The sequence below is a fragment of the Roseicella frigidaeris genome (assembly GCF_003258945.1).
GTDB lineage: Bacteria > Pseudomonadota > Alphaproteobacteria > Acetobacterales > Acetobacteraceae > Paracraurococcus > Paracraurococcus frigidaeris.
Genome location: NZ_QLIX01000007.1, coordinates 1 through 111,273, shown reverse-complemented (window position 1 = coordinate 111,273; position 111,273 = coordinate 1). Strand labels below are relative to the sequence as shown.

Annotated in this window: 99 protein-coding genes (1 of these 99 only partly in view); 40 read left to right on the top strand and 59 right to left on the bottom strand. The window is 72.9% G+C overall.

All coding sequences use genetic code 11. The features are described from left to right. A protein-coding gene (locus DOO78_RS11875) for a penicillin acylase family protein (RefSeq protein ID WP_111469979.1) crosses the window boundary here: on the bottom strand, positions 1-1,468 show its 5' portion. The gene continues 851 nt to the left of window position 1, outside the view; the window shows 1,468 of its 2,319 coding nt (coding positions 1-1,468); it begins with the start codon at positions 1,466-1,468; its stop codon lies beyond the left edge, outside the window. A gap of 120 nt (positions 1,469-1,588) precedes the next feature. Between DOO78_RS11875 and DOO78_RS11870 the strand changes: the two genes are divergently transcribed. Together DOO78_RS11870 and DOO78_RS11865 are read left to right on the top strand one after the other, a co-directional pair. Next, a complete protein-coding gene (locus tag DOO78_RS11870) occupies positions 1,589-3,166 on the top strand; it encodes an ABC transporter substrate-binding protein (protein ID WP_111469978.1) in 1,578 nt (525 codons plus the stop codon). Beyond that, positions 3,163-4,392, top strand: a complete 1,230-nt coding sequence (locus DOO78_RS11865; protein WP_243634517.1) for an aminotransferase class III-fold pyridoxal phosphate-dependent enzyme — start codon at positions 3,163-3,165, stop codon at positions 4,390-4,392. The genes DOO78_RS11870 and DOO78_RS11865 overlap by 4 nt, the downstream gene beginning before the upstream one ends. Here the strand turns inward: DOO78_RS11865 and pdxR are convergent. Further along, entirely contained in the window at positions 4,374-5,936 is a 1,563-nt protein-coding gene (pdxR, locus tag DOO78_RS11860; RefSeq protein WP_111469977.1) for a MocR-like pyridoxine biosynthesis transcription factor PdxR, read from the bottom strand. The two genes, DOO78_RS11865 and pdxR, sit on opposite strands and share 19 nt — an antisense overlap. A gap of 118 nt (positions 5,937-6,054) precedes the next feature. On the opposite strand from pdxR, the gene DOO78_RS11855 reads away from it, so the two are divergent. From DOO78_RS11855 to DOO78_RS11840, 4 genes are all read left to right on the top strand, one after another. Continuing rightward, complete coding sequence (locus tag DOO78_RS11855; protein WP_243634516.1) at positions 6,055-6,771, top strand: pyridoxamine 5'-phosphate oxidase family protein; 717 nt, start codon at positions 6,055-6,057, stop codon at positions 6,769-6,771. Next, on the top strand, positions 6,758-8,176 hold the full coding sequence (locus DOO78_RS11850) for an amidase family protein (protein ID WP_111469975.1): 1,419 nt from the start codon (positions 6,758-6,760) through the stop codon (positions 8,174-8,176). The genes DOO78_RS11855 and DOO78_RS11850 overlap by 14 nt, the downstream gene beginning before the upstream one ends. 99 nt (positions 8,177-8,275) lie before the next feature. Beyond that, the gene (locus DOO78_RS11845) at positions 8,276-9,298 is read left to right on the top strand and encodes a GSCFA domain-containing protein (RefSeq protein WP_165838853.1); all 1,023 of its coding nucleotides are present in this window, start codon (positions 8,276-8,278) and stop codon (positions 9,296-9,298) included. A gap of 103 nt (positions 9,299-9,401) precedes the next feature. Continuing rightward, positions 9,402-9,635 (top strand): hypothetical protein, encoded by a 234-nt coding sequence (locus DOO78_RS11840; RefSeq protein ID WP_128080041.1) that lies wholly within the window; start codon positions 9,402-9,404, stop codon positions 9,633-9,635. Positions 9,636-9,659: 24 nt separating this feature from the next. On the opposite strand, the gene DOO78_RS11835 is transcribed toward DOO78_RS11840, so the two are convergent. Beyond that, positions 9,660-10,520 carry a TIGR01459 family HAD-type hydrolase gene (locus DOO78_RS11835; protein WP_111469972.1) on the bottom strand — a complete coding sequence of 287 codons (861 nt, stop codon included), beginning with the start codon at positions 10,518-10,520 and terminating at the stop codon, positions 9,660-9,662. Between the two features lie 158 nt (positions 10,521-10,678). After that, positions 10,679-11,734: a quinone-dependent dihydroorotate dehydrogenase gene (locus tag DOO78_RS11830; RefSeq protein ID WP_111469971.1), complete on the bottom strand. Its 1,056-nt coding sequence runs from the start codon at positions 11,732-11,734 to the stop codon at positions 10,679-10,681. Between the two features lie 113 nt (positions 11,735-11,847). On the opposite strand from DOO78_RS11830, the gene DOO78_RS11825 reads away from it, so the two are divergent. The 3 genes from DOO78_RS11825 to DOO78_RS11815 all read left to right on the top strand — a co-directional run bounded on the left by DOO78_RS11825 (position 11,848) and on the right by DOO78_RS11815 (position 16,947). Continuing rightward, positions 11,848-12,765, top strand: coding sequence for a DMT family transporter (locus tag DOO78_RS11825; RefSeq protein ID WP_207802875.1), 918 nt, complete (start codon positions 11,848-11,850; stop codon positions 12,763-12,765). A 320-nt stretch (positions 12,766-13,085) separates the two neighbouring features. After that, positions 13,086-15,374, top strand: coding sequence for a putative bifunctional diguanylate cyclase/phosphodiesterase (locus DOO78_RS11820; protein ID WP_128080040.1), 2,289 nt, complete (start codon positions 13,086-13,088; stop codon positions 15,372-15,374). Between the two features lie 235 nt (positions 15,375-15,609). Next, a complete protein-coding gene (locus DOO78_RS11815; RefSeq protein WP_111469969.1) occupies positions 15,610-16,947 on the top strand; it encodes a class I SAM-dependent methyltransferase in 1,338 nt (445 codons plus the stop codon). Between the two features lie 258 nt (positions 16,948-17,205). On the opposite strand, the gene DOO78_RS11810 is transcribed toward DOO78_RS11815, so the two are convergent. Genes DOO78_RS11810 through DOO78_RS11800 form a run of 3 tightly spaced genes read right to left on the bottom strand, consistent with a single transcriptional unit; the run spans position 17,206 to position 18,403 of the window. Next, on the bottom strand, positions 17,206-17,559 hold the full coding sequence (locus DOO78_RS11810; protein WP_111469968.1) for a DUF952 domain-containing protein: 354 nt from the start codon (positions 17,557-17,559) through the stop codon (positions 17,206-17,208). Positions 17,560-17,597: 38 nt separating this feature from the next. Next, positions 17,598-18,074, bottom strand: a complete 477-nt coding sequence (locus DOO78_RS11805) for a cell wall hydrolase (RefSeq protein WP_243634515.1) — start codon at positions 18,072-18,074, stop codon at positions 17,598-17,600. Beyond that, complete coding sequence (locus tag DOO78_RS11800; protein WP_111469966.1) at positions 18,071-18,403, bottom strand: hypothetical protein; 333 nt, start codon at positions 18,401-18,403, stop codon at positions 18,071-18,073. Before DOO78_RS11800 ends, DOO78_RS11805 begins: the two co-directional genes overlap by 4 nt. Before the next feature lie 70 nt (positions 18,404-18,473). Between DOO78_RS11800 and DOO78_RS11795 the strand changes: the two genes are divergently transcribed. Beyond that, complete coding sequence (locus DOO78_RS11795; protein WP_111469965.1) at positions 18,474-18,698, top strand: hypothetical protein; 225 nt, start codon at positions 18,474-18,476, stop codon at positions 18,696-18,698. 12 nt (positions 18,699-18,710) lie between these two features. On the opposite strand, the gene terL is transcribed toward DOO78_RS11795, so the two are convergent. The 12 genes from terL to DOO78_RS11735 all read right to left on the bottom strand — a co-directional run bounded on the left by terL (position 18,711) and on the right by DOO78_RS11735 (position 30,457). Then, positions 18,711-20,153 (bottom strand): phage terminase large subunit, encoded by a 1,443-nt coding sequence (gene terL, locus DOO78_RS11790; protein ID WP_111469964.1) that lies wholly within the window; start codon positions 20,151-20,153, stop codon positions 18,711-18,713. After that, the gene (locus DOO78_RS11785) at positions 20,128-20,442 is read right to left on the bottom strand and encodes a hypothetical protein (RefSeq protein WP_111469963.1); all 315 of its coding nucleotides are present in this window, start codon (positions 20,440-20,442) and stop codon (positions 20,128-20,130) included. Before DOO78_RS11785 ends, terL begins: the two co-directional genes overlap by 26 nt. A 5-nt stretch (positions 20,443-20,447) precedes the next feature. Continuing rightward, complete coding sequence (locus DOO78_RS11780) at positions 20,448-22,766, bottom strand: hydrolase (protein WP_111469962.1); 2,319 nt, start codon at positions 22,764-22,766, stop codon at positions 20,448-20,450. A gap of 93 nt (positions 22,767-22,859) precedes the next feature. Further along, positions 22,860-23,300, bottom strand: a complete 441-nt coding sequence (locus tag DOO78_RS27470) for a hypothetical protein (RefSeq protein WP_165838852.1) — start codon at positions 23,298-23,300, stop codon at positions 22,860-22,862. Continuing rightward, positions 23,300-25,180 carry a hypothetical protein gene (locus tag DOO78_RS11770; protein WP_111469961.1) on the bottom strand — a complete coding sequence of 627 codons (1,881 nt, stop codon included), beginning with the start codon at positions 25,178-25,180 and terminating at the stop codon, positions 23,300-23,302. The genes DOO78_RS27470 and DOO78_RS11770 overlap by 1 nt, the downstream gene beginning before the upstream one ends. Positions 25,181-25,183: 3 nt before the next feature. Continuing rightward, positions 25,184-25,753 (bottom strand): hypothetical protein, encoded by a 570-nt coding sequence (locus DOO78_RS11765; protein ID WP_111469960.1) that lies wholly within the window; start codon positions 25,751-25,753, stop codon positions 25,184-25,186. Positions 25,754-25,823: 70 nt separating this feature from the next. Next, a complete protein-coding gene (locus DOO78_RS11760) occupies positions 25,824-26,657 on the bottom strand; it encodes a phage capsid protein (RefSeq protein WP_111469959.1) in 834 nt (277 codons plus the stop codon). A gap of 263 nt (positions 26,658-26,920) precedes the next feature. Then, the gene (locus DOO78_RS11755; RefSeq protein ID WP_111469958.1) at positions 26,921-27,673 is read right to left on the bottom strand and encodes a capsid assembly protein; all 753 of its coding nucleotides are present in this window, start codon (positions 27,671-27,673) and stop codon (positions 26,921-26,923) included. 56 nt (positions 27,674-27,729) lie between these two features. Further along, positions 27,730-29,163: a portal protein gene (locus DOO78_RS11750; protein ID WP_111469957.1), complete on the bottom strand. Its 1,434-nt coding sequence runs from the start codon at positions 29,161-29,163 to the stop codon at positions 27,730-27,732. A gap of 5 nt (positions 29,164-29,168) precedes the next feature. Next, positions 29,169-29,390, bottom strand: coding sequence for a hypothetical protein (locus DOO78_RS11745; RefSeq protein ID WP_111469956.1), 222 nt, complete (start codon positions 29,388-29,390; stop codon positions 29,169-29,171). A 120-nt stretch (positions 29,391-29,510) separates the two neighbouring features. After that, complete coding sequence (locus tag DOO78_RS11740) at positions 29,511-30,002, bottom strand: hypothetical protein (RefSeq protein ID WP_111469955.1); 492 nt, start codon at positions 30,000-30,002, stop codon at positions 29,511-29,513. Further along, positions 29,999-30,457, bottom strand: coding sequence for a hypothetical protein (locus tag DOO78_RS11735; protein WP_111469954.1), 459 nt, complete (start codon positions 30,455-30,457; stop codon positions 29,999-30,001). The genes DOO78_RS11740 and DOO78_RS11735 overlap by 4 nt, the downstream gene beginning before the upstream one ends. 155 nt (positions 30,458-30,612) lie before the next feature. Between DOO78_RS11735 and DOO78_RS27080 the strand changes: the two genes are divergently transcribed. Then, positions 30,613-30,843 carry a hypothetical protein gene (locus DOO78_RS27080; RefSeq protein WP_128080039.1) on the top strand — a complete coding sequence of 77 codons (231 nt, stop codon included), beginning with the start codon at positions 30,613-30,615 and terminating at the stop codon, positions 30,841-30,843. Between the two features lie 342 nt (positions 30,844-31,185). Here the strand turns inward: DOO78_RS27080 and DOO78_RS27075 are convergent, their stop codons facing one another. Next, on the bottom strand, positions 31,186-31,479 hold the full coding sequence (locus DOO78_RS27075) for a hypothetical protein (RefSeq protein ID WP_128080038.1): 294 nt from the start codon (positions 31,477-31,479) through the stop codon (positions 31,186-31,188). A 342-nt stretch (positions 31,480-31,821) separates the two neighbouring features. On the opposite strand from DOO78_RS27075, the gene DOO78_RS11730 reads away from it, so the two are divergent. Together DOO78_RS11730 and DOO78_RS11725 are read left to right on the top strand one after the other, a co-directional pair. After that, positions 31,822-32,184, top strand: coding sequence for a DUF3800 domain-containing protein (locus DOO78_RS11730; protein WP_111469953.1), 363 nt, complete (start codon positions 31,822-31,824; stop codon positions 32,182-32,184). A gap of 29 nt (positions 32,185-32,213) precedes the next feature. Beyond that, on the top strand, positions 32,214-32,654 hold the full coding sequence (locus DOO78_RS11725) for a DUF3800 domain-containing protein (protein ID WP_165838851.1): 441 nt from the start codon (positions 32,214-32,216) through the stop codon (positions 32,652-32,654). A 250-nt stretch (positions 32,655-32,904) separates the two neighbouring features. Here the strand turns inward: DOO78_RS11725 and DOO78_RS11720 are convergent, their stop codons facing one another. Continuing rightward, positions 32,905-33,849, bottom strand: coding sequence for an IS1595 family transposase (locus tag DOO78_RS11720; protein WP_111469951.1), 945 nt, complete (start codon positions 33,847-33,849; stop codon positions 32,905-32,907). Between the two features lie 160 nt (positions 33,850-34,009). Here DOO78_RS11720 and DOO78_RS11715 point away from each other — a divergent pair, with 160 nt between their 5' ends. Beyond that, the gene (locus DOO78_RS11715) at positions 34,010-34,654 is read left to right on the top strand and encodes a S24 family peptidase (protein ID WP_111470120.1); all 645 of its coding nucleotides are present in this window, start codon (positions 34,010-34,012) and stop codon (positions 34,652-34,654) included. 395 nt (positions 34,655-35,049) lie between these two features. Here DOO78_RS11715 and DOO78_RS11710 read toward each other — a convergent pair whose 3' ends face one another. Then, positions 35,050-35,385 (bottom strand): DoxX family membrane protein, encoded by a 336-nt coding sequence (locus DOO78_RS11710; RefSeq protein WP_165838850.1) that lies wholly within the window; start codon positions 35,383-35,385, stop codon positions 35,050-35,052. Positions 35,386-35,514: 129 nt separating this feature from the next. On the opposite strand from DOO78_RS11710, the gene DOO78_RS11705 reads away from it, so the two are divergent. Together DOO78_RS11705 and DOO78_RS11700 are read left to right on the top strand one after the other, a co-directional pair. Next, positions 35,515-36,453, top strand: coding sequence for a LysR family transcriptional regulator (locus DOO78_RS11705; RefSeq protein WP_111470119.1), 939 nt, complete (start codon positions 35,515-35,517; stop codon positions 36,451-36,453). A 163-nt stretch (positions 36,454-36,616) separates the two neighbouring features. Next, entirely contained in the window at positions 36,617-38,242 is a 1,626-nt protein-coding gene (locus DOO78_RS11700) for a GMC family oxidoreductase (protein WP_111469950.1), read from the top strand. Positions 38,243-38,395: 153 nt separating this feature from the next. On the opposite strand, the gene DOO78_RS11695 is transcribed toward DOO78_RS11700, so the two are convergent. Further along, positions 38,396-39,205 (bottom strand): SDR family NAD(P)-dependent oxidoreductase, encoded by an 810-nt coding sequence (locus DOO78_RS11695; protein WP_111469949.1) that lies wholly within the window; start codon positions 39,203-39,205, stop codon positions 38,396-38,398. 53 nt (positions 39,206-39,258) lie between these two features. After that, complete coding sequence (locus tag DOO78_RS11690; protein ID WP_207802873.1) at positions 39,259-40,017, bottom strand: alpha/beta hydrolase; 759 nt, start codon at positions 40,015-40,017, stop codon at positions 39,259-39,261. A 123-nt stretch (positions 40,018-40,140) separates the two neighbouring features. Here DOO78_RS11690 and DOO78_RS11685 point away from each other — a divergent pair, with 123 nt between their 5' ends. Further along, positions 40,141-41,223: a hypothetical protein gene (locus DOO78_RS11685; protein ID WP_111469948.1), complete on the top strand. Its 1,083-nt coding sequence runs from the start codon at positions 40,141-40,143 to the stop codon at positions 41,221-41,223. A gap of 301 nt (positions 41,224-41,524) precedes the next feature. Here the strand turns inward: DOO78_RS11685 and DOO78_RS11680 are convergent, their stop codons facing one another. Next, a complete protein-coding gene (locus DOO78_RS11680; RefSeq protein ID WP_111469947.1) occupies positions 41,525-42,412 on the bottom strand; it encodes an ROK family protein in 888 nt (295 codons plus the stop codon). Between the two features lie 152 nt (positions 42,413-42,564). On the opposite strand from DOO78_RS11680, the gene DOO78_RS11675 reads away from it, so the two are divergent. Continuing rightward, positions 42,565-42,801 carry a sulfurtransferase TusA family protein gene (locus DOO78_RS11675; RefSeq protein ID WP_111469946.1) on the top strand — a complete coding sequence of 79 codons (237 nt, stop codon included), beginning with the start codon at positions 42,565-42,567 and terminating at the stop codon, positions 42,799-42,801. Further along, positions 42,798-43,727 (top strand): histone deacetylase family protein, encoded by a 930-nt coding sequence (locus DOO78_RS11670; protein ID WP_111469945.1) that lies wholly within the window; start codon positions 42,798-42,800, stop codon positions 43,725-43,727. Before DOO78_RS11675 ends, DOO78_RS11670 begins: the two co-directional genes overlap by 4 nt. Positions 43,728-43,858: 131 nt before the next feature. On the opposite strand, the gene DOO78_RS11665 is transcribed toward DOO78_RS11670, so the two are convergent. Together DOO78_RS11665 and DOO78_RS11660 are read right to left on the bottom strand one after the other, a co-directional pair. Further along, positions 43,859-44,518, bottom strand: coding sequence for a 3-oxoacid CoA-transferase subunit B (locus DOO78_RS11665; protein WP_111469944.1), 660 nt, complete (start codon positions 44,516-44,518; stop codon positions 43,859-43,861). Positions 44,519-44,540: 22 nt separating this feature from the next. Beyond that, positions 44,541-45,239 (bottom strand): CoA transferase subunit A, encoded by a 699-nt coding sequence (locus DOO78_RS11660; protein ID WP_111469943.1) that lies wholly within the window; start codon positions 45,237-45,239, stop codon positions 44,541-44,543. A gap of 152 nt (positions 45,240-45,391) precedes the next feature. Here DOO78_RS11660 and DOO78_RS11655 point away from each other — a divergent pair, with 152 nt between their 5' ends. The 5 genes from DOO78_RS11655 to DOO78_RS11635 all read left to right on the top strand — a co-directional run bounded on the left by DOO78_RS11655 (position 45,392) and on the right by DOO78_RS11635 (position 51,944). Then, on the top strand, positions 45,392-46,387 hold the full coding sequence (locus DOO78_RS11655) for a Bug family tripartite tricarboxylate transporter substrate binding protein (RefSeq protein ID WP_111469942.1): 996 nt from the start codon (positions 45,392-45,394) through the stop codon (positions 46,385-46,387). Between the two features lie 124 nt (positions 46,388-46,511). Continuing rightward, positions 46,512-48,608 (top strand): 3-hydroxyacyl-CoA dehydrogenase NAD-binding domain-containing protein, encoded by a 2,097-nt coding sequence (locus tag DOO78_RS11650; protein ID WP_111469941.1) that lies wholly within the window; start codon positions 46,512-46,514, stop codon positions 48,606-48,608. A 124-nt stretch (positions 48,609-48,732) separates the two neighbouring features. After that, a complete protein-coding gene (locus tag DOO78_RS11645) occupies positions 48,733-49,938 on the top strand; it encodes an acyl-CoA dehydrogenase family protein (RefSeq protein ID WP_111469940.1) in 1,206 nt (401 codons plus the stop codon). A 1-nt stretch (position 49,939) separates the two neighbouring features. Then, positions 49,940-51,076, top strand: a complete 1,137-nt coding sequence (locus tag DOO78_RS11640; RefSeq protein ID WP_111469939.1) for an acyl-CoA dehydrogenase family protein — start codon at positions 49,940-49,942, stop codon at positions 51,074-51,076. A gap of 100 nt (positions 51,077-51,176) precedes the next feature. Beyond that, on the top strand, positions 51,177-51,944 hold the full coding sequence (locus DOO78_RS11635) for an HpcH/HpaI aldolase family protein (RefSeq protein WP_111469938.1): 768 nt from the start codon (positions 51,177-51,179) through the stop codon (positions 51,942-51,944). 1 nt (position 51,945) lies between these two features. Here the strand turns inward: DOO78_RS11635 and DOO78_RS11630 are convergent, their stop codons facing one another. From DOO78_RS11630 to DOO78_RS11620, 3 genes are all read right to left on the bottom strand, one after another. After that, positions 51,946-53,142: a CaiB/BaiF CoA transferase family protein gene (locus DOO78_RS11630; RefSeq protein ID WP_111469937.1), complete on the bottom strand. Its 1,197-nt coding sequence runs from the start codon at positions 53,140-53,142 to the stop codon at positions 51,946-51,948. A 118-nt stretch (positions 53,143-53,260) separates the two neighbouring features. Continuing rightward, a complete protein-coding gene (locus DOO78_RS11625) occupies positions 53,261-54,052 on the bottom strand; it encodes an SDR family NAD(P)-dependent oxidoreductase (protein WP_111469936.1) in 792 nt (263 codons plus the stop codon). A 129-nt stretch (positions 54,053-54,181) separates the two neighbouring features. Further along, positions 54,182-54,607, bottom strand: coding sequence for a DUF3775 domain-containing protein (locus DOO78_RS11620; protein WP_111469935.1), 426 nt, complete (start codon positions 54,605-54,607; stop codon positions 54,182-54,184). A 226-nt stretch (positions 54,608-54,833) separates the two neighbouring features. Between DOO78_RS11620 and DOO78_RS11615 the strand changes: the two genes are divergently transcribed. Further along, a complete protein-coding gene (locus DOO78_RS11615) occupies positions 54,834-55,142 on the top strand; it encodes a hypothetical protein (protein WP_111469934.1) in 309 nt (102 codons plus the stop codon). Positions 55,143-55,195: 53 nt separating this feature from the next. Here DOO78_RS11615 and DOO78_RS11610 read toward each other — a convergent pair whose 3' ends face one another. Beyond that, a complete protein-coding gene (locus tag DOO78_RS11610; protein ID WP_243634514.1) occupies positions 55,196-56,230 on the bottom strand; it encodes a WD40 repeat domain-containing protein in 1,035 nt (344 codons plus the stop codon). Continuing rightward, positions 56,227-57,201 carry a CobW family GTP-binding protein gene (locus DOO78_RS11605; protein ID WP_111469932.1) on the bottom strand — a complete coding sequence of 325 codons (975 nt, stop codon included), beginning with the start codon at positions 57,199-57,201 and terminating at the stop codon, positions 56,227-56,229. Before DOO78_RS11605 ends, DOO78_RS11610 begins: the two co-directional genes overlap by 4 nt. 206 nt (positions 57,202-57,407) lie before the next feature. On the opposite strand from DOO78_RS11605, the gene DOO78_RS11600 reads away from it, so the two are divergent. Beyond that, positions 57,408-57,596 (top strand): hypothetical protein, encoded by a 189-nt coding sequence (locus DOO78_RS11600; RefSeq protein WP_111469931.1) that lies wholly within the window; start codon positions 57,408-57,410, stop codon positions 57,594-57,596. A 171-nt stretch (positions 57,597-57,767) separates the two neighbouring features. Here DOO78_RS11600 and DOO78_RS11595 read toward each other — a convergent pair whose 3' ends face one another. Continuing rightward, the gene (locus DOO78_RS11595) at positions 57,768-59,099 is read right to left on the bottom strand and encodes an aspartate aminotransferase family protein (RefSeq protein WP_408887573.1); all 1,332 of its coding nucleotides are present in this window, start codon (positions 59,097-59,099) and stop codon (positions 57,768-57,770) included. A 224-nt stretch (positions 59,100-59,323) separates the two neighbouring features. On the opposite strand from DOO78_RS11595, the gene DOO78_RS11590 reads away from it, so the two are divergent. The 3 genes from DOO78_RS11590 (at position 59,324) to DOO78_RS11580 (ending at position 61,810) form a co-directional block, all read left to right on the top strand. Then, positions 59,324-59,995 carry a glutathione S-transferase gene (locus DOO78_RS11590; protein ID WP_111469930.1) on the top strand — a complete coding sequence of 224 codons (672 nt, stop codon included), beginning with the start codon at positions 59,324-59,326 and terminating at the stop codon, positions 59,993-59,995. Next, entirely contained in the window at positions 59,992-60,750 is a 759-nt protein-coding gene (locus tag DOO78_RS11585) for an FkbM family methyltransferase (protein ID WP_111469929.1), read from the top strand. The genes DOO78_RS11590 and DOO78_RS11585 overlap by 4 nt, the downstream gene beginning before the upstream one ends. 73 nt (positions 60,751-60,823) lie before the next feature. After that, on the top strand, positions 60,824-61,810 hold the full coding sequence (locus DOO78_RS11580) for a Bug family tripartite tricarboxylate transporter substrate binding protein (protein WP_165838849.1): 987 nt from the start codon (positions 60,824-60,826) through the stop codon (positions 61,808-61,810). Positions 61,811-61,822: 12 nt separating this feature from the next. On the opposite strand, the gene DOO78_RS11575 is transcribed toward DOO78_RS11580, so the two are convergent. The 4 genes from DOO78_RS11575 to DOO78_RS11560 all read right to left on the bottom strand — a co-directional run bounded on the left by DOO78_RS11575 (position 61,823) and on the right by DOO78_RS11560 (position 65,732). Beyond that, positions 61,823-62,560 (bottom strand): aspartate/glutamate racemase family protein, encoded by a 738-nt coding sequence (locus DOO78_RS11575; RefSeq protein WP_111469927.1) that lies wholly within the window; start codon positions 62,558-62,560, stop codon positions 61,823-61,825. 67 nt (positions 62,561-62,627) lie between these two features. Then, positions 62,628-63,806: an enolase C-terminal domain-like protein gene (locus DOO78_RS11570; protein ID WP_111469926.1), complete on the bottom strand. Its 1,179-nt coding sequence runs from the start codon at positions 63,804-63,806 to the stop codon at positions 62,628-62,630. Next, positions 63,806-64,396 carry a Uma2 family endonuclease gene (locus DOO78_RS11565; protein ID WP_111469925.1) on the bottom strand — a complete coding sequence of 197 codons (591 nt, stop codon included), beginning with the start codon at positions 64,394-64,396 and terminating at the stop codon, positions 63,806-63,808. Before DOO78_RS11565 ends, DOO78_RS11570 begins: the two co-directional genes overlap by 1 nt. A 163-nt stretch (positions 64,397-64,559) precedes the next feature. Further along, positions 64,560-65,732: a CaiB/BaiF CoA transferase family protein gene (locus DOO78_RS11560; RefSeq protein WP_111469924.1), complete on the bottom strand. Its 1,173-nt coding sequence runs from the start codon at positions 65,730-65,732 to the stop codon at positions 64,560-64,562. Positions 65,733-65,884: 152 nt separating this feature from the next. On the opposite strand from DOO78_RS11560, the gene DOO78_RS11555 reads away from it, so the two are divergent. The 3 genes from DOO78_RS11555 (at position 65,885) to DOO78_RS11545 (ending at position 67,967) form a co-directional block, all read left to right on the top strand. Beyond that, positions 65,885-66,661, top strand: coding sequence for an enoyl-CoA hydratase/isomerase family protein (locus tag DOO78_RS11555; protein WP_111469923.1), 777 nt, complete (start codon positions 65,885-65,887; stop codon positions 66,659-66,661). After that, positions 66,658-66,888: a hypothetical protein gene (locus tag DOO78_RS11550; protein WP_111469922.1), complete on the top strand. Its 231-nt coding sequence runs from the start codon at positions 66,658-66,660 to the stop codon at positions 66,886-66,888. The genes DOO78_RS11555 and DOO78_RS11550 overlap by 4 nt, the downstream gene beginning before the upstream one ends. A 95-nt stretch (positions 66,889-66,983) precedes the next feature. Then, the gene (locus DOO78_RS11545) at positions 66,984-67,967 is read left to right on the top strand and encodes a Bug family tripartite tricarboxylate transporter substrate binding protein (RefSeq protein ID WP_165838848.1); all 984 of its coding nucleotides are present in this window, start codon (positions 66,984-66,986) and stop codon (positions 67,965-67,967) included. 14 nt (positions 67,968-67,981) lie between these two features. Here DOO78_RS11545 and DOO78_RS11540 read toward each other — a convergent pair whose 3' ends face one another. Beyond that, positions 67,982-68,410, bottom strand: a complete 429-nt coding sequence (locus DOO78_RS11540) for a helix-turn-helix domain-containing protein (RefSeq protein ID WP_111469920.1) — start codon at positions 68,408-68,410, stop codon at positions 67,982-67,984. A 293-nt stretch (positions 68,411-68,703) separates the two neighbouring features. Between DOO78_RS11540 and DOO78_RS11535 the strand changes: the two genes are divergently transcribed. Then, entirely contained in the window at positions 68,704-69,699 is a 996-nt protein-coding gene (locus DOO78_RS11535; protein WP_165838847.1) for a Bug family tripartite tricarboxylate transporter substrate binding protein, read from the top strand. A 79-nt stretch (positions 69,700-69,778) separates the two neighbouring features. After that, on the top strand, positions 69,779-70,630 hold the full coding sequence (locus DOO78_RS11530) for an LLM class F420-dependent oxidoreductase (protein WP_165838846.1): 852 nt from the start codon (positions 69,779-69,781) through the stop codon (positions 70,628-70,630). Positions 70,631-70,691: 61 nt separating this feature from the next. Here DOO78_RS11530 and DOO78_RS11525 read toward each other — a convergent pair whose 3' ends face one another. The 4 genes from DOO78_RS11525 to DOO78_RS11510 are packed head-to-tail and all read right to left on the bottom strand — an operon-like array spanning position 70,692 to position 75,210. Continuing rightward, the gene (locus DOO78_RS11525; RefSeq protein WP_111469917.1) at positions 70,692-72,263 is read right to left on the bottom strand and encodes a D-aminopeptidase; all 1,572 of its coding nucleotides are present in this window, start codon (positions 72,261-72,263) and stop codon (positions 70,692-70,694) included. 10 nt (positions 72,264-72,273) lie between these two features. Next, positions 72,274-73,230, bottom strand: a complete 957-nt coding sequence (locus DOO78_RS11520; protein WP_207802872.1) for a peptidyl-alpha-hydroxyglycine alpha-amidating lyase family protein — start codon at positions 73,228-73,230, stop codon at positions 72,274-72,276. Beyond that, the gene (locus tag DOO78_RS11515) at positions 73,227-74,255 is read right to left on the bottom strand and encodes an LLM class F420-dependent oxidoreductase (RefSeq protein WP_111469916.1); all 1,029 of its coding nucleotides are present in this window, start codon (positions 74,253-74,255) and stop codon (positions 73,227-73,229) included. The genes DOO78_RS11520 and DOO78_RS11515 overlap by 4 nt, the downstream gene beginning before the upstream one ends. A gap of 1 nt (position 74,256) precedes the next feature. Further along, the gene (locus DOO78_RS11510) at positions 74,257-75,210 is read right to left on the bottom strand and encodes a TIGR03619 family F420-dependent LLM class oxidoreductase (protein ID WP_165838845.1); all 954 of its coding nucleotides are present in this window, start codon (positions 75,208-75,210) and stop codon (positions 74,257-74,259) included. A 152-nt stretch (positions 75,211-75,362) separates the two neighbouring features. Here DOO78_RS11510 and cofH point away from each other — a divergent pair, with 152 nt between their 5' ends. Next, entirely contained in the window at positions 75,363-77,687 is a 2,325-nt protein-coding gene (gene cofH / locus DOO78_RS11505) for a 5-amino-6-(D-ribitylamino)uracil--L-tyrosine 4-hydroxyphenyl transferase CofH (protein ID WP_111470116.1), read from the top strand. A 165-nt stretch (positions 77,688-77,852) separates the two neighbouring features. On the opposite strand, the gene cofC is transcribed toward cofH, so the two are convergent. From cofC to DOO78_RS11480, 5 genes are read right to left on the bottom strand one after another with little or no spacing between them, the layout of a single operon-like run. Continuing rightward, positions 77,853-78,512, bottom strand: coding sequence for a 2-phospho-L-lactate guanylyltransferase (gene cofC, locus DOO78_RS11500; protein WP_111469914.1), 660 nt, complete (start codon positions 78,510-78,512; stop codon positions 77,853-77,855). Positions 78,513-78,514: 2 nt separating this feature from the next. Beyond that, positions 78,515-79,435, bottom strand: coding sequence for a 2-phospho-L-lactate transferase (cofD, locus tag DOO78_RS11495; RefSeq protein WP_111469913.1), 921 nt, complete (start codon positions 79,433-79,435; stop codon positions 78,515-78,517). Beyond that, positions 79,432-80,172, bottom strand: coding sequence for a coenzyme F420-0:L-glutamate ligase (gene cofE, locus DOO78_RS11490; protein WP_111469912.1), 741 nt, complete (start codon positions 80,170-80,172; stop codon positions 79,432-79,434). The genes cofD and cofE overlap by 4 nt, the downstream gene beginning before the upstream one ends. Further along, positions 80,169-81,173: a glucose-6-phosphate dehydrogenase (coenzyme-F420) gene (gene fgd, locus DOO78_RS11485; RefSeq protein WP_111469911.1), complete on the bottom strand. Its 1,005-nt coding sequence runs from the start codon at positions 81,171-81,173 to the stop codon at positions 80,169-80,171. The genes cofE and fgd overlap by 4 nt, the downstream gene beginning before the upstream one ends. A 14-nt stretch (positions 81,174-81,187) precedes the next feature. Next, the gene (locus tag DOO78_RS11480; protein WP_111469910.1) at positions 81,188-82,048 is read right to left on the bottom strand and encodes a TIGR03620 family F420-dependent LLM class oxidoreductase; all 861 of its coding nucleotides are present in this window, start codon (positions 82,046-82,048) and stop codon (positions 81,188-81,190) included. Between the two features lie 127 nt (positions 82,049-82,175). Here DOO78_RS11480 and DOO78_RS11475 point away from each other — a divergent pair, with 127 nt between their 5' ends. Further along, a complete protein-coding gene (locus tag DOO78_RS11475; RefSeq protein ID WP_165838844.1) occupies positions 82,176-83,258 on the top strand; it encodes an LLM class flavin-dependent oxidoreductase in 1,083 nt (360 codons plus the stop codon). Between the two features lie 165 nt (positions 83,259-83,423). Here DOO78_RS11475 and DOO78_RS11470 read toward each other — a convergent pair whose 3' ends face one another. Both DOO78_RS11470 and DOO78_RS11465 read right to left on the bottom strand, forming a co-directional pair. Continuing rightward, positions 83,424-84,842 carry an ATP-binding protein gene (locus DOO78_RS11470; protein WP_341538234.1) on the bottom strand — a complete coding sequence of 473 codons (1,419 nt, stop codon included), beginning with the start codon at positions 84,840-84,842 and terminating at the stop codon, positions 83,424-83,426. Next, positions 84,839-85,558 (bottom strand): response regulator, encoded by a 720-nt coding sequence (locus tag DOO78_RS11465; RefSeq protein ID WP_111469908.1) that lies wholly within the window; start codon positions 85,556-85,558, stop codon positions 84,839-84,841. Before DOO78_RS11465 ends, DOO78_RS11470 begins: the two co-directional genes overlap by 4 nt. Before the next feature lie 319 nt (positions 85,559-85,877). Between DOO78_RS11465 and DOO78_RS11460 the strand changes: the two genes are divergently transcribed. Beyond that, the gene (locus tag DOO78_RS11460; RefSeq protein ID WP_111470114.1) at positions 85,878-86,588 is read left to right on the top strand and encodes a DNA-3-methyladenine glycosylase family protein; all 711 of its coding nucleotides are present in this window, start codon (positions 85,878-85,880) and stop codon (positions 86,586-86,588) included. 172 nt (positions 86,589-86,760) lie between these two features. On the opposite strand, the gene DOO78_RS11455 is transcribed toward DOO78_RS11460, so the two are convergent. Further along, a complete protein-coding gene (locus tag DOO78_RS11455) occupies positions 86,761-87,165 on the bottom strand; it encodes a hypothetical protein (RefSeq protein WP_111469907.1) in 405 nt (134 codons plus the stop codon). Between the two features lie 66 nt (positions 87,166-87,231). After that, a complete protein-coding gene (hydA, locus tag DOO78_RS11450) occupies positions 87,232-88,734 on the bottom strand; it encodes a dihydropyrimidinase (protein ID WP_111469906.1) in 1,503 nt (500 codons plus the stop codon). An 85-nt stretch (positions 88,735-88,819) separates the two neighbouring features. On the opposite strand from hydA, the gene DOO78_RS11445 reads away from it, so the two are divergent. Beyond that, entirely contained in the window at positions 88,820-90,019 is a 1,200-nt protein-coding gene (locus DOO78_RS11445) for a glycosyltransferase family 2 protein (RefSeq protein WP_165838843.1), read from the top strand. A 33-nt stretch (positions 90,020-90,052) separates the two neighbouring features. On the opposite strand, the gene DOO78_RS11435 is transcribed toward DOO78_RS11445, so the two are convergent. From DOO78_RS11435 to DOO78_RS11400, 8 genes are all read right to left on the bottom strand, one after another. Next, entirely contained in the window at positions 90,053-91,447 is a 1,395-nt protein-coding gene (locus tag DOO78_RS11435; protein WP_111469905.1) for an alpha,alpha-trehalose-phosphate synthase (UDP-forming), read from the bottom strand. Further along, on the bottom strand, positions 91,444-94,245 hold the full coding sequence (gene treY, locus DOO78_RS11430) for a malto-oligosyltrehalose synthase (protein ID WP_111469904.1): 2,802 nt from the start codon (positions 94,243-94,245) through the stop codon (positions 91,444-91,446). Before treY ends, DOO78_RS11435 begins: the two co-directional genes overlap by 4 nt. Positions 94,246-94,344: 99 nt before the next feature. Further along, entirely contained in the window at positions 94,345-96,387 is a 2,043-nt protein-coding gene (malQ, locus tag DOO78_RS11425; RefSeq protein ID WP_111469903.1) for a 4-alpha-glucanotransferase, read from the bottom strand. 13 nt (positions 96,388-96,400) lie between these two features. Continuing rightward, the gene (treZ, locus tag DOO78_RS11420; RefSeq protein WP_111469902.1) at positions 96,401-98,194 is read right to left on the bottom strand and encodes a malto-oligosyltrehalose trehalohydrolase; all 1,794 of its coding nucleotides are present in this window, start codon (positions 98,192-98,194) and stop codon (positions 96,401-96,403) included. Beyond that, a complete protein-coding gene (gene glgX / locus DOO78_RS11415) occupies positions 98,191-100,296 on the bottom strand; it encodes a glycogen debranching protein GlgX (RefSeq protein WP_111469901.1) in 2,106 nt (701 codons plus the stop codon). Before glgX ends, treZ begins: the two co-directional genes overlap by 4 nt. A gap of 142 nt (positions 100,297-100,438) precedes the next feature. Further along, positions 100,439-102,598 carry a 1,4-alpha-glucan branching protein GlgB gene (glgB, locus tag DOO78_RS11410; protein ID WP_111469900.1) on the bottom strand — a complete coding sequence of 720 codons (2,160 nt, stop codon included), beginning with the start codon at positions 102,596-102,598 and terminating at the stop codon, positions 100,439-100,441. Beyond that, on the bottom strand, positions 102,595-105,954 hold the full coding sequence (gene treS, locus DOO78_RS11405) for a maltose alpha-D-glucosyltransferase (RefSeq protein ID WP_243634513.1): 3,360 nt from the start codon (positions 105,952-105,954) through the stop codon (positions 102,595-102,597). Before treS ends, glgB begins: the two co-directional genes overlap by 4 nt. Beyond that, on the bottom strand, positions 105,954-109,253 hold the full coding sequence (locus DOO78_RS11400; protein ID WP_243634512.1) for an alpha-1,4-glucan--maltose-1-phosphate maltosyltransferase: 3,300 nt from the start codon (positions 109,251-109,253) through the stop codon (positions 105,954-105,956). Before DOO78_RS11400 ends, treS begins: the two co-directional genes overlap by 1 nt. A gap of 254 nt (positions 109,254-109,507) precedes the next feature. Here DOO78_RS11400 and DOO78_RS11395 point away from each other — a divergent pair, with 254 nt between their 5' ends. Next, positions 109,508-109,699: an AtzG-like protein gene (locus DOO78_RS11395; protein ID WP_165838842.1), complete on the top strand. Its 192-nt coding sequence runs from the start codon at positions 109,508-109,510 to the stop codon at positions 109,697-109,699. Then, positions 109,696-111,114, top strand: a complete 1,419-nt coding sequence (locus tag DOO78_RS11390) for an AtzE family amidohydrolase (RefSeq protein WP_111469898.1) — start codon at positions 109,696-109,698, stop codon at positions 111,112-111,114. The genes DOO78_RS11395 and DOO78_RS11390 overlap by 4 nt, the downstream gene beginning before the upstream one ends. Positions 111,115-111,273 lie beyond the last annotated feature (159 nt).

The window sequence follows — 111,273 nt, the reverse complement described above, 5'->3', positions numbered from 1 at the left end:
CGGTGCAGAGATAATCCGGGTGGCTGTCCGGCACCGGCCGGTTGTTGGCCGTCGCCAGCAGCCCGGGCGCCGGGTCGATCAGGCGCGGCATCGCCTCGTGCGGGATCCAGCCCTGCCATTCATGGTCGCCGGTCCAGCCCGGCACCGGCAGCCAGCCATTCTCCCGCCCGCGCCGCGGCACCCGCGCCCGCAGCAGCCAGCCGGTCCGGCCGGCGGTGTCGGCGGCCAGCAGGTTGTGGTCGATCAGCCCCCAGCCGCGCGTCGCCTCGAACAGCGCCTCGACGCTGCGGGCGCGCAGCATGCGCGGCAGGCAATCGAAGGAGAGGTCGGTCTCGGCGAATTGCACGCTCCTCAGCGCCAGCGCCGTGCCACGCGCCGGATCGCCGCAGATCACCGGGCCATGGCGGGTGACGACCACCTCGATCTCGCGCGGCGCCTCGCCGCGGATGGCGATGCTCTCGCGGCGCCGCTCCACCGGCTCCCAGGCCCCGCGGAACAGCGCATGCCGCGCGCCGTCGTCGAAGCGTTCCAGGTAGAGGTCGTGGATATCGGCGAAGGTGTGGGTGACGCACCAGGCGACGCCGCCATTCTGCGCGAAATGCGGGAAGCCCGGCACGCCCGGCACGGTCAGGCCGATGGCGTCGAATTCCGGGCAGGCGACATGGCCCTGGGCATACATGCCCGGCACCTCGAAGACCCGGTGCGGATCGCCCGCCAGCACCGGCCGTCCCGTCCCGCTCAGCGCGCCGGCGACCACCCAATTGTTGCTGCCGCCGCCGGTGCCGTCCGGCGCCGCCGCCGCCAGCAGCGCCGCCGCGGCGGGGGCGAGCTCGGCGAGGCTGGCGCGCCAGCGCTCCGCCTCCGCCCCGGCCGGGGCGATCACCAGATCGCCGCCGCCATCGTCGTAGCGCAGCAGCGTCACCGCCTCGCCCGCGACGGGCAGGGCGGCGGCGCGCCAGAGCTTGAACCAGACCGAGCCCATCAGCAGGCCGAGCCGGCGCATCACCGCCAGGCAGTGCCAGTCCTCCCAGGGCTCCGGCGCCGCCTCGAGCAGCGCGTATTCCACCGGCCGCGGCGCGCCGGAGGCGAGGAAGGCGTTCACCCCGGCGGCATAGGCCGCGAGCATGGCCCGCGCCTCGGCGCCGAGCGCCGCGACGTCGCGCCGGCAGGCCGCCTCCATGCCGAGGCGGCGCGCCAGCGCATCGGCGGCGAAACCGGCGGGGCCGAGCCATTCCGCCGAGCGCCCGAGGGCACGGCGGCGGTTCAGCTCCATCTGGAACAGCCGGTCCTGCGCATGCACGAAGCCCTGGGCGAGGAAGGCATCCGCCGCGCTTTCGGCCCGCAGATGCGGCACGCCCTCGGCATCGCGGAGAAGGGTGACCGGGCCGGCGAGGCCGGGGAGGCGCAGCCTGCCCCCGAGCGGCGGGATCGCCTGTTCCGCCGCCGCGCGCCAATCCTGCTTCGCCATGCCGCCCTCCGCCGATCCGCCGGCAGCATGGCCGTGGCGCCGCGGCCCGCCAAGCGGGGGCGCTTGCCAGTCCGCGGCATCGGACTAGCCTCTCCGCCAAGGGCAGCCGGGAGACGAGCGATGCGGGGATTGGCGATGACGCGCCGGGCGGCGCTCGGCACCGGGCTGGCGCTGCCCTTCCTCTCGCTGCCCGGTTTTCGCTCCGGCGCCCGGGCGCAGGCGGCGCCGGTGAACCTGGTGCTGGAGAGCGAGGTGGTCATCCTCGACCCGCATGCCACGACCGCGGCCATCACCCGCACCTTCGCCTCGCATGTCTTCGACACGCTGTTCAGCATGGACGGCGAGGGCATGATCCGGCCGCAGATGGTCGAAGCCTGGGAGCGCAGCGCCGATGGCCTGACCTGGGAGTTCCGCCTGCGCCCCGGCCTGCGCTGGCACGATGGCGGGACGGTGACGGCGCAGGATTGCGTCGCCAGCCTGGAGCGCTGGGCGCCGCGCGACAGCCTCGGGCGCATGCTCTGGGCGGCCAAGGCGACGCTCGCCGCGACGGATGCGCGGAGCTTCCGGCTGGTGCTGTCGCGGCCCTTCCCGATGGTGCTCGAGGTGCTCGGCAAGCCGAATGCGCCGCTGCCGGTGATGCTGCCCGAGCGGCTGGCCCGCGTCCCGGTGGAGCAGCGCATCCGCGAGCCGATCGGCAGCGGCCCCTTCCGCTTCCGCCCGGCCGACTGGCGCTCGGGCGATGTCATGGTGCTGGAGCGCTTCGAGGGCTATGTGCCGCGCGAGGAGCCGGCGGATTTCCTCGCCGGCGGCAAGCGCGTGCACCTGCCGGCCATCGCGTTGCGGGTCATGCCGGACCAGGCGACCGGCGCCTCGGCGCTGATGGCCGGCGAGATCGACTACATGCAGTACCTGCCCTTCGACCTGCTGCCGCGGCTCGAGAAGGCGCGCGGGGTGCGGCTGGTCGGGCTCGGCGGCATCCACATGTTCCAGGGCAATTTCCGCATCAACCACGTCGCGCCGCCGATGGACGATCCGGAGATCCGCCGCGTGCTCTGGCGCTGCGCCGACCAGGCTGCGATCCTGACCGCGATCGGCGTGCCGGAGCGCTACCGCGCGCCCGCCTGCCCGGCCTTCTTCCTCTGCAGCGCGCCGCTCGAGAGCCGGGCCGGCACGGCGGAGATGGCATTCGACCCGGCCGAGGCGAAGCGCATGCTGGCGGCGACGCGGTATCGCGGCGAGAAGCTCGCCTTCCTCACCGTCTCCGGCAGCATCAGCCAGGCGGCGGCGCAGGTGATGATCCAGAGCATGCAGCAGGCCGGCTTCGCGGTGGAGGAGCAGGCGATGGACTGGGGCACGCTGCTCGCCCGCCGCGGCAAGCGGGAGGGCTGGCACCTCTTCACCGTCTATGCCAACGGCACCGACATGTTCTCGCCGCTGACGCATTTCTACACCTCCAACACCTGCGCCGACTATCCGGGCTGGGATTGCAGCCGGGAGGTGGAGGCGCTGCTGCGCGACTTCGCCCAGGCCGGCGACGCCGCCGAGCGGCGGCGGCTGGCCGAGGCGATCCAGGCGGCGGAGGTGCGGCACGTGCCGGCGGTGATGTGGGGGCAGTTCACCATCCCCGCCGGCATCCGCGACCGGCTGAAGGATGTGCCGCGCGCCGCCTATCCGATGTTCTGGGAGGCGCATCTGTGAGCGGGATCGACGCCGCGCTGCGCGCCCGGGCGGCGCGCGTCGTGCCGGGCGGCATGTGGGGGCACATGCATGCCGGCCGCATGCCGGAGGGCTATCCGCAATTCTTCGCCCGCGCCGAGGGCGGGCATGTCTGGGATGCCGACGGGACGCGCTATGTCGACCTGATGTGCGCCTGGGGGCCGATCCTGCTCGGCCATCGCGACCCGGCGGTGGAGCGGGCGGCGGCGCGGCAGGCGGCGCTCGGCGACGCCATGAACGGCCCGGCGCCGGTGATGGTCGAACTGGCCGAGCGGCTGGTGGAGCGCATCGCCCATGCCGATTGGGCGATCTTCGCCAAGAACGGCTCGGACGCCACCACCGCCTGCGTCACCATCGCCCGCGCCGCCACCGGCCGCCGCGCCATCCTGGTGGCCGAGGGCTCCTATCACGGCGCGCTGCCCTGGTGCACGCCGGTGCGCGAGGGGGTGACGGCGGAGGATCGCGCGCACCAGCACCGCTTCCGCTACAACGACCTGGCGAGCCTGGAGGCGGCGGCGGATGCGGCCGGCGGCGACCTCGCCGGCGTCATCCTCACCGCCTTCCGGCATGACAACGTCGTCGACCAGGAGATGCCGGACCCGACCTTCCTGCGCGGGGTGCGGGCGCTCTGCGACCGCCGCGGCGCGGCGCTGATCCTCGACGACGTGCGCGCCGGCTTCCGCCTGCATCCGGGCGGCAGCTGGGAGGGGTTCGGCGTGCGGCCCGACCTCGCCGCCTTCAGCAAGGCGCTCGGCAACGGCCATGCCATCGCCGCCATCACCGGCAGCGACCCGCTGCGCGAGGCGGCGGCGCGGGTCTTCGTCACCGGCTCCTTCTGGTGCGCAGCGGTGCCGATGGCGGCGGCGCTGGCGACGCTCGAGGAACTCGGCCGGCGCGACGTGCCGGGGCATCTGGCGGCGCTCGGCGAGCGGCTGCGCGCCGGCCTCGCCGAGCGGGCGCGGGGCTTCAATGTCGGGCTGCGGCAATCCGGGCCGCCCGCCATGCCGCTCTTTCTCTTCGAGGGCGACGAGGATGTCCGGCTCGGCCGCGCCTTCTGCGCCGCGGCGCTCAAGGCCGGCGCCTATCTGCACCCGCGGCACAACATGTTCCTCTGCGCCGCGCATACCGAGGCGGATATCGAGGCGGTGCTGCGCGCCGCCGAGCCGGGCTTCCAGGCGGTGGCGCGGCTTCAGGCCGAGGGGGGCTGATCGGCGAAGGCCGATGGGACCTGATCGGCGGAGGCCGATGGGACCTGATCGGCGGAGGCCGATGGGACCTGATCGAAGGCGGCCGCCAGCCCCTCCGCCGCGCGGCGCAGGGCCGCCAATTCGTAGCCGGAGAAGCCGAGCATCAGCGCCCGCAGCGGCGGCGGCGCGGCCGGATCGCCGGGGCCCCGGTCCATGGGGCGCAGATACATCGGGCTGACCGGCCGCGCCACCACGCCGCGCCGCGCCGCCGCCTCGGCCACCGCGACGTCGTCGCCGCCATCCGGCAGCCGGGCTAGCAGCTTCAGCCCCTGCTCCGGCGGCTCGACCGCGATCCGGTCGGGCAGCGCCGCCCGCAGCGCCGCCACCAGCCCGTCCCGCGCCGCGCGGTAATGCAGGCGCATGCGGCGGAGATGCTGGGCGAAATGCCCCTCCTCGAGGAAATCCGTCACCACGCCCTCGGCCAGCGTCGCCGGGTGCCAGTCGCTGCGCAGCCGCGCCGCCTGCACCGGGCCAAGCAGCGCCGGCGGCAGCACCGCATAGCCGAGCCTGAGGCCGGGGAAGAGCACCTTGCTGAAGGTGCCGACATAGATCACCCGCCCCGCCTCATCGATGCCCTGCAGCGAGGCGAGCGGCCGCCCGGCATAGCGGAACTCGCTGTCGTAGTCGTCCTCGACCAGCCAGGCGCCGGCGCGGCGCGCCCAGGCCAGCAGCTCCAGCCGCCGCGCCATGGAGAGCACGACGCCGAGCGGATATTGCGAGGAGGGCGTGACATAGGCGAGCCGCGCCGCCGGCGCCGCGGCGATGCCGGCGGCGACATCGAGCCCCTGCGCATCCACCGGCACCGGCACCAGCCGCGCCCCGGCCGCCTCCAGCGCCCCGCGCAGCGCCGGGTAGCAGGGATTCTCCACCCAGACCGGGTCGCCCGGCGCCAGCAGCACCCGAAGCACCAGGTCGATCGCCTGCTGCGCGCCGGCCGTCACCATCACCTGGTCCGGGTCGCAGCGCACGGCGCGGGCGGCGCGGAGATAGCGGGCGATCGCCTCGCGCAGCGCCCGGCTGCCGCGCGGGTCGCCATAGCCGAACATCGCCGGGTCGGGGGCGGCGAGGCGGCGGATGGAGAGCGCCCGCCAGATGCGCTGCGAGCGGGCGTCCCAGCCGGTGCGGCCGGTGTTGAAGGGTCGGGCGGCCAGCGCCTCCGGCACCGTCCCCTCGGCGAGGCTGCCGGCGGGCGGGGCGGGCGGGGCCGGGGGCCGGCGCGCGGGCGGCAGCTCCGGCGCCTCCGGCAGGTCGCGCGAGACGAAGCTGCCGGCGCCGACCCGGCCCTCGATGAAGCCCTCGGCGAGGAGCTGGTCATAGGCCGCGACCACGGTGTTGCGGGCGAGGCCGAGCTGCTCGGCCAGCGCCCGGGTGGCCGGCAGCCGCGCCCCGGGCGGCAGGCGCCCGGCCAGGATGGCGCCGCGCAGCGCCAGGTAGAGCTGGCGCAGCACCGGCACGCCGCTGCCGCGCTCCGGCGCCGGCAGGATCAGCCCGAGATCGTGGGGCATGGGGTGGGGCTGGATTGGACCAGTGAATTCGGCATCGATTGGCCCTCGCGCCGGTCCAATCCTGGCGCTTGAATGGGCGCGACGCAACCCGCTCCAGGTCAGCCAGATGCCAGATACCGTGAGCCCGCCCGAGGCCTATCCCGTCACCGAACGCAACAAGGTCCGCCGCCTGCACGAGCGGGGGCGCTACGACCATGCCTCGGTGCACGCCATCCTCGATGCGGCGATGATCTGCCACATCGCCTACATCATCGACGGCCAGCCCTACTGCACCCCGACCGCCTTCTGGCGCGAGGGCGAGCATCTCTACTGGCACGGCTCCTCGGCCAGCCGGATGCTGCGCAAGCAGAAGGCCGGCATCCCGGTCTGCCTGACGGTGACGCATCTCGACAGCCTCGTGCTGGCGCGCTGCGGCTTCAACCACTCGGTCGACTACCGCTCCGCCATGTGCTTCGGGGAGGCCTATTTCGTCGAGGACCCGGCGGAGAAGGCCCGCGCCCTCGACGTCATGATCAACCGCTTCTACCCCGACCGCGCGGCGACGCTGCGGCCGAGCACGGGGCAGGAGCTGAAGGCGACCACCGTCATCGGCATGCGGATCGAGCAGGCCTCCGGCAAGATCCGCAGCAAGGGCGTGGCCGACGAGGAGGAGGATTACGCGCTGCCGATCTATGCCGCGCGCTTCCCGGTGCGGCAGGTGATCGGCGCCGCCGAGCCCTGCCCGCGCATGCCCGCCGGCGTCGCCACGCCGGATGGGCTGGCCGGCTTCGCCGAGGGGCGGCGGCTGGACGAAATCCTGTTGGAGAGCCAGCATAGGCTCTATGGCGACGAGTGATCTGGCGACCGCCTCGGCGGTCGAGCTGGCGGCGATGGTGCGCGGGAAGCGTGCCTCGCCGGTCGAGGTGGTGGAGGCGGTGCTGGCGCGCATCGCGGCCTGGGAGCCGCGGCTGAACGCCTTCGTCGCGCTGGATGCCGAACGCGCCCGCGATGCGGCGCGGGCGGCCGAGGCGGCGCTGGCGCGGGGCGAGGCCCTCGGCCCGCTGCATGGCGTGCCGGTGACGATCAAGGACGTGCAGGCGGTGGAGGGGCTGCCGACGCGGCGCGGCTCCCGCCTCACCGATCCGGCGCCGGCCGCGGCCGATGCGCCGCTGGTCGCCCGGCTGCGCGCCGCCGGCGCCATCATCCTCGGCAAGACCACCTCGACCGAGCATGGCTGGACCGCCGTCAGCCACAACCCGCTGACCGGCGCCACGCACAATCCCTGGCAGCACGGCGTGACCTCGGGCGGCTCCTCCTGCGGCGCCGCGGCGCTGGCCGGCGCGGGCTGCGGGCCGCTGCATCTCGGCACCGACGGCGCCGGCTCCATCCGCCTGCCGGCGCATTTCTGCGGCGCGGTCGGCTTCAAGCCGACCTATGGCCGCGTGCCCTATGCGCCAGTGCCGAACAACGGCGCCATCTCGCATGCCGGGCCGATCACCCGCAGCGTCGCCGATGCGGCGCTCATGTTCTCCGTCATGGCCGGGCCGCATCCGCTGGACCACACCACCCTCGGCGAGCGTTTCGCGCCGGAGGTGCCGCCGGGCGGGCTGCGGGGGCTGCGCATCGCCTACAGCCCCGATCTCGGCCATGCCCGGGTCGATCCCGAGGTTGCGGCGCTGGTCGCCGGCGCGGTGCGGGCGCTGGAGGGCGCCGGCGCGGTGGTGGAGCAGGTGACGCCGCCCTGGGGGCCGGAGGGCCCGGCGCTGGAGCGTGACATCTGGGGCACCGCCTTCCGCCCCTTCCTGCCGAAGGATGCGGCGGCGCGGGAGGCGACCGATCCCGGCCTCGTCGCCTGCACCGAGGCCTATCGGGATTTCACCTTCATGCAGGGCCATGCCGCGCAGGGGCGCCGCTTCGCCTATGCGGCGGCGGTGAACACCTGGTTCGCGGAGTCCGGCTTCGACCTGCTGGCGACGCCCTCGGCCTCGGTCGCCGCCTTCCCGGTCGGGCTGCAGCGGCCGCCGCATTGGGAGCCGCATCCCTGGGACTGGCTGGTCTGGGCGGAGTTCTCCTACCCCTTCAACCTGTCGCACGGCCCGGCGGTCTCGCTGCCCTGCGGCCGCACCGAGGCGGGCCTGCCGGTCGGGCTGCAACTCGCCGGGCCGCGCCTGGCCGACAGCCTGGTGCTGCGGGCTGCCGCCGGCTTCCTGGAGGCGCAACCCTTCCAGCCCTCGCACGCAACGGGCGGAGCCGCTCCCTGAGATTGATAAATTTCGATACAAGATATACTCAGGATTGAGTATATCCGCTGCGGCCTGTCCGCCATTTCAATGGCAGGCCGCAGCGGGGTGATCGCGGGCATGACCATTCTGGGAAGCTTCGGCCGTCAGGAGACCCTGACCCATACGCCGAAGGGAGAGATTGCGAAGTCGATCGGCTCCTCGTTCTTCCGGGGCGAGAATTGCAACTTCAACCCTTACCTCAAGGACCATCATTCGCCCGATTTCCTCGAGCGATTCCTGCTCCGGGGCTGGATGCCGGACGAACCCTCCATCGACAGGGACACCAGGATCACCGCCTTCGGGTCCTGCTTCGCGGAGAACATCACCAACCATCTCCGCGGCATCGGCTACACGACCTCGAAGGACCGGGCGCCGGACATCTACCTGTCCTCGATGGGCGAGGGGCTGGTGAACGTCCACAGCCTGCTCGGCCAGCTCGAATGGGCGCTGGAGGGCGTCGAGCCGCCGGACGGGCTCTGGCACGGCTACAAGGCCGAGCAGTATGGCGCCACCGAGACGGTGCGCACCCGCACGCGCAGCGCCCTGCTCGACACCCAGTTCTTCATCATCACCCTCGGCCTGTCCGAGGTCTGGTACGACGAGCAAACCGGCGGCGTGTTCTGGCGCGCCGTCCCGGTCGAGCACTACGATCCCGGCCGGCACCGTTTCCGGGTCTGCAGCATGGCCGAGACCAAGGCCGCCCTGCTGCGCATCCACGAGCTCGTCCGTCGCCACGTCCCGGACGCCAAGCTGCTGTTCACCCTGTCGCCCGTCCCGCTGGCGGCGACCTTCCGCCCGGTCGGGTGCATCTCCGCCAACTCGGCGTCGAAGGCGATCCTCCGCGCCGCGCTCGACGAGATGCTGCGCGAGGCCGGGCCCTGCCTGAACCGCGACCTGTTCTACTGGCCTTCCTACGAGATCATCACCGACCTCTTCTTCTCCCGCTACGAGCAGGATGGCCGGCACCCGCACCGTCCCATCATCCAGTTCATCATGCGGCTGTTCGAGGCCGTCCATTGCCGCTCGGGGACGAGCCTGCGCGAGATGACCGAGCTCTACCAGCAGACCCGCAAGGCCAATGCGGAGCTGGCCCTGCGCTGACGCAGCGCCACTCCCGCCGAGTTGAGGCATGTAACGCCCCAGATACACGGCCTGGCTGGTAGATCACGCGTCGTCGCCATCCAAAAGAAGGAACGTCCGACGCATGGCCCAACGAATCATGTCGCATATCGGCCAGTATCTGTGGCCCTGGACCATTGCCATGGCGGTGCTCGGCGGCCTCGCCATCTTCGGGCGGGAGCGGCTCGGCACCGGCTATCATCTCGGCGACCTGGCCGCGCTCGCCTTCATGGTCGCCGCCACCTGCATGATCGTCATCAGCCAGCGCGGCATGCCGCGGCCGGTCGAGGACGAGCGCGCGCCCGACGCCACGGCCTGAGGCGGCCGCGCCGTCGCGGCGCCCCTACCAGCGCAGCGCGCGGAGGGCGGCGATGGGATCGACGCCTTCCCGCAGCGCCACCTGGCGCAGCGTCTCCGCCGTCGGGCTGTCGCCGAGCGCATGCTGGGCGAGACCGGTCAGGGCCCAGAGCGCGTCCAGCCCCGCCGCCTGCGCCCCCGCGAGGTCGGTGTGCGGCGTGTCGCCGATCGCCACCACGCGGCGCCGGTCATCGATGCCGAGCAGCTCCAGCACCGGGTCGTAGACCGCCGGGTCGGGCTTGCCGACCTCGAAGATGTCGCCGCAGAGCGGTTTGTAGAGATCGGCCAGCGCCCCGGCGCAGATCAGCCGCTCCGCGCCCACCATCACATGCCGGTCCGGGTTGACGCAGAGCATGGGCAGCTGGTGCCGCGCCGCCGCCTCCAGCGCCGGCAGATAGGCGCTGGCATCCTCCGAGCCGCGCTCCGGGTCGGGGCCGGTGTTCAGCAGGAAATCGGCCGCGGCCGGGTCCGCCACCAGCTCGGCCACGCCATCCTCCACCACCGAGAGGTCGCGCTCCGGGCCGATATGGACGGCGCGCGGGCCGAGCCGGGCGAACCAGGGATGCCGGCGCGCCTTCAGCATCCGCCAGGCGAGCTCGCCGGAGGAGATGATGCCGTCATAGAGCGCCCGGTCGAGCCCCATGCGGTCCAGCATGCCGGCGATGAACCAGGACCGGCGCGGCGCATTGGTCAGGAAGACGACGCGCTTGCCCGCGCGCTTGAGCGCTCCGAGCGCCTCCGGCACGCCCGGATAGGGCCGCTTGCCGTCATGCACGACGCCCCAGAGATCGAGCACGTAGCCGTCGTAGCGATCGGCGAGAGGGGCGATGCCGTCGAGGATCTGCATCGGGACATCCTGTCGAGAGGTGGGGCGGGCGGCGCCCGCTGAAGCCATCGCTGCCCCTTGCCCTTCCGAGGCTTCGCCTCGGCAGGCCGTGACGTCTCTGGGGCAGGAGGGGACGCCATGGGGCTGCCGCGAAGACGCGCAGCGGCTTCGTGGGGACATCAAGCATCCCGGCCGACCGCATCCGCGACATGCGCGATGCCGTCGCGCGCCAGCAAGGCCGCCAGCTCGCGCTTGAGGCGCGGGATCAGCGCCGGCCCGGCCAGGGCGAAGCCGGTGTAGAGCTGCACCAGCGCGGCGCCGGCGCGGATCTTGGCATAGGCCTCGGCGCCCGAGGCGACGCCGCCGACGCCGATCAGGGCGAGGCCGGTGCCGCGGGCGGCGCGGTGGCAGGCGCGCAGCATCTCGGTGGAGCGGGCGAGGAGCGGCGCGCCGGAGAGCCCGCCCGCCTCGCCCCGATGCGGCGAGCGCAGGCTGTCCGGCCGCGCGATGGTGGTGTTGGAGACGATCAGCCCCGCCACGCCGCGCGCCGCGCAGGCGGCGACGAGGGGCGGCAGCGCCGCCTCGGCGAGGTCGGGCGCGATCTTGACCAGCAGCGGCGGATCGCCCGGCCGCCGCACCGCGGCGATGGCATCCAGGATCTCGGCCAGCCGCTCCTCGCCCTGCAGGTCGCGCAGGCCGGGCGTGTTGGGCGAGGAGACGTTGACCGTGACGTAATCGACCACCGGGGCGAGGGCGGCATAGAGCGCCGGGTAGTCGCGCCGCGGCTCGGCGCCCTCCTTGTTGACCCCGATATTGCCGCCGAGCACCGCGGGCAGCGGCCGCGCCAGGCCGGCGAGGCGCCGGCGATAGGCCTCGAGCCCGGCATTGTTGAAGCCCATGCGGTTGATGACCGCCCGGTCCTCCTCCAGCCGGAACAGCCGCGGCCGGGGATTGCCCGGCTGCGGCCGCGGCGTGACGGTGCCGGCCTCGACGAAGCCGAAGCCGAGCCGCATCAGCGGCAGCACCGCCTCGGCATTCTTGTCGAAGCCGGCGGCGAGGCCGATCGGGTTGCGGAAGCGGAGCCCGAAGGCCTCGGTGGCGAGGCGCGGATCATCGGGCGCGGCGTCGCGGCCGGCGAGGCCGGCGCCGAGGGCGCGCAGCGCCAGCCCATGCGCCGTCTCGGCATCGAGGCGCCGCAGCAGCGGCAGGAGGGCGGAGGCCAGGCGCGGGGTCATTGCCGCGGTGAATGCCCGAGCCATGCCGCCAAGGGAAGCCCGGGACGCGCGCGGGCGGTTGACCGGCGCAGCGGCAGCGCCGAGAAGCGGGCAGGGGAAGGGGAGGACAGGCGGTGAAGGGACCGGCGCTGCTGCTGGCCGGCATCGTGCTGTTCAGCCTGCTGGACGCGAACGGCAAGCTGCTCTCCGGCCAGTATGGCGTCGGCCAGGTGATCCTCCTGCGCCATGTCGTGCTGGTGCCCGCCTTCCTGCTGGCCCGGCTGCTGTGGCCGGGCTTCGGCGGGCCGCTCCGCACCCGCCGGCCGGGGCTGCACGCGGTCCGGGTGGCATCGATGCTGGTCTCCTCCGCGAGCTTCTTCCTCGCCTTCCGGCAATTGCCGCTGGCTGCGGGCTACCTCGTCTTCTTCACCGCGCCGCTCCTCACCCTGGCGCTGGCCGCGCTGGTGCTGCGCGAGCCGGTGCCGCGCCTGGCCTGGGTCTGGTGCCTCGTCGGCTTCGCCGGGGTGCTGCTCGCCGTGGCGCCGCGCCTGGCCGCCGGGGCGGAGGCGCCGCTCGCCGGCTATGCCGCCGTCGCCATCGGCACCCTGGCCTTCGCCGTCACCCAGACGGTGAACCGGCGGCTGCGGGCCGAGCCGGGGCTGGCGGGCGTGCTGCTCTGGCCGGGCCTCGCCGGATTGCTGATCTTCGCCCCGCTGGCGGCGCAGAACTGGGTGCCGCCGCCCCCGGCCGATTGGCTGCGGCTCGGCCTGAACGGGGTGATCGCCGGCGGCGCGGTGGTGCTGGCCGCCGCCGCCTATCGCCATGCCGATGCGGCCAGGCTTGGCCCCTACGGCTTCGTCGCGCTGCCGGTCTCGGTCGGCCTCGACCTCGCCCTGTGGGGGCTCTGGCCGGACCCGGCGATGCTCGCCGGCGGCGCGGTCGTGGTCTTCGCCTGCGTGATGAGCGAGCGGGCGCGCCAGGCGGGGCTCGCCCGGCCGCCGGACGGGCCCGCGGGGGGCGGCCGATCGGGGCGCTTGCTCCGCAAGGCGTGATGCGGCGGCGGGCGGGCGGGGCTGGGCCCGCGCCCCGGCCGGCCTGGGCGCCGAGGGGCCGATTGCCCGGTCGTCGCGGCCGTTGGGATCAGGACATTGGTCATGCTTTCGATGGCCTGCTGATCCACGGCCGCCGGGGATGCTCCGCCGGTCGCCGCGGGCGGGGCAAAGGGGGGCGGTTCCGTTCGCATGCAGGCATGGGGCGTCCCGCCGACTTCGTCCGCGCCGAGCGATGCGGCCGGGCAATCGGATTCGATTGCATTACATAACTCTCCAGTGATTAATGCCCAGCTATGCGTCGCCTTCCCGGACCCGGCCTGATGCTGTCCCGTGACCGGGCCGCTCCTCCTGCCTCGGAGGGCAGCGGCGCGTCCGTGCCGCCCGCCGGCCCCAAGGCCGGTCCTGTCTCGCCCGGCCCCGAGGCCGGCCCCGTCCCGCCCGACACCGAGGCCGATCCCGTCTCGCCCCTCCCGGCGCCCAGCCTGGCCGCGCCCGGCTCGGCCCTGCCCTCGGCGCTGCTGGCCGCGATCGAGGCCACGGGCCAACCCTGCCCCGGCGAGGCCTGCGACCTGCTGCGCTGGCGCGAGCGGGCGCTGATCGAGGCGCTCGGCATCGCGGTCAGCACCGTCGACGCCACCGGCCGCCTCGCCTTCTACAATGCCGCCGCGGCCGAGCTCTGGGGCTGGTCGCCGCCGCTGCTGGAGCGGCACTGGTGCGGTGCCTGGCGGCTCTTCGCCCCGGACGGGACCCCCGTGCCACCCGAGCAATCGGCCACGGCGCTCTGCCTGCGCGGGCAACGGCCGCCGCCGGGGAGCTGGGTCTATGCCGAGCGACCGGATGGCCGCCGGATCCCCTTCGCCGCCTTCCCGAGCCCGCTGCGCAACCTGGCGGGGCAGGTCGTGGGCGCGGTGACGGTCATGGTCGAGCTCACCGGCCTGCACGCCGCCGAGGCGGCGCGGGCCACGGTGGAGCGGCAGTTCCGCGCGGCGCAGGATGCCCTGCCGGACGGGTTCATGCTGGTGCATCCCGATGGCGAGGCCGGGGCGGCCTGTCCCGGCTTCACCATCGACTACCTGAACCCGGCCGCGGCCCGGCTCTTCGACGCCAGCCGCGAGGCGGTGCAGGGCGGGCCGCTGCGCCGGCTGCTGGCCGGGCACCCGCGCTGCGAGGCGCTGCTCCAGGCCCTCGCCGAGGTCCTGGCCCGGGGCGAGCCGCTGCGGTCGGAGGAGTGCCACCGGCGCGGCCGGGACATGGTCTGGCTGCGCCTGCACGCGACCCGGCTCGGCGACGGCCTGGCCATCACCCTCGAGGACATCACCGAGCGGCGCGAGGCCGAGGCCCGCATCCGCTTCCTCGCGCTGCACGACCCGCTGACCGGGATGCCGAACCGCGCTGCCCTCCAGGACCGGCTGCTGCAGGCGGGCCGGGCCGGGACGCCGGTGGCGGTGCTGGCGCTCGACCTCGACGGCTTCCGCGGCGTGAACGACGCGCTCGGCCACATGGTCGGCGACCTGCTGCTGCGCGAGGCGGCGGCACGGATCCTCGGCTGCCTCGAACCCGGCGACCTCGCGGCCCGCCTCGACGGGGACGAGTTCGCCCTGCTGCTGCCGGGCGAGGATGCGCAGACGCGGGCGATGGTGATGGCCAGCCGGGTCCGGAGGGCGCTGACCGCGCCCTTCGCGCTCGGCGAGTATCGCGCCAGCATCGGCGTGACCATCGGCATCGCCATCGGCCAGGGCCCGGCGCCGCAGGCCGAGGCGCTGCTCCGCCATGCCGACCTGGCGCTGTTCCGCGCCCGTGCCGAGGAGCGGGGCAGCATCCGCTGCTTCACGCCGCCGATGGCGACGCAGCGGGAGAACCGGCTGCTGCTGCTGGCCGACCTGCGTGAGGCGCTGAGCGGCAGCGGGGTGGCGGTCGCCTACCAGCCGATCATCGACCTGCGGCGCAACCGGGCGAGCGGCTTCGAGGCGCTGCTGCGCTGGAACCACCCCTATCGCGGCCCGATCCCGCCGGCCGAGTTCGTGCCCGTCGCCGAGGAATCCGGCCTGATCCTGCAACTCGGCGAATGGGTGCTGCGGCGCGCCTGCGCCGATGCGGCGACCTGGCCGGCGGGGATGAAGGTGGCGGTCAACCTCTCGCCGGTGCAGATGATCGGCGGCGAGGTGCCGCGCCTGGTCCGCGAGGCCCTGGCCGAGGCCGGCCTGCCGGCCGAGCGGCTCGAGCTCGAGATCACGGAATCCGTGCTGCTGCAGCACAACGAGACGGTGCTGGCGACGCTGCGCGAGCTCAGGACCATGGGCGTGCGGCTGGCGCTCGACGATTTCGGCACCGGCTACGCCTCGCTGGCCTATCTGCGCGTCTTCCGCTTCGACAAGATCAAGATCGACCAGTCCTTCGTGCGGGATGCGGTGCGGCGGCCGGATTGCCTGGCGATCGTCCGCTCGGTGGCCGGGCTCGCGGCCGAGCTCGGCATGACCGCGACCGCCGAGGGGGTGGAGGAGGCCGAGCACCTCGCCATGGTGCGCGGCGCCGGCTGCCCGGAGGCGCAGGGCTACCATCTCGGCCGGCCGGTGGCGCTGGCGGAGCTGGGGCGGTTCCTCTGGGGCTGAGCGCGGCCGCGCCGCCGCCGCGCGCGGTCGGTGGGCGGGGAGCGCTGCCGCATCGCCGCCGGCTTCGTCCGTCTGGCCAGGAGGCGCATCGTGCCTCGGCGCCACGCCGCGAACCCCCGCCCTGAAGCGGGGCCGCCTGGGCCGGGCTTCGAGGCTGGCAGGCCGGAAATTGTGTCTCCGGCCGCATCGTTCGTCTTATGATCGGGGCATATTGAAGCCGATATGAGGCATTCCGATGCGAAACATTCGAGCGCTCGGGCGCGCGGCCGCGCTGCGATTTTGCCCTCCCTATCGTCGGTTGAACGACGTTCTTCGGGAGACGATCCAGCGATCGGCAGCGCTGGAACAGGCCCGGGCGGCACTGGCCGCGGAGCACGCGGCACTCCTGCAACGCAACGCCGAGCTGCTTCGCCAGTCGACAACCCTCCAGCCTGCTGGCGCGCCCCTCGACGCCGAGCGCACGGGCCTGCAGGCTGCCTGCGCGACGCTCGAGGCCAGGCAGGCAGCCCTTGAGGCCGAGTGCGCGATGTTGCGCGAGCCGGTGCGGATCAGGATCACCCGCGGCGAGCAGAGCTGGTCGATCGATCCCGCGGCGTTCGAGACCTTTGGCTTCGAGGACGGCGACCTCCTGCAGGTCACGCCGATCGAGAAGGCAGCCGGGTTCCCGGTGACCTGGGGCGACGTGAACGTCACCGTCCCGAGCCACGCGATCAGGGTGCCGGCGCGATACGGGCTGTTCGAGTTCGAGGGGTTCCGCATCCCCGTCCATCTGATTTCGCTGACCGGAGCCGGGCCGGAGACGTTCGGCTGGATGGGACAGCGCCATGTCGAGCTCTATGACCGCTTCACGGGCCTCGCCCCGGACATGACGCTGCTCGAGGTGGGGTGCGGCATCGGCCGCGATGCCCTGCAGTTCTTGAAATTGCTGGACGCGACGGGCCGCTACATCGGCATCGACGTCACGCGAGACAGCATCCTGTGGTGCCAGAACAACATCACGCCCAGGCACCTGAATTTCACATTCCACCATTTCGACGCGGAAAACGAGCTCTACAATCCGCATGGCCGCAAGAGGTCCATGGACTTCGCCTTGCCGGTGCCGGATGGCTCGGTCGATCGGATCTTCCTGGCATCGGTGTTCACCCACCTCTTCGAGGAGGAGGTGCTGCATTACATGCGCGAGTTCGCCCGCGTGCTGAAGCCCGACGGCAAGGTCTATGCGTCCTTCTTCCTGCACACGCCGGAGGCGCTTGCCGCGGCGCGCAGGGCGGGCACCACCGGCTGGGCGGCGAAATTCGACATTCCCCTGAGCGACGGCGTCTATGCCAACGACCCGGTCTATCCGCGCGGCGCCGTTGCCTTCACCGATGCCGCCATGCGCCGCCTGATTGCCCAGGCCGGGTTGCGGCTTGCCCGGCCCTACCTCAAGGGGGGGTGGTCGGGCCTCCATGCCGATTCGGATGATGGCCAGGACGTCGCCATCCTCATGCGCGCCGCGGACCGGCAACAGGCGCCACGATCGGACGGCACGGCGGCGCCGTCCTCCCTGGCGGCGGAGGCCCAGGGGCGGTGAAGGCTCAAGGGCGGTGAAGGCTCAAGGGCGGTGAAGGCTCAGGGGCGGTGAAGGGCCGGAGCCTCGGTGGAGGGGGCCGCGCGGGGCGGCAAGCGGGTTGCCGGGACTGATGCCGCTCGTCGAGCAGGGTCGCGCGAAGGGCGCGCGGCCGGACCGGAGGACGGCGGGCCTGGAGCAGATTCCGATCAGGTGGAGTCACCTGATCGGGTGAAGATGCTCTGAAAACAAAAGCCTGGGGCGCTTCTCCTGAACCGGTGTTCAGGGAATCTCCGGCGGGAAGCGGTGCAGCCCGTCCGGGCCAAGCGGCAGCGGCGTCGCCGCCCGCACCGCGGCCAGCGGCAAGGCGCCGTAGAGATGCGGGAAGAGGCCGGCCCGGCCGCTCCGCGCCGGCTCCCAGGCCAGCGCCGGGCCGAGCGCCGCGGCCTCGACCGCGACGAGCAGCAGGTCGGCCTCGCCCGCCCGGTGCTTCGCGGCGCTGGCGCGGAGCTGCGCCGCGGTCGAGAAATGCAGGAAGCCGTCGCGGCGGTCGTCGGCGCTGCCGTGATAGGCGCCGCACCGTTCCGCCGCGCGCCAGTCGGCGGCCCGGACCATGGTGTAGATGATGCTGTCCATGCCGCCTCTGTAGCCTGTGTGGGTCCCGCCCTCGACCCTCAGGCGGCGGCGCGGGCCGGCCCCGCCGCCGTGGCGAGGCGATAGAAGACCAGCCCGCCGATCTCGGCCACCGGCACCTGACCAAGCGCCCAGCCCGGCAGCACTTCCGCCGCGTGCCAATGCGTCGCGCCGCCCGTCGGATCCGGCAGGGCGCCGGCGACGGCCCGCGCCGCGACCCGGCGGCAGATGGCGAGCGCCGGATCCTGCCGGTCCGCCGCCTCCAGCAGCGCCGCCCGGCGCGGATGCCGCGGCATCCAGCAACCGAACAGGAAGGGCGCCCGCAAGGCCCGGGCGAGCAGCGCCGGGAAAGCGAGGCCCGGCCGCGCGCCGGGGGCGAAGCGCTCCCGCTCCGCGGCCCCGGCCATGGCGAGCCGCGCCCGGTTCACCACCAGCGCGGCCAGCGCCTCGATCGCCCGCACCGGCCGATCGCCGGCCTCGACGCGCAGGGTGAGCGCCAGGAGCTCGGGCGCCGTCACGACACGTCCTCCCCGACCACGCCGCGCGAGCGCCCGGCCGGGGCGCTGCAGCGCTTCACCTCCTCCAGCTTTTCCTCGATGCGGAGCAGGTGCTGCGACAGCCGGCGGTCGACGTCGCGGATGAGCGAGAGGGGCACATAGGCGCGCGCCACCTCGAGCTTGAACTCCGCGAGGTCGTCGCGGGTGCGGGTGACGACGTCGCTCTCCCGCTGGTCGCCGCGCTCGATGCGGTCCTGCAGGTCACGCCGCAGGCCGTGGAGCATGGTGAAGAGGGCGACGACGATGGGCGCCTCCACGGCGGTGATCCACCAGGTCGGCTCGATCTGCATGGCGGGTCTCCTTGAAGCATGAGGCCGTCGCGGCCACCCTGCGGCGGACGCGACGGGATTGACGAACTCCGTGACACAGTGGAACGAGCCCTATCTCGAGACCTGCTGCCGCTCCGCCCTGCACCGGCTCACGCTGGTGGGGAGGCACGGCCGCCCGGACGGGCTGAAGGACGGCCCCTGCCTCGCGCGGCTGCGCGGGATGGGCCTGGCCCGGCAGCGCGAGGACGGGCGCTACGAGGCGACGGCGGACGGGCTCGCGCGGCATGCGCGCGAGGTGATGCGGCGGCGCGCCTGAGGGTGGTGTGCCTCAACCGCCGCGCCAGGACGGGCCGCGCGCCGCCGGGCTGACCTGCGGCAGCCGCACTGGCTCGGCGAGCAGGCAGCCGGCGACGGCATCCAGCGCATCGTCGCGCGCCGCGCCGGCCTCCGGGCGCCAGGCCGCCATCTCCGCCGGGAAGGGCGTGCGGAAGACGGCCTCATGCGCATGCAGCCGCCGCCCGGCGAGGGCCGGGTCGAAGGCCGAGAGGATGCGCTCGGCCTTGGCGCGGCGGCTGTTGTGCTCGATGACGGCGCAGGCCGCCCCGGCGCGGGCCAGCTCGCGCCGCAGCAGCGCCGGCAGGAACCGGCCGAGACCATTGGTCTCGACCCGCACCGCCGGCAGCAGCAGCTCGCGCGCGATGGCCGCGACCGCCCGGCATTGCTGCGTCGCCGGGTCGAGCGGTCCGTCCGGGTCGTGCGTGATGTAGGCGAGCCGATGCAGGTAGTGGTTCGTCTCGCCATCGACATAGGTGGCGGCGAGGACGCTGGCATCGCCCTGTCCCGGCCGGCCATAGGCCGGGTCCCAGAACCCCCCGCCCGAGAGCAGCCGCCGGCCGAGCAGCGAGAGCTGCGCCCGGCCGCCGGCCTCGCGGTACTCCGGCTCCTCGGCGTAGCGGATGATCAGGGCCGGATCGAGCCGGAGCGCCGCCTCGGCCACCGGCTGCAGCAGCATCTGGCGCGCGAAGGCGAGCGGCCCGACGCGGCTGCGCAGCGCCGCGATCCCCTCCGGGGTGAAGCGTCCCGGCCAGGCGCTCCGGCCCTGCCCGTCGAGCAGCGGCAGGGTCAGCCGGCGGTAGCCGCGCAGGAAGGCATCCTCCGCGGTCGGCGGCGCGTAGATCGTCTCGGCGCAATGCGGCGTGCCGACGAAGAGCAGCGTGCCGCCGGGCACCAGGATGAACTCGCATTCCGCCAGCCGCGTGCGCAGCTCCTCCCGCTTCGCCAGGGTGTCGCAGTTGCCGGCGACCTCGACGTCGTCGCAGATGATCAGCTCGGCCCGGGTGCCGGTGATGTTGCCGCCCAGCCCCTGCGCCAGCATCGAGGGGTCGCGCAGCACCGCCTGGCGGGCGACGGTGAAGCGGTCCATCGCCCAGTCGCCCGGCCCGGCCGGCAGCAGCGGCCGGCAGAGCGGATGGCGTTCCAGGATCCGCCGCACCTGGGCGACCATCTTCACCGCGAGCGGCTGATCGGCGGCGAGCACCAGGATGCGCGTATCCGGCGCCCGCAGCAGCTGCCAGGCGCAGAACAGCCCGACCAGGGTGGACTTGCCGCAGCCGCGGAAGGCCATCAGCAGCAGCCGCTGGTCGCCGGCGTCGCGCCGGGCCTGCAGCCACTGGGCGATGCGCCGATGCGGCTGCGGCGTCTGCTGCGACTGGAGATGGTTCCAGATCCAGACGAATTCCAGGAAGTCAGGCGTCTCCTCCGGTCTCGCCATCCGCCTCCTCCATCGCCTCGTCCGGGATCGTGGCGAGCTGCCGGCGGGCCTCGGCCAGGATGCTGCCGAGCGCCTGCTGCTGCGCCGTGTCGCCATCGCCCTCGGCCAGCTTCTCGAGATGGTCGAGATGCGCGAGCGCCGAGCGGGCGGCGGCGTGGCGTGCGGCGAAGGCCTTGCTGTCGCCGCGCTCGGCCTCCGGCATCGGCCGGCCGAGGAAGTCCACATAGCTGTCGAGAACCAGCCGCGCCGCGGCGGCGATGTCGATCTCGACCGGCAGCCTGCGCCGCATGGCCGTCACAGCCTCGGCTTGACGGCGCGCAGGAAGAGCGTGCCGGCGGCGAGGTCGATGGCCAGCGAGCCGTGTCGGTTGCTCGCCCGCGCCGTCACCGTGCCGGCGGCGCCGGTGGTGGTGACGGCGGCGCTCCAGTCGATATAGGCCGAGGCCTGGCCGCCGAAGGCAGCCTGCACGAAATCGCCGTTCTGCACATAGGGCAGCGCCACGGCCTGCATCGCGCTGGCGCCGGCCGCGATGCTCGGCGGGTCGTAGGCCAGCGAGGCGGTGAGCTCCCGGCTGCCCCAGAGCCGGCCGGCGCCGGCCAGCACCTGCGGCGCCTCGGTCGCCGGCGCATAGAGGCGGAGCGATTTCAGCAGCGCGTTGGCATTGCCGCCGCGCACGCCGATCACCGCGAAGGCGGCATTCGGCGCCAGCGTCACCCGCTGCAGCCGGTTCAGCGGCAGGCCGCCGACCAGGCTGTCGAGATCGGCATTGCCCTCCCACCAATAGGAGGGCGCGCCCTGCCAGACCGCGTTCATGTTCGACCAGAGCACCGGCGCGCTGCCGTCCATCACCGCCTCGGCGGCGCTGAACTGCATCGCCATCGGCCGCAGGCCGCTGCCCTCGGCGGCGAGGAAGAACTCCTTGCAGGTGGTGCAGTCGACCACGAAGGCAAGCGCCCGGCTGGTCGGCAGCGTCACCGTCTCGGCATTCAGGCCGAGGGAGTCGAGGCCCGGGAAGCAGAAGCCGTTCAGCGTCGCGGGCGGCCCGGCGGGATTGCCCGAGAGCACCGCCATCCCCTCGAAGCCGATCCCGCTCGCATCCCAGCGGAAGGCGCGGGCGCGGACATTGCCGGCCTCCGCCACCAGCCGCGGCGTGCCCTGCGCCGCCGCCGCCTGGTGCAAGGGCAGCACCGTGCCGCCGGCGCGCGAGGCGCCGGAATACTGCACCCCGCAGCCGGTGAAGCCGTAGGTGCCGACATAGGCGACGCGGTAGAGCGCATCGCTGAAGCCGCCGGTATGCCGCGCCACATAGGGCGAGCAGGCCTCCATCCGCACGCCCTCGGCGATCAGCCCGCGGCCATCCACCTCGACGAGGAAGGGGATGGCATCCACCGTGCCGGGCGTGCCCTGGCGCTGCAGCTCGAAGCCCGGGCCGAGGAAGAGATGCGCATTGTGCAGCCGGTAGGCGTCGGGCGCCGCCGAGAGCCGGATGCCGAAGCGGCCGATGCCGGGATTGGTCGCCGAGGCGCAGGCGAAATGCCCGCCATGATGGCGCAGCGAATTCATCCAGGCGTTTGCGGTCAAGGTCCGCAGGTCGAGGCCGATGCGGTTGTCGGCGACGCGGCCGTAATGGATGTCGCTGTCCTCGCAGCCGCGGCCGTCGCCGACGAGCTGCACGCCGATGGTGAAGCGCTCGGCGCGGCGGATCTCGACCCGGCTGGCATCGATGTTGCGGATACGGATGCCGACATCCGCCTCGTCGATCCAGTCGCTCTGGATGGCGCGCAGGACGCCGAGGCCGAGATAGGCCTTGCGCTGGTTGTTCGCGCCGGCCCCGTCGCCGAGGGTCAGCGCCGCCTGGCCGGGCGGGCCGGCATAGAGGATGGTGCCGCGCATCACGAGCCCGGCCGCCGCGCCCGGCAGCAGCAGCGGCATGCTGGTGCGGAACAGGCCCTCGCCGATCTCGAGGAACTTGCCGCTGGCCGCGGCAGCGTTCATCGCGGATTGCAGGGCCGGCCCGTCATCCGCCGCGCCGTCGCCGACCGCGCCGAAGTCGCGGGCCGAGAGATGCTCGGCGAGCTTGTCCTCGACCGTGCGCGGCACGCCACCCGGGAAGGGCACGGACATCGTGCCCTCGCCGCGGTCGATGACGGTGACCGCGCCCATGCTGTCGAAGCCGAGCAGGCGGTTGGCGCGCGCCTCGCGCAGCGGCAGCACCGTCCCGGTGCCGGGCTCGGAGGGATCGAGCCGGAGCGCGCCGGAGAGCCCGTCCTTGACCTCCTGCAGCACGGCGACCTGGTAGTCCAGCTCGTCGTTCAGCACCCGGGCGCGCAGGATCCCGTTGGCCTGGAAGTCGCTGGTGCGGGATACGGGAAGGTCGCGGCGGAGGGTGATGCGGCAGCCGGCCGCCGGCGGCGCGTCGAAGACCACGCTGCCGCCCTCGGAGGCGCCCGCGCCGGCGACCTGGTAGCCGCCGGCCGCCACGAGGCCGTCGAGCCGCACCTCGATGTCCTCGGCGTGGAAGATCGGGAAGGGGTAGGTGAAGCTGGCCTGGGTGCCGTCGGCCAGATACTGCACGCGCGGCGAGACGTCGCCGATCCTGATGTGCTCGTCCATCGGGCGAACTGGCTCCTGGAAGGGGGCTTGGGGGGACCGCGTCCCCCCATCTGCCGCACCATCGGGGGTACGGCGGCGGATGATGCGGCGTGGCTAGTCGAGCAGGCTCCTCGCCGCGAAGCCGAAGGTGCGGCCGCTCTGCAACAGGGCGGTGAAGGTGCCGTCCGGGTTCAGCAGGCTGACGCGGCCCTGCGCGAGGCGGGCGGCCAGCGTGGCGGCATCGGCGTCCTGCTCGGCCGCCGCCTCCTGCGTCAGCCCGGCGGTGAGGGCGGTCGCGGAGCCGCCATCGGCAGCGAGGCCCGAGCCGGCGAGCCGCGCCCGCGTGGTGGCGATGGTTTTCGCCAGGGCGAGCTGGCGCGCCTCGGCATCGGCGGATTGCTGCGCCAGCAGCGCCTGCTGCCGCGCCGTCTCCTGCTGCTGCGCGATCTGCACCTGCGCCTTGTTGAGCGCGGCCTGCTGCTGCGCCTGCCGGACGTTGCCGTAGAGGGAGGCGCCGGTCCCGACCAGGGTGGCGATGGAAGCGAGTGCGGCCATCAGTCCGAGATCCTCGTATCGGTGGTGACGGAAAGCAGCGTCATGGGCAGCGGCGTGTCGTCGGCGATGCGCCAGAGCGGCGCCAGGGCGTCGCGCCGCCAGCCAAGCGCCCGCAGCCGGACGTCGCCGGTAAAGCTCGGCGGCGCGGTGCCGAGGATGGTGGCGTCGAGCCGGCGGAAGGGCACCGGCTGCGGCCCGCGGCCGAGATCGACGGCGAGCGCCTGGGTCTCGAGCAGCCGGAAGGTCACCGCCACCAGGCGCAGCGGCGCGGCGCCGGTGCCGCCCGCGGCGCCGAGATCGGGCGGCAGCGGCTCGATCTCATGCGTGAAGGGCAGCCCGACCTGGACGGCCTGCGCCGGCGGATCGAGCGTGACCGCGCCGCCGGCGACGACCGCCTCGCCATAGGGCGCGCCGTCGGCGACCACGCCGACGCTACGGCCCTCCAGATGGTCGAGGCCGGTCCAGCGGTCCTGCTCGGCCGCGCTGCTGCCGGTGAGCGCGGCGTCGAGCGCCAGCGCGTCGTCGAACCGCTCGAGGCGCAGCGTGCCGGCGCGCTCCACCACCGCCCAGACCACGCCCTCGATCTCCGCCAGGGCGCGGACCGCGCCATCGGTCGCCTGCGCGCACCAGGCGGTGACCTGCTCGGCGCGGTAGAGGGTCAGCGTCGCCAGGCTGCCATCGGCCATGGCGACGTGCAGCAGCCGCCGGCGCTGGTCATAGGCCATGGCGACCGGGTCCTGCACCAGGTGCTGCGAGACCAGGGCCAGGTCGTTCGCCTGGTAGAGCTGCTGCACGTCCGTATAGGTGAACTCGTAGATCCCCTTGCCGCTGCGGGCGGCGAAGATGGTCGAGCCATCGACGTCGACCGGCTGCACCAGCCGCGCGACCGGCGAGCCGACGCGGGTCTGGCGGTCGAGCTGGACGCTGCCCGGCGTCAGCGGCGCGCCGCTGACCATCCATTCGGCACCCGAGGTGAAGACCTGCAGGTGCTGGCCGGAGAAGACGCCGCGGATGGCGTTCACCTGGTCGGAGACCAGGCCGAACTCGATCGCCTGGTCGTCGAGCCCGGTGCCGAGGTCGAAATTGAACAGGTCGCCGGTCTGCGACAGCCAGAGCCGGTTCGGCAGGTCGCGCGAGCCGCCGATCACCAGCCGGTCCTGGTGGAAGCAGAGGGTCGCCGGCCAGCCATGCACCGGGGAGAAGGCGGCCTCCTCCCAATCGGTGGTGGCGTCCGTGCCGGCGAGCGTCTCCTCGACCACGGCGCTCGCCACCGTCCCGCTCGTCACCGCGCCGAGCAGCAGGCGCTTGCCGCCGAGGCGGAGGCGCACTCCGGCATGGCCGGGCTGGAACACCGCGGCCGAGGCGGTCAGCGTCACCGTGCCCGTGGTCGCCGAGGCGGCGAGGGTGATGGCAGGGTCGGCGAAGCGGAAGAAGGGCTCGTTCAGGAAGCGCCAGGGCGCGACGGTCCAGGCCGTGTGGCTGGTGCGGGTGATCCGCTGCGGCACCATCTCCGGATGGCAGAGCAGCAGGGTATCGGCATTCTGGGTGAAGGCGAGCTGCGGCAGCATCGCCGCCGTCCAGGGGCCGGCGACGGTGGCGACCGGCGCATCGCCGACGAAGACCTGCATCGCGCCCTCGGTCAGCACCAGCAGGTAGGTCTGCTCGGTGTTGAACTCGAAGGCGATCAGCTTCGCGGCGCCGGGCAGCATCGCCACGTGGCGCAGGCCGGGCCGGCGCGTCACGCCGCCGGTCGGCTGGATGAAGACGTTGCGCAGCCGCCGCGCGCCATTGGCATAGGCGCGCAGGTCGGGGCGCCCGAGCAGGGTCGAGGCCAGCTCCCCGGCGGTGAAATTCGTCTTCAGGCTGCGGGCTTGCACCATCGCTCAGCCCCGCACGCTGACCAGCGGGAAATCCTCGATGGCGCGCGGCGTCGCCTGCTGGCTGTCGGCGCGGCGCGCGGCGCGGAACTCCGCCTCGGCCTGGGAGGCGAGGAGCTGGGCGCGGCCGGTGCTCTCGGTCAGCGGGATGCAGAACTCGGCGGCGAGGCGCGCGACGAGGGCGGCGGCGAAATGCGGCGGGAAGGCGCTCTCCTCCGGGCGGAAGATGTAGGTCAGCACCACCTGCTGGGCGTTGCAGTGCAGGCGGTCCTCGAGGATGCGGTAGGCCAGGCCGCGGCCACGCCCCGGCGCGCCTGCCGAGAGGGCGCGCAGGAAGCCGGCGGGGAGCTGGAAGGCGTGCAGGAAATCGGCCGCCGGCTGGGCGGCGAGGCGCGGCAGGGTCTCCTGGCCGGTGGCGAAGCTCCAGGGATGCGCGGCCAGCAGCGCGTCGCGCAGGCCGGGATAGAGGTTGGCCGCGACCTCGGCCTCGGCGGTGCCTTCGTCGAGCGAGGCGATGGGCTGCGCGCCGATCTTCAGCAGCGCGCGCGCGCAGAGCGCGAGGGCGGAGAGGGCCATCGGGGGAACTCCGGCTGGACGGGAAGCGGGATGGCCCCACCCGAAGCCGGGTGGGGCCGCGCGGCAGGGGCTATTCCTTGCAGCGCATCCGGACGACGCCGGTCTCGTTCACCAGCACGGCGCCCTGGCTCATCATGGTGTTGACGAAATGCGCGGCGCGGTCGCCGTGCCAGGTGATGTCGGTGGTGATCTCCATGCCCGCGCCATGGCCGATCGCCGTCTTGTGGTAGAAGTAGCAGTAGCGCAGCGCGCCGTTCTTGCTCAGGCCGCTATGCGGGGTCCAGGTGGCGCCGAGCCAGCGCTTCGCCTGGGTGCCCTTCCAGGGCAGGTCGCCGTCGCCGATATACTGGGCGTTGGCGAATTCCTGGATGGTGAGCAGCTCGCTCCACTGCTTCCAGCCGACCACCGCGTAGCGCTGGCCGTCATCCGGCACGTCGGCATTGCCGAGCATCTGGAAGGCGAGCAGCACCTTGGCGCGGGTCAGGCCGTCCGTGTCGGTCTCGCCGGCATTCGTGCCGATCGCCTCGCGGGTGGAGCTGTCCATCGCGGCGATGATCAGCTCGTCGGTCTTGCGGCCGAGCGCATAGGCGCCGGCATTCGCCGCGACGGCGCGCTCGTCGATGTTGGTCTTCAGCTCGTCGAGCCGGTCCACCCAGTCGCCGGCGTAGTAGTCCTGCAGGAAGCACTCGACCGCGGTGTGGTCGATGTTCATCACCGGGACGACGCCGTTGCGCGCCTTGGCGGCCGCGGTGCCGGTGCCGACCTTGTGGAAGACGGTCGAGGCGCCGCGCACCTCGGTCTTGCTGCGCACCGTCGGGCGCAGCTTGGAGCCCTGGCGCTGGTAGGCCTCCTGCACCTCGGCCTCGTACTGCTTGATGAAGGCCTGGTCGATGGACGCGGACATGGTGCCGTCCTTCTGCTGGTGGCGGAGTGGGGCGTGCCGGTCCGGTTGGCCGGCAAAGCCGGGCCATCGCGGCGCGCAGGGCCGCGCGCCCGCCGGGGCGGGTTGGGCGCGGCCATGGGAAGGGGGCGGGGGCGGGGACGCGGCGAGGGCCTCGGGCCCGCCGCGTCACCCGCCCCCGGAACGGGGCCCCGCGCCGGTGGCGGCGCAAGGCCCCGGGCGGCGGGGCGAGCCTCCGGGAAAGGGGGGCTCGAGCCCCGCCCGGTTCAGCCGGGGCTGCCGACGAGGCGGCGGAAGCCCTCGGTCACGCGCTGGATGAATTGCGGATCCCGCGTGCGCCAGTAGCGCGGATCGCGCATCAGGGCGCGCAGCTCGGTCTCGCTCTCGGCGCCGGGCGGGGCGCTCTCGCGGGCGAGGCCGGGCTCCTGCCCGCGCATCATCTGCTCGAGCGCCATCACCCCCTCGGCGGTCGAGGCGAGCGCGGCATAGACCGTGGGCGGCAGCTTCGCCTGGCCCCAGGCCGCGAGCTGGCCGGCGATGCGGCGATAGGCATCCTCGCCGCCGTAATGCGCGACGAGCGCCGCGCGCTGGCGGTCGGCCTCGTAGGCCGCCGCCGCCTCGGCGATCAGCGGCAGCAGCTTCTGCGCCGCCAGGTCGTAGACGAGCTGCGCCTGGTCCTGGCTGAAATGCGCCGCGTGCAGTTGCCCGTTCACCTCGGCATCGGCGCAGCAGAGCGCGTGCGGCGCGGTGATGCTGTAGCCCTCCGGGCTTTCCGGGATGCCCATGGCCTGGCGGAAGCGCGCGAGCTCCTCCGGCGCGGCGTCGGCGCCGGGCCGGGCGGCGCGTTGCGACAGCCGGCGCTCGAGCTCGAGATAGGATTTCAGCAGCGCCTCGGTGCGCAGCGTGCCGGCCGCGGCGTCCCAGAATTTCTCCGGCACCTCGGGCGGGCGGGCGGCGGGCTTCGGGGGCTCGGCCGTCGGCGCGGCCTCGGCCGGCGGCTGCAGCAGGTCCTCAGGCATGCGGATCACTCCCGGTTGGGGGTTGGAAGGGGCGCGGCCCGCGGGCGTGCCGGCGGTCATGCGCCGGAGGGCCCGCCGGCGGCGGCGGCCGCGGCCCCGGTGGGCAGCAGCACCTCGGCTGGCGCGCCCAGCGTCCGCGCCAGCCAGCGCGTCGCCGCCGCGGCGTCGAGCTGCGCTGCGGCGCTGCCGCCGAGCGAGCCGACCGCCTGCAGGAAGAGCAGCGTGTTCGCCGCATCGGCGCGGCCCTGCAGCCGCGCCAGCGGGCTCTCGTAGCGGAGCGCCACCTCGCGGCCGTCGAGCAGGATCGCCGGGATCTCGCCGCGCCGGCGGAGGATGGCGAGGCAGCGGGTGACGAGCGGCGTCAGCAGCTCCGCCTGCAGCCGGCCATAGGTGGCGCCGAGCAGCCGCGCCGCCTGCGCCGAGCGTTCCAGCACCTCGGTCGCGGTCATCGACGCGCCGAGCAGCGGGCCGATGCGGTCGGCGAGGAGGGCGCCGCGGATGCGGGCGCGCAGGTCCTGCAGCACGAGCTGCGAGACGTCGAAGCTGCCGGGGGCGGCGAGCGGCGTCAGCCCGGCGCTGCCCGGCGCCTTCGGGATGATGGCGCCGGGCACCAGCTTCACCGTGTCCGGGTTCAGCACGCCGTCATCCTCGGCCTGCCAGATGCCGGTGACGGCGATGGAGGCGTTCTTCAGGACCAGCTCCACCACCTTGTTGGCGGTGCGGATATCCGGCAGCGCCTTCATCACCGGGCTGCGGCCATAGGTCTCGCCCGGCGCCTTCAGCCAGCGGAAGGCGATGGCCGGGCTCTCGGCGAAGCGGCCCTCGGCGAGCGGCAGGGGCTGCTGCGGGTCGGCGAGCAGCGCGGCGTAGCGGGCGCCGCCGCGCTCCGGCCAGACCGCCTCCAGCACCGGGTGCTGCGTCGGGTCCGCCGCGGCCGCGGCACGCAGCAGCTCCGGCGGCAGGGCTGCCTCCGGGAAGCGGGCGTGCAGCGCGGCCGCGGTCAGGCGGGCCTGGCGGAACACGGTGGAGAGGCGGCCATCCGGCCCCTCCTCCAGCACCGCCGCCCGGGCCGGGACGGCGGCGAAGCGGAAGGCCGAGGCCTCGCCGAGCGGCGCTTCCTCGACCAGCAGCAGGCCGGTGCCGGCGACGACCAGGTCGAGGAAGGCCTGGTGCATCTCGACCGCGAAATTCGAGCGGTCGAAATGCCCCTGCAGCACCGCCGCGGCATCCTCGAGCGCCTCGGCCGCCGCCCGGTCCTCGACCGGCTTCGCCGGGGCGAGGCCGAACCAGCGGGACCAGGGCGGCGTCAGCTCGGCCAGCAGCGAGGCGGCGAGCTGCTCGGCGGCATCGGCGGCGGTCGCGTCGAACAGCGCCGGGCCGCCGGTCGCCGCCGGCAGGACATGGTCGTAGCAGGCCTGCCAGAGCGGCTCGAGCGGCCGCCGCCGCTCCAGCGCCCGGCCGTAGCGGGCCAGGAGGTCGTCGGGCTGCATGCGGCTCACTCCCCGAGCAGGGATTTGCGGGGCAGGCTCGGCAGCGGGTCGAGGACACCGCGCGCCGAGGTGGCGATGGTGCCCGCGAGGCCGCGGCGGGCGCGGTCCTCGGCGGCGACGCGCGCCGCCTCGCCCTGCTGCTCGGGCGGGGCCGAGGCCGGGACCGCCTCGGCCGCGGGCTGCGTCTGCACGACGACCGGCTTCGGGGCGCTGAACAGGCCACCCATGCGCGTCACCTCGTCAGGTTCGAAAAGCGGCAGCCGATCCGGGCCCGAAAAGCCCGCGGGCCCGCCCCCGGTGAGGGGAGCGGGCCCGCGGCAGGTCGGGGGGAGGATCGGGAGGACGCCTCAGGGCGCAGTTCGCCCGTTGGCGAGAGAGGTCTTACCGACAACGGAACGGACAGTCAAGATATTTTTCCTATCGCCTGCCAGCTTCCGGAACAGCCCCCAGGGCGTCAGCGCGAAGGGCGCCCGCGCGCCGAGCACGGCGCGGCAGAGCGCGACGCAGGTGAAGGGCGAGAGCGGCGGCAGCAGCCGCCAGCGCGCCGGCCCTGGCGTGAACGGGCCGGTGACCGCGAAGCCGGCACGGCGGTAGAAGCCGGGCAGGTCGAAGCTCGCCGGCACCTCGAGCCGCGCCGCCACCAGGCGGCCGGTGAGCGGGTCGAGCACCGTCCAGCCCCGGGCATCGGCGATGGCCGCGAAGCAATGCCGATAGCCGGGGCGCAGCAGGCGCAGCCAGGGCTGGTCCGCCGCCCCGCCGAAGACGATGAAGACGCGCTGGCCGGCCTGCACCGCGCGGCGATGCGCCGGGCGCGGCCGGGGCCGCGCCGCTGCGGTCATCGCGGCTGCTCCGGCAGGCGGCCCGGGATGGCGCCGGGGAAGGCCAGGATCTCGGCGCCCTCGGGGGCGGGCAGCGCCGGGCCGTCGACGATGCCCTTCACCCGCAGCGGCCAGTCGAGGCGGGACATCGCCTCGCGCCACAGCCGCCAATCCGCCTTCTCGCGCGGATAGCGCGAGTCCGGCACCTGCTGCTGTTCGCCCCAGATGCGCATGATGCGGACATGCAGCAGCTCGATCCGCCGCTGGCGGTAGAGGCGGTCGAGGCACTTCACCACGTCGTCCGGCTCGCAGGGGCGGGAGACGAGACCGGCGCCGGAGACGATGCGGGCGCCGTCGCGCCGGGCGACGAGCGCGGCCATGGTCCAGAACCAGGCCTCCTCGACGCTGCGGAAGGGCTGCGCCTGGGCCTGGAGGCGCGGGGCGGGGGCATGGCCGGGGCGGGGGGCGCTGGTCATCGGGCGGCAGATCCTTTATCGCCTGGCGAGAACATAACGGAAACGTATTCACGGATCGGTGTGTTCGGCAAGGGGAAATAAAGGAAAATTCGCCTAATTATCCCTTTGACAAAGGAGGCGAGTTTTCAATGAGTTCTGCTAACCATGAGGGCGAGATGCCGATGGGCCTCGGCTCGCAGGACGATGCTCGCGGAAATTCTTCCGCAGCCACGGATGCTCTGGCAACCCTTCAGATAGACCTTGATGAGCTAATGGCCATCATCAGGCAGGAGTTGATCGAGTTTGGGAAAAATAATGGATGGGTTACTTTAGATATTGATGAAGCGGAGGCTCACTTTTTAAGTAACCAAGTGCGCGAACGCTTGCTGCATCTACCGAAGCCCTGAACTCGGCATCAACAAATTGGTCTCCGACTAACGTTTGGGGGCCACACAATAAGCAGAGGGATTGGGTGTATTCGTAGCATTTATCCATTATTCTAATTGCATCCTCTAAATCTTCATTAAAATAGACAAAAATATCTTTAGGATGGATTTTTATTGCATCAATGAGTGCATCAAATTTGAGTGGATTATCTGCGTCTTCGTATAAATATTTATGGCTGTCGCGGTGTCTTGACAGTTCGGTGTCGGCATCGATGACGAGAAGTGCGTCTGGGAGGTCGGGAGAGTGTCCCCAGAGGCCATGGGCCAGCCGGTTGCGCAATCCGGCGCCCTGACCCAGGTACGCTAGGCAGCTTGAAACACACGGTTGGCGTCAGCCTCAAGCGTCACCCGCGCAACGGCCCTGAGTGTGTCGGCGCGAGCTTGAGGACTTTTCAGAGAGCCGTACATGGCAGCGGCTACTGCTCCCTTTGCCCCCGTCAGGATCATCAGTACGGTACCCAAGTTAGCTTCGACGGCTGCCCATCGGGTGATCGCAGTCGCAATGAGGGTGGCCATTCCCGGATGCCGGCGGATGACCGCTTGATCCTGAATGAAGCGAGCATTTCGCTTCACGGAGATGAGGGGCTTGGCTGGCATGTGGGCAGCGTAGCTGGATCACTTGAGGGTCGTGAAGGCGCCCTCGTCTACGCACGACCGATCACAGGCACACCGCAGGTTGTCCCTACGCTATGCGACCCTGATATGGGGTCGGTTCGAACGTGGTGGAGGCTTAGGTGCCGCAGAACAAGAAGCCCGATCCGGACGCCGAGCGGCGGGATGCTGTGCTTCGGCGGATGCTGGCGACGCCGAAAAGCGATAAAGCCAGTGAGAAAGTAAGTAAGGATAGAGTACCAAGCTCGGATCGCCTACGGAAGGCCAAGCCGTCGAGTTGACACGCGCATCTCAACACCAATTTAGTAAGCAGAAACGATAGGTATTATGACACACAGCTTTATTGCTTATATTGATGAGTCTGGCGATGACGGGCTAGGCAACTATCGTGTTCCTGGCGGTGGTGGCGGCGCTTCTCATTGGTTTACACTGTCTGCAACAGTCGTGCGGGCGTCTCGGGACCTCGAGACTGTTCAGTGGCGTGATGAAATCGCTGCGCGTCTCAACAGAAGAAATGGCAGAAGAGATTTACATTTTACGGATCTAAATCACGGGCAACGAACCGTTGCGGCTCAGATTTTATCTGGAAAGCCGATGAGAATTATTTGTGTCGTGGCAAACAAAACTATAATACCCCAAGGAATATATAATGAAAAAATCAACTGTACTTTTATCTATGCCGATATCTAATCGAGCGTATTTCTTGGTTATGTAGAGATATGAGACCGTCGGTACAAGAGGGCGACGGAAGGGTAAAAATTGTATTTTCTCGTCGCGGAGGACTTTCCTATGCCGAATTCCGTCTATATTTAGAAAAACTAAAATCGATGACTGAAGAAGATATTCGCATACATTGGCCAGTTATTGATATTGACGGTATCGACGCTCAAGATCACTCCAAAAGAGCGGGGCTGCAAGTGGCCGACTTAAATGCCGCATCAATCACTTCTGGTTTGGAGTCAGACTATTATGGGAACTGTGAACTGAGATATGCCCAAATACTAAAACCTCTTGTTTATAAGCGCAACGACAACTACTTAAGTTACGGGATGAAGTTGTATCCTGGCCCTGAGCGGCTGTCCTTAAATGCGCAGCAAGGCGCTTTCGTTCAACTATTTGGTGGTCAGATTGGGGAAAATGGGCGGCCCCCTGGGCCATGATTGCGTTGCCGCCTGCACTCTTTCGAGTGCTCTGGCTAATCCAGCGCATGACCGCCCATAGGCTATCTATGCCTATTTGTGCACATGGTCAAGCAACACTCGCCTTTTCGTTATCTTGCTGATATTCTTTTTCTTTTTGATCCGAGCGTTCACGCACCGTTCATGTGTCGCTACCTGCGCTCCCTACCGCTCCACTCTAATTTGGCCTCGCAGCCAAGTGAAGAACGCCCTGGCCCTCTGCCTCTCGGTCCTAGGCCGCGTTAATCCGCCGATAGGTCAGGCGCTTGCCCTCGATGCCACGCAGCGCCAGCAGGGCGCGCTGGCGGTCATCCACCCCAAGCTTCACGCGGTGCGAGTAGCGGAAGGCGAACTCGTTGAGGTAGCGCTGTAAGTGCTGCTCCCCGACATGGTGGTACACCCCCGCCATGCCGCGCTTGAAGATGCCGAAGAACCCCTCGACGCTGTTGGTGTGGATGCGGCGCGGCCCCCATGGACCACGGGCATACTCCCCGGCCGAATGGCGCACCGTCTCATGCCCGGCGAAGGCGCGGCCGTTGGCCGGGTACAAGCGGCTTTCGTCCGTGTAGAGCACGCTCCTGGGATCGGCGTGCTTCGCCAGCACCTCCCCGACATTCTTGTGCGTCACCTTCGGCAGATGCACCGCACGCACCCCGCCGCCACGCTCCACCAGGGCCACCACGGCGCGGCGTCCCTTGAGGGTTGGCTTACCCTTCTTGGTGAGCTTCTCCGGCTCCTCCACCTTGCCCTGGTAGGTCTCATCCGCCTCGATGATCTTGCCTTCGCCGCCGAGCGGCGCCGGGTTCTCGTCGGTCATCGCCTCGCGGATGCGATGCGCCATGAACCAGGCGGTCTTGTAGGTAACGCGCAGCATGCGATGGAGCTGGTGCGCGCTCATGCCCTTCTTGCTGGCCGTGATCAGATGCACCGCCAGCACCCACTTGTGCAGCGGCACATGGCTGCGCTCGAACACCGTCCCGACCGTCACCGAGAACTGCTTGCGACAGGCGCGACATTCCAGCAGGCCGGGCCGGTGCTTCTCCCCCTGAAGCCGCGTCGCGTTGTCCACCGTGCCGCATTTCGGGCAGACCGGGCCGCCCGGCCAACGCTGCGCCTCAAGGTGCGCTCGGGCCGCTTCCTCGTCTTGGTAGATCGGCGCAGTCAGGTCAGCGGTCATGGGCCTTGCTCCCTAAGCTCAGGATTCTAGGCTTGATGTCTCCTTTGTCAAAGGGATAATGGGGAAAATTCGCCTATTGATCTCCGACTCCATCCCTAGGATGTTATGCCCATGAAGCGATCTGCCTGTGATCGGGCCCGAGACCTTGTGGGGCAATGCCGTGACGCATGACGATATCTGGCGGGCGCTCGATGCGCTGGCGGCGGAGAATGGCCTGTCCGCCTCCGGCCTGGCCCGCAAGGCCGGGCTGGACGCAACCGCCTTCAACCCCTCGAAGCGCATCGGCTCGGATGGCCGGGCGCGCTGGCCCTCGACCGAGAGCGTGGCCAAGGTCCTGGCCGCGACCGGCGCCGGCTTCTCGGAATTCGCCGCGCTGGTGACGGGCGCCGCCGCCCTGCCGCGCAGCGGCCGGGGCCTCGGCCGGCGCATCCCGCTCATCGGCCTCGCCCAGGCCGGCGGCGAGGGCTATTTCGATGATGGCGGCTATCCGGTCGGCGGCGGCTGGGACGAGATCTCGGTGCCCGAGGTCGGCGATCCCAATGCCTATGCGCTCGAGATCTCCGGCGAGAGCATGGAGCCGGTCTTCCGCGACGGCGATGTCGTCATCGTCTCCCCCGCCGCGCCGGTGCGCCGTGGCGACCGCGTGGTGGTGCGGACGCTGAAGGGCGAGGTGATGGCCAAGGAGCTGAAGCGGCAATCGGCCCGCCGCATCGAGCTGCGCAGCCTGAACCCGGCGCATCCGGATTACAGCTTCGAGCTGCCGGAGCTCGCCTGGATGCACCGGATCGTCTGGGCCACCCAGTGATCCCGGCGGCTCTCGCCCCCTGCCGCGGCTCGCCGCGGCAGGCTGTGACGCATCTCGGGCCCGGGGCCGAAGCATGGGGTCCCCCCACGGCCGCGAAGCAGCCGTGGAGGGCGTTCTCATACCACCGGCATGAATGCTTCCTTCATGCCGAGCGCCCGAACGGGCGCCGCCGGTCGCGCCGTAAGGTGCGCCTGTCAGCGCGACGCCGCCAAGGCCCAGACGAACCGGAGGGTTGCGCCCGGCGCCAAGGGGACTGCCAATGGGGGCCGTTGATGGGGCACCAGCAACGGCCAGTCGTATCAGTCCTGCGGCGCGAGGCGGGGCGCGGCGGCCCGGCGCGCCTCGAGCGCGAAGGCGCCGGCGCCGAGCCCGGCCTGGACCAGCAGCGCCAGCGTTCAGAAGGCCGGGAATTCCCAGCCGCCGCCCGGCGCGGTGAAGAGCCAGCCATGCGCCGTGTGCTGCAGCGTGGCGCCGATCAGCAAGGGCACCAGGGCGAGGCTGACCCAGCGCACCCCGAGGCCGAGGATCAGGGCGAGGCCGCCCAGCGTCTCGGCCGGGGCGAGGACGGCGCCGAGCGCCGGCGGATAGCCGATGCTGCCGAAATAGGCCATCGTCCCGCTGAGCCCGTAGGTGCCGAGCTTCAGCACCGCGCCATGGCCGAGGAAGAGGGCGCCAAGGCCGAGGCGGAGCAGCAGCGCGGCATAGGGGGTGGTGATCCGGGTATCGGGCATCGTCTCTGTCATCCTGTCGGTCCCGCGGCGTCGCCGCGTGCCGCGGACCATGCCGCCGCGGCTGGCCACGCTTCCAAGCCCGGGCCGGAGCCGGCATCATCACCGCGCTGAATGATGCGGGGCTGCGGCGTGACCGATCTCGCCACTCTCGACCTCAACCTGCTGCGCGTCTTCGACGCGGTGGCGCGGGAGCGGCACGTTACCCGCGCGGCGGAGCGGCTGGGCCTGTCGCAGCCCGCCGTCTCCAATGCGCTCGGCCGGCTGCGCGCGGCGCTCGGCGACGAGCTTTTCCTGCGCCGCCCCGGCGGGGTCGAGCCGACCGAGCTGGCCCGCAGCCTGGAGAAGCCGGTGGCCGAGGCGCTGGACCGGCTGCGCGACCTGCTCACCGCCCGCGCGCCCTTCGACCCGGCGACGAGCGAGCGCGTCTTCCCCGTCGGCTTCAGCGAATATGCCGAGGCGGTGCTGGCCCCAGCGCTGCTGCAGCGCATGCGGCAGGAGGCGCCGGGCTGCCTGCTCGCCATCGCGCATGCCGACCGCACGAATTGGGAGGCGCTGCTGGATTGCGGCGACGCCATCCTCGCCGTCGCCGTGCTGCCGGAGCCGCCGGCGCTCTACACGCGGCTGCGGCTGCTGCCGGAGGCCTTCTGCACGCTGATGCGGCCCGGCCATCCGCTGGCCGAGGGCGAGCTCACCCTCGCGCGCTTCGCCAGCGTGCCGCACCTGCTGCACTCGCCGAACGGCTCGCGCGACGGCGTGCTGGACGCGGCGATGCGCGAGGCCGGGCATCCGCGGCGGCTGGGCGCGGTGGTGGCGCATCTCTCGGCGGTGCCGGAGATCCTGCAGCGGACCGACATGGTGATCACCCTCTCCGGCCGGCTCGCGGCGCAGCTTGCCCTGGCGCACCGGCTGGTGCTGCGGGACCCGCCGATCGCGGTGGAGCACACCCGCCTCTCCCTCATCTTCCACCGCCGGCTGGAGGCGGATGACGGCCATGCCTGGCTGCGGCGGCTGATCCTCTCCCTCGCCCGCGACGTCGCGCCGGCCCAGCTCGAGCCCCTGCCCGAATGAACAATACCAACGGCATGAATGCGTCATTCATGCCGAGCGCCCGAATGGGCGCCGCGCGTCGCGCCGCTAGGCGCGCCTGTCGGCGCGACGGCACGAAGCCAAGCCGCTGGAAGCGGCGCCCGGCGATTGAGGGGCAGGACGGTGAAACCGTCCTGCGCTCGGCATGAGTGAATTCGATTACGTCGTCCTCGGCGCCGGCAGCGCCGGCTGCGTGCTGGCCAACCGCCTTTCCGCCGATGGCGCCTCCGTCGCGGTGATCGAGGCGGGCGGGCCGGACCGGCATCCCTGGATCCACATCCCCGCCGGCTATGCGAAGATCCTGACGCATCCGCACCTCACCTGGGGCTACCGCACCGAGCCGGACGCGGCGACCGGGCATCGCGCGCTCGACTATCCGCGCGGCCGGGTCTGGGGCGGTTCCTCCTCGATCAACGGGCTCGGCCATGTGCGCGGGCATCCCACCGACTACGACCTCTGGGCGCAGAAGGGCTGCACCGGCTGGGGCTGGGAGGCGCTGCTGCCCTATTTCCAGCGGCACGAGGCCTTCGCCGGCGGCGGCGAGGGGCGCGGCACGGAGGGGCCGCAGCCGGTCGAGCACCTGGCCGAGGTGCCGCCGCTGCTCGGCCCCCTCGCCGAGGCGGCGCGCGCCATCGGCCTGCCGGTGCAGGCAGACATGAACGGGCCGGAGCGCGAGGGCTTCGCCACCTTCCAGCAGACGCGGCGCGGCCGCCGCCGCGTCTCCGCCGCGCGCGCCTATCTGGTGCCGGCGCTGCGGCGGCCGAACCTCTCGCTGATCGACCGCGCCCTGGCGCTGCGCATCGTGATCGAGGGGGGGCGCGCGACCGGCGTCGCCATCCGCCGCGACGGCGCCGAGCAGGTCGTGCGGGCCCGGCGCGAGGTGGTGCTGAGCGCGGGGGCCATCGGCTCGCCGCAGCTGCTGATGCTCTCGGGCCTCGGGCCGGGGGAGGCGCTGGCCGCGCTCGGCATCCCGGTGATGCGCGACATGCCGGGGATCGGCGCCAACCTGCAGGACCACTACATCGCGCGGATGGGCTTCCGGCTGGCGGCGCATCGCTGGTCGGCGAACCGGCGCATCGCCGGCTGGCGGCTGCCGCTGGAGGCGCTGCGCTGGGCGATGCGCGGCGATGGCGTGCTGACCTGGTCGCCCGGGATGTTCTCGCTCTTCTCGCGCACCCTGCCGGGGCTGGAGGCGCCGGACATCCAGCTCAATGGCGGCCCGCTCTCCTGGGCGGAGGCGCCGGGGGAGGGGCGCTGGCCGGGCCTCTGCATCGGCGTGCCGGAGGTGGCGCCGGGGCTGACCATCGGCGTCTGGCAATGCCGGCCGGAGAGCCGCGGCAGCGTGGCGCTCGCCTCGCCCGACCCGGCCGTGGCGCCGCGCATCGCGCCGCGGCATCTGAGCGCGGCGGCGGACCGGGACTGCCTGGTGCGGGGCATGCGCCTCGCCCGGCGCTGGCTGACGGCGCCGCCGCTGGCCGGCATCGTCGCCGGCGAGGCGCGGCCGGGGCCGGCGGCCGAGAGCGACGCCGATCTGCTGGACTATGCGCAGGCGACCGGCGGCACCGTCTACCATCCCTGCGGCACGGTGCGGATGGGCGGCGATCCGGCAGCGCCGCTCGACCCGCAGCTCCGGCTGCGGGGCGTGGCGGGGCTGCGGGTGGTGGATGCCTCGGTCTTCCCCGACATCCCGGTCTGCAACATCAACGCGACGGTGCTGAGCGTCGCCGAGAAGGCGGCCGACCTGATCCGGGCGGCGGCGCGGGCAGCCTGAACCAGCGCCCCTGCCTCGGCGAAGCGCCCCGCCCATCCTGTCGCCTTCCGTTGCCCTGCCGTGGCTTTGCCACGGCAGGCTGTGACGCGCCCAGGATCAGAGGCGAATCACGGGGCCCCCACGACGGCGCGCAGCGGCGTCGTGGGGAGCGCGTCAGCGCATCTCGGAGGGCAGCGCCGCGATGGCGGTGGCGCCGGCATCGACCGGGACGATGGCGCCGGTCATCCAGCGCGCATTGCCGCTGCACAGGAAGGCGACCGCCGCGCCGACATCCCAGCCGCTGCCCTCCACCTGGAGGATGCTGCGCTTGCGCCGCGCCTCGCGCATCTCCGGCGACATGCCGCCCCGCTGCACCATCGGCGTGTAGACCATGCCGGGGCAGATGCAATTCACCCGGATGCGGTCCGGTGCGTGATGCACCGCCATGGCGCGGGTCATGTTCACCACCGCCCCCTTGCTGGTCGGGTAGAGCAGGTTGGGATGCCCGCCGCGCAGCCCGGCCACCGAGCCGATATTGACGATCGCCCCGCCGCCCGCGGCGCGCATCGCCGGCACGGCGTATTTCGCCATCAGCATCATGGAGGTGACGTTGACCAGCATTCCCTGCGCCCAGGCCTCCGGGTCCACCTCCTCCGCGGTGCCGGGCGGGCCGCCGATGCCGACATTGTTCACCAGCGCATCCAGCCGGCCCCAGCGCCCGGTCGCCGCCTCGACGATGCGGCGGCATTCCTCCGGCTTCGTCACATCGGCCGCGACCACCACCGCCTCGCCGCCCTCGGCCTCGATCAGCCGCCGCGTCTCCTCGGCCCATTCGGCGACGGCATCGGCGAGCACCAGCTTCGCCCCGGCGCGGGCGAGCAGGATGGCGGCGGCGCGGCCATTGCCGACGCCCTCGCCGGGGCGCGAGCCGGCGCCGGTGACGATCGCCACCTTGCCCTCGAGATCCGGGCCGATGCTGTCCATGACGGTTCCCTCCGCGTTTCGCGGCGGGATGCTGGCACCCGCGGGCGCTGGGCTCAATCCGCCCCCCGGGCCGTCCCCTGAACCGTCCCCTGGGCGGTCCCCTGGGCCGCCATCAGGAAGGCGAGGGCCGTCACCGCGATCTCCGCCGGCAAGGTGTGGCCGCCGGCGAACTCGCGGTAGATCACCGGATAGCCGGCACGTTGCAGCTTCGGCACCAGGCGGCGGCTGCAATGCTCGATGGAGAGCACCGCATCCTCGGTGCCATGGCTGAGGAAGAGGCGCGGCCGCCCCTCGAGCCGCATCGGCGCGACGAAGCCGGGCGAGAAGGCGAGGGCATGGGTGAAGAGGCTGCCGTTCATCAGCGCCAGCGACAGCGCGTAGGAGGCCCCGTCCGAGAAGCCGGCGACGGCGATGCGCTGCGGATCGACTGGCCAGGCGGCAAGGATGCGGCGTAGCGCCGCCTCGATGCGGGCGATGTCGGGCCCGTAGCCGCCCTCCAGCACGTCCCAGCTCTGGCCGAGGCTTTCGGGGAGCATGACCAGGGCGCTGTCGGCGATGGGGGCGAGGCGGCGGAGCGTCCGCGCGGCATCGCCGGTCGCGCCGTGCAGCATCACGATCAGCGGCAGCGCCCGGTCGGGCGGCAGGGTGGCCGGCACGCGGAGCAAGCCGTCGCGCGCGCCGCCGAGGCCGAGCGGATGCAGGCCCGGCGGCAGCGGCCAGGCCGTGCCGGGCGGCGGCGGCGCGCCCGGCACGGCGATGCGGCCGGCCGCATGGCCATCCGCGGCGGGGTCTTCGGCATCGGCAGGGGCCATGCGGCGAGGCTGGAACGGCGGCGCGGCGGCGGCAAGCCTCCTCTGCGCCCCTGGGGCCCCGCCAGCCACCCCCTTTGGGCCCCCCTGGCCGGACCCGGGCCGGGGATGGCAATAGGGCGGCGCATGGTAACGCGCCGTCATCCCACCCCGCCCCGTCCGTCCCCGCGCCGCCGGCCGCTCCTCGCCGCCGCCCTGCTGCCGGCCCTGCTCGCTGGCTGCGCCGGGGTCGGGCCGCAGCGGCTCGACATGGACCAGATGGGCTATGCCGAGGCGCTCGGCGAGGGGACGAAGCGGCAGATGCTGCTGAACATGGTGCGGATGCGCTATGGCGACGTGCCGACTTTCCTCTCGGTCAGCCAGCTCATCTCCGGCTACCAGCTGCAGAGCACAGGGCAGCTCGGCCTCAACGCCTATCCGAACGCCGCGCCGGGCAATTACGCGACCGTCGGCGGCACGGTGCAGTACACGACGCGGCCGACCTTCACCTTCACGCCGGTGACCGGCGAGCGCTTCGCGCAATCCTACCTGCGCCCGCTGGCCCCAGCCGAGCTGCTCTCCCTGGCGCAGAGCGGGGCGCCGGTCGATCTCATCTTCCGGCTCGGCGTGCAATCGGTGAACGGCATGCCGAATGCGGCGACCAGCGGCGGGCAGTCGCAGGACGCCTCGGGCGGCTTCCTCGCGCTGATGCAGGCGATGCGCCAGGTGCAGGCCAGCGGCAATCTCGGCCTGCGCTTCGATCTGCGGCCGGGCGGGCGCCGCGTCATCCTGCTGCTCGATGCCGAGAAGGGGCCGGGCGCCGATGCGATGCGGCAGATGCGCCGGCTTCTCGGCGTGCCGCCGGGCAGCCGGGAGCTGGAGGTGGTCTATGGCGGGCAGCGGCGGGCGCCCGGGCAGCTCGCGGTGCAGACGCGCTCGATGCTGCAGATCCTGAACGAGCTCGGCGCCCAGGTGGACGTGGCGGAGCAGGATGTGAAGCGCGGCGAGACCGGCGCGGCGCTGCCGGGCGAGCGGATCATCCGCGTGCTGCAGGGCAGCAAGGTGCCGGCGGATGCCTATGCCGCCGTGCCCTACCGCGACCGCTGGTTCTGGATCCCGGCCGGGGATTACGCCTCCAAGGCGGTCTTCACCTTCGCCTATGTGCTGCAGGTGCTGGCCGAGAGCGGCCAGGGGGCGCCGACGCCGGTGGTGACGATCCCGGGGCAGTAGGCGGGCAGGGCGTGGGGGAGCCAGCCTTCCCCTGTCGCATCGCTGCTTGAATTCATTGGCATTGCGGGCCTTTTTTGGGACAGGAGATTGTTCTCGCTGACCCCGCTGAAATGGATGGTCGGCACCAATATCGTGCTGACATTCGGGGGCCTTGCGAAGCTCATCACGCCCTAGAGCAGATCCCGATCAGGTGGAGTCACCTGATCGGGTGACGATGTTCTGAAAACAATAGTCTAGGGCACTTCCCCTGAACCGGTGTTCAGGGGAAGTGCCCTAGGCCGACGGTCCGGCGTCGTGGGCACTAATCCCAGAGCCGCGCCGCGCCCAGCACGCCGCTGCTGTCGCCATGCCGCGCCGGGAGCAGCGGCGTCTCGACATGGTCGCTGAAGACGAAGCCCGCCATGCGCGCCGGCACCTCGGCCCGCAGATGCGCCATGTTGGACAGCCCGCCCGCCAGCACGATGCAGTCGGGGTCGAGGATGTTCACCACATGCGCCAGGGCCCGCGCCAGCCGGTCGGCATGCCGGGCGAGCGCCGCGGCGGCGCGCGCATCGCCCGCGGCGGCGCGGGCCGGCAGGGCGCTGGCGTCGCGGGCGCCGGGCCCATCCACCTCGGCCGCCAGCGCCGGGCCGCAGAGGAAGGCCTCGATGCAGCCCTGCCTGCCGCACCAGCAGGCCGGGCCCGGATACTCCTCCGGCGTCATCCAGGGCAGCGGGTTGTGGCCCCATTCCCCGGCGATGCGGTTGCGCCCCTCGAGGAGGCGGCCGCCGGTGACGATGCCGGCGCCGACCCCGGTGCCGAGGATGACGGCGAAGACCGTGCCATGCCCCGCCCCGGCGCCGTCCGTCGCCTCGCTCATCGCCAGGCAATTGGCGTCGTTGGCCAGCCGCACCGGCCGGCCGAGCCGCGCGGCGAGGTCGGCATCCAGCCGGCCGCCGTTCAACCAGGTGGAATTCGCCCCGCGCACCAGCCCGGTCCGCGGCGAGAGGCTGCCGGGGATGCCGATGCCGACCGTGCCCGGCCCGCCCAGCTCGGCCTCCGCCGCCGCGACCAGCTCGCCGACGAGCGCGATGACGCCGGCATAGGCGGGCGGTGTCGGCGCCCGCCGCCGCAGCCGCACCGCGCCGGCGGGGTCGAGCGCCACGATCTCCGTCTTGGTGCCGCCGAGGTCGATGCCGATCCGCCACATGGGGCCGAGACTGCAATCCTGCCCCGGCCGGCACAAGCCTGGGGCAGATCCCGATCCGATGGACTCACCTGATCGGGTGACGATGCTCCGAAACCAGGCGCCCTGACGGCGACAGCCTTGCAGGGGCGGCGCGCGGGTGCTGGATTCGGGTGATGTCGGAAACGCTCCTCGACGTCCAGGGCCTGTCCTGCCCGCTGCCGGTGCTGCGCGCCAACAAGGCCCTGCGCGGCCTGCCGCCCGGGGCGCTGCTCACCGTGCTCGCCACCGACCCGGCCAGCCAGCGCGACTTCGCCGCCTTCTGCGCCGAGACGGGGCACGGGCTCGTGTCCGCGACCGAGGCGGATGGGGTCTACCGTTACGTGCTGCGCAAGAGGAGCGAGTCGGCATGAGCACGCTGCTGCTGACCCATCGGGCCTGCCTGCTGCACGACCCGGGCGACTACCACCCGGAATGCCCGGACCGGCTGCGCGCGGTGCTGACGGCGCTGGACCAGGAGGAATTCGCCGAGCTGATCCGCGACCAGGCGCCCGAGGCCAGCATCGAGCAGCTCTGCCGCGTGCATCCGCGCAATTACGTCGAGGCGATCCTCGGCATCCGCCCGGCGGCGGGCGAGACCGTGCCGCTCGACGGCGACACCATCATGAGCCAGGGCAGCGCCGAGGCGGCGCTCCGCGCCGCCGGCGCGGCCATCGCGGCGGCGGATGCGGTGATGCGGGGCGAGGTGCGGCGCGCCTTCTGCGCCACCCGCCCGCCCGGCCACCATGCCGAGCCGAGCCGGCCGATGGGCTTCTGCTTCTTCGCCAATGCCGTCCTCGCCGCCCGCCACGCCATCGCGGCGCATGGCGCGGCGCGGGTCGCCATCCTCGATTTCGACGTGCATCACGGCAATGGCAGCCAGGCCTGCGTGGAGCGCGAGCCGGCCATCCTCTACGCCTCCTCGCACCAGTGGCCGCTCTATCCCGGCACCGGCGATGCGCGGGAGCGGGGCGTCGGCAACGTCTTCAACGCCCTGCTGCCGCCGGGCGCCGACGGCGCCGCCTTCCGCGCCGCCTGGGCGGAGGAGCTGCTGCCCGCGGTCGAGCGCTTCGCGCCGGAGCTGCTGGTGATCTCGGCCGGCTTCGATGCGCATGCCCGCGACCCGCTGGCGCAGCTTCGCGTGCGGGAGGCGGATTTCGCCTGGCTGACGGCCGAGATCTGCGCCCTGGCGGAGCGGCATGCGCGCGGCCGGGTGGTCAGCCTGCTGGAGGGCGGCTACGACCTCGACGCGCTGGCGCACAGCACCGCCGCGCATGTGCGGGCGTTGATGCGCACATAATTTATTTCCCCACGACGTCGCTGCGCGCCGCCGCGGGGACCCCGTGATTCGCCTCTGGCCCGGGATGCGTCACGGCCTGCCGCGGCGAAGCCGCGGCAGGGCAACGGGAGGCGCCAGACGGGGCCGGCATGTCAGGCGCGGTGCAGCTCGGCGCCGGTGCGGGCCTGGAGATCGGCGAAGTCGAGGCCGGGGACCATGTCGAGGACGACGAAGCCCTTCGGCGTCACCTCGAGCACGGCGAGGTTGGTGTAGACCCGGCTGACGCAACCCGCCGCGGTCAGCGGGTAGCTGCAGCGGCGCAGCAGCCGCGCCGCGCCGTCCTTCGTCGTGTGCTCCATCACCACCCAGACCCGCTTGGCGCCCACCGCGAGATCCATGGCGCCGCCGATCTGCCGCCCGGTCTCGGTCGGCGAATGCGCCCAATTCGCCAGGTCGCCATTCTCCGCCACCTGGAAGCCGCCGAGCACGCAGAGGTCGATATGCCCGCCGCGCACCATGGCGAAGCTGTCGGCGTGATGCACGAAGGCGCCGCCGGGGCGGAGGCTGACGCGCTGGGTGCTGGCATTGACCAGCCAGGGATTCTGCTGGTGCGGCGGTGGCGCCGGGCCCATGCCGAGGATGCCGTTCTCGGAATGCACCACCACCTCGCGCTCCGGCGGGATGTAATCGGCGATCAGCGTCGGGATGCCGATGCCGAGATTGACGTACCAGCCCTCCGGCACGTCCTGCGCCGCCCGCGCCGCCATGCCGGTGCGGGTGAGCGGCCCGAAGCCCTGCCGCGTCTCGTTCATGCTCGCTCGCTCCCCCATGGCCTCACCGCGGCAGCACCGGGTCGCCGACCGGCAGGTGCAGCACCCGGTTGACGTAGATGCCGGGCGTGTGGATGGCGTTCGCCGGCAGCATGCCGAGATCGACCGCGTTGTGCGTCTGCACGATCGTCAGCTTCGCCGCCATCGCCATGATCGGATTGAAATTCTGCCCGGTCTCCCTGTAGGTCAGGTTGCCCCAGCGATCGGCCATCCAGGCCTCGATCAGCGCCACGTCGCCGGGCAGCGCCTCCTCCAGGATGCAGGGCCGGCCCTGATACTCGCGCACCTCCTTGCCCTCGGCGATGAGGGTGCCGGCGCCGGTCGGGGTGAAGAAGGCGGGGATGCCGGCGCCGGCGGCGCGGATGCGCTCGGCCAGCGTGCCCTGCGGGATCACCTCCGCCTGCAGCCTGCCGTCGCGCACCCAGTCGCCGGCGACGCTGTTGGCGCGCACGAAGCTGGTGATCACCTTGCGCACCCGGCCCTGGTCGATCAGCCGCGCCACCGCGTTCGGCGGCTTGCCGGGCACGCGCATGCGGCCGGCGGAGTTGATCACCAGGGTCAGGTCGGTCGCGCCCTGCTCGATCAACCCTTCCAGCAGCGCGTTCGGCGCGCCCACCTCGCCGAAGCCGGGCATCATGACGGTGGCGCCGTCCGGGATGCCGGCCATGGCCTCGGCCATGGAGCGGACGAATTTGTCGATCATGCCCGGGCGCTTCCTCCTCGCCTCGCATCCTGCGTTGGCGCGGAGTGTAGGCGCGGCCTCGCCGGCCCGGCCAGCCCCTGGCGGCCGGGCGGGCGGGATGCTTCACTGCGCCCGGGCGCGCGCAGACGCGCCACAGGACGGGAAGGGACGCCATGATCCGCCGCCAGAGGCCCGGGCCGCTGACCCGCCGCGCCGCGCTCGCCCTGCTCGCGGCGCCGGCCATCGCCGGCGCGGAGGCCCGCTTCCCCGATCGTCCGCTGCGCCTCGTCGTGCCCTTCGGCGCCGGCGGCAACCTCGACACGCTGGCGCGGCTGCTGACGCCGGCCGTCGCCGAGCGGCTCGGCCAGCCGGTGGTGATCGAGAACCGGCCCGGCGCCGGCGGCAATCTCGGCACCGAGCTGGTGGCCCGCGCCCAGCCGGACGGGCATACGCTGCTGCTCGGCTCGAACGGCGCCCTCGTCATCAACCCGCTGATCATGGAGCGGGTGCCCTACGACCCGGCGCGGGATTTCCTGCCGGTCTGCCTCTGCTTCCGCACGCCGCAGGTGCTGGTGGCCAGCCCGAAGCTGCCGGTGCGGAGCCTGGAGGAGTTCATCGCCCATGCGAAGGCCCGGCCCGGGCAGCTGCAATGCGGCTCGGCCGGCACCGGCACCTCCAACCACCTCAACATCGAGCTGCTGAACGCCGCGACCGGCATCGGCCTGGTGCATGTGCCCTACCGCTCGAGCGGCGCCGCGACGCCCGACCTGCTGAGCGGCGCGCTCGCCTGCTCGATGGAGCAGGTGACCACCGCCCTGCCGCTGCACCGCGACGGGCAGCTCCGCATCCTCGCCGCCGCCCTGCCGCAGCCCCTGCCGATGCTGCCCGAGGTGCCGAGCCTCGCCGCCGCCGGGGTGCCGGGGGGCGGCCTCGTCTCCTTCATCGGCATCCTGGTGCCGGCGGGCACGCCGTCCCGGCTGATCGCCGCCCTGCAGGCGGGCTTCGCCGGGCCGCTCGCCGATCCGGCGCTGCAGGCACGGGTGGAGGAGACCGGCAGCCTGCTGGCCGATCCGGCGACCCGCAGCCCCGAGGGCTTCGCGGCGCTGCTGCGGCAGGAGGCGGTGCTGTCGCGCCAGGCGGCGGGCCAGGCCGGGCTGCTGCTGCACTGATGACTCCCCACGAAGCCGCGAAGCGGCTTGGATCGGCGCGCCGAAACGCTCTCGCCAGGGCCGGGCGGACGGTCTAGCCTCGGCTGAACGATAGCCGGCTAAGCAATCGGCGGAGGGATCGAGGGTGTCCGAGAGAGAGGTGGTTCGCTTCGAGATCGAGGACGGCATCGGCGTCATCACCATCGACAACCCGCCGGTGAACGCGCTCGGCGCCGGCGTCTCGGAGGGCATCATCGCCGCGGTCGAGCGCGGCGAGGCCGATCCGTCGGTGCGCGCCATGGTGCTGATCGGCGCCGGCCGCAGCTTCATCGCCGGGGCCGATATCCGCCGCTTCGGCACCAAGCGCGAGACGCCGGCGCGCCGCAGCTACGACGTGCTGGAGGGCAGCGCGAAGCCGGTGGTCGCCGCCATCCACGGCTATGCGCTGGGCGGCGGGCTGGAACACGCGCTCTGCTGCACCTGGCGCATCGCCGTGCCCTCGGCGAAGCTCGGGCTGCCCGAGATCCTGATCGGCATCATCCCGGGCGGCGGCGGCACGCAGCGCCTGCCGCGGCTGATCGGCGCGAAGCCGGCGCTGGAGATGATCACCACCGGCCGGCACGTCCCGGCGCCGGAGGCGAAGGCGCTCGGCATCCTGGACGCGCTGGTGGAGGGCGAGCTGCGCGCGGAGGCGATCGCCTTCGCCCGGCGGATCGCCGGCGAGCCGCTGCGCCGCATCGGCGAGCGCCCGCCGCCCGCGGCCGAGCCCGGCCTGTTCGAGGCGGCGCGCAAGGCCATCGCCCGCAAGGCGCGCAACCAGACCGCGCCCTACCACGCCATCGCGGCGGTGGAGGTGGCGACGCGGCTGCCCCTCGCCGAGGGCCTGGCGGAGGAGCGGCGGCTGTTCGGCGAGCTGGAGAATTCCGACGAGGCGCGGGCGCTCCGCTACGCCTTCTTCGCCGAGCGCGAGGTCGCCCGCCTGCCGCATCTGCCGAAGGACCTCGCCGCGCCGGAGATCCGCAGCATCGCCGTGGTCGGCGCCGGCACCATGGGCGGCGGCATCGCCATGAGCTGCGCCGACCATGGCCTGCCGGTGAAGCTGCTCGACGCCTCGCCCGAGACGCTGGCGCGCGGGATGCAGCGCATCCGCGACAACTACGCCGTCTCGGTCCGCCGCGGCAGCCTCGACCAGGCGGCGATGGAGCGCCGCCTGGCGCTGATCCAGCCGGTCGAGCGCTACGAGGATATCGCCGATTGCGACGCGGTGATCGAGGCGGTGTTCGAGCAGCTGCCGGTGAAGCAGGCGGTCTTCGCCGAGCTCGACCGGGTGATGAAGCCCGGCGCGCTGCTGCTGACCAACACCTCGGCCATCGATATCGACCGCATCGCCAGCGCCACCGGCCGGCCGGAGGCGGTGGCGGGGACGCATTTCTTCGCCCCGGCCAATGTCATGAAGCTGTTCGAGGTGGTGGAAGGCGCGCGGACGGCGCCCGAGACCATGGCGGCGGCGATGCGGCTCGGCCGCGCCATCGGCAAGATCAGCGCCTATGCCGGCAATTGCGACGGCTTCGTCGCCAATCGCAGCCGCATCCCCTTCACCATGGAACAGAACCTGATGGTGGAGGAGGGCGCCCTGCCGGAACAGGTGGACCGGGTGATGGTCGCGTTCGGCTATCCGATGGGCCCCTTCGCGGTGAACGACCTCTCCGGCCTCGATGTCAGCTACCAGACCCGGCGGCGGCGGCTGGCGGAGGATCCCGGCTACCGCATGCTGCCGATCCCGGACCGGCTGGTGGAGATGGGGCGCAAGGGGCAGAAATCCGGCGCCGGCTGGTATCGCTACGCGCCGGGCGACCGCACGCCGCACCCTGACCCGGAGGTGCACCGGATCATCCGCGAGGTGGCGGCGGAGCAGGGCATCGCGCAGCGCGACTTCTCCGACGAGGAGGTGCTGCAGCGCCTGCTCTTCGGCTCGGTGAACGAGGCCTGCAAGATGATCGAGGAGGGCAAGTGCCTCCGCGCCAGCGACCTCGACGTGATGTGGCTGAACGGCTTCGGCTTCCCGCGTTACCGCGGCGGGCTGATGGCCTGGGCGGACGGGATCGGCGCCCGCGAGGTCTACAACCAGATCGCCGCCTGGCACCAGCGCTACGGCGCGCGCTGGGCGCCGGCGCCGCTGCTGCGCGAGACCGCCGAGCGCGGCGGGCTGCTGCGCGAGCTGAAGGCGCCGGCGCTGCGCTGACACCATCGCCCTCGGACGCCGGGCGCAATCCTCCGGCTGGCTTGGGCCTTCGCCGCACCTGCGGAGGGCCTCGGACCGGCCAGGAGACCGGTCCGTCGGTAGAACCACGGGAAGGGACACGTCCATGGACCTGCGATTCACGCCCGAGGAGGCCGCCTTCCGCGAGGAGGTGCGCGGCTTCATCCGGGACAACCTGCCGCGCGAGATCCACGAGCGCATGCGCCTCGGCTATCCGCCGCGCAAGCAGGACACCATCGCCTGGCAGCGCATCCTGAACGCCCAGGGCTGGGCCGCCTACAACTGGCCGAAGGCGCATGGCGGGCCGGGCTGGAGCCCGATCCAGCGCATGATCTTCCTCGAGGAGAACCTCTCCGCCCCGGCGCCGGAGCTGCTCTCCTTCAACATCACCATGCTCGGCCCGGTGCTGATCCAGTTCGGCACCGAGGCGCAGAAGAAGCGCTTCCTGCCGCGCGCCGCCAACCTGGACGACTGGTGGTGCCAGGGCTTCTCCGAGCCCGGCGCCGGCTCCGACCTTGCCAGCCTGCGCACCGCGGCGAAGCGGGAGGGCGACCACTACATCGTCAACGGCCAGAAGATCTGGACCTCGACGGCGCACAATGCCGACTGGTGCTTCTGCCTGGTGCGCACCGACCCGACGGCCAAGAAGCGGCAGGAGGGCATCTCCTTCCTGCTGATCGACCTGCGGACGCCCGGGATCGAGGTGCGGCCGATCATCTCCATCGACGGCAGCCACCATCTGAACGAGGTGTTCTTCACCGATGTGAAGGTGCCGGCGGAGAACCTGGTCGGCGAGGAGAATCGCGGCTGGTCGGTGGCGAAATACCTGCTCGGCAACGAGCGCACCGGCATCGCCCGGCTCGGCAAGAGCAAGGAGCGGGTGCGCTTCGCCAAGGAGGTGGCACGCGAGGTGCGCAAGGAGGGCCGGCCGCTGATCGAGGATCGCGGCTTCCGCGCCCGCGTCGCCCAGCTCGAGGTCGACATGAAGGCGCTGGAGATCACCCAGCTCCGCGTCGTCTCCGCCTATGCCAAGGCCGGCGGCAACCGGCCGGACCCGCTCTCCTCGGTGCTGAAGATCAAGGGGACGGAGCTGCTGCAGGCGAGCAGCGAGCTGGTGATGGATGTCGGCGGGCCGCAGGCGATGCCGGTCTGGCAGCAGGAGCTGGCGGCGCTGGCGAACGAGCCGGCGATCGGGCCGGACTGGGCGCCGCAGATGGCGCCCAACTACCTGATGCTGCGGGCCGCCTCGATCTATGGCGGCACCAACGAGATTCAGAAGAACATCCTCAACAAGGCCGTGCTGGGACTCTGAGATGGATTTCGACCCGACCGAGGACCAGCGCCTGCTGGGCGACAGCGTCGCCCGCCTGCTGGCCAGCGAATACAGCTTCGAGCAGCGCAAATCCCTGCTCGGCACGCCGACCGGCTGGAGCGAGCGGCTCTGGTCGCGCTATGCCGAGCTCGGCCTGCTCGGCCTGCCGATCAGCGAGGAGCATGGTGGCTTCGGCGGCGGCCCCGTCGATGTGATGCTGCTGATGCAGGCCTTCGGCCGGCATCTGGTGCTGGAGCCCTATCTGGCGACGGTGGTGCTGGGCGGCACCGCCCTCCGCCTCGCCGGCACCGCGGCGCAGCAGGAGGAGATCCTGCCGGCGATCGCCGAGGGCAGCCTGAAGCTCGCCGTCGCGCATGGCGAGCGGCAGGCGCGCTACGACCTCTCCGACGTGCGCACCACCGCGACGCGCCGCGGCGAGGGCTTCGTGCTGGAGGGGGCGAAAAGCGTCGTCCTGCATGGCGACTGCGCCGACCGGCTGGTGGTCAGCGCCCGCACTGCCGGGCGGGAGGACGAGCCGGAGGGCATCTCGCTCTTCCTCGTCGATGCGGAGGCGCCGGGCCTGGCGCGGCGCGGCTATGCGCTGCGCGACGGCACGCGGGCGGCCGAGCTCTCGCTGAGCGGCGTCGAGCTGCCGCGCGAGGCGCTGCTCGGGCCGCTCGATGGCGGCCTGCCCATCGTCGCGCGGGTGGTGGAGGCGGGCATCGCCGCGACCGCGGCCGAGGTGATCGGCGCGATGGAGACGATGCAGGCCATGACCCTCGACTATCTGAAGACGCGCCAGCAATTCGGCCGGCCGATCGGCGACAACCAGGCGCTGCAGCACCGCGCGGCGGAGATGCTGGTGGCGCTGGAGCAGGGGCGGTCCATGGCCATGCTGGCGACCATGTCGCTGGAGGAGGAGGACGCCGCCGAGCGGGCGCGCGCCATCTCCATGGCCAAGGTCGGGGTCGGGCAGGCCGGGCGCTTCGTCTCGCAGAATGCCGTGCAGCTGCATGGCGGCATCGGCATGACGGAGGAATACGCGGTCGGGCATTTCTTCCGCCGCGTCATGGTGATCGAGCACCTCTTCGGCGACACCGCGACGCATCTGGACCGGCTGGCTGATCAGGTGAGCTAGAGTCCTCTCAGGGCGGAGGGACGCCACAGCTGCCGCGGTGGCTTCGGGCTTCGTCCGCCGGCCTTCGTCGCGCTAGGCTCCGCCGCGGGAGGACCGGGACATGGCGATCGCCGGCATGAAGCAGCGGCTGCGGGCCGGCGAGACCCTCGCCGGCTTCGTGGCGACCATACCCTCGGCGGTCTCGGCCCAGGCCATCGCCGCCGCGGGCGCCGATTTCCTCGTCATCGACCAGGAGCATGGCGCGGTCGGGCCGGAGAGCCTGCACGCCATGATCGCGGCGACGACGGGCACGGGCTGCGCGCCGCTGGTCCGGGTGCCGCGCCAGGACGAGGGCTGGGTGAAGCCGGCGCTCGACCTCGGCGCCGAGGGCATCGTCTTCCCGCAGATCCGCTCGGCCGAGGAGGCGGCGGCCTGCGTCGCGCTGACCCGCTACCCGCCTGCCGGCCGACGCGGCTGGGGCCCCTTCGTCGCGCATGCCCGCTGGGGCACCGGCCTGCAGGACTACCTGCCGCAACGGGCGGCGGCGACGGTCTGCGTGCTGCTGATCGAGACGCGGGCGGCGGTGGAGAACATCGAGGCGATCTGCCGGGTGGAAGGGGTGGATGCCATGATCATCGCCCAGTTCGACCTCGCGGTGGAACTCGGCGTGCCGGGCCGCTTCGATGCGCCCGAATTCCGCGACGCCTTCGCGCATCTGGAACACGCGATCCTCGGCGCCGGCATCCCGCTCGGCGCCGCCGCGCTGACGCAGGAGCAGACGGCGGCGCTGCTCGCGCGCGGCCACCGCCTGCCGGTGCATGGCTTCGACGTGCTGATGCTGGCCAACGCCGTCCGCCAGGCCGCGGCCTGGCGCCGGCCGGGCGGTTGATTCAGCCCAGCGCCCCCGCCTCCCGCAGCCGCCGGATCTCGGCCGGGGCATAGCCGTGCTCGGCCAGGATCGCCTCGGTGTCGCCGCCGAGCGCGGGCGGCGGGGTGGCCGGCGCCTTGGTCTCGCCGGCGAGGTGCAGCGGGCTGTCCACCGTCCAGCCGCCGGTGGTGGTGGGGCGGATGGCGCCCATGGCCCGCGCCTGCTCCGAGGCCGCCGCCTCCCCGGTCGTCGTCACCGCATCGAAGGTGAGGCCGGCGGCATCCAGCACCGGCCGCCAGTCGGCGAGGCTGCGGGCGGCGAAGCCGGCATCGAGCAGCGGGATCAGCGCCTGCGCATGCTCGCGCCGCAGCGCCTGGGTGGCGAAGCGCGGGTCCTCGCCCCAGGCGGGGTGGCCGAGGATGGCGAGCAGCGCCGGCCATTGCCGCGCCTCGTTCAGCAGGGCGAGCAGGAACCAGCGCCCGCAGCCGGCGCGGTAGAGGTTGGTCAGCGCGCTCGGCGCCCGCTCGCGCGGCGGGCGGGGGATGAAGCGCGCCTCGTCCAGCGCCGCCTGCACCATGAAGCCATTGGCCCAGAGCCCGGCGCCGAGCAGCGTCGCCGAGACCAGCCCGCCCTGGCCGGTGCGCTCCCGCCGGTAGAGGGCGGTGGCGATGGCGCCATAGAGCGCGACGCCGGTCGGGTGGTCGCCGAGGCCGGCGACGGAGCGGGCCGGGGGCGCGGTGGCATCGGACCGCACCAGGTCCATCAGCCCGCTGCGGGCCCAGTAGGCGGTGGCGTCGAAGCCGGTCTTGTCCGCCTCCGGCCCGGTCTCGCCATAGGCGGTGAGCGCGGCGTAGATCAGCCGCGGGTTCAGGCCGAGCAGCGTCTCCGGCGCGATGCCGAGCCCGGCGCGCAGCCGCGGGATGGCGTTGGTGACGAAGACATCGGTGTCGCGGATCAGCCGGTGCAGCACCGCCTGCGCCTCCGGCCGCTTCAGGTCCAGCACCAGGCCGCGCTTGCCGCGGTTGTCGAGCACCCAGGGATAGTCGGTCTCGCCGCGCGGCTGGCCGGGGGCGGTGGCGAGGGCGCGATAGGCGTCGCCGCCCGGCGGCTCCAGCTTGATCACCTCGGCGCCGAAATCGCCGAGGATGGTCGCGGCCGCGGGCGCGGCGACATAGCTGGCGGCGTCGATCACCCTGAGCCCGGCGAAGATCCCGGTCATTGGCGACGTCTCCCCTGTTTTGCCGCCATGCTGCGGCGATGGGGCAGCGGCTGCAACCGGAGATCGCGCGCGCCGCATCCGGCTGCCGCCCGTTGCCCTGCCGCGGCTTCGGGGAGAGCTACCGCACGCCGTTCTGCGAGATGCCGACCGGCACGGCGGTGCGGCCGCCATCGACCACGTATTGCGCGCCGGTGATGTTGCTGGCGAGGTCGCTGCACAGGAACAGCACGAGATTCGCCACCTCCTCCGCCCTGCCGTAGCGGCGCAGCGGCAGGCCGGCGGCATAGCCCTCCTCCACCGCCTCCGGGCGGTTGGGCGAGACCTGCTTGGCGATGTCGCGGACCATGCGGGTGTCGATCGGGCCAGGGCAGATGGCGTTCACCCGGATGCCGAGCCGCCCGACCTCGCCGGCGGCCACCTTGGTCAGCCCGATCACCGCATGCTTCGAGGCGACATAGGCCGGCATGCCCGCCGTGCCGACGAGGCCGGCGATGGAGGCGGTGTTCACCACCGCGCCGCGCTCCTGGCGGATCATCACCGGCAACACGTGCCGCAGGCCGAGGAAGACGCCCTTGACGTTGACGCCCATCACCGCGTCGAAGATCGCCTCCTCATACTCGGCGGTGGGCGCCACCTTGCCCTCGATGCCGGCATTGTTGTGGAAGCAGTCGATGGCGCCGAAGGCATCCAGCGTCGCCTGCACATAGGCCGCGACATCGGCGCCGCGGGTCACGTCCGCCTGGCGGAAGATCGCCGCCTGGCCGAACTCGGCGGCGAGCGCGGCGCCCGCCTCGGCATCGCGGTCGACGATGGCGACCCTGGCGCCGCGCGCGACGAAGCCGCGGACGGTCGCCGCGCCGATGCCGTTCGCGCCCCCGGTGACGAGGGCGACCTTGCCGCTGAAATCCATGTGTTCCTCCCCTCCGCCCTGGCGACGGTTGCCCAGGCATGCTGCCGGCAGCGGCGGCGGGAGACAATGGGCGGCGGCGTCAGCCCAGGTCGGGGCGGCCCAGGGTGGGGTGGTTCACGGCACGGCGGATCAGCGCTCGATCTCCTCGAGCGAGAGGCCGAAGGCGGCGACGCCCTCGGAGAGCAGGTCGCCCACCATGTCCATGCCGAGCAGGTAGTCGCCGGCGCCGCCATTCTCGTTCCGCTCGGCGGCGAGGCGCAGCGCCTCCTCCCATTCCTCCGACCCGAAATCGCCGCGGCCGACCCAGGCGAGGGCGATGAGCGCCGCCTGCTCGTCCTCGTTGAGCCCGTCGATGAACTCGCGCAGCGAGTCCTCGGTCAGGTCGTCCGGATTCTCCTGCAACAGCGCCGCCTCGCTGTTCTCGTCCTCGGAGAGCTGCGCCGGATCGGTCTCCTCGGTCACCTGCACGGCGCGCGCATGATCCACGACGGTTGCAACCGTCTCGAGGCTGATGCCGAGATCCACGTCATCGTCGTCGTCGGGCGCTCTGGCCATGGCGGGTCGATCCCTCGAAAGCCCCGGTAAGGCCGCAAAGGCCACTTCGGTTGCATGGCGGTTCCCGCCCGCGGCGGGAATCTTCGCTGGGAACAGAAGGCCGAACGCCCGCGTTGGCGGGGGCAATTCCCCGCGCCAGAGCGCGCAATCGGACAGAGGTCCTTAGACGATGCTCAAGTTGCGTGCAAGCGCGACGCCCGGGTGGCGTCTCATCGCCCTTGGGGTCGTGCTTGCCGGAGCGCTGCTGCCCCTGCCGAAGGAGGGCGGCTCGGCCGCCCATGCCATGTCGACCGGGCCGGCGGGTCCGGGGCCCTCCTGCGGCAGGCCGGAGGGGCTGCCGGCGGTGCTCGAGCCGGGGCTGGTGCGGGCCGAGCGGCCGCGCAGCCAGGCCTCGGCGCCGGCCGTGCCGGAGGCCGAGCCGCTGGAGGCGCCGGCGGTGGCGATGCACGCCTTCTTCACCTGCCGCGGCGCCGCGCCGCGGCCGCAGCCCGTGATCCAGGGCTGGCGTGCCAGCGGGCCCGTCCGGCGCAGCTGAGCGGCCGCCGCGGATCATGGTCCCGGTCGTTGTCTGGTCGCGCGCTTCACGCCCTAGACGCGCCGGGAGAGATCGACCAGCCCGGCGAAGCCATCCTCGGTGCCGAAGGCGAGATGCGTGCCGGCGGCGTTCCAGCCGAGGGCCGAGATGCCGCCATGCCCGGGGGCGGCCACCGGCACCACCTTGCCCGAGGCGATCTCGGCGATCAGCACCAGCCCATCGGCGAAGCCGGCGGCCACCACCTCGTGCTGCGGATGGCAGGCGACGGCGTTGCAGAGCACGCCATCGCCGCCGGCCAGCTCGGTCGGCGCCTTGCCCATCGGGCCGCCGCCGAAGAAGGGCCAGATCACGATCGCATCGGCGCCGCTGGTCGCCAGCCAGCGGCCGCGGGCGGTGAAGGACAGGAACTGCGTCTTCGAGGGATAGCCCGACATGCGCATGTGTTGGCCATCGGCCAGGCGCCAGCCATGCAGGGCGTTCTCCTGCATCGCCGTGACCACATGCGTGCCGTCCGGGCTGATGGCGATGGCGGCATGGCTGCCCTTCCATTCCAGCAACCGCGGCTTGTCCTCCTTCGAGGCGACGAACCAGAGGCTGGCGCCGTTGTAGTGGCTGGCGGCGACGCGCTTGCCCTTGGCGTCGAAGGCAATGCCGCCGACCGAGGAGGGGTGCAGGAGCGTCTTCAGCCGCTGCCCCTTGCCGTCGAAGAGGTGGAGCTGCTTGCCGAGGCTCGCGGCGCGCAGCCCGCTCTCATGCGCCGCCACATGCTCCACCCATTTCATGGCGCCGAGGCTGGCGATCTCGGTCGTCGTGCCATCCGGGGCGGTGCGCAGCAGGCGGCCATCATCGCCGCCGGTGAGGTAGCCGTCCTTCGCATCGGCCGCGAGCGAGAGCACCGCGCCGTCATGCGCCGCGACGCTCCGCCAGTCCTGCTCCGGCGCCGCCGGCTGGACGATGCGGAGCGTGCCGTCGCCGAGCCCGAAGCCGAGGCTGCCGTCCCGTCCGAAGGCGAGGCCGACCACCCAGGCGCCGAGCTCGCGCGAGGCGCCGCGCGTCTCGAGCAGGAAATCCGCCGCCTCGTCGCTCACGCGTCCACCTGGCAGCTCTCGAAGCCGCGGCGGAGCTGCGGCCGGTTCAGGTCGCGGCCGATGAAGACGATCTTCGACCTGCGCGGATCGCCCTCCTTCACCGGGCCGATGAAGTCGCCATCGGCGATCATGTGCACCGCCTGGAAGGCGAAGCGGCGGTCGTCATTGGCGTAGTAGAGGATGCCCTTGGTGCGCAGCAGGTCCTGGCCCTTGTTGGCGAGGAGCTGCGTCATCCAGGCATTGAAGCGCTCCGGGTCCATGGGGCGGGAGACCTCGAAGGAGACGCTCATCACCTCGCTGTCGTGCTCGTGCTCGTCCTCGCCCGAGAGGAATTCCGGCTCCCGCTCCAGGATGCGCTTGAGGTCGAAGGCCTCGCGGCCGATCACCGCCTCGATCGGCACGTCGGACTTGGTGCTGCGGCGGATCTCGGCCCAGGGGTTGAGGGCGCGCACCTTGCGCTCCACCGCCTCCGCCTCCTCCGGCGAGACGAGGTCCATCTTGTTCAGCAGGATGATGTCGGCGAAGGCGATCTGCTCCTCCGCCTCCTTGCTGTCGGCGAGGCGCGCCGGCAGGTTCTTGGCGTCCACCACTGTGACGATGGCGTCCAGCCGGGTGGCGCGCTTGACGTCCTCGTCGGCGAAGAAGGTCTGGGCGACCGGGGCGGGATCGGCGAGGCCGGTGGTCTCGACGATGATGCCGTCGAATTTGCCGCGACGCTTCATCAAGCCGCCGATGATGCGGATCAGGTCGCCGCGGACGGTGCAGCAGATGCAGCCGTTGTTCATCTCGAAGACTTCCTCGTCGGCATCGACGACGAGGTCGTTGTCCACGCCGAGCTCGCCGAACTCGTTGATCACCACGGCGAATTTCTTGCCGTGGTTCTCGCTGAGGATGCGGTTCAGCAGGGTGGTCTTGCCGGCGCCGAGATAGCCGGTGAGGACGGTGACCGGGACGGGAGAGGCTTCGCTCATCCGGGGAACTCCAGGGGTACGGAAGGGCCCCGAGAGGGGGCCAAAGGGAGGAATGCTTCGCGCGCAATATGGTGCAGCGGCGGCGGCGGGCAAAGAGCGGCCCCCAGGGAAGGGGGAAGGAGGCGGTCCGGCGGGGAAATCGCCCGGCCGGCCACAACGATCGCCGCCGCCCCGGGTTAAGGGAGCAGGCAACCCGGAGACGCGCCATGGCCATCGGAGACCCCAATCCCGGCAGCTCGAAGAAGGGCGGGATCGATACGCGGAGCAGCGACGCCCGGGGCAAGCAGGCCGACGAGGTGAAGCCGCATGCCGAGCGGGCGGCCGAAAAGCCGGCGGAGCCGGCGCCGCGCGGCGACGAAACGAAGGGAGCCTTCAAGGACCAGGTGGGGCACTGATCCAATCCCCACGAAGCCGCTGCGCGGCTCCGTGGGGACCCCGTGACCCGCCTCGCCTCGGAGGGGCGTCACGGCCCGCCGCGGCCTGGCCGCGGCCGGCTGTGACCCAACCTCGGACCCAGGGGGCATCCATGAGCCCCCACGAAGCCGCGAAGCGGCTCGATGGGGCGTTCAGGCCGCCTCGGCGCGGATGGCCTCGCCCAGCACCCCGAACAGCCGGTCGACATGCGGGCGCTCGACGATCAGCGGCGGCGAGAGGGCGATGATGTCGCCCGTCACCCGGATCAGCACGCCATCGTCGAAGCAGCGGCGGAAGACCTCCGTCGCCCGCGCCCCGGGCTTGCCGGCGCGCGGCGCCAGCTCGATGCCGGCGATCAGGCCGCAATCGCGGATGTCGATGACGTTCGGCAGGCTGCGCAGGCTGTGCGCCGCCTCCTGCCAATAGGGCTCGATGGCGCGCGCCCGGCCCGGCAGGTCCTCCGCCCGGTGCAGGTCGAGCGTGGCGATCGCCGCCGCCGCCGCCAGCGGATGGCCGGAATAGGTGTAGCCGTGGAACAGCTCGATGCCGGCCGCCGCGCCGTCCACCACCGCGTCGTAGACGGCGTTCTGCACCGCGACCGCGCCCATCGGCACCGCGGCGTTGGTCAGGCCCTTGGCCATGGTCATGATGTCGGGCGTGACGCCCAGCCGCTCGGCGCCGAAGGGGGTGCCGAGGCGGCCGAAGCCGGTGATGACCTCGTCGAAGATCAGCAGGATGCCGTGCCTGGTGCATAGCTCGCGCAGCCGCTCCAGATAGCCGACCGGCGGCACCAGCACGCCGGTGCTGCCCGCCACCGGCTCCACCATCACCGCGGCGATGGTCTCGGCGCCGTGCAGCGCGACCAGGGCCTCCAGCGCGTCGGCGAGATGCGCGCCCTCGGCCGGCTGGCCCTTGGCGAAGAGGTTGGCCGCCAGGCCATGGGTGTGCGGCAGGTGGTCGACATAGGGCAGCAGGGCGCCGAATTGCTTGCGGTTGCCGCCGATGCCGCCCACCGACATGCCGCCGAAGCCGACGCCGTGATAGCCGCGCTCCCGCCCGATCAGCCGCACCCGGCTGCTCTCGCCGCGGGCCTTGTGATAGGCGAGGGCGATCTTGAGGGCGGTGTCGGCGCTCTCGCTGCCGGAATTGGTGAAGAAGATCCGGTCCATGCCCTCCGGCGTCATCTCGGCGATGCGCGCCGCCGCCTCGAAGGCGATGGGATGGCCGAGCTGGAAGGTGGGGGCGTAGTCGAGGATGGCGGCCTGCTTCTGGATCGCCTCCTTGATCTCGACCCGCCCGTGGCCGGCATTGCAGCACCAAAGGCCGGCGGTGCCGTCCAGCACCTCCTTCCCCTCGGGCGTGTAGTAGGACATGCCCTCGGCGCGGGCGAGCATGCGCGGATGCGCCTTGAAGTAGCGGTTGTCGGAAAAGGGCATCCAATAGGCGTCCAGGTTGTTCGGACGCGACACGCTCATCTCGTTCATGCAAGAAACTCCGCCGGCTGCGGCCAAGGAACACCCGCGGCTGCCCCAGGGCAAGGGAGATGCAAGGACCATGCGAGAGGCCGCGGCCGCCGCGCGGGCCATGCGCGGAGGGCGGGGCGGACCTGCCGCGCCGCCAGCGGGATTGAAGCGCCGGCCGCCCCGGCCCAGTCTCGCCTCCCATCCGCCGGGCCGGCTGCGCCCGGCCGCTTCCGGGAGCCAGATCGATGTCGGAAGGCCGCCTGCTCATCGGCAACAAGCGCTACTCCTCCTGGTCGCTGCGCGGCTGGCTGGCGGTGCACCTGGCCGGGCTCGAGGTGGAGGAGGTGCTGATCCCCTTCGTCCGCGGCGAGGGCATCGCCAGCACCCCGGCGATCCTGGACGCCACGCCGGCCGGGCTGGTGCCCTATCTGGAGCATCGCGGCGCCCGGGTCTGGGAGAGCCTCGCCATCTGCGAATACTGCGCCGAGCAGGCCCCCGGCCTCTGGCCGGAGGAGCGCGCCGCCCGCGCCCGCGCCCGGTCGATGGCCGCCGAGATGCATGCCGGCTTCCGCGGCCTGCGCCAGGCGATGTGGTTCAATGCCGGGCGGGATTTCAGCGGTCTCGGCCGCACGCCCGAGGCGCTGGCCGATATCGCCCGCATCGAGCGCGCCTGGGCCGAGGCGCTCGATGCGGGCGGCGGCCCCTTCCTCGGCGGCGCCCGCTTCACCCTGGTGGATGCGATGTACGCGCCGGTGGTCGGCCGCTTCCTCACCTGGCGGCCGGCGCTTGCGGCGACCACGGAGGCCTATGTGCAGGCGGTGCGCCGGCATCCGCTGGTCGAGCGCTGGTATGCCGAGGCGCTGGCCGAGCCCGAGGCCTGGCAGCTCGCCGGCTACGAGACGCCGCCGGCGACGTGACCACCGCGCGCGCCATCGGCCGCTCGCTGCGCACCTATTACGCGCCCGGCCGGGCGGCGCGGCTGGATGCCTTCCATCGCCGCTTCCTCGGGCCGGGGGAGCTCGCCTTCGATATCGGCGCGCATGTCGGCGACCGGGTGGCGAGCTTCCGCCGGCTCGGCGCGCGGGTGGTGGCGGTGGAGCCGCAGCCCCGCCTGGCCCGGCTGCTGCGGCTGCTCTTCGGCCGGGATGCCGGCGTGGCCTTGCAGGCGGTGCTAGTCGGCGCGGCGCCGGGCGAGGCGGTGCTGCGGCTGAACACGGCGAACCCGACGGTGGCCAGCGCCAGCCCGGACTTCATCGCCGCGGCGGCCGGGGCGCCGGGCTGGGAGGGGCAGGCCTGGGATGCCGAACTGGCGCTGCCGGTGACGAGCCTCGATGCCCTGATCGCGGCGGCGGAGCAGCCGGATTTCATCAAGATCGATGTCGAGGGCCAGGAGGCGGCGGCGCTGGCCGGGCTCACCGCCGCGCCGCGCAGCCTCTCCTTCGAGTTCACCACCCTCCAGCCCGGCGTGGCGCTGGCCTGCCTCGACCGCCTCGCGGCGCTGGGCTACCGCGCCTGCAATGCCTGCCTCGGCGAGAGCATGCGCTTCGAGCATCGCCAGCCGATCGGGCTGGAGGCCATGGCCGGCTGGATCGCCGCCCTGCCGGCCGCGGCCAATAGCGGCGATGTCTATGCCAGCCGGGAGCCGGCGCGGCTCGCGGCGGAGATTGCCTGATCCGCCCGGCCCGGGTGTAGCCTGGCCGGCAAGGCGGCGGCGCCCCAAGGGCCGCCCGGCGGGAGGAGACATCATGACGCACGCCTCGCGGCGCGGGTTGCTGGCCGCGCCCCTCGGCCTGCTGGCCCGGCCCGGGCTGGCCGCCGAGGACTACCCGACCCGGCCGGTGCGCTTCGTGATGCCGGCCTCGCCGGGTTCGGGCGTCGACATCCTGACGCGCGCCCTGGCCGATGTCCTGCAGCGGCGCACCGGCTGCGCCTTCGTCATCGACAACCGCAACGGCGCGGCCGGCGCGATCGGCGCGCGGCATGCGGTCACCCAGCCCGCCGATGGCTACACGCTGTTCTATGGCGGGCCCAATTTCGTCATCCTGCCGGTGATGAACCGGGCCTTCGCCCGGGAGATCGATGTCCGCACCGCCTTCGACCCGGTGACCATCGCCGGCAGCGGTCCCTTCCTCCTGGTGGCCAGCCCGAAGCTGCCGGCGCGCGACATCGCCGGCTTCGTCGCCTGGCTGAAGGCGCATCCCGGGCGGTGGAATTGCGCCACCTCCGGCATCGGCGCCACCGTGCATCTGCTCTGCGAGCTGTTCTGCCTGCGGGCCGGCGGGCTGCAGGGCACCATGGTGCCCTATCGCGGCGACGGGCTGGCGGTGCAGGCCGTGGCGAATGGCGAGGCGCATTGGACCATCGCCGTCTCCGGCAGCACCAAGCCCTTCGTCGATGCCGGCTCGGTGCGGGCCATGGCGGTCACCGGCGCGGCCCGGATGGCGGCGCTGCCCGACGTGCCGACCCTGGCCGAGACGGGGCTCGCGCCGGGGATCGAGACCACCGCCTGGCTCGCTTATTTCGTGCCTGGCGGCACGCCGCCGGCGCGCATCGCCTGGCTGCAGCGGGAGATCGCCGCCGCCATGCACGACCCGGCGATGCGCGAGCGGCTGGAGATGCTGGGCTTCGAGCCGGTCGGCTCCGATCCCGAGACGCTGCGGCAGGTGGTGGCGCGCGACCTCGCGCTCTGGACCCGAGTGGTGCAGGAGGCGCGGATCGCGCCGCTCGAATAGGGCCGTCGCGGCTCAGCTCGGTCCCGATCCCGCATAGAGCGCGGCGATCTCCGGCCCGTAGCCGCTGAGCGGCCGGGCGGCGCGGGGCCGGGCCGGGCGCGGCAGGCCGGCCAGCGCCGCGGCGAGCCGCACCGCCGCCGCCGTGCCGTCGATGAGCGGCACCGGCACCGCCGGCTGCAGCAGCGGCGCCAGGCCGGCCAGCGGCCCGCCGGCCAGGATCACCGCCTCCGCCCCGTCCTGCGCGATGCTGTCCCGCACCAGGGCGAGCAGGGCGGCCTGCTCGGCCGCGCCGAAGACTGCCGGATAGGCGGCGTCCGGCGGCCCCATGCGGAAGCCGGCGCAGCGCCCGCGCAGCCCGTGATGGTCGAGGCAATCCTCGAACATCGGCCGCAGCGCCGCGGAGAAGGAGACGATGCCGAAGCGCCGGCCGAGCATGGCGGCGGCGTGGAAGGCGGCCTCGGAGAGGCCGATCACCGGCACGTCCAGCAGCAGCTTCGCCGCCTCCAGCGCCGGATCGCCGAAGACCGCGATGACGGCGGCGTCGTAGGCGCCGCGGTGGGCGGCCAGCGCCGCCAGGATCGGCGGGCCGGCCAGCAGCCAGTCGGCGCGGGTGACGATCAGCGGCAGGCCATAGGGCGCGGTCGCCGCCTCGATGGCGACGCCCGCCGGGGCGGCGGCGCGGGCGGCCGCGGCGATGCGCTCGGTCACGGCCTCGGTGGTGTTGCCGTTGAGGACGAGGAGGCGGGTCATGCGGGGTCTCCGGCGCGGCCGGCGCAGCCTCGCCCGCCGCCGCCGGCCGGGGAAGCCCCCGCCGCCCCTACAGATCCTTCAGCACCGCCCAGAGATTGGCCTTGCCCTCGAAGCCGATGCCGGGGAGGTCCGGCATGCGGATGCGGCTGTCCTGCACCGGCGTGCTGTCGGCGAAGCCGCCGAAGGGCGCGAAGACCTCCGGATAGCTCTCATTGCCGCCGAGGCCGAGCCCGACCGCGATGTTCAGCGCGAATTGGTGCCCGCCATGCGGCACGCAGCGGCGCGGCGACCAGCCGTGCTCCTGCAGCATGGCGAGGGTGCGGAGGTATTCGACCAGGCCGTAGGAGAGGGCAGGGTCGAATTGCAGGATGTCGCGGTCGGCGCGCAGCCCGCCATGGCGGATCAGGTTGCGGGCGTCCTGCATCGAGAACAGGTTCTCGCCGGTCGCCAGCGGCCCGGCATAATGCTCGGCGAGGGTCGCATGCGTGGCGTAGTCGAGCGGGTCGAGCGGCTCCTCGTACCAGCGCAGCCGATAGGGGGCGAGGGCGGCGCCATAGGCGAGCGCCGCATGCAGGCCGAAGCGGCCGTTGACATCGACGCAGAGCCGCGAGCCGTCGCCGCCGAGCAGCTTCAGCACCGCCTCGATCCGCGCCAGGTCGAGGGTCAGCGCATCCTTGATGGCGGTGCCGGGGGCGCCGCCGATCTTCATCTTCACCACGCTGTAGCCGAGGTCGAGATAGCGCTGCATCTCGGCCACCAGCTCGTCCAGCCCCTTGCCGGGGTAGTAGTAGCCGCCGGCGGCATAGATCCAGGCGCTCGCATCCGCCTCGCCGCCGCGGTAGCGGTCGGCCAGCAGCCGCCAGAGCGGCTTGCCGGCGAGCTTCGCCGCGGCGTCCCAGAGCGCCATGTCGAGCACCCCGACCGCGACGCTGCGGTCGCCATGGCCGCCCGGCTTCTCGTTGCGCATCATCGCCGCCCAGGCGCCGGCCGGCTCCAGCCCGCCATCGGCATGGGCGAGCAGGGCCTCCGGCGTCTCCAGCAGACGGGGGATGAAGCGCTCGCGCAGCAGGCCGGGCTGGGCGTAGCGGCCGTTGCTGTTGAAGCCGTAGCCGGTGGCGCTGCGGCCATGCCCGTCCTCGACCGTCACCGCGACGACCGAGGCGGTCATCTTGGAGAAGTCGATATAGGCATTGGCGATGGCGGAGGCGATCGGCACCACGCCGTCGCGGACCGAGGCGATGCGCATCAGCCGATGACCTCGGTGACAGCGATGCGGAGGCCGGGCAGCGCCGCGGGTTCCAGCATGTCGCCGCGCGCGGCGCGCGTGGTGGCCAGATAGGCCTCGTCCTTCGGCTCGCGGTACACCTCCACCACGCCCTCCCCGAGATTGACGATCCAGACCTCCGGCACCTTGTGTCGGGCATAGAGCGGGAGCTTCACCCGCCGGTCATAGGCGAGGCTGCTCTGCGCGACCTCGACCAGCAAGAGGACGTCGGCCGCGGTGGGATGCGCGCCGCGATAGAAGTCGGCGCGCGGCCGCAGGAGCATGAAATCCGGCTGCGGCTCATTGGTGTCGGAGAGCCGCAGCGGGCTCTGCGCCGTCACGGTCGCCCGGCCCTGCACGGCGCCGGCCAGCACGGCGATGAGGCCGTTCACGGCCGCGCTGTGCGGGCTGCCGATGGGCACCATGTCGACGATCTCCCCCTCGATCAGCTCGACGCGGTCGTCGCGCGTCAGGATGCCGGCTTCCGCCATCCGGTAGTAGCCATGGATGTCCAGCTTGTGCCGCCGCACCTCGGGAACCCGCTCCAGCAGCCCTGGCCTGTCGCCGTCCATCGCCGCCTCCACTCATCGGACCCAGCATAGCCCAGAACGCCCGCCCGCGCCCGTCGCCACCCGTTGCCCTGCCGCGGCTTGGCCGCGGCAGGCTGTGCGAGGCCGTGCCGGGGAGGGCATCCCGGGGCCCCCACGGAACCGCGCAGCGGTTTCGTGGGGCGTATCAGACCGCTCCCTTGGCCCGGAGTGCCGCCAGCTCCTCGGCCGAGACGCCGAACTCCGCCAGCACCTCGGCGGTATGCTCGCCCCGCTCCGGCGTCGGCCGGCGCGGCGGCTCGACCCCCTCCAGGGTCATCGGCGACCGCACCAGGTTGAGGGTGCCGAGGCTCGGATGCTCCACCGGCCATTCGAGGCCGAGATGCCGTACCTGCGGGTCGGCGAAGACCTCGTCCATGGCATAGACCGGGCCGCTCGGCACGCCGGCCTTGTTCAGCCGGGCGATCCAGTTCGCCGCGGTGTCGGTCTCCAGCACCGATTGCAGCAGGGCGTTGGTCTTCTCGCGGTTCTGGGCGCGGCTGCGGTCGGTGGCGAAGGCCGGGTCCTTCGCCTGCTCCTCGAGGCCGAGGGTGGCGACGATGCGGTTCCACATCTCCTGGCCGCCGCCGGCCAGGTTCATCAGCCCGTCGCTGGTGCGGAACAGCCCGGTCGGCACCGTGGTCGGGTGGTCGTTGCCGGCCTGCTTCGGCACCTCATGCGCCATGGTCCAGCGCGTCGCCTGGAAATCCATCATCGCCACCATGGCCTCCAGCAGCGAGGTATGCACCCAGCGCCCCTTGCCGGTCTGCTCGCGCTCCAGCAGGGCGACGAGGATGCCGATGGCGGTGTAGAGGCCGGCGGTCAGGTCGGCGACCGGGATGCCGACGCGCACGGGGCCTTGTCCCGGCAGGCCGGTCACGCTCATCAGCCCGCCCATGCCCTGGGCGATCTGGTCGAAGCCGGGGCGGCGGGCATAGGGGCCGGTCTGGCCGAAGCCGCCGATCGAGCCGAGCACGATGCGCGGGTTGATGGCCGAGAGCGCCTCGTAGCCGATGCCGAGCCGGTCCTTCACGTCCGGGCGGTAATTCTCCACCACCACATCGGCTTTCTCGACCATCCGCCGGAACAGGGCCAGCCCGTCCGGCTGCTTCAGGTTCAGGGTGATGCCGCGCTTGTTGCGGTGCACCTGCTGGAAATCCGGCCCGTGCCGGTCCCCGCCCATGCCGCTGCCGGTGTCGATCTCCTCCGGGGCCTCGATCTTGATGACATTGGCGCCCCAATCGGCGAGCTGGCGCACGCAGGTGGGGCCGGAGCGGACGCGGGTGAGGTCGAGGACGGTGAAGCGGGCGAGCGGCAGCATGGGTCGTGCCTCCTGGTCCAGGCCGCCGGACGCGCCGCGACCGGCCTGCCACGAAAGCCGCACCGCCCGGGAGCGCCCCCGGGCCGCGACAGCCACGGCTTGATAACCGGCCCCGGCCCCGGCACCAATGGGCCCGACCCGGGGAGGAACCCATGGACGAGCTGCTCTACGAGACCCGCGACGGCATCGGCTTCGTCACGCTGAACCGGCCCCAGGCGCGCAACGCCCTGACCTTCCCGATGTACGAACGGCTGCGGGAGATCGCGCTGGCGGCCGGGGAGGACCCGGCGCTGCGGGCCATCGTCATCACCGGTGCCGGCGAGAAGGCCTTCGCCGCCGGCACCGACATCGCCCAGTTCCGCAGCTTCAGCACGCCGCAGGACGCGCTCGACTATGAGGCGCGGATCGACCGGGTACTGGTCGCGCTCGAGGAATGCCCGAAGCCGACCATCGCCGCCATCGCCGGCGCCTGCACCGGCGGCGGCGCCGCCATCGCCGCGGTCTGCGACCTGCGCATCGCCGCGGCCAATGCGCGCATCGGCTTTCCCATCGCCCGGACGCTCGGCAATTGCCTGTCGATGGCGAATTACGGCCGCCTCGCCGCGCTGATCGGCCCGGCGCGGGTGATCGACCTGATCTACACCGCGCGGCTGGTCGAGGCGGAGGAGGCGAAGGCGATCGGCCTGCTCTCCGAGGTGCTGCCCGACCATGCGGCGCTGCAGGCGCGCGCGGCCGAACTCGCCACGACGATCGCCGGCCACGCTCCGCTGACGCTGCGGGCGACGAAGGAGGCGATGCGCCGGCTGCGCCTGGCGGCGCGCCAGGTGGAGGGCGACGACCTGGTGACGATGTGCTTCACCAGCGAGGATTTCCGCGAGGGGGTGGCGAGCTTCCTCGCCAAGCGCCCCATGGCCTGGAGGGGGCGATGAGCCCGGCGCCGGAGCGCTGCCCGGCCTGCCGGGCGGAGCTGACGGATCGCGCCGGCTCGCCGGCGTTGCGGCATCTCGCGCCCAGTGCCCGCCGCTCGCGCGCCCGCAGCCTGAGCGATGCGGCGGGCGATCCGGTCTGGGAATGCCCTGATTGCGGCCATCGCTGGGACCGGCAGCACGGGCGGACGGGGACCGCGCAGGGGCGGCGGCGCGAGCCGCGGCACTGAGGCCGCCAGGCCACCAGGCCGGCTGGAGGATGCCGGCCCTGGGATGCATGAGAGGGCGGTCGGCCATGTGGCCGACGCCGGGGAGGATACCACGCATGATTCCGCGCCGCCGCCTGCTGGCCGCCACCGCGCTGCCCTTCGCCGCCCCGCTCCTGGCCCCTGGCCCCGCCCGCGCCGCCTGGGCGCCGGACCGGCCGGTCACCATGCTGGTCGGCTTCGCGCCCGGCGGCGGCACCGACATCATCACCCGCCTCCTCGCCCCGGCGCTGCAGGCCGAGCTCGGCCAGCCCATCGCGGTGGAGAACCGCCCAGGGGCGAGCGGCACCATCGCGGCGCTGGCCGGCTGCCGCGCCGCGCCGGATGGCCAGACCCTCTTCATGACGACGGTCAGCGCCTCGGCCGTGGTGCCGCCGCTGATGCAGCCGCCGCCCTTCGACATCCACCGCGACCAGACGGCCATCTGCCTCGCCGCCACGGTGCCGCTGGTCGCGGTGGTGCCGATGAGCTCGCCGGCGCGCGACCTCGGGGCCTTCATCGACTACGCCAGGGCGAGGCCGGGGCAGCTCAACTACTCCTCCTCCGGCGTCGCCACGCAGCAGCACCTGGCGGCCGAGCTGCTCTGCGCCGAGGCCGGCCTCCGCATGACGCATGTGCCCTTCCGCGGCACCGGCCAGGCGGTGAACGAGATCCTGGCCGGGCGGATCGACCTCGCCATCGACACCTTCCCGACCTACCTGCCGCATATCCGCGGCGAGCGGGTGCGGGCGCTCGCCACCACCATGCCGCGGCGGATCGAATGGCTGCCCGACCTGCCGACCGTGGCCGAGAGCGGCTTCCCCGGCTTCGATGCCGATGTCTGGTACATGCTGATGGGCCCGGCCGGGCTGCCGGCGCCGATCCGCGATCGCTGGGCGGCGGCGGTCAACCGGGCGCTGCAGGACCCGGTGCTGCAGCCGCGCATCCGCGAGGCCGGCTTCATCCCCGGCGGCGGCAGCAGCGAGGATGCGGCGGCGCTGCTCCGCCGGGATGCCGCGCGCTATGCCGGGCTGATCAAGGCGGCCGGGATCCGGATCGAGTAGGCATGCCGGCCGGGTCAGCCCGGGCGGCGACCGCGGCCGAGCTGCTTCGGCGGCACCGCATCCGGCACCGGCTCCGGCCCCGCCATGGTGCGGAGGATCAGCACCACCGCCGCCTTGGCCGGCAGGTCCAGCCGCCGATAGGCGCGCAGCAGCGCCTCCTCGTCGCCGGCCAGCAGGCCGAGGGAGGCCTGGTCCTCCTCCAGCAGCTCGGCCGGCGGCGGCGTGTCCGGATCGAGCCCGACGAGATAGGAGACGCTGGTCGCCAGCGCCTCCGCCAGCCGGATCAGCCGCTGGCCGCGCGGCGGCGGCACCTTGCCGGCGGCCAGGCGGTCGAGGAAGTCCGGCGGCAGGCCGGCCTGGCGGCAGGCCTCCTCGGGCGTCAGGCCGAGGCGATCCAGCCTTCCCTCGATCAGCGCCAGCATGGGCGGGGCAGCATCCGACATCGACCTTCCAGAACCTCCCGGGCCGGCTGGAGCATCTGCACCCGATCATACCCGGCGCACGACGTGCTGGCCTACGGCCCGCGGGGCCGAGCGCCCGGATGGGCGCCGCGCCCCGTGGCGCGCAGCCAGGCAAACCGGAGGGTTGCGCCCGGCGCGTGAGGGGCGGGGCGGTGAAACCGTCCTGCGCCCGGCATCAGGCGAGTCCACCCGATCGGGATCGTCTCCAGGAGGCACCGCGCTTGACCCCGCCGCCCATGCCTCGCGACATGCGGGCTTCGACCGGGAGCATCCAAATGGTTTCTCGCCGCCCCCTGCTGGGCCTCGCCGCGCTTGCGCCCGTTGCCGCCCGTGCCCAGGCCCCGACCCCGGGCTGGGCCCCGAACCGCCCGCTGCACCTCATCGTGCCGATCGCGCCCGGCGGCGCCCTCGACATCACCGCCCGCATGCTGGGCGAGCGGCTGCAGCCGCTGCTCGGCCAGAGCGTGGTGGTGGAGAACCGCGCCGGCGCCGGCGGCAATATCGGCGCCGAATTCGTCGCCCGGGCGGAGAAGGACGGCCATACGCTGCTGATCGGCGCGGCGAACACGCTGGTCGCCAACAAGTACCTCTACGGCTCGCGCATGCCGCTCGACCCGTTGAAGGACCTGGCGCCGATCAGCCGCGTCTCGACCGGCACCATCCTGATGGTGGTGAACGCGAAGCGTCCCTGGACGAGCTTCGCCGAGCTGGTGGCCGCCGCCAGGGCGGCGCCGGGGAAGATCACCATGGGCTCCTCCGGCACCGGCACCACCAGCCATCTCACCATGGAGCTGGTGAAGAAGGTGGCCGGCATCGACATCACCCATGTGCCCTATCGCGGCGGCGGGCCGGCCATCCAGGACCTGCTCTCGGGCAATATCGACATGATGTTCGACGTCATGCCGGCGCTGATGCCGCATGTGCGGGAGGGGCGGTTCCGGGCGCTCGCGGTCGGCAGCGCCAGGCGCGTCACCTATGTGCCGGGGCTCGAGGCGGTGCCGGGCATGGACGAGCTGCTGCCCGGCAAGGGCGTGGACGCGCAGGTCTGGTACGCCATCATGGCGCCGGCCGGCACGCCGCAGCCGGCGCTGGCGCGGCTGCATGCGACGATTACCCAAGTGGCGCGGGCGCCGGAGTTCGGCGAGCGCCTGGTGCCGCTCGGCTTCCAGCCGGTCACCGATGCCAGCCCGGAGGAATTCGGCCGCTTCCTCGCCGCCGAGGAAGGGCGCTGGAGGACGCTGGTCGAGATCAGCGGCGCGCAGGCGGAATAGGGCTGCCGCGGCGGGGCCGCCGGGCTTGCCCCGGCGGCATCGGCGCGCGAGCCTCTCCGGCAACAGGGGAGGCAAGGCCATGAAGATCGGCGCCGGGATGTTCTTCACCGACTATTCCATGCATCCGGCGGAGCTCGCCCGGGCGCTGGAGGAGCGCGGCTTCGAGAGCCTCTGGGCGCCGGAGCACTCGCACATCCCGCTCGGCCGCAAGGCGGCCTATCCGGGCGGCGGCGAGCTGCCGAAGATGTATTACGACGTCATGGACCCCTTCGTGACGCTGACCGCCGCGGCGGGGGCGACGACGACGCTCCGCCTCGGCACCGGCATTTGCCTCGTCGTGCAGCGCGACCCGATCCAGACCGCGAAGCTGGTCGCCTCGATCGACCAGGTCTCGGGCGGGCGCTTCCTCTTCGGCGTCGGCAATGGCTGGAACCGCGACGAGATCGAGGACCACGGCACCGTCTTCGAGACCCGGCACAAGCTGGCGCGCGAGCGGATCGAGGCGATGCAGGCGATCTGGACGCAAACCAAGCCGGAATACCAGGGCGAGTTCGTCGCCTTCGGCCCGATGATGACCTGGCCGAAGCCGGTGCAGACGCCGCACCCGCCGATCATCGTCGGCGGCGCCTTCCCCTGGGGCGCGAAGCGCGCGGTGCGCTACGGCAATGGCTGGATGCCGCACCGGGTGCGCCAGCACTATGCCGATGTGGCGGCGCTGGTGCCGCAATTCCGCGCCCTGTTGGCCGAGGCCGGCCGCAGCGAGGCGGACTGCCCGGTGACGATCTGGGGCGCGAAGGAGGACCGCGACGCGCTGCTCGCCGACCGCGACCTCGGGATCGAGCGCGTGGTGGTGAGCCTGGAGGCGGCGAAATCCGATGTCATCCTGCCGCAGCTCGACCGCTGGGCGAAGCTGGTCGAGGCGGTGAGGTAGCGGCAGGCCCGGGGGCGAATCACGGGCCTCCGACTGCGGCGCGTAGCGAGGTCGTGGGGAGCTACCCGATGCGGCGGTAGTCCAGCCCGCGCGCCAGCCAGCAGCCGAGGCGAACGCCCTCCACCTGCCCGTCCGCGCCGCGGCGGAAGGCGAGGGTCCAGTCGCCCGGCGGCGTGTGGTCCAGCGCGCGGGGGCAGGGCAGGGTCCAGACATCCTGCGCCACCGGCTCCAGCAGCTCCATCCGGCCCTGGCCGAGGACACCGGCGAAGCCGCCATAGGGCAGGCCGCCGGCCGCGGCGATGTGCAGCTCCGCCTCCAGCTCCTCGCAGCGATAGCGGCCGGCGATGTCCGTGGCCGGCATGCCGTTGAGCGGCTCGAGGCGACTGCGGAAATTCTCCTGTGGCCGCTCCAGCCAAAGGCCGGCCGGGCCTGGCTGCAGCCTGGTCTGGCCGTTCGTCGCGCTGCCATCCGGCTGCAGGTCGAGCAACTCCGGCGAATGGCCGAAGCGCAGCCGCAGCCGGCCCGGCATCGCCGGCTCGATGCGGGCGAGCAGGCCGGTCTCCGGCTCGGCATAGGCGCCCGCCCAGGCCGGCATCGGCAGCGCGGCATCGGGGCCCGGCATGGGCGCGTCCAGCACGGTGGCGAGCGCCTCCATCGCCGCCGCATGCGCGTCCGAGAGGTGGTTGAACAGCACGACCACCGAGATCCGCTCGGCCGGGACGTAGAGCCGGTGGCTGCGCCAGCCGCGCAGCGCCCCGCCATGGCCGAGCAGGGCATGGCCGAAGGCGGTGCCGCGCGCCAGGCCGAAGCCGTAGGGGGCCGGCGCGCCGCCGGCGAAGGCAACCGGCGCGGCGAGTCGGGCGGGCAGCGAGCCAGGATCGTCCCGCCCGGCATCGAGGAAGCGCTCCCAGGCGATCATGTCCTCGAGGCTGGCGCCGAGCCCGGCATCGCCGGTCCAGAGGATGCGGTTCTCGGCGGCGCGGAAGCCGCCGGCCTGGCTGCCCTCATAGCCCTCGGTGCCATCCGGCATGGCGCGGGTATCGGCGGCGAGGAAGGCGGTCGGCATGCCGGCGCGCTCGAAGAGGCGGCGCAGCAGCGCCGCGAAGCCCTGGCCGGTCTCCGTCTCCAGCGCCTCGGAGAGCAGGCGGAAATTCTGGTTCACATAGGAATAGCGCGTGCCCGGCGCGAAGTGCAGCGAGGCGGTGCCGGCGATGACCCGCATCGCCTCGGCATCGCCGAAGGGCGCCTCGACCGGCGAGCCATGCAGCATGGCGACCGCCCAGTAGTCGCGCAGGCCCGACTGGTTGTGCGCGCAGTGCAGCGCACCGGGCGCCGCGGCGCCGAGGCGCGGCAGCCGGGCGCGGATCGCCGCATCGAGCACGGCCGGGTCCGGGCAGGCCTCCAGCATCGCCGCGCAGGTGAACTGCTTGGTGATCGAGCAGAGGCGGAACAGGGTCTGCGGCGTGAAGGGGATGCGCCGCTCGGCATTGGCGAAGCCCCAGGCATGGCGCAGCAGCACCTCGCCCTGGCGCAGCACCGCGAGCGCGCCGCCCGGGCCGGGATAGGTCCGGGGCAGGCGCCGGGCCAGGCGGTCGAGGCGGGTGGCGAGACCAGGGTCGAGACCGGCGGCCATGGCGCGGGGCTCAGCCGAGACGCCGGTATTTCTGCAGGCAGCGCACGCCCTCGGGCGGCGGCGGCTGCCCGTCATGGTAGCGCGGCCAGGCGGTGAAGCTGACCTCGCCGACATAGAGGTCGCCCCGGGAATCCACCGCCAGCCCGTGCGGCGACCAGAACTGCCCCGCGCCGTCGCCGAGCGTGCCGAAGCGCGAGAGCGGCTTGCCCTGCATGTCGAGCACGCTGATGCGCGGGCCGAGATTGGGGAAGGCCTGGTTCACCGGGAGCTGCGGGCCGAGCTCGCCGACATAGCAGCAGGGGCAGCGGCCCTTGCCGAGGAAGAGGGCGCAGGGGCGGTGGACATTCGTCCATTCGCCCTGGACGCCGCCCTTGCCGTCGAAGATCTGGATGCGGTGGCTCTCCCGGTCCGCGACATAGACGAGGCCGGCCTCGTCGCAGACGATGTTGTGCGGCAGGTTGAACTCGCCCGGCCCGGTGCCGGGCCGCCCCCAGGAGAGGAGGTGGCGGCCATCCGGCGCGTATTTATGCACCGCGGCATTGCCGTAGCCGTCGGAGACGTAGAGGTCGCCCTCGGGCGAGAGCGCGGTATGGGTGCAGCGGTTGAAGGGCCGGCCCGACATGAAGGGCGCCGGCCGGCCGGGCAGGCCGATGGTCATCAGCACCTCGCCCTCCGGCGTGCATTTGCGCACCGTGTGGTCGCCGTCATCGGTGCACCAGAGCATGTCGTCGGGGCCGATATGCAGGCCATGCGCGCGGGTGAAGAGGCCCTCGCCCCAGGAGGTCAGGAAGCGGCCCGCGCGGTCGAAGACCACCATCGGGTGCTCGCCGCGGTTGAAGGCGTAGACGCGGTCCTGGCTGTCCACCGCGACGGCGGCCACCTCCTTCAGCGACCATCCCGGCGGCAGGCTGCCCCAGCCGGGCACCGGCTCGTAGCGGAAACCGCCCTCGCCGAAGGGGCCGCTCACAGCACCGCCTCCGCCACGACGCGCAGCGCGGCCTGGGTGGCGCCGGTCAGGACCAGCGTGCCGATCTTCCCGTCGCGCGCCACCGCCTTCCAGTCCTGCAGCCGGCCGCGGATGCGGTCGGCCGGCCCGACCAGCGCGATCTCGTCCACCAGCTTGTCCGGCACCAGCGCCGCGGCCTCGCGCTGGCGCCGCGCCAGATAGGCGTCCTGGATCGCCGCCGCCGCATCGGGGTAGCCGAGGCGGCGGACATAGTCGTTGTAGAAATTCTTCCCCCGCGCGCCCATGCCGCCGATATAGAGCGCGAGCTCCGGCTTCACCGCGTCCCGGCAGGCCTGGAGGTCGTCGCCGAGGCGGATCTTGGTGTAGGGCGCGATGTCGAAGCCCGAGAGGTCGGCCGGCTTGCCCGCCTTCGCCATGCCCTCGAGCGTCGGCTTCACGACGAGGTCGGCGCCCTCGGGCGACATGAAGATCGGCAGGTTGCCGTCGGCCACCTCGCCCGCCAGCCGCATGCCGCCCGGGGTGATGGAGGCGCAGTAGAAGCGCAGCGGCCGGCCGTGCAGGATGCTCTTCAGCGGCTTGCCGAGCCCGGTCGCGTCCGGCCCGTCATAGGGGATGCGGTAATGCTCGCCCTGGTGCTCCAGCGGCGCCTCGCGCGCGACGATCGCCCGGATGATGGAGATGTATTCGCGCGTGCGGGTCATCGGCGTGCCGTAGGGCTGGCCGTGCCAGCCCTCCACCACCTGCGGGCCGGAGGGGCCGACGCCGCAGAGGAAGCGGTCGCCCGAGAGCATCTGCAGCGTCATCGCCGTGCTGGCGGCGCAGGCCGGGGTGCGGGCGGGCATCTGCATGATGCCGGTGCCGGCCTTGATGCGCGAGGTGCGGGCGAGCACCCAGGCGACCGGGCTGACGGCGTCGTTGCCGTAGCTCTCGCCGCACCAGACGCTGCTGTAGCCGAGGCGTTCCGCTTCCAGCACCAGCGCGATGTCGACGCCGGCGCCCATGCCGAGGGTGAGGCCGAGCCGCATCTCAGAGCCCCCGCATCGCATCGTCGCGGAAGGCGCGCATGCTCGCCAGCACCGCCTCGACCGTGTCGCCGGGGAAGGTGAGGTCGACGCCGATGACGCCCATGTCCCGCAGCGCCTTCAGGTCGTCGGCGATCTGCGCCGGCTGGCCGGAGAAGAGCCGCCGCTCGCCATCCCCCGCGGTCGGCGGCACCTCCGGCCCGTAGCGCTGGACGCGGTAGGCGAGGCCGATGGCGCCGGGGTCGCGGCCCTCCTTCTCGGCCAGGCCCCGCAGCTTCGCCACCGCGGCGCGGTAGCGGGCGAGGCTCTCCAGCGGGAAGGCGGGGTTGGTGCCGATCGGGTACCAGGCATCGCCGAGCCGGGCCGTGCGGCGCAGCGCCGGGCCGCTCTCGCCGCCCACCCAGATCGGCGGCCCGCCCCGCTGCACCGGCTTCGGCTCGAAGGTGATGTCGCCGAAGCGGACATGCTCGCCGGCAAAGCGCGGCTTCGGCTCTGTCCAGAGGGTCTTGGCCGCCAGGATGTACTCGTCCGTCACCTTGCCGCGGGCGGCGAAGTCCGGCACCTGCAGCGCCTCGAACTCCTCGCGCAGCCAGCCCGCGCCGATGCCGAGCGTCAGCCGGCCGCCGGAGAGGACATCGATGGTCGAGAGGATCTTCGCGGTCAGCAGCGCCGGCCGGTGCGGCACCACCATGACCGAGGTGACGAAGCGCAGCCGCGTCGTCCGCGCCGCGAGGAACATCACCTGCGTGAGCTGCTCGTGCCGCTCGCCGCGCGAGCTGGCGGGGAATTCGCCGCTGTCGGTATAGGGATATTTCGCGTGGATGTCGGTCGGGATCACCACGTGGTCGCTGACGGTGGCGTAGCCGAAGCCCAGGGACTCGGCCTCCTGCGCCAGCCGGGTCAGGGCGTCCGGGGTGGCGAGCGGGCCACCGCTCGGCGCGCTGAAGCCGATCTGCATGCTGTTTCCTCCGCTGGGGCGGGCTGCCTCGGGGCATCGCTCCGGGGCGCTCCTGGGGAGCGCCCCGGGGGCGCATTGCATCCGGCCCGGTCAGCGCCCACGATGCGGGGGAGTGGCGGGGGAGCGCAAGCGTGCAGGACCGGCTGGAAGCCATGCCCTTGGACGCGCTGATGGCGGAGGCGGCGGCGCTGCGCGACGCGGCGCATGGCCGTCTCGTCAGCTATTCGCGCAAGGTCTTCATCCCGCTCACCAGGCTCTGCCGCGACGTCTGCCATTATTGCACCTTCGCCGAGGTGCCGCGGCCGGGCCGCGCCGCCTATCTCTTGCCGGAGGAGGTGCTGGCCATCGCCCGCGCCGGCGCCGCCCAGGGCTGCACCGAGGCGCTCTTCACCCTCGGCGACAAGCCCGAGCTGCGCTGGCCGCAGGCGCGCGAGGCGCTGGCGGCGCTCGGCCATGCCACCACGCTCTCCTACCTGGCGGCGATGTGCGGCCTCGTCCTGAAGGAGACGGGGCTGCTGCCGCATGCCAACCCCGGGGTGATGACGCGCGACGAGATCGCCGCGCTGCGCGAGGTGACGGCCAGCCAGGGCATCATGCTGGAGAGCGTCAGCGCCCGGCTCTGTGCCCCGGGCGGCGTGCACCATGGCAGCCCGGACAAGCACCCCGAGGCGCGGCTGGAGGTGCTGCGCCTGGCCGGCGAGCTGCGGGTGCCCTTCACCACCGGCATCCTGATCGGCATCGGCGAGACGCGGGCCGAGCGGATCGAGGCGCTGCGCGCCATCGCCGCGCTGCAGGACCGCCACGGCCACATCCAGGAAGTCATCATCCAGAATTTCCGCGCCAAGCCGCGGACCAAGCTGGGGGCGGCGGCGCCGGAGCCGGATCTCGACGAGCTGCTCTGGACCATCGCCGCGGCCCGGCTCGTCCTCGGCGGCGCGATGACCATCCAGGCGCCGCCCAACCTCTCGCCCGGCGTCTATCAGCGCCTGGTCGGGGCGGGGCTGAACGACTGGGGCGGCGTCTCCCCGGTGACGCCGGACCATGTGAACCCGGAAGCGCCCTGGCCGCATCTCGAGGAACTCGCCGCCCGCACCGCCGAGGCGGGCAAGGTGCTGGTGCAGCGGCTGCCGGCCTATCCCGCCCATCTGCGGGCGCCCGAGACATGGTTCGCCCCGGCCGTCGCCACGGCGCTGCGGCGGGCGAGCGATGCCGAGGGGCTGGCGCGCGGCGATGACTGGTCGCCGGGCGAGCTGACCCTGCCGCCGCTGCCGGCGCCGCGCCTCGCCGCGGCGGAGGCGGGGCTCGCCCGCCTGGTCGCGCGGGCGACGGAGGGGGCGCGGCTCGGCCCGCCGGAGATCATCCGCCTCTTCGCCGCGCGCGACGCCGATACGGCGCATGTCACCGCGGCGGCGGATGCGCTGCGCGCCGCGGTCTCCGGCGAGGTCGTGCGCTACGTCGTCAACCGCAACATCAACTACACCAATATCTGCGCCTATCGCTGCCGCTTCTGCGCCTTCAGCAAGGGCAGCACGCATGCGGCGCTGCGCGGCCCGGCCTATGACCTCGACCATGCCGAGATCGTCCGCCGCGCCGAGGAGGCCTGGGCGCGCGGCGCCACCGAGGTCTGCCTGCAGGGCGGCATCCATCCCGACTACACGGGCGAGACCTATGCCGGCATCTGCCGCGCCATCCGCGCCGCGCTGCCGGGGATGCACATCCACGCCTTCTCGCCGCTCGAGGTGACGCAGGGCGCGGCGACGCTCGGCCTCTCGCTGCGCGACTACCTGGCGCGGCTGAAGGAGGCCGGGCTCGGCACCCTGCCGGGCACCGCGGCGGAGATCCTGGACGACGAGATCCGCGCCATCATCTGCCCCGACAAGGTGAACACGGCGGAATGGCTGGAGGTGGCGCGCACCGCGCATGGGCTCGGGCTCCGCACCACCGCGACCATCATGTTCGGCCATGTCGAGGCGCCGCTGAACTGGGCGCGGCACCTGCTGGCGCTGCGCGACCTGCAGGCGGAGACGGGCGGCTTCACCGAATTCGTGCCGCTGCCCTTCGTGCACATGGAAGCGCCGATGTACCTCCGCGGCCAGGCGCGGCGCGGCCCGACCTTCCGCGAGGCGCTGCTGATGCACAGCGTCGCCCGCCTCGCCCTGCATCCGCACATCACCAACATCCAGACGAGCTGGGTGAAGATGGGTCCGGCGGGCGCGGCGCTCGCCCTGCAGGCCGGCGCCAACGATCTCGGCGGCACGCTGATGAACGAGAGCATCAGCCGCGCCGCCGGCACCCAGCACGGCCAGGAATTCCCGCCCGCCGCCATGGAGGCGTTGATCCGCGGCATCGGCCGGGTGCCGCAGCAGCGCACCACGCTCTATGGCGTGCCGCCCGGGGCGCAGGCGGCGCGGGCCTATGACGCGGCGGACCTCACCCCGGTGGTGCAGACGGCGCCGCGGCGGAAGGTGCCGGCATAATACCAGCGGCCGTTGATGGTGACCCATCAACGGCCCCCTCAGACGCCGGGCGCAAACCTCCGGTTTGCTTGGCTTCGCGGCATAGGCCGCGGGCCCCATTCGGGGCCTCGGACCGGTCAAGGACCAGTCCGTTCGCAGGAGATGTTCGCCGCTGCGCGGCGATCCTTACAGCCGCGCCAGCACGCCGCTCTCGCGCAGCCAGGCCAGCGTCCGGGTCGGGCGCGCCAGGGCAAGGCCGGCGAACATCGCCAGATCCGCCGGATGGTCGATATCCATCGCCACGCCCGGCAGGGGCACCACCCGCGGCGCGATGCCCTGGGCCCGGGCCGCGGCGAGGTGCGGGCGGTAGCTGTCATCGCCGAAGCGCAGCGGCACGGCGTCCGGCGGCGAGAGCACCACGCCGTTCGAGCCCATCTCGTCATGCGAGGGGGCGATGGTGAAGGCCGGCGCCGCGCCATGCGCCGCGACCAGCGCCTCCACCTCGGCCGGCGTCACCGCCGGGATGTCGCCCGGCATGGTCAGCACGCCCGCGGCGCCCTCCGCCGCCAGAAGCCGCGCCGCGGCGGTGACGCTGCCGGTATGCCCCTCGCGCGCGCCCTCGGTGATCACCCGGGCGCCGCGCCGCGCCGCCTCGGCCGTGGTCCAGGCATCGAGGGTGACGACGGCGACGCCGGCCAGGCCGCGCGCGGCGCAGAGCGCGTCCAGCACCTCGCCCGCCATCACCCGCATCAGCGCCACCCGCTCCTCCGGCGAGAGCAGCGGCGAGAGGCGCTGCTTCGAGCCCTGCATCTCCTTCACCGGCAGGATGGCCCAGATCGCGCCCATGCTCACCGCAGCGCCTCGGCGGCGGCGAGCACGGCGCGGGCCAGCGACACCTTGTCCTCGAGGCTCCGCATCAGCGTCGCGGCGCGGAAGACGCGGGGGGCGATGCCGGCGGCCTCGTCGCCCTCCTCCATGACGAAGCCATGCAGCAGCCCGCCATAGCGGGCGGCGACGGCGGCGGCGGTGGGCGGGGTGCCGAGCTCGGCGAAGATCTTCGCCGTCGGCCCCTTCACCGCCTGGCCGGCGATGATGGGCGAGACGGCGATGACGGGCGCGCCGCTCGCCTGGATCGCCTCGCGCATCCCCGGCAGGGCGAGGATCGGCTCGATGCTGATGAAGGGGTTGCTTGGGCAGATCACCACGGCGCGCGGCCGGGCGGCCAGCGCCGCGAGCACCGCCGGCAGCGGCCGGGCCTTGCCAGCGCCGGCGAAGTCGATCGCCCGCACCGCCGGCCCGGCGCGCCGGCCGACGAACCAGTCCTGGAAGTCGAGCCAGCCGGTATCGGTGCCGATGCGGGTGCGCACCGGGTCGTCGCTCATCGGCAGGATGCGGGCGCCGATGCCGAGGCGGCGGCGGATATCGTCGGTGACGGCCGAGAGCGTCTCCCCGGCCCGCAGGCGCGCGGTGCGCAGCAGGTGCAGCGCCAGGTCGCGGTCGCCGAGGCGGAACCAGTCCGGGCCGCCGAGCGCCGCCAGGGTCTCCATGCAGGCCCAGCTCTCGTCGCGCCGGCCCCAGCCGAGCTCCGGATTGTCGAGGCCGGCGAGGGTGTAGGTGAGGGTGTCGATATCGGGGCTGATGGCGAGGCCGAGATGCTCGAAATCATCGCCGGTATTGGCGACGACCAGCAGCTCCTCCGGCGGCAGGAGCTGCGCCAGGCCGAGCGCCAGCTTCGCCCCGCCGATGCCGCCCGAGAGCGCGACGATCACCGGAACAGGTCCTCCGCCTCGCTACGGATGAGCTCCGCGGCGGGGAGGGGCGGCGCCGTCCAGGCCAGGCCGCGCAGCAGCACCGCCGGCCGCCCCTCGGCGCCCTGGCCCATGACGAGGCCGGCGGCGGCGGCGATCTCGTCGGCGAAGCCGGTGATGCTCACCTGCAGGCTGCGGCCGAAGAGGTCCGGCTGGCCGCGCAGGTCGAGCAGGGCGGGCAGGCCGGCGGCGCCGATCGCCACCCCGACCGTGCCGCGCCGCCAGGCCCGGCCGAAGCTGTCGGTGACGACGACGGCGAGGCCGAGCCGCGCGGCGAGGCGGGCGGCGCTGGCATCGGGATCCGCCGGCAGCAGCAGCGCGTGCCCCTCCTGGCCGAGATTGGACTGGTCGATGCCGGCATTGGCCATGACGCAGCCGAGCCGGTGCTCGACGATGATGAGGTTCGGCCGCGACCGCACGACGCGCACGGATTCCGAGAGGATCAGCTCGACCAGCCGCGGGTCCTTGCCGGTCTCCGCGGCGAGGCGGAGCGCCGCGGCCGAGGGGGTGACGGAGGCGAGGGGCACGCTGCGCCCCTCCGCCTTGCTCACCACCTTCTGCGCCACGGCGAGCACGTCGCCCGGCGCGGGCCGCAGCCCGGCGTGGTCGAGCCCGGCCTGCAGCAGCGCCGCGAGGTCGTCGCCCGCCCGGACCATGGGCAGGTCCGGCAGGGCGGTCAGGCTCAGCGTATCGGTCACCCGAAGCGGCGGCGCAGCAGGGGCAGCACCCGCTCCCCGAACAGGGTCAGGAAGCGCGCCTGGTCGGGGCCGGGGGCGTGGAAGACGAGGTGGTTGAAGCCGAGGCCGATGTAATACCCGATCTTCTCCACCTGCTCCTCCGGGTCGGCGGAGACGATCCAGCGGCTCGCCGCCCGCTCGACCGGCAGCGCATCGGCGAGCCGCTCCATCTCGACCGGGTCCTCGACCTGCATCTTCTCCTCGGGCGAGAGGGCGAGGGCGGCCCAATGCCGGGTATCCTGCATCGCCCGCTCGCGGTCGGTGTCGAAGGAGACCTTGATCTCGATCATCCGCTCATAGTCCGGCTTCGGCGCCGCCGCCGCCTCCAGCCCCGCCGCGACATTGGGCAGCAGCGTCTCGGTGTAGAGCTCGGGCTTCTTGCCGCTGGTGCAGATGAAGCCGTCGCCGCTGCGGCCGGCATATTTCGCCACCAGCGCGCCGGCGGCGGCGACATAGACCGGCACCGGCCGCTCCGGCCGGTCGTAGATCGTCGCCTTCTCGGTGCGGTAGTACTGGCCCTCGAAGCTGACGCGCTCCTCGGTCCAGAGCCGGCGCATGAGCTGCACCGCCTCGCGCATCCGGGCGAAGCGCTCCTTGAACTCCGGCCAGGGCGCGCCGGTCGAGGGCACCTCGTTCAGCCCCTCGCCGGTGCCGATGCCGAGGATGACGCGGCCGGGATACATCGCGCCCAGCGTGCCGAAGGCCTGGGCGACGATGGAGGGATGGTAGCGGAAGGTCGGCGTCAGCACGCTGGTGCCGATCACCAGCCGCTCGGTGCGCGCCCCGAGCGCGCCGAGCCAGACCAGCGAGTTCGGCGCGTGCCCGTCGGTGTGCTTCCAGGGTTGGAAATGGTCGGAGATGAAGCAGGACTCGAAGCCGGCCTGCTCGGCGAGGATGCCGTAGTCCAGCAGCCGCGCCGGGGCGAATTGCTCCGCCGAGGCCTTATATCCGAGCTTCAGCATGGATGTTGTCCCTGTCAGGTGTCGGCGAGGGCGGCGATCATGGCGTCGCGCGCCGCCACGTCGCCCTCCTCGGTCACCGGCTGGAGGCAGACATGCGTGGCGCCGGCCTCGAAATGCGCCCGCAGCCCGGCCTTCACGGCATCGGCGTCGCCCGAGAGCACCATGGCGTCGATGAAGCGGTCGCTGCCGCCCTCGGCGAGGTCGGCCTCGGTGAAGCCGAGCCGCAGCCAGTTGTTCACGTAATTCGGCAGCACCATGTAGCGCGCCAGCTCCTTGCGGCCGAGGGCGCGGGCGCGGGCCTTGTCGGTCTCGACGCAGACCTTCTGCTCCACCGCCAGCACCTTGCCCGGCCCGAGCGCCTGCGCCGCCTGGCGGGTATGCTCGGGCGTCACGTTGTAGGGGACGGCGCCATCCGTCTCCGCCGCCGCCAGGGCGAGCATCCGCGGCCCGAGGGCGGCGAGCAGCACCTTGCCCTCCGGCGCGCCCTTGCCGCCCTTCCGCATGCCCTCGAGATAGGCGCGCATCGCCGGCACCGGCTTGTCGTAGCGATGGCCGCGCACCCCCTCGACCAGCGGCACGTGGCTGACGCCGAGGCCGAGCGCGAAGCGGCCGCCATGCAGCCGGTTCAGCGTGGCGAGGGCGCGGCGCGCGGTGAAGGGGTCGCGCGCATAGATATTGGCGATGGAGCTGCCGATGGCGAGACGGCGGCTGTTCGCCAGCAGGAAGCCGGCCAGCGCGATGCTCTCGTAGCCGGTGGATTCCGGATACCAGAGCGTGCCGTAGCCATGCCCCTCGACCACGCCCAGCAGGGCGCGCAGCCCGGCGGCGTCGAGCCGGTCGGTGGGGTACCAAACGCCGAGACGTCCGAGATCCATGCTGCGTCTCCTCTCCCCGGCATTATGGGCCGGTCCGGCCGGGGCCGCCACTGCACCCCCGCCGGTTCCCTTCCGGGCCGATAGGAGGCTACCCTTTCCGGCAAGACCAGATCCCGGGGAGGGACGGATGACAGAGGCCGCCGCGCGTTTCGGCTACCAGATCGGCGCCGTGGGGGAGGAGGGGCTGACGGACCGCCAGCTCTACCGCGAGGCCATCGCCGATGCCGAGCTGCTGCACCGCCTCGGCTACGACGCCGCCTGGATGGTCGAGCACCATTTCAGCGACTACTACCCGCAGCCCAACCCGCTGCTCTTCCTCTCGCATCTCGCCGCCGCCTGCCCGGGGCTCGGCCTCGGCACCGCGGTGATGGTGCTGCCCTGGTACGACCCGGTGCGCTTCGCCGAGGATGTGGCGATGCTGCAGACCCTGGCGCAGGGCCCGCTGCATATCGGCATGGGCCGCGGCACGGCGAAGTCGGAATACGACGCCTTCGGCATCGGCATGGAGACGGCGCGCGACCGCTTCCGCGAGACCTGGGAGTTCACCCGGGCGGCGCTCGCCGGCGGGCCGGTCACCTTCGCCGGGCAGCATGTGCACTGGCCGCGCCCGACCACGCTGCGGCCGGCGCCCGAGGGCGCGCGCCCCAGCTTCTACGGCGCCATCGGCAGTCCGGAGAGCGCCGCCATCATGGCCGAGCTCGGCCTGCCGCCGCTCTGCCTCTCCTCCTTCCCCGACAAGCTGCTGCGCCGCATCCTCGAGACCTGGACGGCGCGCACCGCGGCGCTCGGCGGCAGCCCCGCCGTGACCAGGCCGATCTCGGTGAAATGCTTCGTCGCCCGCACCGACGAGGAGGCCCGTGCCCAGGCGCTGGAGCACCTGCCGCGCTTCTTCGCCCTGCAGGTCGAGCACTACCAGTCCGACCACGCGCCCTGGGGCGACATCCCGGGCTACCAGCAGTTCAACCGCATGTTCGCCAACCTGCGGCAGCTCTCGGACCCGGCCAACCTCGATGGCTATATCGCGCAGAACCTCGTCGGCTCGCCGGAGACGGTGGCGCGGCGGGTGCGGGAGATCCTCGATCTCGGCTTCAACTACCTCGTCGTCAGCAACGCCACCTATGGCGTGCCGCGGGCGGTGCGGCACGGGACGATCCGCCTCTTCGCCGAGGAGGTGATGCCGCGCGTCCAGGCGATGCGGCCCGCCGCCTGAGCCGCGGCGGCCCCTGCGACCGCTCCCTTGGCTTTGAGCCGCCCATCAAAGCCGTCGCTGCCCGTTGCCCTGCCATGGCTTGGCCATGACAGGCTGTGACGGATCCTCGGCCAGGGGCGATCACGGGGACCCCGCGAAGCCGCGCAGCGGCTTCGTGGGGAAATCCTAGGCCGGCAGCGTCGCCAGCGCCGCCAGCCCGCCCTCGGGGCGGTTGCGCAGCACCACGTCGCCGCCATGGGCGCGGAAGATGTTGCGGGCGATCGGCAGGCCGAGCCCGGTGCCGCCGGTCTCCCGGTTGCGGCTGACCTCCAGCCGGTGGAAGGGCTGGAAGACCGCCTCGAGCTCGCCGAGCGGGATGCCCGGCCCGTCATCCTCGACCTTGAGATGGATCGGCCGTCCCGGCCCCTCGGGCGGCGAGAGGCTGAGCTGCGCCGCCCCGCCATAGGCGAGCGCATTGCCGACGAGGTTGGCGATGGCCCGCTTCAGCGCCACCGGCCGGGCCGGCGCCGTCAGCCGCTCCGGCCCGCGATAGGCGATGTCCTCGGCCAGGTCGGGATGCGCATCCGCCGCCTCGTCGAGCACGGTGCGGCAGAGCGCGGCGATGTCCACCGCGACCGTCGGCTCGGCCGCGGCGTCGTCCCGGGCGAAGGCCAGCGTCGCCGCCACCATCGCCTCCATCTCGTCGAGATCGGCCAGCATCTTCCGGCGCTGCTCGTCATCGTCCATGAACTCGGCGCGCAGCCGCAGCCGGGTGATCGGGGTGCGCAGGTCGTGGCCGATGGCGGCGAGCATCTGGGTGCGGTCGCCGACGAAGCGGCGGATGCGCTCGGCCATGGTGTTGAAGGCATGCGCCGCGCGCGCCACCTCGGCCGGCCCCTGCTCGGGCATCGGCGGGGCGTTCACGTCGCGGCCCAGCCGGTCGGCGGCCTCGGCCAGGGCGCGCACCGGGAAGGTCAGCCGCCGCACCGCCCAGAGGATGAGCAGCCCGGCCGCCAGCGTCATCGCCACGAAGGCGATCAGGAAGGTCTCGGAATGCCAGGGCCGGGGCGGCGGCAGGCGGATATGCAGGTTCAGCCACTCGCCGCTCGGCAGCCTGAGGCTGGCGATGAAGCTCGGCCCGCCCGGCTCCCAGGCGGTGATGATCTCGCGCGGCCGGTAGCGCGGCGGGCTGGCGGCGAAGAGGTCGAGGCGGAGCTGCCGCGCCACCGGCAACGGCATCGGCGGCTGGTCCGGCCGCGCCAGGGGCCGGTCGTCGAGCGTCGCCGTCAGGCTGCTCGGCAGCTCCATCTCGGCCAGCATCTGCGCCCGCCGGTCGGGCGGGGCGAGCAGCACGGTGCGCCAGGCGCTGATCGAGCGCTGCGAGATCTCCCGCGCCTGGGCGAAGCGCTGCAGATCGACGCGGTCCAGCGCATGGATGGTGAGCCCGGCCGCCTGCACCACCGCCAGCGCCAGCAGCAGGACCAGGGCGGTGCGGCCGGCGAGGCTGCGCGGCCGGAAGCGCCAGGCGGCGGGGGCCTGCCTGGCGGGGGCCGGCGTGACCAGGGGCGACGGCGCGGCCGCCGGCGTGGCGGGGGCCTGGCTCAACCCTTCTCCACCGTCGCCGCCAGTACGTAGCCGCCGCCCCGCACCGTCTTGATGAGGTTCGGGTTGCGCCCGTCATCCTCGAGCTTGCGGCGGAGGCGGGAGACGGCGACGTCGATCGCCCGGTCGAAGGGGCCGGCCTGGCGGCCGCGCAGCAGGTCCATCAGCATGTCGCGGGTCAGCACCCGGTTCGGGCGCTCCACCAGCACCTGCAGCAGCTCGTACTCGCCGCCGGTGAGCGGCACCTCGGCGCCGTCCGGGTTCAGCAGCCGGCGGCGCGTCGGCTCCAGCGTCCAGCCGGAGAAGCGGATGGCCCGGGCCGGCGGCTCCTTCGCCGCCCCCGGCTCGCCGCTCGCCCGGCGCAGCACGGCGCGGATGCGGGCCAGCAGCTCGCGCGGGTTGAAGGGCTTGCCGAGATAGTCGTCGGCGCCGAGCTCGAGCCCGACGATGCGGTCGGTCTCCTCGCTCATCGCCGTCAGCATGACGATCGGCACCTCGCCCTGGCTGCGCAGCCATTTGGCGAAGTCGAGCCCGCTCTCGCCCGGCAGCATCAGGTCGAGCACCACCAGGTGGTAGCGGCCGAGCGGCCAGAGCTTGCGGGCCTCCTTCGCGTCGCGCGCGGCGGAGACGCGCATCCCCTGGCGTTCGAGGAATTTCGACAGAAGGTCGCGGATCTCGCGGTCGTCATCGACGACCAGGATATGGGGTTGCGGCTCCATGGCCCGGCCAGCATAGCGTGCCGTTGCGGTCTTGGCCGGGTGGCTGTTGCGCCATGTTGCCGAAGCGGCGCCTGTTGCAGGGCGTTGCAATTCGGCATGTCCCGGGGCTTCGCGCAGCAACATCCGGGGCGCAGCTTCGGGGAGTGGCCGGCCCCGCCCACATCCCCTCCCGGGGCCGGCCCGCAGAGCGCGACCATCGAGGCGCCGAGTCGCCCTCCCCCCAGGGCGGGCGCCCCAGCGATGGCCGTGAGGGGCAGTCGGTGCGTCGCCTGGTCCGCAGCCATGGCCGCGCAATGCCGATCGCTCTATGGCGGCGGGGATGGTTCCCCCCTCTTCAGCCACCCCGCCGCCGTGCCCCTCTCCCCCGCCGCCCCGGGCGGATGCCGCCTTCCCGCATGCGCCGGACTGGGCGCGGGCCGGCATCGCCGCGCTGGTCGCGGCCGATCCCCGGCTCGCCGTGATCGAGCCGGCGGCGGGGCCGCTGGCCTGGCGCGTGCGCCAGCCGGGCTTTCCCGGCCTGCTGCGGGCGATCTGCGGCCAGCAGATCAGCAACCAGGCGGCCTCGGCGATCTGGAAGCGGCTGGCGGCATTGCCCGGGGCGCTGGAGCCGGCGGGGCTGCTCGCCCTCGACGACGCCACGCTCTGCGGCGTGGCCGGCCTCTCGCGGCCGAAGGCGGCGCATGCCCGCTCCCTGGCCGCCGCCTGCCTGGAGGGGCGGCTCGACCTCGCCGGCCTCGCCGGGATGCCGGATGCGGCGGCCGTCGCGCATATCGCCGCCATCCGCGGCCTCGGCCCCTGGACGGCGGAGATCCACCTGCTCTTCGCCGAGGCCCGGCCCGACATCTTCCCGAGCGGCGACCTCGCCCTGGCGGCGAGCGCCGCGCATCTGCTGGAGCTGCCGGCGCGGCCGGGGCCGAAGGCGCTGGCGGCGATCGCCCAGGGTTGGGCGCCCTGGCGCTCGCTGGCGGCGCGGCTGCTCTGGCATCACTGGCGCTTCGTCACCGGGCGCGCCGTGGTGGAGGATGGCTGAGGCGTCCCGTCCTCAGACCAGGTGCCAAGCCCAAACCTCCGGTTTGCCTGGGCCTTCGCGCCACGGGGCGTGGCGCCCATTCGGGCGCCCGGCCCTGCGGGCCATCAGTCGGGACGTCCTGCGCCCGGCATCGGCCCTCGTCCCCAGATCCTGTCCCCGGGGCAGGCCGTCGTCAGGCGACGCAGCCGGGCCCGTTGCGGTTGAAGCTCTGGACGATGCCCTCGCGCACCTCGAAGACCACCGAGCAGCCGAGCGGCCGGCCGGCGCCGCCGAGCCCGACACCGACCCCGGTGCCCACCCCGACGCCGCTGCCGCCCCAGCCGAAGCTGCCGAAGCCGAGGCCGATGCTCGGCGTGACGGCCGGCGCCGAGCTCTGCTGCAGGAAATCCCATTGCAGCAGCCGGCGGCCATCCGCCTCGTAGCTCCGGCTCGGCACCCCGAGCCCGGCGACCAGCTCCGCCTCCGGCCGGCCGACATAGGGCGTCATGCGCTGGTCGAAGGCTTCGGGGGTGCGGGACGCGCAGGCGCCGAGCAGCGCCAGCGCCGCCAGTCGGGGAATGGATCGGATGCGCAGCATGATTGGCTTCAATGCGGCGCCGGGCCCCGGGTTCCGGGGCCGGGTGACGATCCGTCGCGGCCGGCCTCAGGCCGGGGGCGGCGCCGCGTCGAAGCCATCCGCCAGCACGCCGCGCGGCCGGACCATGGCGTAGGGCCCGCGCGGCAGGAAGCGGCCGGTGCCGGGCTCGGCCTGCACCACGCCGTCGCGCATCACCACCGCGCCGCGGCGCAGCACCGTCACCGGCCAGCCCGTCACCTCCAGCCCCTCATAGGGGGTGTAGTCGATGGCGTGCTGCATCAGCGCATTGGTCAGCCTCACCCGCTTCGCCGGGTCCCAGAGCGCCAGGTCGGCATCGGCGCCGACGGCGATCACCCCCTTGCGCGGCGCCAGGCCCATCAGCCGCGCCGGGTTGGTGGCGGTCAGCCGCACGAATTCGTCGAGCGAGAGGCGGCCCTTCGAGACCCCCTCGCTGAACAGGATCGGCAGCCGCGCGGCGAGGCCGGGGATGCCGTTCGGGATGGCGTCGAAGCTGGCGTCGCGGCCATTGGCGGCCTTACCCCGCTCGCCGCCCATCGAGAAGCCGCAATGGTCGGAGGAGACGATGTCGAGCGTGCCGCGGCGGATCATCTCCCAGATCCGCGCCTGTTCCGCCGGGGTGCGGGGGGAGGGGCTGCACATGAAGGCGGCGCCGGCGAAGGCGCCCTGCTCCGGCGTGCTGCGGTCCATGTCGGCACCGGTCAGCATCAGGTATTGCGGGCAGGTCTCGCCCCAGACCTTGAGGCCGCGATGCTGCGCCCGGGCGATCTCCTCGGCCGCCTCGGCGCAGCTCACATGGAAGACCTGGATCGGCTGGTCCACCAGCTCGGCGAGCGCGATGGCGCGGTGCGTCGCCTCGCGCTCCACCACGGTCGGGCGGGACCAGGCATGGTATTTCGGCCCGGTCAGCCCGGCCCGCAGCAGCGCCTCGGTACGCCACTTGATGGCGGCGTAATTCTCGCAGTGCACCGTCACCAGGCAGCCATTCCGCCGCGCCGTGACCAGCACGCGGAGATAGTCCTCGTCGCTCAGGTGCAGCGGCTCGTAGGTGAGGAAGACCTTCAGGCTGCGGATGCCGCGGGCGACGATCTCCGGCACCTCGCGCTCCAGCACCGCATCGGTCGGGTCGGTGATGATCTGGTGGAAGCTGTAGTCCAGCATGCCCCGGGCGGCGCGCTGCTCGTAATCGGCGAGGCGCGGCAGGATCCCCTCGCCCTTCCACTGCGGCACGAAGCACACCACGCTGGTCGTCCCCCCGGCGAAGGCCGAGGTGCTGGCGCTGACGAAGCTCTCCTCGTTCACCGTCACCGGCGGCGGGGCGTCGCCACGGGCGCTGACATAGCCGCCGCGCGCCGGCTCCTCGATATGGCAATGGCTGTCGATGCCGCCCGGCAGCACCAGCAGCCCGCCGGCCTCCACCACCGCCGCGGCATCGGTCAGCCGCTCGGCCAGCGCGGCGATGCGGCCCTCGCGGATGCCGATGTCGCAGCGCGTCGTGCCGAAGCCGGTCGCCACCTCGCCGCCGCGCACCACGAGATCATATTCCGCCATCGCCGCTCTCCGCCGAAGATGCTCCCACTTGTGGAAGGATGCCGCCGCCCCTGTTGCGGCGCAAACCCGGGAGGAGAGGAAGGGAATGGGGATGCTGGCGGCGGGGCTGGTCGCGTCCTGGCTGGTCCTGGCCCTGGCGGCGACGCTCGGCAGCGCGCTGACCCTGCGCCTGCTGCGCCGGCCGCAGCCCTGGCCGGAGGCGACGCCGGAGGTGCTGGTGCTCGTCCCGGTGCGCGGCGCCGGGCCGCTGCTGCCCGACTTCCTCGCCGGCCTCGCGGCGCAGGACTGGCCAAGCTGGCGCGTCGCCTTCGCGGTCGAATCCGCGGCGGACCCGGCGCATGCCGTGCTCGCCCGCTTCGTCGCCGCGCATCCCGGCCGGGCCAGCCTCGCCATCGCCGGCCCGGCGACGCGGCGCGGCCAGAAGGTGCAGAACCTGCTGGCGGCGCTCGCCGCGCTGCGCCCGGGGGATGCGGCGGTGGTGACGCTCGATGCCGACATGCTGCCGCCGCCCGGCCTGCTGCGGGCGCTGCTGCGGCCGGTGCTGACCGGCCAGGGGGCGATCGCCAGCGGCTATCGCTGGAGCCTGCCCGCCCAGGCTTCGGCTCCTGGAACCGGGGCGGGCTGGGCCAGCCGGGCGCTCTGCCTGATCGAGGCCGGCATCGCCACCCTGCCGCGCCGGGCCGCGGCGAATATCTGCTGGGGCGGCGCCACCGCCATCGGCCGGGAGGCGCTCGACCGGCTGGACCTGCCGCGCCTCTGGGACCGCGCCATGTCGGACGACCTGGTCCTGACCCGGGCGGCGCAGGCGGCGGGGCTGCTGATCTACAGCCCGCTCACCGCGCGGGTGCCGGGGCCGGTGGCGCTGGACGCGCGGGGGGTGCTGGAATTCGGCCGCCGGCAATACCGGCTGCTGCGCCTGCACCTGCCGCGGGCCTGGCTGCTGGCGGGGCTGGCCGCCCTGCTGCCGGTGCTGGGCGGGGGGGCGGCGCTGGCCGCGGCGCTGCACGGGGCGCCGGCCGGGCTGGCGGCGCTCGGCGGCGCGGCGCTGCTGGCCGGGCTCAGGGCGCGGCTGCGCGGCGCCATCGCCGATCGGGTGCTGCCGCCGACGGAGGCGGCGCTGGCGCGGCGGGCCCTGGCGCGCGACGCCTGGCTGCAACCGGCCCCGGCGCTGCTGGCCGCGGCCTGCTTCCTCGCCAGCGGCCTCGGCCGGGAGATCACCTGGGCCGGCCGCCGCTACCGCCTGAACAACCAGGGGCAAGTGCTGGCGGTGACGCTCCGGCCCTAGCCGGCGGCCCGCGGTGTGCCCCGCCCGGGGCCTTCAGGCCGTGCCGGCGGCCGGCAGGCGGGCGAGGTCGTCGGGCCCGAGGGCGCGCAGGAAATTCTCGCCCCAGCCCTCGGGCGAGGTCTCGGCGATCGCCGCCCAGCACTCCCGCCAGCGCGCCCGGCGCTCGGCGAGCGGCATGTCGAGCGCGGCGCAGATCGTCTCCGCCATGCCCTCCGCGTCGTGCGGGTTGACCAGCAGGGCGGCGGCAAGCTGCGCCGCCGCGCCGGCGAAGCGCGAGAGCACCAGCACGCCGGGATCCGCCGGGTCCTGCGCCGCCACATACTCCTTCGCCACCAGGTTCATGCCGTCGCGCAGCGGCGTCACCACGCCGACGCGCGCCTGCCGCATGAAGCCGGCGACGGTGTCGCGGGTCTGCGGCCGGGCGAGGAGGCGCAGCGGCACCCAGTCGGGCTCGCCGAACTCGCTGTTGATGGCGCCCGCGGCGCTGTCGAGCTCCTGCCGCAGGCGGCGATAGGCCACGACATCCTCGCGCGAGGGGGCGGCGATCTGCAGCATGGCGAGGCTGCGCGGGGTGCGGCGGGCGACGACGCGGCGGAAGGCCTCCAGCCGCTCGGGCAGGCCCTTGGTCGGATCGAGCCGGTCGACGCCGAGCAGCAGCGCCTGGCCGCGCAGCGAGCGGGAGAGGAGCTGGTAGGGCTCGGTCGCGGCCTGGGCCGCGGCGGTGGCGGCGAATTCCGGGGCGGCGATCTCGGCCGGGAAGACGCCGAGCCGCACCGGGCGGCCGCCGAGCTCCAGCACATCCTCGGCCAGCCGCGCCGCGCCGGCGAAGCCGACCGCCGTCGCGGCGAAATTGTCGCGGTCCGCCAGGGTCTGGAAGCCGAGCAGATCGGCCTGCAGCACGTCCTGCACCAGGCCGCGGATGCCGGGGGCCACGGCCGCGGCATCCGGGGCCGGGAAGGGGACGTGCAGGAAGAAGCCGGTCGCGCCCAGCACGCCGCGCTGCCGCAGCGCCCCGGGCAGGGCGAGCAGGTGGTAGTCGTGCACCCAGATGCGGTCGTCCCGTCGCAGCAGCGGGACGAGGTTGTCGGCGAAGCGCCGGTTGACCTTGCGGTAGATGTCGAGGTCCTGCCGGCGGAAGCTCATCAGATGCGGCAGGCCGTGCAGCATCGGCCAGAGCACGCCGTTGCTGTAACCGGTGTAGTAGCCGCGATGCTCGGCTTCTGTCAGGTCGATGGTGGCGTAGCCGACGCCACCCCGCTGCGTGAGGCCGGGCGGCGCGGCGGCGTCGGTGACCGCGCCGCTCCATCCGAACCAAAGCCCGCCCCGGCGCTGCATCAGCCCGAGGAGCGCAACCGCCAGCCCGCCTGCCTGCCCGGCATTGCCCTGTGGCACCGGCACACGGTTGGAGACGACGACGATCCGGCTCATCCCACCTCCAGCAGCGCCACCGGTAGGCGGGCGAGCACCTGCCCGACGGGCAGGCGGTCACCTCGGGCCGGCTGACCCTCCCCGGTCAGTGCGTCCCGCCAGTGCCGTGCATGCCATGAAGGCGGGAGAAGCAGATCGGTTCCGCGCCATTCCGCCGCCGGCAGCAGCGGCAACGCCGAATCGCCGAGCGGCCGGCCCGGCAGCCGCATCACGACCGTGAGCACGGCCTTGTCCTGCCGGCTGCGGAGGAAGGCGAGGACGTGCTGCGCCATTGGCCCCTCGACGGCAAGCGGCTGGTAGTCGCCCGTGGCGAAGAGCGCCGCATGCGCGCCGCGCAGGGCGAGGGCGCGGGCGATCACCGCCTGCTTCACCCGCCCGTCCCGCCAGGTCTCCAGCAGGGCATCGGGCGGCGCGGCGGCCTCCAGCGCGACGCGCCGGCCCTCCCAGTCGACCGGGCGGCGGTTGTCGGGATCGACCAGGGAGAGATCCCAGAACTCGGTGCCCTGGTAGAGGTCCGGCACGCCGGGCGCGGTGCAGCGGAGCAGCGCCTGAGCGAGGCCGTTCGCCGCGCCGGCCGGGGCGATGCGCGCGGCGAAGCCGGCGATCTCCTCGCGCATGTGGCTGGCCCGCTCGGGCGCCATGATGGCGGTGATGAACTCCTGGCAGGCGGCCTCGTAGTCGAGGTTGGGCACCGCCCATTCGGTGCGGCGCTTGGCCTCGCGCAGCGCCTTCTCCTGCCAGGCGGCGACCCGCTCGAGGAAGGCGCCGACCCCCGCCTCGTCCCCGGGCGCGAGGTCGAGCGGCCAGGCGCCGACGAGCGTCTGGTAGAGCATGAGCTGGGCGCTCATCCCCGGCGCGGCGCCGTCCGGCAGCTCCTTGCGCAGGGAGGCGTTCAGCCGCGACCAGCGGCGCACCGCCGCGCCCCATTCCTCGTGCAGCTCGGAGAGCACGGCGAGACGGGCCCGGACATCCTCGCCGCGCTTGTGGTCATGCGTCGCGGTCGCCAGCAGGGCGCGGGGGAAATGCCGTGCCCGCGCCCGGGCCGAGGCGTGGAAGCCGGCGGGCGTCACCGCGAAGCGGCCGGGGTCGGAGCCGACCTCGTTGCGCGAGAGCAGCCGGCCGTAGCGGTAGAAGGCGGTGTCCTCGATGCTCTTCGCCGTGACCGGGGCGGAGAGCTGCTGCACCCGCACCGCCGCCGCCAGGCGCTCGCGCCGCTGCACCGGCGGCAGGCTGCGCGGCGGCTCGCCGCCGAGCCAGCTATCGAGCAGCTCGAGCAGCGGCCGGTCGGTGGCCCGCACGGTCCGCCGCGCCCCGGCCAGCGCCCAGTCGAGGATGCGCTTGTCCTCGGCGCTGCGGCCGCCCTGGGTGATGTAGAGCCGGTAGACCGGGAAATGCACCAGCACCTCGGTCAGCGCGCGGCGCAGGCCGGTGAGCGTGAAGTCGCGCGTCGTCAGGTCGCGCATCGCCACGCGCTTCAGCGCCGCCGCGGTGCCGTTCAGCTCGGAGGCGAGGTTGTCGCGCAGGATCTGCCGCTTGGCGAGGCGCGCCTCCTCGTCGAAGGCGCCGGGCCGGCCGGTGCTCTCGGTCCAGAGCGTGGTGAGCGGCGCCTCGCCCTCCGGGTCGTGCAGCACGCCCGCGGCCTCGTCCATGAAGTCGTAGCCGGTGGTGCCGTCCACCATCCAGTCGGTGCGCAGCGCTTCGAAGGGGGCGAGGATCTTCTCCACCCAGATCAGCGGCGGATGGCCCGGCCGCACCGCCTGCATCCGGCGGTGCAGCTTGCGGCAATAGCCGCGCGGATCCGCCAGGCCATCGACATGGTCGATGCGCAGCCCGTCCACCGCGCCCTCGGCGTAGAGCTTCAGGATCAGCTCATGCGTCGCGTCGAACACCTCCGGCAGCTCGACCCGCATGCCGGCGAGGGAGGTGATGTCGAAGAAGCGCCGCCAGTTGATCTCGTCCGCCGCGGCGCGCCACCAGGCGAGGCGGTAGTGCTGCCGCTCCAGCAGCCGGTGCAGGGATTGCCGGCCCTTCTCGTCGCGCGGATCGAAGGCGGCGAGGGCGGTGGCGATGCCCGTCGCGCCCGCCTCCGTCTCGGCCCGCGCCGAGAGGGCGCCGCGCAGCGCCGCCGCCTGTTCCCGCGCCTGGGCGCGCTCGCGCTGCTGCAGGCCGACGCGGCCGAATTCGAGCGCGAAATCGGCGAGCTGCGGATCGCCCGCCGCCTGCAGGATGTGGTGGTAGTGCTGCGGCGCGATCGGGAAGCGGTGCTCGAAATACTGCGCGTGGAAGCGCCCCTCGGCGCGGTCGAATTGCAGGGTGAGGTCGCCCGAGGCCAGCGCCTCGCCATAGGGCGCGCCGAGGAAGGGGGCCAGCATGCGGCCGGAGAGCGTGCGGTCCGGCGGGTCCCAGTCGATGTCGAAGAAGGTGGCGTAGGGGCTCTGGCGGCCCCATTCGAGCACGTCGAGCCACCAGGCGTTGTCCGAGCCGCCGACGCCCATGTGGTTCGGCACGATGTCGATGACGAGGCCGAGGCCATGCGCCTTCAGCGCCGCCGAGAGCCGGCGGAAGGCCGGCTCGCCGCCGAGCTCGGGATTGATCTGGTTGTGGTCGACGATGTCGTAGCCATGCGTCGAGCCCGGCCGCGCCTTCAGGATCGGCGAGGCGTAGAGATGGCTGACGCCGAGCCGCGCCAGGTAGGGCACCAGCGGCACCGCATCGTCGAGGGTGAAGCCGGCGTGGAATTGTAGGCGTGCGGTAGCGCGCGGGCCTTGCGGCCCGGTGTCGCGCGCCGGGTTCGCCATCGGTTGGGTCTCCGTCGGTTCAGGAACAGATCGCTGCAGGGCAGAAGCACCGGCGGGGCCGCTGCGGCTCCCTCACAAGATCGCGCGGCACCGTCGCCCTCAGTGCGGCGGGACCTGCGGCCGGGCGCGGGCGAGCTGGCCGAGGCGCCGCGCCACCGCGGGCTCGTCGAGCAGCGTGCTGGCCTCGCCGGGCAGGCGGCGGCGCCAGTTGGGGTGCTGCTCGACGGTGCCGGGCAGGTTCGGCTGCTCGGGGAGGGCGAGCGCATCCTCGAGCGGCAGAATGGCGAGGGCGCAGACGCTGCCGCCGACATGGGCGAGGGCGGCCTCCACCACCGTCGCGGCCGCCGCCTCCGCCGGCTGGTCGCCAGTCGCGGCGCCGCTCTCGAGGAAGGCGGTCCAGAGCGCGGCGCGGTCCGCCTGCCGCTGTTCCGCCTCGTGCGCCGTCGTCGCCGCGTCGGGGAAGAGGCCGAGCCGGGAGCGCCAGCCGATGTCGCGGCCCTGCCACCAGCCGACCACGGTCGGCAGGTCGTGCGTCGTCGTCATCGCCGCGGCGTTGCGCGACCAGTCCCGCGGCGGCCGGAAGCCGCCATCCGCCGCCTGCTCGAACCAGAGGACGCGCATGCCGAGGATGCCCGCCGCCTCCATCCGGCCGTGGAAGCCATCGGGCAGGGTGCCGAGATCCTCGCCGATGACGATCGCCCGGTGGCGATGCGATTCGAGGGCGAGCAGCCGCAGCAGGTCGTCGATCGGGTAGCGCAGATAGGCGCCCTCGGCCGGGCCGGCGCCGCGCGGCACCACCCAGAGGCGTTGCAGCCCCATCGCATGGTCCACCCGCACGCCGCCGGCATGGCGGAAGGCGGCGCGCAGCAGCTCGAGATAGGCGCCGAAGCCGCCGGCCCGCATCTCGAGCGGCGAGAAGGCGGTGAGGCCCCAATCCTGGCCGAGTGGCGAGAAGATGTCGGGCGGCGCGCCGACCGTGACATCGGGCAGGATGGCGCGCTGATGCGACCAGGCATGGCTGCCGCCGCCATCCGTGCCGACGGCGAGGTCGGCGATGAGGCCGATCGGCATGCCGGCCTCGCGCGCCGCCTGTTGCGCGGCGCCGCGTGAGGCGTCGGCGAGCCATTGGCAGAAGGCATGGAAGGCGATCTCGGTGGCATGGTCGCGGGCGAAGCGCCGCACCCCGGGGCTGTCCGGCGCCTGGAACTCGGCCGGCCAGTCGCGCCAGTGCCAGAGGCCGGGATCGCGCGCCAGCAGATGCGCGTGCAACGCCTCGAACCGGGCATGCGCCTCGAGCGTCGCGCCGGCCTCGCTGCGATAGGCGACGAAATCCGGATGGTCGGCGGCCTCGGCGAAGAGGCGGCGCAGCCGCGCCTGCTTGCGCCGCGCCGCGTCGGGCCAGTCGATCAGCCCGTCCCGCGGCTCCGGCGCCGGCTCCGGCGGCTGCGCGCCGAACACCGCCGCCGGATCGGCGTAGAGGGTGTTGAGGTAGATGCGGGAGGAGGGCGAGTAGGGCCCGTATTTCCCCGGATCGGCGGCGAAGAGCGCATGCGCCGGGCTGACCGCGATGGCGGCGCAGCCGCGCCGTCCGGCGGCGTGCGCCAGCGCGGCGACGCCGCCGAAATCGCCGATGCCCATGTCGTGCGGCGAGCGCAGGGAATAGATCTGCGCTGCCAGGGCCCAGGGCAGGCTGCCGCCATGCGTGGCGGCGCCGAGATCGGCCAGCGTCAGGCAGCGCGGCGGCGCGGCGGCGACGATGCAATGCGCGTCGTCGAGATGCAGCCGGTGGTAGCCCGGGGTGGAGATGGCGGGCAGCCGCGGCTCGCCGCCCCAGCCGCGCTCCAGATGCCCCTCGATGCGGTCGCCGCCCTCGATCTCCAGCCGGAAGCGCTGGCCGACCGTGGCGCCGGGGATGGGCGCGCCATCCGGGCCGACGGTCAGGGTGATGAGGGGCGGCAGGCGCCCGGCCAGCGCCGCGAGCGTCGCCTGCGCCTCCCGGGCCTCGGGCGGCAGGCCGAGCGAGGCGAGCACGGCGCGCAGGGTCTCGGGCGAGACATGCTTCTCCTCCCCGCGCACGTCACGCCAGGCGGTGGCGATCCCCACCGCCTCGGCCATGTCGCGCAGCTCCTGGTCCGTGGTCATGCCTGCCCTTTCGTCATGCCCCGGCGGCCGGCGGTGCCAGCAGGGCGACCGTGCAACGGGGCGGGAGGGTTCCGGCCGCCAGCGCCGCCGCGGCCCCCGGCGCGCCCTCGAACAGCGTCTCGCCAACCGGACCCGCCGGCAAGGCACAGCCCGTGGCCGCCTCGCCGAGATTGGTCGCCAGCGTCAGGAGGCTGCCATCGCCAAGCTGCCAGCGGGCGAGCACGGCCTTCGGCCCGACCGCCTGCGCGCCGAGCGCCCGGGCGCCGGGCAGGTGCGGGACGAGGCGCGCCCGCCGCAGGGCGAGCAGTTGGCGGTGCAGCGCCAGCACGGCGTCGTGCGGCGGCCGCGCCGCCTCGGCCGGATCGGGGATGGAGGCGCGGAAGGTCGCCTCGGCATTGGGGTCGGGGATGCGCTCACGCCGCGCCGGGTCCTGGAAGGCGGCGAATTTGGCGAATTCCTTGCGCCGCCCCGCCGTCACCAGCGGCGCCAGCTCGGCATTGTGGTCGGTGAAGAAGAGGAAGGGCGCGCTGGCGCCCCATTCCTCGCCCATGAACAGCATCGGGATCTGCGGCGAGAGCAGCAGCAGCGCCGTCGCCGCCGCCAGCGCCTCTGGCTCGGCGAGGGCGGCGAGCCGTTCGCCGAAGGCGCGGTTGCCCACCTGGTCGTGGTTCTGCAGGAAGAGGACGAAGGCGGTGGGCGGCAGATGCGCCGAGGGCTCGCCGCGCGCCTCGCCGAGATGCGCCGAGCGCTGGCCCTGGAACAGGAAGCCCTCGGCCAGCACCTTGGCCAGCTTCGCCGCGCCGTCCTCGGCGAAATCCTCGTAGTAGCCCTCGCGCTCGCCGGTCAGCAGCGGGTGCAGGATGTTGTGGCCGTCATCGTTCCACTGGGCGTCGAACGCGCCGCTGGGGCGCAGGTGATGCGCGCCGTTGCGCTCGTTCTCCAGCACCAGATGCACATGCCGGTCGGGGATCTCGCGCCGGATGCGGGCGGCGAGGGCATCGAGCCAGGACTCCTCGGCGATGGCGTGCACGGCATCGAAGCGCAGCCCGTCGAAGCGGTACTCGTTCAGCCAGAAGAGGGCGTTGTCCTCGAAGAAGCGGCGCACCGCCGGCTTCTTGAAGTCGATGGCGGCGCCCCAGGGGGTGTGGATGCCCTCGTCGAAGAAGGGCTTGGCATAGGCATGCAGATAGGCGCCGTCCGGGCCGAAATGGTTGTAGACGACGTCGAGGAAGACCATCAGCCCGTGGCCGTGCGCCGTATCGATGAGGGATTTCAGCGCCTCGGGCGTGCCGAGCGCGGTATCGGGGGCATAGGGCAGCACGCCGTCATAGCCCCAATTCCGCCGGCCCGGGATGTCGTTGATCGGCATCAGCTCGATGGCCGTGACGCCGAGCTCGGCGAGGCGCGGCAGCGCCGCCTCGACGCCGGCGAAGCCGCCCATGGCGCCGGCATGCAGCTCGTAGAGCACCACCTCGTGCCAGGGCCGGCCGCGCCAGCCCGGCTCGCGCCAGGCATAGGCGCGCGGGTCGAGGACGATGGAGGGGTCGTGCACGTCGCCCGCCTGCAGGCGCGAGGCGGGATCGGGCACGGCCAGGTCGGGCGAGACCCGGAAGCGATAGCGCGCGCCGGCGCCGACCGGGGCCGTGGCTTCGTGCCAGCCCTCGCCCTGCGGCACCATCGGCTGCGGCGGCCGGCCCTCGATCTCGAGCGTGACCTCGGGCGCATCCGGGGCCCAGAGGCGGAAGCGCGTGCGGTCGGGGGCGAGCAGCGTCGCGCCCCACCCTGTCTCCTGCGCGACGCCGCTCATGCCGCCGGCAGCCGCGTCGCGAGCAATACGGCGCCATGCGGCGCGACGGGGACCGCCTCGTCCAGCACCGGTCGTTCCTCGGCCTCGGGATGGCCGCTGTCCAGCATCAGCGTCCAGCCGAGCCGCGGCGTCGGCAGGGCGAAGGCGTGCCCGGCGCTGTCGGCATTCAGCAGCAGCAGCGTGACCTCGACGCTGCCATCCCCGGCGGCGGCGGCGCGGCGGAGCGCCAGGGTGCGCGCCTCGGGATCGTTCCAGGCCTCGGGCGTCATGGCTCTTCCGTGCTGATCGAACCATGCAATGTCGTTCAGGCCGGGCCGAAGTTCCGTCACGCCATGCAGGAAGATCGGCGGGCGCAGGGGGGAGAGGCGCTGGCGGAGCGCGATCAGCCGGGCGGTGAAGCGTTGCAGCGCCAGCGCCTCAGGCCGCGCCGCGCGTTCCCAATCCACCCAATTGGTCTCGTTGTCCTGGTTGTAGGCGTTGTTGTTGCCCTTCTGGGTGCGCAGCATCTCGTCGCCGGCCAAGAGCATCGGCGTGCCGGCCGAGGCGAAGACGGTGACCAGCATGGCGCGCAGCACCGCATGCCGGACGGCGACGATGTCGGGGTCCTGGGTCTCGCCCTCGACGCCCCAGTTGCGGCTGAAATTCTCGTTGTGGCCGTCGCGGTTGTCCTCGCCATTCGCCTCGTTGTGCTTGCGTTCGTAGGAGACGACGTCGAGCAGCGGGTAGCCGTCATGCGAGGCGGCGTAGTTGACGCTGGCCCAGGGGCGGCGCCGGCGATGGTCGAAGAGCTCGGCCGAGCCGGTCAGCCGCGCGGCCAGTTCGGCCCGCATGCCGGCATCGCCGCGCCAGAAGCGGCGGATGCCGTCGCGGAAGCGGTCGTTCCACTCGGCGAAGCCGGGCGGGTGGTTGCCGAGCTGGTAGCCGCCCGGGCCGATATCCCAGGGCTCCGAGATCAGCTTGACGCGGGAGAGGATGGGGTCCTGCCGCACCGCGTCGAAGAAGCCGCTTCCCGGATCGAAGCCGGTGCCCTCGCGGCCGAGGATGGTGCCGAGATCGAAGCGGAAGCCGTCGATCCGGTACTCCGTCACCCAGTAGCGCAGGCTGTCCATGACCATCTGCAGCACCCGCGGATGGCTGAGGTTGACGGTGTTGCCGGTGCCGGTGTCGTTGATGCAGTGCCGCTCGTCGCCCGGCATCAGCCGGTAGTAGGAGGCGTTGTCGAGCCCGCGCCAGCATAGCGTCGGGCCGAGCTCGCTGCCCTCGCAGGTGTGGTTGTAGACCACGTCCATGATGACCTCGATGCCGGCGCCGTGCAGGCGGCGCACCGCCACCTTCAGCTCGTTGCGCATCCAGGATTCGATCAGGTAGCGCGGCTCCGGCGCGAAGAAGGCGAGGGTGGAGTAGCCCCAGTAATTCCGCAGCCCCTTGGCGACCAGGAAACGGTCCTGCAGGAAGGCGTGGATCGGCAGCAGCTCGATGGCGGTGACGCCGAGCCGCTGCAGGTGCTCGATCACCCGCGGATCGGCCAGGGCGCGGAAGGTGCCGCGCTCGCGCGGGGCGATGTCCTCGCGCCGCATGGTCAGGCCGCGGACATGCGCCTCGTAGAGGACGGTGCGGTCCCAGGGCACCTGCGGGTTGCGGTCGTCGCCCCAGGCGAAGCTGTCGTCCACCACCACGCATTTCGGCATGGCGGGGGCGCTGTCGCGGCGGTCGAAGGACAGGTCGGTGCGGCCGCCGCCCGGCCGGTAGCCGAGCAGCACGTCGGACCAGCGCAGCTCGCCATGCAACTGCTTGGCATAGGGGTCGAGCAGCAGCTTGTGCGGGTTGAAGCGATGGCCGTGCCGCGGCTCGTAGGGGCCGTAGGCGCGGTAGCCGTAGATCTGCCCCGGCCGCGCCTCGGGCAGGTAGCCGTGCCAGACCTCGTCGGTGCATTCCGGCATGGGCAGGCGGGCGATCTCGCGCCGGCCGGAGGCATCGAAGAGACAGAGATCGATGCGTTCGGCATTCGCCGAGAAGACGGCGAAATTGACCCCGAGCCCGTCCCAATTCGCCCCCAGCGGATCGGGCCGGCCGGGCAGCAAATGGTTCGGTGTGGGCGGCATGCTACCCCTGTGGTCTGGATGTGCCGGGCCGGACGCCCTGGAGGCTGCGGAGGCCGGCCCCTCCTGTCAGCGGCCCCGCGTGGCGCGCCCCGGGCCGCCGGGACCCTCGCCCCCGGCGCGCCGGCGCGATGGCTGCCGCCCCTCAGCCGCCCTGCGGCACCAGGATGAGGACCGCGAGCGGCGGCAGGACGAGGCTGAGGCTCTCGCCGAAGCCGTGACTCGGCGTGGGCTCCGCGGTGATCCAACCACCGTTGCCGCTGTTGGTCCCGCCATAGGCGGCGGCATCGGTGTTCAACATCTCGTGCCAGGTGCCGCCGCGCGGAACGCCGATCCGGTAGCCGTGGCGCGGCACCGGCGTCATGTTGCAAACGACGAGGGCCGGCGGGTCATTGGCGCCGCCGAAGCGCAGGAAGGCGAAGACGCTCTGCGCCCGGTCGTCGCCCACCACCCAGCGGAAGCCCTCGGGCGCGGCGTCGCGGCGGTGCAGCGCCGGCACCGCGCGATAGGCGGCGTTGATGTCGTTCACCAGGCGCTGGATGCCGCGATGGCCGGCATCGTCGAGCAGCGGCCAGGCGATGCTGGCATCGTGGTTCCACTCCGCCGGCTGGGCGATCTCGCCGCCCATGAAGAGCAGCTTCTTGCCGGGATGCGTCCACATGAAGCCGAGATAGGCGCGCAGATTGGCGAGCTTCTGCCAGGTGTCGCCCGGCATCTTCCCAACGAGCGAGCCCTTGCCATAGACCACCTCGTCATGGCTGAGGGGCAGGATGAACTTCTCGCTCCAGGCATAGACCAGGCCGAAGGTCATGCTGTCGTGGTGGTACTGTCGGTGCACCGGATTCTGCTCGATGTAATGGAGCGAATCGTGCATCCAGCCCATGTTCCATTTGTAGTCGAAGCCGAGGCCGCCCTCGCCGGTCGGCCGGGTCACGCCGGGCCAGGCCGTGCTTTCCTCGGCGATGGTGACGGCGCCGGGGCAGCGTTCCGCGACGACGGCGTTCATCTCCTGCAGGAAGGCGACGGCCTCGAGATTCTCCCGCCCGCCGAAGCGGTTCGGGATCCACTCGCCGGCCGGCCGGGAGTAGTCGCGGTAGAGCATGGAGGCCACGGCATCCACGCGCAGCCCGTCCACATGGTAGTGCTCCAGCCAATGCAGCGCGCTGGCGAGCAGGAAGCCGCGCACCTCGTTGCGGCCGAAATTGTAGATCGCCGTGTTCCAGTCGCGGTGGAAGCCCTCGCGCGGATCGGCATGCTCGTAGAGCGCCGTGCCGTCGAAGCGGTAGAGGCCATGCGCATCGGTCGGGAAATGCGCCGGCACCCAGTCGAGGATGACGCCGATGCCGGCGGCATGGGCACGGTCGACGAACCGGGCGAAGCCGGTGGGCGAGCCGAACCGGGCGCTCGGCGCGAACATGGAGAGCGGCTGGTAGCCCCAGGAGCCGCCGAAGGGATGCTCCATGATCGGCAGGAATTCGAGATGGGTGAAGCCCATGCCCTGCACATAGGGGATCAGCCGGTCGGCCAGCCGGTCCCAGTCGAGCGATTCGCCCTCCGCATCGCGCCACCAGGAGCCGGCATGCACCTCGTAGATGGAGATCGGCGCGCCCGGCGCCTGTGCCGCGCCGCGCCGCGCCATCCAGCCCTCATCCGTCCAGGCGAAGGGAGCCGGATCGAGGACGCGGGAGGCGGTGGCCGGCGGCAGCTCCGTCGCCTGGGCGATCGGGTCGGCCTTCAGCGGCAGAAGCGCCCCGTCCGGCCCGACCAACTCGTATTTGTAGACGGCTCCGGGTTGCAGGCGCGGGATGAACAGCTCCCACACGCCCGCTTCAGGCCGCAGCCGCATCGGATGGCGCCGTCCATCCCATCCGTTGAAATCGCCGACGACCGAGACGCGGCGCGCATTCGGCGCCCAGAGCGCGAAGCGCACGCCGGGCACGCCCTCCATCTCCATCGCCTGCGCGCCGAACACCTTGGCCAGCTCGAAATGCCGGCCCTCGCTGAAGAGATGCAGGTCGAGCGATCCGAGCAGCAGGCCGAAGGCATAGGGATCCTCGGTCTCCTGCGTCAGCCCCGGCCATTCGATCCGCAACCGGTAGGGCACCTGGCGCGACACCCGGCCGGAGAAGAGGCCGGCCGGATGCACCTTCTCGAGCCGGCCGATCTCCTCGCCGCCATCGCGCGCCAGCACCGCGACGCCGCGCGCCCCAGGCTGGAAGCTGCGCACCTCGCCGTCATGTGGACCGAGGAGGGAGAACGGGTCGCCGTGGCGGCCCGCGGCCAGCGCGTCATAGGACTGATTCATGCAGTGATCCGCTCCGCCAGGGAGGCAAGGCCACGCAGCGGCACACCGATCCAGGCCGGACGGTTCGCCGCCTCGTAGCGGATTTCATAGGCCGCCTTCTCGATCAGGAAGAGGTCGAGCAGCGCAGCCTCGGCGTCCGCCGGCACCCAGGGATTGGGCGCGGCGGCCTCCGCCGCGTGATAGGCATCGAGGAAGGCACGCTCGGATTGCTGCTGCCAGCGGGCGATCAGCGCCGTGCGCCGCTCGGAGGGCGCGGCCGCCGAAGCGCCCGAGCCTTCCGTCGAGTTCGCCACGTGCGACACGTAGTCGAAGCTGCGCAGCAGGCCGGCGACATCGCGCAGCGGGCTGCCCTTGGCGCGCCGCTCGGAGAGCGGCCGCGCCGGCTCGCCCTCGAAGTCGACGATGACGGCATCGCCCTGCGCCACCAGCACCTGGCCCAGATGGAAGTCGCCATGCACGCGCGTCTTCAGCGCCCCCGCCGCCGATTGCGCCAGCCGGTGCGTCGCCGCGCGCAGCGCATCGGCCCGCGACAGCAGCCGCTCGGCGAGCGGGGCGATATCCTCCGGCAACTCACGCGAGCGCAGCAGCTCGAGCGCCGGGTCGAGCTGTTCCAGCGCCCCCTTCGCCCAACCCGCGCGGTCCTCCTCCGTCGCCGTCTCCGGCGCGAAGGCCGGCTGGTCGGTCGGCTTCGCCAGGGCTGCGTGCAACTCGCCCAGGCGGCGGCCGAGCGCGCCGGCGAAGGCCAGATAGCCGGCGAAAGGGTCCTCCGGCGGCGTTTCGGTCAGCGCCGCCTCGTCAACGGCGCGGCCGAGCCAGTCGAGCGTCCAGGCCCAACCATCGCCCTGGTTGCGGACGAAGCCCTGCGCCAGCATCAGCGTGTTCGGCGTGCCGTCCGGCGCGATGCGCACCACCTCGCCGAGCAGCGGCGCCGTATTGGCGAATCCCGCCTCGGTCAGGTAGCGCGTCATCTCGGCTTCCGGATGGATTCCGGGATTGATGCGCCGGATGATCTTCAGCACGACCTGGTCGCCATAGATGAGCGAGGAGTTGGACTGCTCGGCCGAGAGCCGGCGGATCTCCGGCGCGTCCGGCAGGGTCAGCTCGGCGAGGCGCGAGGTGGACCGGAAGTGGATCTCGCCGTCATCGGTCTGCAGCGCCAGGCCGTCGCGCAGCGCCTGCAGCGCGGCGGTCGGCAGGCGGTTGTCGGCGAAGGCGTCGGTCAGGAAGCCGACCCGCCGGCCCTGCCGCAGCCGCGTCAGGGCCAGCTGCGCCGGCAGCGGGCCGATGCCATCCGTGTCCTCGACGCCGCCGAGGGGCAGGGCATAGCGCTCCACCCGCCCCGGCAGCCTGACCTCAACCTCGGCCATGACCACCGCGCCCTTCGCTTCGGGCAAGGCGGCGATGGCGGTCAGGCGGACACCCTCCAGCGTCTCGCCCTTGGCGGCGAACCAGCGCCGCTTCGGGAGGTAGGCAGGCAGGATGTCCCGCTCGATCTCGCCGCGAACGGCGTCGCCAAGGAGTTCCTTCACGTCGGCCTTCAGGACAAGGGTTCGGAGGTCAGGCAGCGGCTCGGGCGAGGGGGCGTGCCAGGGCGGCAGCGCCTTCTCGGTGGCGAGGACGAACCAGTAGAAGCCATAGGGCTGCAGGGTCAGCAGGTAGGGAAGCTGACCGATCGGCGGGAAGCTCGTGCCGCCCAGCATCTCCACCGGCACCTGCCCGCTGCAGGCGGAAAGGTCGAGCTCCACCGCCTGCGCCGAGCGGGAGAGGTTGAAGACGCAGAGGATTGTGTCGCCGTCGTATTCCCGTAGATAGGCCAGCACCTTGCGGTTCGCCGGATAGAGTAGCCGCATGCTGCCGCGGCCGAAGGCGCGGCTGCGCTTGCGCACCGCCAGCATGCGGCGCATCCAGTTCAGCAGGCTGTGCGGGTCGCGCGACTGCGTCTCGACATTCACGGCCTGGTAGCCGTAGAGCGGGTCCTGCAGCACCGGCAGCACCAGCGCCGCCGGATCGGCCTTCGAGAAGCCGCCATTGCGGTCCGGCGACCACTGCATCGGCGTGCGCACGCCGTCGCGGTCGCGCAGGAAGATGTTGTCGCCCATGCCGATCTCGTCGCCGTAATAGATCACCGGCGTGCCGGGCATGGAGAGCAGCAGGCCGTTCATCAGCTCGATGCGGCGACGGTCGCGCTCGAGCAGCGGCGCGAGACGGCGGCGGATGCCGAGGTTGATGCGCGCCCGCTTGTCGGCGGCATAGGTGTTCCAGAGATAGTCCCGCTCGCGGTCGGTGACCATCTCGAGCGTCAGCTCGTCATGGTTGCGCAGGAAGATCGCCCATTGGCAGCCATCCGGGATGTCGGGGGTCTGCCGCAGGATGTCGGTGATCGGGAAGCGGTCCTCCTGCGCGATGCCCATGTACATCCGGGGCATCAGCGGGAAATGGAAGGCCATCTGGCATTCGTCGCCGTTGCCGAAATACTGCTGCGTGTCCTCCGGCCACTGGTTGGCCTCGGCGAGCAGCATGCGGCCCTGGAAGCCCTGGTCGAGCTTGCTGCGGATCAGCCGCAGCACCTCGTGCGTCTCCGGCAGGTTCTCGTTGTTGGTGCCCTCGCGCTCGCGCAGATAGGGCACGGCGTCGAGCCGCAGCCCGTCGATCCCGATATCGAGCCAGAAGCGCATGACGTTCAGCACTTCCGACAGGACGCGCGGATTCTCGAAGTTCAGATCCGGCTGGTGGCTGTAGAAGCGGTGCCAGAAATATTGCCCGGCCACCGAATCGAAGGTCCAGTTGGACTTCTCCGTATCGAGGAAGATGATGCGCGTACCGTCGTACTTCTGGTCGCTGTCCGACCAGACATAGTAGTTGCGGTGCAGCGAGCCGGGCGGCGCGCTGCGGGCGCGCTGGAACCAGGGATGCTGGTCGCTGGTGTGGTTGATGACCAGCTCGGTGATGACCTTGAGGCCGCGGGCATGCGCCTCCCGCACGAAGCGGCGGGCATCCTGCAGCGTGCCGTAGCTCGGGTTCACCCCGCGATAGTCGGCGATGTCGTAGCCATCGTCGCGCAGCGGGCTCGGGTAGAAGGGCAGCAGCCAGAGCGTGTCGACGCCGAGCTCGGCGATGTAGTCGAGCTTCTGCAGCAGCCCGGCGAAGTCGCCGATGCCGTCGTCGTTGGCGTCGAAGAAGCTCTTGACGTGGAGCTGGTAGACCACCGCGTCGCGGTACCATTGCGGGTCGCGCGGATGCGATGCCACCCGGTGCACCGTGGCCGGGCCGCCGCGGCGCGGCGCGAGGGGCTGGGTGGCGCGCAATTCGGCCATGGAGGGGCTGAGGTCCCTGCCGTCGTCGCTGCGGCGGGACATCACACGCCCCCCGCCGGCCGCACCCGCCAGATCCCGAAGGGCAGGCCGCCGGGATCCAGCCGAAGTCGCTGCACCTTGCCCTGCCAGGTGAACTGCCAGCCCGTCATCAGATCCTCCGCCTCCAGCGCCGCCCCGTCCGGCAGCCCCCATTCCCAGAGCGGCAGCTCGACCGCCGCCTCCTGGACGTTGCGCGGATCGAGGCTGACGGCGCACAGCACCACGTTGCTCCGGTCCGTGGTGGCCTTGCGGTACCACAGGACCTGGTCATTGAAGGCGTTGTGGAAGGCGATTCCCAGATGCGTCTGCAGCGCCGGGTTGCCGCGCCGGATCATGTTCAGCCGGGTGATCTCCTCCACGATATCGCCGGGCCGCCGCTCCGGCCAGACCCGGATCTCGTATTTCTCCGAGTCCAGGTATTCCTCGCGCCCGGGCAGCGGCGTCGCCTCGCAGAGCTCGAAGCCCTGGTACATGCCCCAGAGGCCCGAGAGCGTGGTCGCCAGGAAGGCGCGGATCAGGTGCGCGGCGCGGCCGCCCGTCTGCAGGAAGGGCGGGTTGATGTCGGGCGTGTTGACGAAGAAATGCGGCCGGAAGAAGTCGCGCGGCGCCGTCGTCGTCAGCTCCGTCAGGTAGTCCTGGATCTCCTGCTTGTAATTGCGCCAGGTGAAGTAGGTGTAGGACTGGCTGAAGCCGATCTTCGCCAGGCGGTACATCACCTTCGGCCGGGTGAAGGCCTCGGCCAGGAACACCGCCTCCGGGCATTGCGCGCGGATGTCGGCGATCAGCCATTCCCAGAAGGGGAAGGGCTTGGTGTGCGGATTGTCCACCCGGAACAGCCGCACGCCCTGGTCCACCCAGAAGCGCACCACGTCGCGCAGCGTGATCCAGAGCGAGGGCACCGAGCCCTCGTTGTAGAAATCGACGTTGACGATGTCCTGGTACTTCTTCGGCGGGTTCTCGGCGTAGCGGAGCGAGCCGTCCGGCCGCCAGTCGAACCAGTCCCGGTGCTGCTTCAGCCAGGGATGGTCCGGGCTGCACTGGATGGCGAAGTCGAGCGCCAGCTCGAGGCCGTGCTCCCGCGCCGCCGCGACCAGCCGGCGGAAATCCTCGAGCGTGCCGAGCTGCGGATGGATCGCGTCGTGCCCGCCCTCCTCCGAGCCGATGGCGTAGGGGCTGCCGGGATCGTCCGGGCCCGGGGTCAGCGTGTTGTTGCGCCCCTTGCGGAAGGCCCGGCCGATCGGATGGATGGGCGGGAAGTACAGCACGTCGAAGCCCATCGCCCGGATATGCGGCAGGCGGCGGATGACGTCGTCGAAGGTGCCGTGCCGCGCCGCGTCGCCGCTCTGGCTGCGCGGGAACAGCTCGTACCAGCTGGCGAAGCCGGCACCGGTGCGCTCGGCGTCGAGCGGCATCTCGGCGCTGCGGGCGCGGAAGGGGCGGTCGTCGGCCTCGGCCATGAAGCGCGCCGTCTCGGGCGCCATCAGCAGCGTCAGCCGCTCCTGGTCCGGCGCGCCCTGCAGCCGCTCGGCGAGCTGCGACAGCGCCCCGCCGGCGCGCTTGCCGGCCGTGGTGACCAGGATGCGTCCCTCCTCCAGCTCCAGGCCGATCGGGACATTGGCGGCGTGCTTCTTCTCCAGCTCGTCGCGGAAGGTGGCGAAGGCGTCGCGCCAGGCCTCGACGGCGAAGACGTAGCGGCCCATGCGCTCGAGCGGGAAGCGCGCCATCCAGCGGTCGTTGCCGAGCGGCGTCAGGCGCGTCTCGGACCAGGCGGTCTCGTCGGCGGCGCGCCAGAGCAGCACGGCGCCGAGCTTGTCGTGGCCGTCGCAGATCAGGTCGCAGGTGACCTCGACCACCTCGCCGACCGTGCGCTTGACGGGGAAGCGGCCGCCATCCACCGCCGGCGCCACCGCCTCGATGCCGATGCGCGGCGCCGCCGCGGCGGCGGCGACATCCGGGGCCGGGGTGACGGCCGCGGCGGTGCGGATCGGCTGCGGCGGCTCGGCCGCGTAGAGCCGCACCTCGCCCGGGGCGAGCTGCACCGTGGCGAGCGGCGTCAGCACCTCGGCCGCTGCCGGCGAGACCGACCGGAAGCGCGCGAAGGCGGCGCCGGCGCCCGGCAGCAGCGTGGCGAGGGCGACGCTGGCGCCGTCGTGCAGGTCGGCATTGGCGAGCACCAGTGTCGCCGCCCCGGCCTCGCGCACATCCGGCGCCACCGCGCGCAGCAGCGCCGTCACGGAGGCGCCGGGGCCGGAGAGGGGACGCAGCTCCGCCCGGGTCAGCGCCCGCCCGGCCAGCGCCGCATTCGCCGCCCGCAGCTCGGCCGAGAGGTCGAAGCCGGTATGGGCGCGCAGCCACTCCCAGTCGCCGGGCCGGTCGCGCGCCGGGTCGAGCGGCCGGCGGGCGCCGTATTCGAAGCCCATCGGCACCAGAAGCCCGCTGCCGATGCCGCAGGCGAGGCGGAGCTGCCGCTGCGCCTCCCGCTCGGCGCTCCAGCTATCCGGGTCGCGGGCGGCGAGACGGGGGCCGAAGGGCGGCTCGACGGTGGCGATCACCGGGGCGATGGCGGCCAGCCGCGCCGCCTCCTCGGCCAGCCAGCCGCCCTTCAGGTCCCACCAGCCGAGGCTGTCGAAGACCGCGGCGAAGCCGGCCCCGGCGAGCGGCGCCAGGTCGCCGGCCGGGATGCCGGCGGTCCAGGCGAGGAAGCGGCAGTGCGGCAGCGCGGCGGTGAGCCGGCGCCAGACCGCGGCTGGCACCCGGTGCGGGGCGTCGCAGCGGAAGCCGGCGATGCCGGCCTCGGCGAAGCGGCCGAGCCGTGCCTCCCACCAGGCGCCGAGCGCCTCGGCGACCTCCGGCGCCTCCCAGCGGGCGCGGGCGGTGCCGCGCTCGGGCGGCGCCTGCCGGGGATCGGGCGGGCCGGACTGGCCATCGCCCTCGAACCAGTCGCGGTGATCCGCCCGCATCGCGCCCTCGGCGGCGACACGGTCGAGCACGATGTCGAGGTAGAGGGCCAGTCCGGCCGCTTTCGCCTTGGCGGCGAGCGCCGCCAGGGCCGCCGTCGCATCGCCATCGGCGTCGAGGATCGGATGCGGCGCATCCGGATCGGCCAGATGGTAGATGTTGCCGGTGGGTCCGGCGGCGAAGGGCGGGGCGACCAGGGCGGTGTCGAAGCCGAGCTCCGCCACCCGGGCGAAGGCCGCGTCCCATTGCGGCAGGGTCCCCACCAGGAGCGGGTGCAGCAGGTAGATCCGGGGCGCCGGCGGTCCCGTCACCACGGCGGCCGCCGATGCCGCCGGGAGCGCCACCGGTGCCGCCGCCTGGGCCTCCGCCGGCTGTCGTGGCGGCGTGGCCGGCGTCGGCCCGGCTGCCGCACGCGCCGCTGCTTTCGGCTTGCTGCCGCGTCGTGCTGCCATCATGTCCCCCGTAGCCATGTCCGGCGCGAAACGCCGCTCCAACCGATCGGCGCCATCGATTGGTATCACGCATGCGCGAGATGTGCGCCGGCGCGCCCCGGCACGAAACCGGCATGGAGCCGGCGAGACCGCCCGAGGAGGCCCCCATGCCCGAGCCCGACCGCTTCGACCCAGCGGCGTATGTCGCCAGTGTCGCCCCCGCGGTAGGGTTGCGGCTCGATGCCGCGCGCCAGGCCAGGGTCGCGGCGGCGCTGGCGCTGGTGGCGCGGGTCGGGGCGCCGGCGCTCGCGGTCCCGCTCGACGAGACCGCCGAGCCGGCGCCGGTCTACCAGCCATGACCCCGGGCCCGGCCCTCGCCCTCGCCGCCCGCATCCAGGCCGGCGAGACCACCGCGCGCGCCGTGACCGAGACGGCGCTGGCCCGCATCCGGGACCGCGGCCCGGCGGTGAACGCCTTCACCGCCCTGCTCGCGGACCGGGCACTGGCCACCGCCGCTGCCCTCGATCGGCGCATCGCGGCCGGCGAGGCGGTCGGGCCGCTGGCCGGCCTGCCCGTCGCCGCCAAGAACCTGTTCGACCTCGCCGGCATCCCGACCCTGGCCGGCAGCCGCATCCGCCGGACCGCGCCGCCGGCGACGCGCGACGCCTTCCTGGTCCGGCGATGGGAAGCGGCCGGGGCGATCTGCCTCGGCGCGCTCAACATGGACGAGTTCGCCTATGGCTTCACCACCGAGAACAGCCATGACGGGCCGGCGCGCAACCCGCACGACATGGCGCACCCCGTGGGGCGCATCGCCGGCGGCTCCTCCGGCGGCTCGGGGGCGGCCGTCGCTGCCGGGCTGGTGCCGCTCAGCCTCGGCACCGACACCAATGGATCGATCCGCGTCCCCGCCTCGCTGAACGGCGTCTGGGGCCTGAAGCCGAGCTATGGCCGGCTGTCCCGCCACGGCGCCTTTCCCTTCGTCCATTCCCTCGACCATGTCGGGCCCTTCGCCCGCAGCGTCGCCGACCTCGCCGCCGGCTACGATGCCCTGCAGGGGCCCGATCCTGAGGATCCGGCGCAGGCGCCGCAGCCGCCGGCGCCGGTGCTGCCCGGCCTGGGGGCCGGGATCGGCGGCCTGCGCATCGCCGTGCTGGGCGGCTGGTTCGGCCGGCAGCAATCGGCGGCGGCGCGCAAGGCGGTGGCCGCGGTGGCGCGGGCGCTCGGCGCGACGGCGACGGTGGCATGGGACATGGCGGAGGCCGCGCGCGCCGCCGCCTTCCTCATCACCTCGGCCGAGGGCGGCGCGCTGCACCTGCCGACGCTGCGGACGCGGCTCGAGGATTACGAGCCGCTGATCCAGGACCGGCTGCTGGCCGGCGCGCTGCTGCCGGCGGCCTGGGTCTCCCAGGCGCAGCGGGTGCGGGGGCTGGCGCGGGAGTCGATGCGGGCCCTGCAACGCGACTGGGACATCCTGCTCGCCCCGGCGACGCCGGTGCCGGCCACGCCGATCGGCCAGGAGACGTTGGAGCTGGACGGCGCCAGCCTGCCGCTGCGGCCCTCCCTGGGGCTGTTCACCCAGCCGATCAGCGCCATCGGCCTGCCGGTCATCGCCGCGCCGGTGCCGCGGGCCGAGGGGGCGCTGCCGATCGGCGTGCAGCTCATCGGCCGGCCCTTCGAGGAGGCGGTGCTGTTCCGCGCCGCGGCGGCGCTGGAGGCGGCCGGGGTCTGCGCCGCGCCGGTCGCGCCGGATTTCGCGGCGGGGGCGATCTGATGCCAACGGCATGAAGGATTCATTCATGCCGAGCGCCCGAACGGGCGCCGCGCCCAGTGGCGCGAAGCCAAGCAACTGTCTTTTGTGTGAATGTGGTGTTTTAGGCTGGGGCGTAGGGTTTGTTGTCGCGGATGAGTGCGTTGGCGAGGACGATGAGCT

Bases quoted from the DNA above. Each gene is read 5' to 3' on its own strand.
- DOO78_RS11870 (WP_111469978.1), top strand. From the start codon at position 1,589: ATGCGGGGATTGGCGATGACGCGCCGGGCGGCGCTCGGCACCGGGCTG.
- pdxR (WP_111469977.1), bottom strand. From the start codon at position 5,936: ATGCCCCACGATCTCGGGCTGATCCTGCCGGCGCCGGAGCGCGGCAGC.
- DOO78_RS11850 (WP_111469975.1), top strand. From the start codon at position 6,758: ATGGCGACGAGTGATCTGGCGACCGCCTCGGCGGTCGAGCTGGCGGCG.
- DOO78_RS11845 (WP_165838853.1), top strand. From the start codon at position 8,276: ATGACCATTCTGGGAAGCTTCGGCCGTCAGGAGACCCTGACCCATACG.
- DOO78_RS11840 (WP_128080041.1), top strand. From the start codon at position 9,402: ATGGCCCAACGAATCATGTCGCATATCGGCCAGTATCTGTGGCCCTGG.
- DOO78_RS11835 (WP_111469972.1), bottom strand. From the start codon at position 10,520: ATGCAGATCCTCGACGGCATCGCCCCTCTCGCCGATCGCTACGACGGC.
- DOO78_RS11830 (WP_111469971.1), bottom strand. From the start codon at position 11,734: ATGACCCCGCGCCTGGCCTCCGCCCTCCTGCCGCTGCTGCGGCGCCTC.
- DOO78_RS11820 (WP_128080040.1), top strand. From the start codon at position 13,086: ATGCTGTCCCGTGACCGGGCCGCTCCTCCTGCCTCGGAGGGCAGCGGC.
- DOO78_RS11815 (WP_111469969.1), top strand. From the start codon at position 15,610: ATGCGAAACATTCGAGCGCTCGGGCGCGCGGCCGCGCTGCGATTTTGC.
- DOO78_RS11810 (WP_111469968.1), bottom strand. From the start codon at position 17,559: ATGGACAGCATCATCTACACCATGGTCCGGGCCGCCGACTGGCGCGCG.
- DOO78_RS11800 (WP_111469966.1), bottom strand. From the start codon at position 18,403: ATGCAGATCGAGCCGACCTGGTGGATCACCGCCGTGGAGGCGCCCATC.
- terL (WP_111469964.1), bottom strand. From the start codon at position 20,153: ATGGCGAGACCGGAGGAGACGCCTGACTTCCTGGAATTCGTCTGGATC.
- DOO78_RS11785 (WP_111469963.1), bottom strand. From the start codon at position 20,442: ATGCGGCGCAGGCTGCCGGTCGAGATCGACATCGCCGCCGCGGCGCGG.
- DOO78_RS11780 (WP_111469962.1), bottom strand. From the start codon at position 22,766: ATGGACGAGCACATCAGGATCGGCGACGTCTCGCCGCGCGTGCAGTAT.
- DOO78_RS27470 (WP_165838852.1), bottom strand. From the start codon at position 23,300: ATGGCCGCACTCGCTTCCATCGCCACCCTGGTCGGGACCGGCGCCTCC.
- DOO78_RS11770 (WP_111469961.1), bottom strand. From the start codon at position 25,180: ATGGTGCAAGCCCGCAGCCTGAAGACGAATTTCACCGCCGGGGAGCTG.
- DOO78_RS11765 (WP_111469960.1), bottom strand. From the start codon at position 25,753: ATGGCCCTCTCCGCCCTCGCGCTCTGCGCGCGCGCGCTGCTGAAGATC.
- DOO78_RS11760 (WP_111469959.1), bottom strand. From the start codon at position 26,657: ATGTCCGCGTCCATCGACCAGGCCTTCATCAAGCAGTACGAGGCCGAG.
- DOO78_RS11755 (WP_111469958.1), bottom strand. From the start codon at position 27,673: ATGCCTGAGGACCTGCTGCAGCCGCCGGCCGAGGCCGCGCCGACGGCC.
- DOO78_RS11750 (WP_111469957.1), bottom strand. From the start codon at position 29,163: ATGCAGCCCGACGACCTCCTGGCCCGCTACGGCCGGGCGCTGGAGCGG.
- DOO78_RS11745 (WP_111469956.1), bottom strand. From the start codon at position 29,390: ATGGGTGGCCTGTTCAGCGCCCCGAAGCCGGTCGTCGTGCAGACGCAG.
- DOO78_RS11740 (WP_111469955.1), bottom strand. From the start codon at position 30,002: ATGACCGCAGCGGCGCGGCCCCGGCCGCGCCCGGCGCATCGCCGCGCG.
- DOO78_RS11735 (WP_111469954.1), bottom strand. From the start codon at position 30,457: ATGACCAGCGCCCCCCGCCCCGGCCATGCCCCCGCCCCGCGCCTCCAG.
- DOO78_RS27080 (WP_128080039.1), top strand. From the start codon at position 30,613: ATGCCGATGGGCCTCGGCTCGCAGGACGATGCTCGCGGAAATTCTTCC.
- DOO78_RS27075 (WP_128080038.1), bottom strand. From the start codon at position 31,479: ATGCCAGCCAAGCCCCTCATCTCCGTGAAGCGAAATGCTCGCTTCATT.
- DOO78_RS11730 (WP_111469953.1), top strand. From the start codon at position 31,822: ATGACACACAGCTTTATTGCTTATATTGATGAGTCTGGCGATGACGGG.
- DOO78_RS11725 (WP_165838851.1), top strand. From the start codon at position 32,214: ATGAGACCGTCGGTACAAGAGGGCGACGGAAGGGTAAAAATTGTATTT.
- DOO78_RS11720 (WP_111469951.1), bottom strand. From the start codon at position 33,849: ATGACCGCTGACCTGACTGCGCCGATCTACCAAGACGAGGAAGCGGCC.
- DOO78_RS11710 (WP_165838850.1), bottom strand. From the start codon at position 35,385: ATGCCCGATACCCGGATCACCACCCCCTATGCCGCGCTGCTGCTCCGC.
- DOO78_RS11700 (WP_111469950.1), top strand. From the start codon at position 36,617: ATGAGTGAATTCGATTACGTCGTCCTCGGCGCCGGCAGCGCCGGCTGC.
- DOO78_RS11695 (WP_111469949.1), bottom strand. From the start codon at position 39,205: ATGGACAGCATCGGCCCGGATCTCGAGGGCAAGGTGGCGATCGTCACC.
- DOO78_RS11690 (WP_207802873.1), bottom strand. From the start codon at position 40,017: ATGGCCCCTGCCGATGCCGAAGACCCCGCCGCGGATGGCCATGCGGCC.
- DOO78_RS11685 (WP_111469948.1), top strand. From the start codon at position 40,141: ATGGTAACGCGCCGTCATCCCACCCCGCCCCGTCCGTCCCCGCGCCGC.
- DOO78_RS11680 (WP_111469947.1), bottom strand. From the start codon at position 42,412: ATGTGGCGGATCGGCATCGACCTCGGCGGCACCAAGACGGAGATCGTG.
- DOO78_RS11675 (WP_111469946.1), top strand. From the start codon at position 42,565: ATGTCGGAAACGCTCCTCGACGTCCAGGGCCTGTCCTGCCCGCTGCCG.
- DOO78_RS11670 (WP_111469945.1), top strand. From the start codon at position 42,798: ATGAGCACGCTGCTGCTGACCCATCGGGCCTGCCTGCTGCACGACCCG.
- DOO78_RS11665 (WP_111469944.1), bottom strand. From the start codon at position 44,518: ATGAACGAGACGCGGCAGGGCTTCGGGCCGCTCACCCGCACCGGCATG.
- DOO78_RS11660 (WP_111469943.1), bottom strand. From the start codon at position 45,239: ATGATCGACAAATTCGTCCGCTCCATGGCCGAGGCCATGGCCGGCATC.
- DOO78_RS11655 (WP_111469942.1), top strand. From the start codon at position 45,392: ATGATCCGCCGCCAGAGGCCCGGGCCGCTGACCCGCCGCGCCGCGCTC.
- DOO78_RS11645 (WP_111469940.1), top strand. From the start codon at position 48,733: ATGGACCTGCGATTCACGCCCGAGGAGGCCGCCTTCCGCGAGGAGGTG.
- DOO78_RS11640 (WP_111469939.1), top strand. From the start codon at position 49,940: ATGGATTTCGACCCGACCGAGGACCAGCGCCTGCTGGGCGACAGCGTC.
- DOO78_RS11635 (WP_111469938.1), top strand. From the start codon at position 51,177: ATGGCGATCGCCGGCATGAAGCAGCGGCTGCGGGCCGGCGAGACCCTC.
- DOO78_RS11630 (WP_111469937.1), bottom strand. From the start codon at position 53,142: ATGACCGGGATCTTCGCCGGGCTCAGGGTGATCGACGCCGCCAGCTAT.
- DOO78_RS11625 (WP_111469936.1), bottom strand. From the start codon at position 54,052: ATGGATTTCAGCGGCAAGGTCGCCCTCGTCACCGGGGGCGCGAACGGC.
- DOO78_RS11620 (WP_111469935.1), bottom strand. From the start codon at position 54,607: ATGGCCAGAGCGCCCGACGACGACGATGACGTGGATCTCGGCATCAGC.
- DOO78_RS11605 (WP_111469932.1), bottom strand. From the start codon at position 57,201: ATGAGCGAAGCCTCTCCCGTCCCGGTCACCGTCCTCACCGGCTATCTC.
- DOO78_RS11600 (WP_111469931.1), top strand. From the start codon at position 57,408: ATGGCCATCGGAGACCCCAATCCCGGCAGCTCGAAGAAGGGCGGGATC.
- DOO78_RS11595 (WP_408887573.1), bottom strand. From the start codon at position 59,099: ATGAACGAGATGAGCGTGTCGCGTCCGAACAACCTGGACGCCTATTGG.
- DOO78_RS11590 (WP_111469930.1), top strand. From the start codon at position 59,324: ATGTCGGAAGGCCGCCTGCTCATCGGCAACAAGCGCTACTCCTCCTGG.
- DOO78_RS11580 (WP_165838849.1), top strand. From the start codon at position 60,824: ATGACGCACGCCTCGCGGCGCGGGTTGCTGGCCGCGCCCCTCGGCCTG.
- DOO78_RS11575 (WP_111469927.1), bottom strand. From the start codon at position 62,560: ATGACCCGCCTCCTCGTCCTCAACGGCAACACCACCGAGGCCGTGACC.
- DOO78_RS11570 (WP_111469926.1), bottom strand. From the start codon at position 63,806: ATGCGCATCGCCTCGGTCCGCGACGGCGTGGTGCCGATCGCCTCCGCC.
- DOO78_RS11565 (WP_111469925.1), bottom strand. From the start codon at position 64,396: ATGGACGGCGACAGGCCAGGGCTGCTGGAGCGGGTTCCCGAGGTGCGG.
- DOO78_RS11560 (WP_111469924.1), bottom strand. From the start codon at position 65,732: ATGCTGCCGCTCGCCCGCTTCACCGTCCTCGACCTCACCCGCGTCCGC.
- DOO78_RS11555 (WP_111469923.1), top strand. From the start codon at position 65,885: ATGGACGAGCTGCTCTACGAGACCCGCGACGGCATCGGCTTCGTCACG.
- DOO78_RS11550 (WP_111469922.1), top strand. From the start codon at position 66,658: ATGAGCCCGGCGCCGGAGCGCTGCCCGGCCTGCCGGGCGGAGCTGACG.
- DOO78_RS11545 (WP_165838848.1), top strand. From the start codon at position 66,984: ATGATTCCGCGCCGCCGCCTGCTGGCCGCCACCGCGCTGCCCTTCGCC.
- DOO78_RS11540 (WP_111469920.1), bottom strand. From the start codon at position 68,410: ATGTCGGATGCTGCCCCGCCCATGCTGGCGCTGATCGAGGGAAGGCTG.
- DOO78_RS11535 (WP_165838847.1), top strand. From the start codon at position 68,704: ATGGTTTCTCGCCGCCCCCTGCTGGGCCTCGCCGCGCTTGCGCCCGTT.
- DOO78_RS11530 (WP_165838846.1), top strand. From the start codon at position 69,779: ATGAAGATCGGCGCCGGGATGTTCTTCACCGACTATTCCATGCATCCG.
- DOO78_RS11525 (WP_111469917.1), bottom strand. From the start codon at position 72,263: ATGGCCGCCGGTCTCGACCCTGGTCTCGCCACCCGCCTCGACCGCCTG.
- DOO78_RS11515 (WP_111469916.1), bottom strand. From the start codon at position 74,255: ATGCGGCTCGGCCTCACCCTCGGCATGGGCGCCGGCGTCGACATCGCG.
- DOO78_RS11510 (WP_165838845.1), bottom strand. From the start codon at position 75,210: ATGCAGATCGGCTTCAGCGCGCCGAGCGGTGGCCCGCTCGCCACCCCG.
- cofH (WP_111470116.1), top strand. From the start codon at position 75,363: ATGCCCTTGGACGCGCTGATGGCGGAGGCGGCGGCGCTGCGCGACGCG.
- cofC (WP_111469914.1), bottom strand. From the start codon at position 78,512: ATGGGCGCGATCTGGGCCATCCTGCCGGTGAAGGAGATGCAGGGCTCG.
- fgd (WP_111469911.1), bottom strand. From the start codon at position 81,173: ATGCTGAAGCTCGGATATAAGGCCTCGGCGGAGCAATTCGCCCCGGCG.
- DOO78_RS11480 (WP_111469910.1), bottom strand. From the start codon at position 82,048: ATGGATCTCGGACGTCTCGGCGTTTGGTACCCCACCGACCGGCTCGAC.
- DOO78_RS11475 (WP_165838844.1), top strand. From the start codon at position 82,176: ATGACAGAGGCCGCCGCGCGTTTCGGCTACCAGATCGGCGCCGTGGGG.
- DOO78_RS11465 (WP_111469908.1), bottom strand. From the start codon at position 85,558: ATGGAGCCGCAACCCCATATCCTGGTCGTCGATGACGACCGCGAGATC.
- DOO78_RS11460 (WP_111470114.1), top strand. From the start codon at position 85,878: ATGGTTCCCCCCTCTTCAGCCACCCCGCCGCCGTGCCCCTCTCCCCCG.
- DOO78_RS11455 (WP_111469907.1), bottom strand. From the start codon at position 87,165: ATGCTGCGCATCCGATCCATTCCCCGACTGGCGGCGCTGGCGCTGCTC.
- hydA (WP_111469906.1), bottom strand. From the start codon at position 88,734: ATGGCGGAATATGATCTCGTGGTGCGCGGCGGCGAGGTGGCGACCGGC.
- DOO78_RS11445 (WP_165838843.1), top strand. From the start codon at position 88,820: ATGGGGATGCTGGCGGCGGGGCTGGTCGCGTCCTGGCTGGTCCTGGCC.
- DOO78_RS11435 (WP_111469905.1), bottom strand. From the start codon at position 91,447: ATGAGCCGGATCGTCGTCGTCTCCAACCGTGTGCCGGTGCCACAGGGC.
- treY (WP_111469904.1), bottom strand. From the start codon at position 94,245: ATGGCGAACCCGGCGCGCGACACCGGGCCGCAAGGCCCGCGCGCTACC.
- malQ (WP_111469903.1), bottom strand. From the start codon at position 96,387: ATGACCACGGACCAGGAGCTGCGCGACATGGCCGAGGCGGTGGGGATC.
- treZ (WP_111469902.1), bottom strand. From the start codon at position 98,194: ATGAGCGGCGTCGCGCAGGAGACAGGGTGGGGCGCGACGCTGCTCGCC.
- glgX (WP_111469901.1), bottom strand. From the start codon at position 100,296: ATGCCGCCCACACCGAACCATTTGCTGCCCGGCCGGCCCGATCCGCTG.
- glgB (WP_111469900.1), bottom strand. From the start codon at position 102,598: ATGAATCAGTCCTATGACGCGCTGGCCGCGGGCCGCCACGGCGACCCG.
- treS (WP_243634513.1), bottom strand. From the start codon at position 105,954: ATGTCCCGCCGCAGCGACGACGGCAGGGACCTCAGCCCCTCCATGGCC.
- DOO78_RS11395 (WP_165838842.1), top strand. From the start codon at position 109,508: ATGCCCGAGCCCGACCGCTTCGACCCAGCGGCGTATGTCGCCAGTGTC.
- DOO78_RS11390 (WP_111469898.1), top strand. From the start codon at position 109,696: ATGACCCCGGGCCCGGCCCTCGCCCTCGCCGCCCGCATCCAGGCCGGC.